Annotated in this window: 94 protein-coding genes and 7 pseudogenes (2 of these 101 cut by a window edge); 29 read left to right on the forward strand and 72 right to left on the reverse strand. The window is 59.2% G+C overall.

Annotated features, from left to right (window positions below):
- The 6 genes from BXE_RS41435 to BXE_RS41460 form a co-directional block, all read right to left on the reverse strand.
- Positions 1-325, reverse strand: the 5' portion of a protein-coding gene (locus BXE_RS41435) for an alpha/beta fold hydrolase (RefSeq protein ID WP_011494122.1). 554 nt of this gene lie to the left of the window's left edge; only the first 325 of its 879 coding nucleotides appear in the window; its start codon is at positions 323-325; the stop codon falls past the left edge of the window.
- 39 nt (positions 326-364) lie between these two features.
- The gene (locus tag BXE_RS41440; protein WP_011494123.1) at positions 365-1,513 is read right to left on the reverse strand and encodes an ABC transporter substrate-binding protein; all 1,149 of its coding nucleotides are present in this window, start codon (positions 1,511-1,513) and stop codon (positions 365-367) included.
- A gap of 169 nt (positions 1,514-1,682) precedes the next feature.
- Complete coding sequence (locus tag BXE_RS41445; protein ID WP_011494124.1) at positions 1,683-3,161, reverse strand: aldehyde dehydrogenase; 1,479 nt, start codon at positions 3,159-3,161, stop codon at positions 1,683-1,685.
- 27 nt (positions 3,162-3,188) lie between these two features.
- Positions 3,189-4,211, reverse strand: coding sequence for an aldo/keto reductase (locus BXE_RS41450; RefSeq protein WP_011494125.1), 1,023 nt, complete (start codon positions 4,209-4,211; stop codon positions 3,189-3,191).
- Between the two features lie 32 nt (positions 4,212-4,243).
- Positions 4,244-5,875, reverse strand: coding sequence for an FAD-dependent oxidoreductase (locus tag BXE_RS41455; protein WP_011494126.1), 1,632 nt, complete (start codon positions 5,873-5,875; stop codon positions 4,244-4,246).
- Positions 5,868-7,001, reverse strand: coding sequence for an aromatic ring-hydroxylating oxygenase subunit alpha (locus tag BXE_RS41460; protein ID WP_233518898.1), 1,134 nt, complete (start codon positions 6,999-7,001; stop codon positions 5,868-5,870). The genes BXE_RS41455 and BXE_RS41460 overlap by 8 nt, the downstream gene beginning before the upstream one ends.
- 368 nt (positions 7,002-7,369) lie before the next feature.
- Between BXE_RS41460 and BXE_RS41465 the strand changes: the two genes are divergently transcribed.
- From BXE_RS41465 to BXE_RS47685, 3 genes and pseudogenes are all read left to right on the forward strand, one after another.
- Positions 7,370-8,659, forward strand: a complete 1,290-nt coding sequence (locus BXE_RS41465) for a citrate synthase (RefSeq protein ID WP_011494128.1) — start codon at positions 7,370-7,372, stop codon at positions 8,657-8,659.
- 155 nt (positions 8,660-8,814) lie between these two features.
- A complete protein-coding gene (locus BXE_RS41470) occupies positions 8,815-9,876 on the forward strand; it encodes an aromatic ring-hydroxylating dioxygenase subunit alpha (protein ID WP_011494129.1) in 1,062 nt (353 codons plus the stop codon).
- A gap of 103 nt (positions 9,877-9,979) precedes the next feature.
- A pseudogene (locus tag BXE_RS47685) lies at positions 9,980-10,154 on the forward strand (IS30 family transposase); the annotation flags it as partial.
- 164 nt (positions 10,155-10,318) lie between these two features.
- Here BXE_RS47685 and BXE_RS41475 read toward each other — a convergent pair.
- From BXE_RS41475 to BXE_RS46250, 3 genes are all read right to left on the reverse strand, one after another.
- Positions 10,319-10,927 (reverse strand): flavin reductase family protein, encoded by a 609-nt coding sequence (locus BXE_RS41475; protein WP_011494131.1) that lies wholly within the window; start codon positions 10,925-10,927, stop codon positions 10,319-10,321.
- 423 nt (positions 10,928-11,350) lie between these two features.
- Positions 11,351-12,478 (reverse strand): porin, encoded by a 1,128-nt coding sequence (locus BXE_RS41480; RefSeq protein ID WP_011494132.1) that lies wholly within the window; start codon positions 12,476-12,478, stop codon positions 11,351-11,353.
- 593 nt (positions 12,479-13,071) lie between these two features.
- The gene (locus BXE_RS46250) at positions 13,072-13,347 is read right to left on the reverse strand and encodes a hypothetical protein (protein ID WP_011494133.1); all 276 of its coding nucleotides are present in this window, start codon (positions 13,345-13,347) and stop codon (positions 13,072-13,074) included.
- A gap of 378 nt (positions 13,348-13,725) precedes the next feature.
- Between BXE_RS46250 and BXE_RS41485 the strand changes: the two genes are divergently transcribed.
- A complete protein-coding gene (locus tag BXE_RS41485) occupies positions 13,726-14,079 on the forward strand; it encodes a hypothetical protein (RefSeq protein ID WP_081435645.1) in 354 nt (117 codons plus the stop codon).
- 181 nt (positions 14,080-14,260) lie between these two features.
- Positions 14,261-14,503 carry a hypothetical protein gene (locus BXE_RS41490; protein ID WP_040123478.1) on the forward strand — a complete coding sequence of 81 codons (243 nt, stop codon included), beginning with the start codon at positions 14,261-14,263 and terminating at the stop codon, positions 14,501-14,503.
- On the opposite strand, the gene BXE_RS41495 is transcribed toward BXE_RS41490, so the two are convergent.
- The 5 genes and pseudogenes from BXE_RS41495 to BXE_RS46260 form a co-directional block, all read right to left on the reverse strand.
- Positions 14,496-16,040 carry a tripartite tricarboxylate transporter permease gene (locus tag BXE_RS41495; protein ID WP_040123630.1) on the reverse strand — a complete coding sequence of 515 codons (1,545 nt, stop codon included), beginning with the start codon at positions 16,038-16,040 and terminating at the stop codon, positions 14,496-14,498. The two genes, BXE_RS41490 and BXE_RS41495, sit on opposite strands and share 8 nt — an antisense overlap.
- A 3-nt stretch (positions 16,041-16,043) precedes the next feature.
- On the reverse strand, positions 16,044-16,523 hold the full coding sequence (locus BXE_RS41500; RefSeq protein WP_011494135.1) for a tripartite tricarboxylate transporter TctB family protein: 480 nt from the start codon (positions 16,521-16,523) through the stop codon (positions 16,044-16,046).
- Between the two features lie 806 nt (positions 16,524-17,329).
- Positions 17,330-17,761 carry a hypothetical protein gene (locus tag BXE_RS46255; RefSeq protein ID WP_148223118.1) on the reverse strand — a complete coding sequence of 144 codons (432 nt, stop codon included), beginning with the start codon at positions 17,759-17,761 and terminating at the stop codon, positions 17,330-17,332.
- Positions 17,744-18,140: pseudogene (locus BXE_RS47690) on the reverse strand (IS110 family transposase); the annotation flags it as partial. The gene BXE_RS46255 and the pseudogene BXE_RS47690, both read right to left, overlap by 18 nt.
- Positions 18,140-18,271: pseudogene (locus tag BXE_RS46260) on the reverse strand (IS3 family transposase); the annotation flags it as partial. The pseudogenes BXE_RS46260 and BXE_RS47690, both read right to left, overlap by 1 nt.
- 253 nt (positions 18,272-18,524) lie before the next feature.
- Here BXE_RS46260 and BXE_RS41510 point away from each other — a divergent pair.
- The 6 genes from BXE_RS41510 (at position 18,525) to BXE_RS41535 (ending at position 24,579) form a co-directional block, all read left to right on the forward strand.
- Complete coding sequence (locus BXE_RS41510) at positions 18,525-19,376, forward strand: amidohydrolase family protein (protein WP_011494139.1); 852 nt, start codon at positions 18,525-18,527, stop codon at positions 19,374-19,376.
- Complete coding sequence (locus BXE_RS41515; RefSeq protein WP_011494140.1) at positions 19,373-20,548, forward strand: FAD-dependent oxidoreductase; 1,176 nt, start codon at positions 19,373-19,375, stop codon at positions 20,546-20,548. Before BXE_RS41510 ends, BXE_RS41515 begins: the two co-directional genes overlap by 4 nt.
- Positions 20,549-20,566: 18 nt before the next feature.
- Positions 20,567-21,430, forward strand: coding sequence for an alpha/beta fold hydrolase (locus tag BXE_RS41520; RefSeq protein WP_011494141.1), 864 nt, complete (start codon positions 20,567-20,569; stop codon positions 21,428-21,430).
- A gap of 3 nt (positions 21,431-21,433) precedes the next feature.
- Positions 21,434-22,414, forward strand: a complete 981-nt coding sequence (locus tag BXE_RS41525; protein ID WP_011494142.1) for a Bug family tripartite tricarboxylate transporter substrate binding protein — start codon at positions 21,434-21,436, stop codon at positions 22,412-22,414.
- A 16-nt stretch (positions 22,415-22,430) separates the two neighbouring features.
- Positions 22,431-23,720, forward strand: a complete 1,290-nt coding sequence (gene hmgA / locus BXE_RS41530) for a homogentisate 1,2-dioxygenase (RefSeq protein ID WP_011494143.1) — start codon at positions 22,431-22,433, stop codon at positions 23,718-23,720.
- Positions 23,721-23,928: 208 nt separating this feature from the next.
- On the forward strand, positions 23,929-24,579 hold the full coding sequence (locus tag BXE_RS41535; protein ID WP_011494144.1) for a TetR/AcrR family transcriptional regulator: 651 nt from the start codon (positions 23,929-23,931) through the stop codon (positions 24,577-24,579).
- A gap of 143 nt (positions 24,580-24,722) precedes the next feature.
- Here the strand turns inward: BXE_RS41535 and BXE_RS45100 are convergent.
- From BXE_RS45100 to BXE_RS41600, 14 genes and pseudogenes are all read right to left on the reverse strand, one after another.
- Positions 24,723-25,011: pseudogene (locus tag BXE_RS45100) on the reverse strand (transposase); the annotation flags it as partial.
- Positions 25,012-25,128: 117 nt separating this feature from the next.
- Positions 25,129-26,646, reverse strand: a complete 1,518-nt coding sequence (locus tag BXE_RS41540; protein ID WP_199577097.1) for a class I adenylate-forming enzyme family protein — start codon at positions 26,644-26,646, stop codon at positions 25,129-25,131.
- 443 nt (positions 26,647-27,089) lie between these two features.
- The gene (locus BXE_RS41545; RefSeq protein ID WP_011494146.1) at positions 27,090-28,448 is read right to left on the reverse strand and encodes an MFS transporter; all 1,359 of its coding nucleotides are present in this window, start codon (positions 28,446-28,448) and stop codon (positions 27,090-27,092) included.
- A gap of 139 nt (positions 28,449-28,587) precedes the next feature.
- Entirely contained in the window at positions 28,588-29,820 is a 1,233-nt protein-coding gene (locus BXE_RS41550) for a porin (RefSeq protein ID WP_011494147.1), read from the reverse strand.
- A gap of 135 nt (positions 29,821-29,955) precedes the next feature.
- On the reverse strand, positions 29,956-31,482 hold the full coding sequence (locus BXE_RS41555) for a 3-hydroxyacyl-CoA dehydrogenase (protein ID WP_011494148.1): 1,527 nt from the start codon (positions 31,480-31,482) through the stop codon (positions 29,956-29,958).
- Between the two features lie 64 nt (positions 31,483-31,546).
- Positions 31,547-32,218 carry a 3-hydroxyacyl-CoA dehydrogenase family protein gene (locus tag BXE_RS41560; RefSeq protein WP_040123629.1) on the reverse strand — a complete coding sequence of 224 codons (672 nt, stop codon included), beginning with the start codon at positions 32,216-32,218 and terminating at the stop codon, positions 31,547-31,549.
- 1 nt (position 32,219) lies between these two features.
- Positions 32,220-33,095: a 3-hydroxyacyl-CoA dehydrogenase family protein gene (locus tag BXE_RS41565; RefSeq protein WP_040123628.1), complete on the reverse strand. Its 876-nt coding sequence runs from the start codon at positions 33,093-33,095 to the stop codon at positions 32,220-32,222.
- A 43-nt stretch (positions 33,096-33,138) separates the two neighbouring features.
- Positions 33,139-33,909 carry an enoyl-CoA hydratase/isomerase family protein gene (locus tag BXE_RS41570; RefSeq protein WP_011494149.1) on the reverse strand — a complete coding sequence of 257 codons (771 nt, stop codon included), beginning with the start codon at positions 33,907-33,909 and terminating at the stop codon, positions 33,139-33,141.
- A gap of 11 nt (positions 33,910-33,920) precedes the next feature.
- Positions 33,921-34,700, reverse strand: a complete 780-nt coding sequence (locus BXE_RS41575) for an enoyl-CoA hydratase-related protein (protein ID WP_011494150.1) — start codon at positions 34,698-34,700, stop codon at positions 33,921-33,923.
- A gap of 12 nt (positions 34,701-34,712) precedes the next feature.
- Positions 34,713-35,942: a CaiB/BaiF CoA transferase family protein gene (locus BXE_RS41580; RefSeq protein ID WP_011494151.1), complete on the reverse strand. Its 1,230-nt coding sequence runs from the start codon at positions 35,940-35,942 to the stop codon at positions 34,713-34,715.
- 92 nt (positions 35,943-36,034) lie between these two features.
- Complete coding sequence (locus BXE_RS41585; protein ID WP_011494152.1) at positions 36,035-37,372, reverse strand: MFS transporter; 1,338 nt, start codon at positions 37,370-37,372, stop codon at positions 36,035-36,037.
- Between the two features lie 110 nt (positions 37,373-37,482).
- The gene (locus BXE_RS41590; RefSeq protein ID WP_011494153.1) at positions 37,483-38,724 is read right to left on the reverse strand and encodes a CaiB/BaiF CoA transferase family protein; all 1,242 of its coding nucleotides are present in this window, start codon (positions 38,722-38,724) and stop codon (positions 37,483-37,485) included.
- Between the two features lie 45 nt (positions 38,725-38,769).
- Complete coding sequence (locus tag BXE_RS41595) at positions 38,770-39,537, reverse strand: CoA-transferase subunit beta (RefSeq protein ID WP_011494154.1); 768 nt, start codon at positions 39,535-39,537, stop codon at positions 38,770-38,772.
- Positions 39,534-40,442, reverse strand: coding sequence for a CoA transferase subunit A (locus BXE_RS41600; protein ID WP_011494155.1), 909 nt, complete (start codon positions 40,440-40,442; stop codon positions 39,534-39,536). The genes BXE_RS41595 and BXE_RS41600 overlap by 4 nt, the downstream gene beginning before the upstream one ends.
- Before the next feature lie 87 nt (positions 40,443-40,529).
- Here BXE_RS41600 and dgcA point away from each other — a divergent pair, with 87 nt between their 5' ends.
- The gene (gene dgcA, locus BXE_RS41605; RefSeq protein ID WP_011494156.1) at positions 40,530-41,519 is read left to right on the forward strand and encodes an N-acetyl-D-Glu racemase DgcA; all 990 of its coding nucleotides are present in this window, start codon (positions 40,530-40,532) and stop codon (positions 41,517-41,519) included.
- A 62-nt stretch (positions 41,520-41,581) separates the two neighbouring features.
- Here dgcA and BXE_RS41610 read toward each other — a convergent pair whose 3' ends face one another.
- The gene (locus BXE_RS41610; protein ID WP_199577096.1) at positions 41,582-42,322 is read right to left on the reverse strand and encodes an IclR family transcriptional regulator; all 741 of its coding nucleotides are present in this window, start codon (positions 42,320-42,322) and stop codon (positions 41,582-41,584) included.
- 176 nt (positions 42,323-42,498) lie between these two features.
- Here BXE_RS41610 and BXE_RS48405 point away from each other — a divergent pair, with 176 nt between their 5' ends.
- The 4 genes from BXE_RS48405 to BXE_RS41625 all read left to right on the forward strand — a co-directional run bounded on the left by BXE_RS48405 (position 42,499) and on the right by BXE_RS41625 (position 45,311).
- Complete coding sequence (locus BXE_RS48405) at positions 42,499-42,825, forward strand: SDR family NAD(P)-dependent oxidoreductase (RefSeq protein ID WP_052115908.1); 327 nt, start codon at positions 42,499-42,501, stop codon at positions 42,823-42,825.
- 20 nt (positions 42,826-42,845) lie between these two features.
- Positions 42,846-43,016 carry a hypothetical protein gene (locus BXE_RS48410; RefSeq protein WP_407668656.1) on the forward strand — a complete coding sequence of 57 codons (171 nt, stop codon included), beginning with the start codon at positions 42,846-42,848 and terminating at the stop codon, positions 43,014-43,016.
- A 30-nt stretch (positions 43,017-43,046) separates the two neighbouring features.
- The gene (locus BXE_RS41620) at positions 43,047-43,991 is read left to right on the forward strand and encodes a LysR substrate-binding domain-containing protein (RefSeq protein ID WP_148223119.1); all 945 of its coding nucleotides are present in this window, start codon (positions 43,047-43,049) and stop codon (positions 43,989-43,991) included.
- Between the two features lie 312 nt (positions 43,992-44,303).
- Entirely contained in the window at positions 44,304-45,311 is a 1,008-nt protein-coding gene (locus tag BXE_RS41625) for an alpha/beta hydrolase (protein ID WP_011494161.1), read from the forward strand.
- Positions 45,312-45,441: 130 nt separating this feature from the next.
- Here BXE_RS41625 and BXE_RS41630 read toward each other — a convergent pair whose 3' ends face one another.
- From BXE_RS41630 to BXE_RS41690, 13 genes are all read right to left on the reverse strand, one after another.
- Positions 45,442-47,256 (reverse strand): ABC transporter ATP-binding protein/permease, encoded by a 1,815-nt coding sequence (locus BXE_RS41630; RefSeq protein WP_148223120.1) that lies wholly within the window; start codon positions 47,254-47,256, stop codon positions 45,442-45,444.
- Between the two features lie 5 nt (positions 47,257-47,261).
- Positions 47,262-49,628: a TonB-dependent siderophore receptor gene (locus BXE_RS41635; RefSeq protein ID WP_011494163.1), complete on the reverse strand. Its 2,367-nt coding sequence runs from the start codon at positions 49,626-49,628 to the stop codon at positions 47,262-47,264.
- A 262-nt stretch (positions 49,629-49,890) separates the two neighbouring features.
- Positions 49,891-50,847 (reverse strand): FecR domain-containing protein, encoded by a 957-nt coding sequence (locus BXE_RS41640; protein WP_011494164.1) that lies wholly within the window; start codon positions 50,845-50,847, stop codon positions 49,891-49,893.
- Positions 50,844-51,500, reverse strand: coding sequence for a sigma-70 family RNA polymerase sigma factor (locus BXE_RS41645; protein ID WP_233518934.1), 657 nt, complete (start codon positions 51,498-51,500; stop codon positions 50,844-50,846). Before BXE_RS41645 ends, BXE_RS41640 begins: the two co-directional genes overlap by 4 nt.
- Before the next feature lie 68 nt (positions 51,501-51,568).
- Positions 51,569-52,039, reverse strand: a complete 471-nt coding sequence (locus BXE_RS41650) for an ExbD/TolR family protein (protein WP_011494166.1) — start codon at positions 52,037-52,039, stop codon at positions 51,569-51,571.
- Between the two features lie 30 nt (positions 52,040-52,069).
- Positions 52,070-52,822, reverse strand: a complete 753-nt coding sequence (locus tag BXE_RS41655; RefSeq protein WP_011494167.1) for a MotA/TolQ/ExbB proton channel family protein — start codon at positions 52,820-52,822, stop codon at positions 52,070-52,072.
- A gap of 36 nt (positions 52,823-52,858) precedes the next feature.
- Positions 52,859-53,569 carry an energy transducer TonB gene (locus BXE_RS43600; RefSeq protein ID WP_011494168.1) on the reverse strand — a complete coding sequence of 237 codons (711 nt, stop codon included), beginning with the start codon at positions 53,567-53,569 and terminating at the stop codon, positions 52,859-52,861.
- Between the two features lie 614 nt (positions 53,570-54,183).
- Entirely contained in the window at positions 54,184-55,065 is an 882-nt protein-coding gene (locus BXE_RS41665) for a fumarylacetoacetate hydrolase family protein (protein ID WP_040123627.1), read from the reverse strand.
- A gap of 297 nt (positions 55,066-55,362) precedes the next feature.
- Entirely contained in the window at positions 55,363-56,295 is a 933-nt protein-coding gene (locus tag BXE_RS41670) for a 3-keto-5-aminohexanoate cleavage protein (RefSeq protein ID WP_011494170.1), read from the reverse strand.
- 130 nt (positions 56,296-56,425) lie between these two features.
- Positions 56,426-57,652 (reverse strand): porin, encoded by a 1,227-nt coding sequence (locus BXE_RS41675; RefSeq protein ID WP_011494171.1) that lies wholly within the window; start codon positions 57,650-57,652, stop codon positions 56,426-56,428.
- 393 nt (positions 57,653-58,045) lie between these two features.
- Positions 58,046-59,377 carry an MFS transporter gene (locus tag BXE_RS41680; protein ID WP_011494172.1) on the reverse strand — a complete coding sequence of 444 codons (1,332 nt, stop codon included), beginning with the start codon at positions 59,375-59,377 and terminating at the stop codon, positions 58,046-58,048.
- Positions 59,378-59,483: 106 nt separating this feature from the next.
- Positions 59,484-61,283 (reverse strand): hydantoinase B/oxoprolinase family protein, encoded by a 1,800-nt coding sequence (locus BXE_RS41685; protein WP_011494173.1) that lies wholly within the window; start codon positions 61,281-61,283, stop codon positions 59,484-59,486.
- Complete coding sequence (locus tag BXE_RS41690) at positions 61,280-63,334, reverse strand: hydantoinase/oxoprolinase family protein (RefSeq protein ID WP_011494174.1); 2,055 nt, start codon at positions 63,332-63,334, stop codon at positions 61,280-61,282. Before BXE_RS41690 ends, BXE_RS41685 begins: the two co-directional genes overlap by 4 nt.
- 1,002 nt (positions 63,335-64,336) lie before the next feature.
- On the opposite strand from BXE_RS41690, the gene BXE_RS41695 reads away from it, so the two are divergent.
- Positions 64,337-64,969, forward strand: a complete 633-nt coding sequence (locus BXE_RS41695; RefSeq protein WP_011494176.1) for a TetR/AcrR family transcriptional regulator — start codon at positions 64,337-64,339, stop codon at positions 64,967-64,969.
- A gap of 289 nt (positions 64,970-65,258) precedes the next feature.
- On the opposite strand, the gene mdeB is transcribed toward BXE_RS41695, so the two are convergent.
- Entirely contained in the window at positions 65,259-67,979 is a 2,721-nt protein-coding gene (gene mdeB / locus BXE_RS41700; RefSeq protein WP_011494177.1) for an alpha-ketoglutarate dehydrogenase, read from the reverse strand.
- 152 nt (positions 67,980-68,131) lie between these two features.
- On the opposite strand from mdeB, the gene BXE_RS41705 reads away from it, so the two are divergent.
- From BXE_RS41705 to BXE_RS48415, 6 genes are all read left to right on the forward strand, one after another.
- The gene (locus BXE_RS41705; RefSeq protein ID WP_011494178.1) at positions 68,132-68,659 is read left to right on the forward strand and encodes an Lrp/AsnC family transcriptional regulator; all 528 of its coding nucleotides are present in this window, start codon (positions 68,132-68,134) and stop codon (positions 68,657-68,659) included.
- 506 nt (positions 68,660-69,165) lie between these two features.
- Positions 69,166-70,680, forward strand: a complete 1,515-nt coding sequence (locus BXE_RS43605; protein WP_011494180.1) for a GGDEF domain-containing protein — start codon at positions 69,166-69,168, stop codon at positions 70,678-70,680.
- A gap of 125 nt (positions 70,681-70,805) precedes the next feature.
- A complete protein-coding gene (locus BXE_RS41715) occupies positions 70,806-72,710 on the forward strand; it encodes a methyl-accepting chemotaxis protein (protein ID WP_011494181.1) in 1,905 nt (634 codons plus the stop codon).
- A gap of 46 nt (positions 72,711-72,756) precedes the next feature.
- Positions 72,757-73,233: a helix-turn-helix domain-containing protein gene (locus BXE_RS46265; protein WP_158340976.1), complete on the forward strand. Its 477-nt coding sequence runs from the start codon at positions 72,757-72,759 to the stop codon at positions 73,231-73,233.
- Positions 73,234-73,358: 125 nt separating this feature from the next.
- The gene (locus BXE_RS41720; protein ID WP_011494183.1) at positions 73,359-74,597 is read left to right on the forward strand and encodes a phospholipase A; all 1,239 of its coding nucleotides are present in this window, start codon (positions 73,359-73,361) and stop codon (positions 74,595-74,597) included.
- Positions 74,598-74,758: 161 nt separating this feature from the next.
- A complete protein-coding gene (locus tag BXE_RS48415) occupies positions 74,759-74,857 on the forward strand; it encodes a transposase (RefSeq protein ID WP_081435650.1) in 99 nt (32 codons plus the stop codon).
- A 1-nt stretch (position 74,858) separates the two neighbouring features.
- Here BXE_RS48415 and BXE_RS41730 read toward each other — a convergent pair whose 3' ends face one another.
- Positions 74,859-75,170, reverse strand: a complete 312-nt coding sequence (locus tag BXE_RS41730) for a hypothetical protein (RefSeq protein ID WP_011494184.1) — start codon at positions 75,168-75,170, stop codon at positions 74,859-74,861.
- Between the two features lie 122 nt (positions 75,171-75,292).
- The gene (locus BXE_RS41735; RefSeq protein ID WP_011494185.1) at positions 75,293-75,763 is read right to left on the reverse strand and encodes a GDP-mannose mannosyl hydrolase; all 471 of its coding nucleotides are present in this window, start codon (positions 75,761-75,763) and stop codon (positions 75,293-75,295) included.
- Between the two features lie 473 nt (positions 75,764-76,236).
- Between BXE_RS41735 and BXE_RS41740 the strand changes: the two genes are divergently transcribed.
- Both BXE_RS41740 and BXE_RS41745 read left to right on the forward strand, forming a co-directional pair.
- Positions 76,237-77,610, forward strand: coding sequence for a UDP-glucose dehydrogenase family protein (locus tag BXE_RS41740; protein ID WP_011494186.1), 1,374 nt, complete (start codon positions 76,237-76,239; stop codon positions 77,608-77,610).
- Positions 77,611-79,166: 1,556 nt separating this feature from the next.
- Positions 79,167-80,225 (forward strand): acyltransferase family protein, encoded by a 1,059-nt coding sequence (locus tag BXE_RS41745; protein WP_011494189.1) that lies wholly within the window; start codon positions 79,167-79,169, stop codon positions 80,223-80,225.
- Between the two features lie 342 nt (positions 80,226-80,567).
- Here the strand turns inward: BXE_RS41745 and BXE_RS41750 are convergent, their stop codons facing one another.
- The 15 genes and pseudogenes from BXE_RS41750 to BXE_RS41820 all read right to left on the reverse strand — a co-directional run bounded on the left by BXE_RS41750 (position 80,568) and on the right by BXE_RS41820 (position 98,036).
- Positions 80,568-81,869 (reverse strand): glycosyltransferase WbuB, encoded by a 1,302-nt coding sequence (locus BXE_RS41750; protein ID WP_011494190.1) that lies wholly within the window; start codon positions 81,867-81,869, stop codon positions 80,568-80,570.
- Entirely contained in the window at positions 81,866-82,696 is an 831-nt protein-coding gene (locus BXE_RS41755) for a glycosyltransferase family 2 protein (protein WP_011494191.1), read from the reverse strand. Before BXE_RS41755 ends, BXE_RS41750 begins: the two co-directional genes overlap by 4 nt.
- Complete coding sequence (locus BXE_RS41760; RefSeq protein WP_011494192.1) at positions 82,693-83,256, reverse strand: acetyltransferase; 564 nt, start codon at positions 83,254-83,256, stop codon at positions 82,693-82,695. Before BXE_RS41760 ends, BXE_RS41755 begins: the two co-directional genes overlap by 4 nt.
- Before the next feature lie 102 nt (positions 83,257-83,358).
- Positions 83,359-83,523: pseudogene (locus BXE_RS48420) on the reverse strand (DapH/DapD/GlmU-related protein); the annotation flags it as partial.
- 277 nt (positions 83,524-83,800) lie between these two features.
- The gene (locus BXE_RS41770; protein ID WP_011494194.1) at positions 83,801-85,054 is read right to left on the reverse strand and encodes a glycosyltransferase; all 1,254 of its coding nucleotides are present in this window, start codon (positions 85,052-85,054) and stop codon (positions 83,801-83,803) included.
- Positions 85,051-86,286 carry a glycosyltransferase gene (locus BXE_RS41775; RefSeq protein WP_011494195.1) on the reverse strand — a complete coding sequence of 412 codons (1,236 nt, stop codon included), beginning with the start codon at positions 86,284-86,286 and terminating at the stop codon, positions 85,051-85,053. The genes BXE_RS41770 and BXE_RS41775 overlap by 4 nt, the downstream gene beginning before the upstream one ends.
- On the reverse strand, positions 86,283-87,383 hold the full coding sequence (locus BXE_RS41780) for a glycosyltransferase family 4 protein (RefSeq protein ID WP_011494196.1): 1,101 nt from the start codon (positions 87,381-87,383) through the stop codon (positions 86,283-86,285). The genes BXE_RS41775 and BXE_RS41780 overlap by 4 nt, the downstream gene beginning before the upstream one ends.
- A 60-nt stretch (positions 87,384-87,443) precedes the next feature.
- Positions 87,444-88,838 (reverse strand): oligosaccharide flippase family protein, encoded by a 1,395-nt coding sequence (locus BXE_RS41785; protein ID WP_148223123.1) that lies wholly within the window; start codon positions 88,836-88,838, stop codon positions 87,444-87,446.
- 25 nt (positions 88,839-88,863) lie between these two features.
- Entirely contained in the window at positions 88,864-89,814 is a 951-nt protein-coding gene (locus BXE_RS41790) for a GDP-L-fucose synthase family protein (RefSeq protein WP_011494198.1), read from the reverse strand.
- A gap of 5 nt (positions 89,815-89,819) precedes the next feature.
- Positions 89,820-90,938: a GDP-mannose 4,6-dehydratase gene (gene gmd, locus BXE_RS41795; protein ID WP_011494199.1), complete on the reverse strand. Its 1,119-nt coding sequence runs from the start codon at positions 90,936-90,938 to the stop codon at positions 89,820-89,822.
- Between the two features lie 67 nt (positions 90,939-91,005).
- Positions 91,006-93,210: a polysaccharide biosynthesis tyrosine autokinase gene (locus BXE_RS41800; protein WP_011494200.1), complete on the reverse strand. Its 2,205-nt coding sequence runs from the start codon at positions 93,208-93,210 to the stop codon at positions 91,006-91,008.
- A gap of 3 nt (positions 93,211-93,213) precedes the next feature.
- The gene (locus tag BXE_RS41805; protein WP_011494201.1) at positions 93,214-93,654 is read right to left on the reverse strand and encodes a low molecular weight protein-tyrosine-phosphatase; all 441 of its coding nucleotides are present in this window, start codon (positions 93,652-93,654) and stop codon (positions 93,214-93,216) included.
- Entirely contained in the window at positions 93,651-94,697 is a 1,047-nt protein-coding gene (locus BXE_RS41810; protein ID WP_011494202.1) for a polysaccharide biosynthesis/export family protein, read from the reverse strand. Before BXE_RS41810 ends, BXE_RS41805 begins: the two co-directional genes overlap by 4 nt.
- A 388-nt stretch (positions 94,698-95,085) precedes the next feature.
- Positions 95,086-96,465: an undecaprenyl-phosphate glucose phosphotransferase gene (locus BXE_RS41815; RefSeq protein WP_011494203.1), complete on the reverse strand. Its 1,380-nt coding sequence runs from the start codon at positions 96,463-96,465 to the stop codon at positions 95,086-95,088.
- A gap of 44 nt (positions 96,466-96,509) precedes the next feature.
- Positions 96,510-98,036, reverse strand: coding sequence for a mannose-1-phosphate guanylyltransferase/mannose-6-phosphate isomerase (locus BXE_RS41820; protein ID WP_011494204.1), 1,527 nt, complete (start codon positions 98,034-98,036; stop codon positions 96,510-96,512).
- Positions 98,037-99,288: 1,252 nt separating this feature from the next.
- Here BXE_RS41820 and rfbC point away from each other — a divergent pair.
- Positions 99,289-99,837, forward strand: a complete 549-nt coding sequence (gene rfbC, locus BXE_RS41830; protein ID WP_011494206.1) for a dTDP-4-dehydrorhamnose 3,5-epimerase — start codon at positions 99,289-99,291, stop codon at positions 99,835-99,837.
- A gap of 102 nt (positions 99,838-99,939) precedes the next feature.
- Here the strand turns inward: rfbC and BXE_RS41835 are convergent, their stop codons facing one another.
- Entirely contained in the window at positions 99,940-100,935 is a 996-nt protein-coding gene (locus BXE_RS41835) for a GlxA family transcriptional regulator (RefSeq protein WP_011494207.1), read from the reverse strand.
- A 497-nt stretch (positions 100,936-101,432) separates the two neighbouring features.
- Between BXE_RS41835 and BXE_RS41840 the strand changes: the two genes are divergently transcribed.
- Positions 101,433-101,963: a hypothetical protein gene (locus BXE_RS41840; protein WP_148223124.1), complete on the forward strand. Its 531-nt coding sequence runs from the start codon at positions 101,433-101,435 to the stop codon at positions 101,961-101,963.
- A gap of 54 nt (positions 101,964-102,017) precedes the next feature.
- On the opposite strand, the gene galU is transcribed toward BXE_RS41840, so the two are convergent.
- Both galU and BXE_RS41850 read right to left on the reverse strand, forming a co-directional pair.
- Positions 102,018-102,899, reverse strand: coding sequence for a UTP--glucose-1-phosphate uridylyltransferase GalU (gene galU / locus BXE_RS41845; protein WP_011494209.1), 882 nt, complete (start codon positions 102,897-102,899; stop codon positions 102,018-102,020).
- Positions 102,900-103,600: 701 nt separating this feature from the next.
- On the reverse strand, positions 103,601-104,596 hold the full coding sequence (locus BXE_RS41850; RefSeq protein WP_011494210.1) for a GlxA family transcriptional regulator: 996 nt from the start codon (positions 104,594-104,596) through the stop codon (positions 103,601-103,603).
- Between the two features lie 449 nt (positions 104,597-105,045).
- Between BXE_RS41850 and BXE_RS41855 the strand changes: the two genes are divergently transcribed.
- Complete coding sequence (locus BXE_RS41855) at positions 105,046-105,309, forward strand: LeoA/HP0731 family dynamin-like GTPase (protein WP_158340979.1); 264 nt, start codon at positions 105,046-105,048, stop codon at positions 105,307-105,309.
- On the opposite strand, the gene BXE_RS46845 is transcribed toward BXE_RS41855, so the two are convergent.
- From BXE_RS46845 to BXE_RS47705, 3 genes and pseudogenes are all read right to left on the reverse strand, one after another.
- Complete coding sequence (locus tag BXE_RS46845) at positions 105,306-105,470, reverse strand: hypothetical protein (protein WP_158340975.1); 165 nt, start codon at positions 105,468-105,470, stop codon at positions 105,306-105,308. The two genes, BXE_RS41855 and BXE_RS46845, sit on opposite strands and share 4 nt — an antisense overlap.
- Positions 105,471-105,526: 56 nt before the next feature.
- Positions 105,527-106,510, reverse strand: a complete 984-nt coding sequence (locus BXE_RS41860; protein ID WP_011494212.1) for a GlxA family transcriptional regulator — start codon at positions 106,508-106,510, stop codon at positions 105,527-105,529.
- A gap of 367 nt (positions 106,511-106,877) precedes the next feature.
- A pseudogene (locus tag BXE_RS47705) lies at positions 106,878-107,295 on the reverse strand (transposase); the annotation flags it as partial.
- A gap of 724 nt (positions 107,296-108,019) precedes the next feature.
- On the opposite strand from BXE_RS47705, the gene BXE_RS41865 reads away from it, so the two are divergent.
- Positions 108,020-108,205: a hypothetical protein gene (locus tag BXE_RS41865; RefSeq protein WP_040123858.1), complete on the forward strand. Its 186-nt coding sequence runs from the start codon at positions 108,020-108,022 to the stop codon at positions 108,203-108,205.
- A 125-nt stretch (positions 108,206-108,330) separates the two neighbouring features.
- Here BXE_RS41865 and BXE_RS47710 read toward each other — a convergent pair whose 3' ends face one another.
- The 6 genes and pseudogenes from BXE_RS47710 to BXE_RS41895 form a co-directional block, all read right to left on the reverse strand.
- Positions 108,331-108,801, reverse strand: a complete 471-nt coding sequence (locus tag BXE_RS47710) for a hypothetical protein (protein WP_233518895.1) — start codon at positions 108,799-108,801, stop codon at positions 108,331-108,333.
- 181 nt (positions 108,802-108,982) lie between these two features.
- Positions 108,983-109,717, reverse strand: a complete 735-nt coding sequence (locus BXE_RS41875) for a hypothetical protein (RefSeq protein WP_011494216.1) — start codon at positions 109,715-109,717, stop codon at positions 108,983-108,985.
- 19 nt (positions 109,718-109,736) lie between these two features.
- Positions 109,737-112,121: a YjbH domain-containing protein gene (locus BXE_RS41880; RefSeq protein WP_011494217.1), complete on the reverse strand. Its 2,385-nt coding sequence runs from the start codon at positions 112,119-112,121 to the stop codon at positions 109,737-109,739.
- A gap of 897 nt (positions 112,122-113,018) precedes the next feature.
- A pseudogene (locus BXE_RS48425) lies at positions 113,019-113,338 on the reverse strand (DDE-type integrase/transposase/recombinase); the annotation flags it as partial.
- Between the two features lie 202 nt (positions 113,339-113,540).
- Entirely contained in the window at positions 113,541-114,968 is a 1,428-nt protein-coding gene (locus BXE_RS41890; protein ID WP_011494219.1) for an aldehyde dehydrogenase family protein, read from the reverse strand.
- A 190-nt stretch (positions 114,969-115,158) separates the two neighbouring features.
- Positions 115,159-115,343: the 3' end of a helix-turn-helix transcriptional regulator gene (locus tag BXE_RS41895; protein WP_011494220.1), read on the reverse strand. It continues 1,012 nt past the right edge of the window; 185 of the gene's 1,197 nt are visible here — the last part of the coding sequence; its start codon lies off the right edge, out of view; it ends in the stop codon at positions 115,159-115,161.

Here is a 115,343-nt window from a genome sequence, read left to right on the forward strand (position 1 = left end):
TCTCGATCTTCATCGCCCGCATAAAGTCGAGCACATGCGTGACATAGGTGGAAATTTCGTAGTCGTGGTCGGGTTTATCCGTAAGACCGGCACCCACGAGATCTATCGCAAAGCAGTTGAAGTGTTCCGCGTGCGCACCGAGATTTGCGCAGAAGCCCTCGTGGCTGCCGGCCGTGCCGTGCAGCATGATGAGCGCGGGGCTGTCGGGATGTCCTGCACGGATGTAGCGAGTGCGCACCCCTCCTGCATCGACCCAGTCCTGGGTGAATGCAACCTTCGACAAATGTTTCCAGATGCTTTCGTACGGCGTCGTGATGATGCTCATGAGTTACTCCGGTTTGATTCGTCCGTGGGCGGAGTTCAATCAATGGGCCAGTGCCCATTTGCCGTTCGTGACCGTCACTATGAAAATGGATCGTGTATCCAGACCCGTGTGGTCGGTCGGCGACATGGTGTACACCCCGTTGGTCGCCACCAGGTCCTTGATCTGCTCCAGCGCATCGCGCAGGGCCGAACGGAAAGCGGGTGTCCCAGGTTTGCCTTTTTTCAGCGCGGAAGGAATGGCGTTCTGAAGCATCAGCACCGCGTCGTAGGTATACGAAATAAAGACGTTACGCGTGTTTGGGCCATTCTGCTTTTCGTAGGCTGCCGCGATGTCCATCGAAAGGCGTTTTGTGGGGTTCGAATCCGGCAATTGTCCGGCCACCAGGAAGCCGCCCAGCGGAAGATAAATGCCTTCAGCCGAAGAACCGGCAACACGCAGGAAGTCGTCGTTTGCGACGCCGCCCGTGTGGTAAATCAACCCTTTGTAGCCGCGATTGACCAACTCGAGTTGAGGCAATGCCGCCGATGTCCCCAGCGAGGCGACAAAGATCGCGTCAGGGTTCGCCGCTACCAGGCGCAGCCCTTGCGCTGCCACGCTCTGATCGTTACGGTTGTATTTCTGAATATCCACCAAAGTGATGCCGCGCCCTTGCGCCATTGCCTGAATCGCTTTCAGGTAGCCCTCTCCGGTAGCATCGGCCAGACCGATGTAACCCAGGCGTTTGACATGGCGGCGGGACATGTCGGCCAGCACGGCGTCGATCATGCTCTGGTCGTTCTGCACGGTCTTGAATACCCAGTGCCGTGCTGCGTCCATGGGACTGACAATCGCGAGGGCTGATGCCAGCGAAATCAGCGGCGTCGCGGTCTCCTGCGCAACGGGAATCATCGCGATCGAGTTCGGCGAGGTGTTCGAACCGATCAACACGTCCACCTTGTCCTCGCTGGTCAGCTTGCGCGCGTTGCGCACGGCGTTGCCCGGATCGGAGCCGTCGTCCATCACGATGTATTCGATGGACTGACCGGCAATCTCACGCGGCCATAAAGGAAAGACCTTGCGTGAGATCGCGCCAATGGATGCCGCGCCTCCCGTCTCGGAAATGGTAATGCCTACCTTGATCTGCGCCAGAACGCAGGTGGACAACGCCAGCAGCGAAGCAGCAATAACGCTTTTTATGAAGAGGGTCATGTCGTCTCCAACAGGTTTATTTTTAATGGTTATATTGGCACGTTACTCAGCATCCCAAATCAAACGTCTGATCGTTCCGGGCGGATCCAACAGCCGGATCTGATCCTGGCTATCGTGACAATGCGGGTGGCCAGGCAAGACGCTCTGGCCGTCTTCTCTTCCGTGCCTCCTAAACGGCGTTCGCCGCGCGCGGCGGCCACGGTATCGGGCCGTCCGCCAGGTTGAGATAGGTGCTTTTTTCCAGCATATATTCCCGCATGCCTTCAATCCCGCATTCGCGCCCAAGACCGCTTTGCTTGAAGCCGCCGAACGGCACGTTGACCTCGGCGATCTTGTAGGTGTTGACCCATACCGTGCCTGCCTTGATGCGGCGGGCCGCCCGGAAGGCCTTTTTATAGTCTGCCGTCCAGATGCCGCACGCGAGGCCGTAGGCTGTGTTGTTTGCGATGCGGTAGAGGTCCTCTTCATCCTGGAACTTCATCACGCACGCTACCGGACCGAAGATCTCCTCGTGGGCGACGCTGCTGCGTTCGTCGGTGACTTCGAGAAGCGTTGGTTGCACATAGGCGCCCTTGTCCAGTATGCCGCCGCTCGGCCGGCTCCCGCCACAGAGCGCGACTGCGCCCTGGCTGAGCGCCCGCTCAACGAAATGCTCGATGTGGTCACGATGATGAAAACTCGAAACCGGGGCAACGGCTGTATCCGCATCGTAAGGTGAACCGACCTTGAGCGCGCGGGTTGCACTGGTAAGACGCGCCACGAAAGCGTCGTAGATGCCTTCCTGTATCAGGATCCGCGAACCCGCAATGCACGATTGCCCCGCATTCGAGAAGATGCCGAACAGCATGCCGGTCACCGCCTGCTCGATATCGGCGTCGTCGAAGACAATATTCGGCGACTTGCCGCCGAGTTCGAGAATGCAGGGAATCAGGCGCTCGCCCGCGACCTTCGCGATCTCCCTGCCGCTCTTCGTGCCGCCCGTGAATGTCACCATGTCGACGCCCGGATGCGCCACAAGTGCGCGTCCCACGGACGCTCCGAAGCCCGTCACCACGTTGAGGATGCCGGGCGGAAAACCCGCTTCCATGGCAAGGCGGCCGTATTGAAGGCCAATGCATGGCGTCACTTCAGAGGACTTCAACACGATTGCGTTGCCGGCCGCCAGCGCGGGCGCGAGCTTCTGCGCTTCGAGCGTGATCGGCGAGTTCCAGGGTGCGATGGCCGCCACCACGCCAACCGGCTCGAACGACGAAAAACAGAAGTAATTGCCTCGCGACGGAATGACGGACGACTCCGTTGTCTCGCAGACCGCTGCGAAGTAGCGGAACATGTCGGCGGCCGACTTTGACTGAAAGCGGCTTTCGCTGATGGTCTTGCCGTTGTCGCGGGTCTGGATCTGCGCTAGCGTCTCGGCGTTCTGATCGATAAGATCCGCGAATCTGTGCAGCAGCTTGCCTCGCTCATGGACCTTCATGTCGCGCCACGCCGGCGTTTCGAGTGCCTGACGCGCAGCCCGCACGGCGTCGTCGACATCGGACTCGCTTGCCTGCGCAAGCGTTGCCGCCACCGAGCCATCGATCGGATTGATCGATTCGAACGACTCCCCGTTACCGGACCTCCACTCGTCACCAACCAGAAACTTTTCCATCTCGTCTCCTCGATCGCGGTTCGTTGATTACCTGGCTTTCTGTTGTTTCAGTACAGCGGCGAGGCCGTCGCTCTTGATGCTCACCGGTGTATACGCCTCTTCGAGAAGCGCGATTTCCTCGTTGGTAAGACGTACCTCCAGCGACGCCACCGCTTCGTCCAGATGGCTGGTCTCAAGCGCGCCGACGATCACCGAACTCACGCCAGGACGCGAATGCAGCCATGCTAGCGCGATCCGTCCTGGCGGCAAGCCGCGTGCGCCCGCAATTTCGAGCAGGCGGTTGCGTACGGCATGATCCGGGTTCGAACCGTACAGCGTCTTCGTCTTGGCATCCTGAGTGGCGCGGGTCTTCTCGCGGTCGGTCAGCTCGCTCGCGCTGCCGTCGCCGCTGACGAGCCAGCCACGTGCAAGCGGGCTATAGACCATCACGCCGAGGCCCTCGAGATCGCAAAACGGCAACATGTCGCGCTCCTCCTCGCGATATAGCAGGTTGTACTGAAGCTGCATCGAGGTGAAACCGCGTCCGGAGCGGCTGAGCGCTGTGTAGTGCGCGTGGGCCAGTTGCCAGGTCATGTAGTTCGATGCGCCGTAGTACAGGATCTTGCCGGCTCCCACGAGGTCATTGAGCGCATCGACGGTTTCCTCAATGGGCGTCGCGCTGTCGGGTACGTGAAGCGTGTACAGGTCGATGTAGTCCGTCTTCAGGCGCCGCAAGGAAGCATTCACACTTTCATGAATGTGCTTGCGCGATAGGCCACGGCCATTGGTGGACTGATCCATCGGCAGTCCGACCTTGGTCGAGATGACGGTCTCATGGCGCCGGCCCACGCTGTTGATCGCCTCGCCGAGCACCTCTTCACTGGCACCGTACGAGTAGAAATCGGCGGTATCGAAGAAATTGATGCCATGTTCGAGCGCCTGCATGACAAACGCTGCGCCCGCGGATTTGTCGAGCACCCACGGCGCCCACTTCGAGCTTCCGTAGGACATCATGCCAAGGCATAACCCCGATACTCGCAGTCCACTTTTGCCCAATTGCTTGTATTGCATCGCGTCTCCTCCACAGGGTTCGGAAAATCAGATCACATCGGCGCGCGATCCCGCGGGGGGCCCGACGCCGTCACCTGGCCCAGCATGGCAAGCGGATCGGCAGGCGCGGCATCGGCGCGCCACGCCACGTGTCCGTCCGGCCGCACGAGAACCAGTGCCCGCTCGTACGCCGCCGCCGCCGCGGGCTCCGCGAGGCAATGAAGGTTCAAAGGCAACCCCGCTGTACGAGCCGCAGCCATGATCGGCTCGGCGAGTTCCGCAGAACCAAACGATAGCAGCACGAAACCAGGACCGAACAGGTCGATCGTGGACCTTCCGTCGCTCAGCTCCACGTGCGGCGCGCGATGGCCCGGCCGCGCCGTGGGGATATATCGCGATGGGTCGTCGGCCGGTTCGGGCGTGCCATCCGGCATTACGATGGGCGACCCTTCGTATCGGTAGCCCAGGTTAATGCCGTGCGGTTCCCATTCCTGCCGCGTGCGCTCGCTCAGGTCGTAGGAGAGGTTCCGGCGCGTCTCGTCGCCCGCCGCGCCCGAAGTCTCGATGCCCGCGAACGATAGTTTCGGCGTAAGCAGCGAAAAGTTGCTCGCCGCCGCATCGACGTTTCTCCACGCGACCGGGCGGCGCTCGAGTTCGTAGCTATCGAGAAGCGCGGGAGCAGCCCAGCCGTTCAGTACAGCCTGCAATTTCCAGCCTATGTCCACGGCATCACCCAGCCCCGTGTTCATGCCGTAACCGCCATTGGGCGCCATCACATGGCACGCATCGCCGGCGAGAAACACGCGACCCTTCGAGTACGCGTTGGCGACCAGACGGCTGCGCCGCCACGGCAGCACAGCATCGACATGAAACGGAATATCGTCGCGGCCGAAACAACGCCGGACCCATGCGTCAGCATCGAAATGCTCGCTTTCGACCTTGTCCTGCGATCCGATCACCGTAAGGCGCCAGATATCGCGGGCATCCACCACCGTCAGATGGCCCCACGTGCCCTCTTCTCCGACCAGCATATAGCGCTCGGCAGGTCCCATGCGATGATAGGCGGCAAGGCCGGGCGCACGCAGATAAATGCCGACCGAATAGCTCAGTGCGTGGTCGCCCTCCAGTTGAATGCCGAGCGACTTGCGCACGCCACTGCCCGCACCGTCGCATGCGACCATGTAGGCGGCCCGGATGGTGAAAGTTTCGTCCGATGCCAGATCCCTGACGGTCGCGCTCACGCCCTCGCCGTCCTGAACAAAGGACTCCAGCAAGCAGTGGTACCGCATGCTCACCGTATTCTGCTCGCTAACAGCCTTCGCGAGAATCGGGTCGAACCAGAGTTGAGGGCAACGTTGTTTCTTTTCGGGGCTCAGGCCACTGGTCGGCTCATCGCGTACACCCGGATAATCAAGCTTGCTGATCAGATGACCATTCAGGCTTGTGCAGAACACCTGATTGAGCGGGTAATCGTCAGGGAAACCGCATTGCCGGACGCGCTCGGCGATCCCCCAGCGCCGACAGAACTCCATGGAGCGGATCGACACCAGGCCCATTTTCGAGTAGCGCACGGTACCGTCACCCTGATCCACAATGATCGAGTCGATGCCCCGATAAGACAATTCCATCGCGAGCGCCAGTCCGACCGGCCCCGCGCCAACCACGAGTACCGACGTCTTAATCATTCCGGTCCTCGCCTGATACCACGTCGAGATAATAGTTCATCAAATGGTGAACGGCGCCTTCCAGATGCGAGAGCGGACCCGGCGCATAGAACTCTGAGCCCATGGCCTGCTGCAGCTTGACTACCATGGGGCCGTCCTCGTTGACGATTGCACCTAGCAGGAACGACTTATATTCTTCGTAATGCTTCTGGAAGTCGGGATCCTCGAAGGCCGCAGGCATAAAAAGGCTGTATAGATGCAGTTCGGATTTGCCTGTCGACGTCGGCCAGACCTGCCACATGCGAAGACTGTCGAAACGCAACGACAGGTTCAGGTTCGGAAAGATACCCGCCTTCATGGACGTACCACTGTCCATGCCTTCGAGCCATGGCAGAGTAGGGAACAATTGTTGCCCGCTCTTCGAATGGGGGCGCGCTTTCTGCTCGTAATACCAGCCGCCGCGGGGCAGCAGATTAAAGCTGAGCTTCTCCTTGTCGGACTTGAGGAAACCGCCGAACGACGCCTTGTGCAGGACCGGCACGTGATAGATATCGATAAGATTTTCCACCAGCAGCTTCCAGTTGCAATCGATCTGCAGCACGACCCGTTCGCTCAGGCGGCATTCGTCCGACTTGAACCACCACAGGTTCTCTTCGAATGGTGCGATGAACGTTTCAAACGGCATCGCGTCCGGATTGAAACTCACGAAGATCCAGCCGCGCCAGAGTGCAAGCCGCATCGGCTTGAGACGGCAGTTCTTCAGATTCGCTTCGCTTTGCTCCATTAACGGCGCGGCAAGCAACGTGCCCTGCAAGTCGTAGTACCACGCGTGATAAGGACAGCTGAAACCACGCGCGTTGCCGCTTCCCTCGGCGACCGGCACGCCTCTGTGAAGACACATGTTCAGAAACGCATGAACCTTGCCTTCCTTGTCGCGGCTAAGAACGAATGGCTCCGAGGCGATTTCTCTCGTCATGTAGTCGCCGGGATTCGCAATCTCTTCCTCGCGGCCCGCGCAAAGCCACGTATCCATGAAAATGCGTTTCTTTTCGAGGGCCGCCACCTCGCTCGAGGTGTACATCTTCCCGGGCATCTGCTGTGCGCGGGAACGCGGCAGGCGAGTCTTGTCGAAATCGGCGCGCAGCACGTTGATGTCGAATTCCGTAGGGACGTTCACTGATTCCTCTCTGAATGAGTCGAGTGGCGGCGACAGCGTCCGCTCCAGACGCGACGAACGGACCTGAGTGGCCGGACTCCTGTCGGCGGCCCAATCGCACCGGACCGGCCAATGCAGGTAATCTAGCCCAGCGCCTCTGTCTTGTATAGATCGAGTACTTGATCGACTGAAATGTCGAATTTCAGCGAATTTCCTTGGGGATTCGGTCGCTTTCCCCTTTTGTATCTTTGATTTAAGATGCTCGCTGACGGAATCGACTAATTCGATCGATGTTGATCGCGCCGTGCGACAAGCCGGGCCGCAGACCGGCACTCAACAATTACATCATGAGAAACGAAATGACGACTCGCGCGAACCTCACCTCGCCAAAAACAAACGACTATGTGTCGCGCGAAGAGGCGCTGGAAATCCTCGCCGTGAAAATGCAGTCGTTCTATACCTATGTCAGCCGAGGCTTGATTCGTCGGCTCGATCAACCCGGCAAGAAGCGCAAGCTCTATCTGAAAAGCGATGTCCAGCGGCTCGCGGCCAAATCGCAGGCGCGCTCGAACACGGGCGCGAAGGCCGGCGATTCCATGCGCTTTGGCAATCCAATCATTCAGACCTGGATCTGCGAGATCACGCCGCGCGGCCCGTGTTACCGCAGCCGGCTTGCGACCGATCTGGCCGCTGCAAACGTTTCTTACGAGTCGGTGGCGGAACTGCTGTGGCTCGGTACTTTCCGCACGCCGGAAGTGCCGTGGAAAGCAGAACCGTTGCCCAAAGGACTCGACGCCTGGATACCCCTGGCCAAGTCGATGGCCGGAACGGGCAACGGCCTGCAGATCATCAATCTTCTGCTCGCCGCGCTGCGAGCGCTCGACGGCAATGAACTCGATACCAACTACGACAACGTGATTCCACTTGCCCGGCGCCTGATCCAGGTGCTCGCGGGCGTGGGCGGATTTCTCGGCGAGGACCAGCAACTGGAGCGGTTTCGCACCGGAGATTCGGTGGCAGAGTGTTTCGTGCGCGGACTTGGCTTTGGCGGCCGCCCCGAAGTGAGCGAGGCGATCAACAAGGCGCTGGTGATCTCCGCGGAACACGAACTGACACCACCCACGTTCGCGGCGCGTGTGTGCGCATCAACGGGGTCCGATCTCTACGCGTGCGTCGCGACCGGGATTCTTGCTCACATGGGCTCACTGCAGGGCGGCGGCGCCGACGGCGCCGAGGTCGTTCTGGAAGATCTGCTGAGGCCGGCACGAAGAAAAATGTTGCGCCAGCGGTGGGCAACGAAATATGACTTCCCCGGATTCAATCACCCGCTCTATGAGCGCGATCCCCGAGCGGTCGCGTTGCTCGACATTGTGCGAGGGCTGAAGTCGCCCCACCCGGACGCCTCCAAGGCGCTGAAACTGATCGATGAGATCGAGCAGGAGGTTAATTTCTATCCGAACATCACCGCGGCCCTGGTGGTGCTGTGCCGTTCGCTGGGGTTACCGCGCCGTGCCGCCAATCTGCTGTTCAGCGTCAGCCGCAGTGCAGGCTGGATCGCGCATGCGCTCGAACAGCGCGTGGCGGGTTACATGCTAAGGCCGCGCGCCAAGTTCTCTTCCCAGTCCGACTCGTTGACGAACAACGTCTAAGGGGCGTCACGGCGATATAAAGGTCGATCGAAAGGTCGATCTATGCAAATGTTGATGGCTGTTCTAAAGTTGATCTTATGCCCTTCACCCCCGGCGCGACCCGCTTTATTGCCTCAGCTCCGGCTGGGACCGTATATCTATAAAAGGAGACTGGTATGGAATTTTTGCGCAATACCTGGTACGCCGCGGGCTGGTCGCAGGATCTTGCAGCCGGCGCAATGCTGGGGCGGACCATGCTCAACGAACAACTCGTGCTTTTTCGTGCGGACGACGGCACGGTATCGGCGCTATCGGATATCTGTCCCCATCGTTTTGCCCCCTTGCACCTCGGGAAGATCGTCGACGGCTGCCGCATTCAGTGTGCTTATCACGCACTCGAATTCGATGGAACCGGCGCGTGCGTGAAGAATCCGCACGGCAAGCAGAAGATTCCGGCGGCGGCAAAGTTGCAGGCCTATCCGGTCGTGGAAAAACATTCGTTGATCTGGGTGTGGATGGGTGAACAGGCGGCCGCCGATCCGTCAGTCATTCCCGACTTCAGCATGCTCGATCCTGACTCGGGTTTTCAGGTAAGTCGCCGCGACTGGCTTCACATGGACGCGAGCTACGACCTGGTGGTCGACAACCTGATGGATCTGAGTCACACGGCGTTTCTCCACGACGGCATCCTCGGCAGCAAATACACGATCAAGGCGGACACATCACTGGAGCAAACCGGTGAGACCGTGAAAGTTACGCGCTTGATGCCGAACGTCCCTGTTCCCGGCTTCTTTGATCTGATGTTCAATCGCGACGGCGGCATCGTCGACTATTGGACAGAGATCAGATGGAACCTGCCGGGCTGCCTGATGAACAACACCGGTGTCACGCTTCCTGGCGCACCGCGTTCAGAAGGGACAGGCGTCTATGGCATGCATTTCCTGACGCCGGAGACGGATGTCAGCTGTTGGTATCACTTCGCCGCAGTTCGCCAGAACCCAAGAACCTGGGGCGAACCTATCGACACCGAGATAAAGGAAAAAATCTCCGATTTGCGCCGCTATGCGTTCGAGGAACAGGACCAGTGGATCATTAAAGCTCAGCAACAAACGATCCTTCGTGCAAAAGGCAACTTGCAGCCCGTTAGCCTCGAGACCGACATTGGGATTGAACGGTATAAAAGAATCCTGAAGGCCGCGTTGGTTGCCGAACGATCGGGATCGACAATGGCTGCCTGAGTGCCCGCTTTATAAGCCAGTGTCTGATATGAAGCGAAAAGCTTGCACATCCTGACGCGTCAGCCGGATTAGCATGGGCCGCGAAGGGGGTGCCCCGCCGGCCCCGAACAATCCATCGCGGCGTGGCACCTGCGAAAACACCAACGGCCTCCTGCGCCAGTAGCTGCCCAAAAGCCCGGACGAACTCGACGCTATTGCCGACAGCCTGCACAGCCGGTCTCGCGCCGCTCACGCCTTTCCATTCGCCAGTCGAAGTCTTCGCCTCGACACCTGCTTCAGCAGCTCAGCTCAATATTCGAAAAATCAGCTCGGTGTTGCGCTTCAGTCTTGAAACCGTCCTTCGTCTGGGTCCGCAGTCCGGCAGATATCAGTTAGCGAATTTCTTCAATTCGCATGCCGTCACCCGGTCACCCGATGCATTGTTCCAAGGTATGGAGCTCGCTTAACCTGGCCGGCGCATCTTGAACAATCCTTCGCGCGCGATAGAAAAGTAGTCGGCAGGACCGCCTCCACGCAAGATCGGTTGTGCGGCCGCAGTGTCGTATACACCGTCAACCAGCAAATGGCGCGAGATGTGGACGCCGACGACTTCACCGAGAACAAGCCAGGTCTGGACCTTGTCATGATTCGCGGTTTCAAGCTGGACCAGCTGCGTGAGACGGCATTCGAAAGAGACCGGGCTTTCCGCGACACGTGGTACGGCAATCGTGTTTGATGCAACCGGCGTTAGACCGGCGAGTTGGAACTCGTCGACCTCTGGCGACACCATAGCCGAACTGCGGTTCATGGCCTCGGCTAGCGGGAGCGTCGCCAGGTTCCAGCCGAATTCGCCGGTCTGTGCAATGTTATTCACGCTATCTTTATAGCCAACACTGGCAAACCCGACGATCGGCGGCGTGTAGTTGAAGGCATTGAAGAAACTGTAAGGCGCCAGATTTAGCACGCCGTCCGCGCTTCGCGAAGAGACCCAGCCGATCGGTCGCGGGCCGACGATGGCGTTGAAAGGATCGTGTGGCAGGCCGTGCCCTTCTGCCGGCACGTAATAGTGCATGTCCGATTTCACAAACTATCCTCGATTGATCACGCGTGGCCCCGGGACTCCCGATGAGGCTGCTCGCCGATGGGGTGAGACCATGTTTGCACGTCCATTGTCGATGAAATTGTCCACAACGTGCTTTTGGCGTCCAACTGAGCGGTTCAACACCAGCAACTTGATGCGCTGCCGCCGTAAAGTGCGTTGTCTCTTTCGGACAACCGGCTTGCTAACCAAACGCGTTCTGATGGCTTTGACTTCTGCCAGTCGTGCCCTGGCTCACAACCATGGTCTGACAGGCAGGTATCACCGGCAAAGCCGGTGATACCTGCCTGCAAAATGGAGCGACGCCAGCTCATTCCCATACCTGCTGCTTCTATCAAGAACCTCGCGAAAACAGCGATTTCAGGTAGTGTTCAAGCTTCCATAGACCACAGTTACTCAGAACTTGTGACGGATGCCAGCCATCGCGTTGATCTGACGTTTGGTGCTCGACGGCGAGTTGAGCCACGTTACGGCGACTGCGCGCGCACCGGATGCGAATACTGCATCGCCGAAGAGATACACATCGGTCCGCTTCGACAACGAGTAATCGACGCTTAGCTGACCGGTATGCCAATGCATCGATGAGTTATCGCCAACATTCCCATAGTTCCCGGTCGTGAAAATATATCCTGCACCGAGTTGTACGCTGGGAGTGAGCTGGTATGTCAGTGAAGTGTCATAGTTGTCGAGGTGTAACGACGTCGTATCAAGGTACCGGAAGCGAACGTCAGTCACGAGCAGATTCCATGTCACCGGCCCCAGCGAGTAGGCGCCCCCGGCACCGAATTGGCGTTGGCGGTCGACACCTACAGTCTTGCTGAGCGGACTGGTATGAAACAGAATAAATGGCGGTGTGCCCGAATAGTCGTCAGTCGCGGCACCCGACGGATTACTGACCCCCGGCTTGTCAATGTCGAGATAAGCAACCGCAACGCGTATGGGCCCGTGACTATAGGAAGCGCCGAAACTCATCGCGCGGTTTAAAGAGAAATCACCGGCCTGATTGCTGAACGCATAGAGCGCCTCTACAGTGAAACCGGCCCAGTTCGGGCTGAGATATTTCACCGAATTGTTGTAACGGAAACCGCCGAATGCATTGTCATTGTCTCCGATGTGAACTGCAAGTCCATTGGCCGCTGTCGCCGCCTCGAACTGTTGCATATAATCCCAGAACATGTCGTATTGACGCCCCAGGGTCACCCGGCCTATCTGCGTGCTGCTCAAACCGACCCATGCCTGACGCCCAAACATGCGCCCCCCTTGCTGGAATGCACCACTTGTTCCGTCGAATCCATTTTCCAGCGTCGCAACTGCCGACATTCCTCCGCCCAGATCTTCGACGATGCGCAAGCCCCAACGGTTGTTCTGCATCGTCCCTGAAAGCATCTTGAAGTTCGAATGCCCGCCTTCGTTGTTGATATACTCGATCGCCGTCGACATAAGCCCGTAAAGCGTCACGCTGCTTTGTGCGTGGACTAGCGGAAACGCCAGCAGGAGCGCGCCCCCTGTTAAGAATTTTTTCATTTTGCTGTTAGTCTCCTTAGTCATTTTTTCGAAACGACTGATGGTTTTTCGAGGATTAGCCCTCCTAAACCTCTACAGCGCATCAATCGGCATCAACTTGACACATCCAGCCATACGCCATAACTATCGGCAATAACGCGTCGCGTCCATCAAGCGACTTATTTAGTATTACTTTTGAGCTTCAGGCTTCGTCCACAGCCGCCGCACGCTACTGCCCTGACCAATCACCCCGAGTCCAAAGCAGATCGAGCCGGTAGTTGCGAGGAAAACTCGTGTGGTCCGGGGGCAGGACATGAGCGCGAGTGTCGACCAGCAGCATTTTTACCTCCAGATATTCCACATCCGTGGAATATAAAAATATTATGTACCGGAAAAAGCTCCGTCAAGCCCAGATCCGTAAACTAAGGGTTTGTCATAGCGATGGCGGCGGATCTCTGTCGTCTTGTGGGCATATGGGCTTGTCTGAGTCCCGCTGCGCGATCACCAAGTTGGCGCGAGAACGACCGCTTCAACGAAGCGACGTTTTTGCCATCCCGCGCTGACGCCTCTAGTGTCATGACTTAGAAACTCGTAAAACTATTGACGCCCGTTGCTCAGGAGAAGACGAAATGTTGTTTGACGAATCGAACAAAATCGCTCAGCCGCTCATCGTTTAGCATAGCAAATTTCACCTCATTGACGGGATCACCGATCATTCCCCGTTCGTAAAGTCTGCTTGATGCATTCCAATCGAAGCGCTGCCGAAACGCTTTTATTGTCGATGCCTTTGGCACACGCCCGCACCATCCGGGCTCGCAGTGCCAACTGCCTGCGCTGTCCCGCAACGCATCGTCAATGCCTTGCTGTTCACGCTCTGATTCGTTTAACACGAGTTCCGCCTCAGGTCTTTTGCTCGTTTCACCTCATCGAATATGTGCCGTCCAGCGCACCGCACTATGGGCAGCCAGTAATTCAACGAATTGCCAACTCATAACACCGGAGAGGGACGAACAATCTCCACGGTGTCGAACGGATGTTCTACCGCACGTGTGATCCACACTTTTCGTCGACGACACAGTCGCGATGACCGTCACATCGACAATCGGACCATCTCTTCTGTGTTTTCTCCCATCAACCGCGCTCGACCAACCCAATTGCGTGGGTAGTCCGACTCGATTGAATCTAATCCAAATGTCGATGCTTTGATAGATCGACTTTCCAATCGACTATTTCGATAGAAGCATGGTTGACACTGGTCGAACGTCGACATGCCACAGCCGCTCGGCCGCTGCAAAGACGTGTTCGATCCGGTCACGTATCTTCGACTCGGCAAGGTGATGCCGATGGTCCCGTCGGCGTATTGCCGGCATGTAGTCCGGCGTGCCGATCCAGCACGCCTGCCGGCACAGGCTCGCCGTGATGCGATGCTGCGCGGGAAAACCCGGTGCGTGCAGGAAGGGCGCTTCGAGGTGCATGGGGGACGCAAGGTCTGGCGGCAACTCGCATGCGAAGGCTTTCAGGTGGCCCGCTGCATGGTAGAGCGGTTGATGAAGACGCTGGACTTGCCGGGTATGCGGCGCGGCAGTTTCATCCGGACGACCGTCAGCGGCAGTCCGAGGTGATGTCCGTTGGACCGCGTGCAGCGGCAGTTCAAGGCCGAGCGGCCCAATACGCTATGAGTGTCAGTTCTTACGCGTGTATCGATTGAGCGGCGCTTCGTCTATGTCGCGCCCATCAGCGACGTATTCACTCGGCGCATTGTCCGCTAGCGGGTGTCGGGCCGGCGCACACGGAAAGAACTTCATGCGGGATGCCCCGGAACAGGCTTTGTGCGAACGACAGTCGGCGCAGCGTGACGAACTGATCCATCACAGCGACAAAGGCGTCCCAATGCGTGCGGATCCGCTATACGGATCGCCTGTCCGAAGCTGGCCTTGGCCATCGGTGGGCAGCACGGGCGACTCCTGCGATAACGCTCTGGCCGAAACGATCAACGGCCTGTATAAGGCAGGCATAACAACCGCCGACAAAAATCAGATCAATTGACAGAAGCCTGGCCGGGATTACGATTACGCTCAGTCAACCTGCGTTTGCGCAGGAGTCCCTTTATCCAGAAGTAAAGCTGGAGCCCGATCATCAAGGCACATATGAAGACAAACGCTGCACTGATGGGGCGCTGCACAAAAATCATGAGGTCCCCACGCGAAAGCAGGAGAGCACGACGAAAGTTTTCCTCGACCATCGGTCCTAATACGTAGCCGAGCAAGATGGGGGAAACTGGAAAATCCAGCGCAATCAACAAGGCGCCTGCGATACCGAATACCACAACTTCACCCACTTCGAAGAGGCTGTTATTGGTGCTGTAAACCCCGACCGCGATGAAAAACAGCGCAGCCGGGTAAAGGTAGCGGTACGGTACTCGCAGTACTTTGACCCACACACCGATCAGTGGCACATTCAGCAGGATCAACAACGCATTGCCAATCCAGAAACTGGCGATCAGCCCCCAGAAGAGATCGGCATGTTCGGTGATGAGCTGCGGGCCGGGCTGGATGCCCTGGATCAGCAATGCGCCCAATATCAATGCCATCACCGCGTCGCCCGGAATGCCCAGGCTCATAGTCGGAATGAAGTCCACCTGGGTCTTGGAGTGCGACGCCGCCTCGGGTGCGGCCACGCCTTCGAGCGCACCATGACCGAACCGTTCCGGTGTCTTCGAAAGTTTCTTTTCAACGGCATAGGCGATAAAGGTCGTGATGGTGGGCCCAGTGCCGGGCATCGCACCGAACAGCGTGCCGATGAAAGTGCCGCGTAGCATCGGCAGGAACGCCTGCTTAAGCTCGGCCTTGCTGGGGCGCATGTCGCGCAGCTTCACGGAAGTTCCGCTGCCAACCGATTTCATCCGATTGACGTTACGCAGAAACTCAGCGATTCCAAAAAGCCCCAGTGCCAGCGCGACCAGCTCGACCTTGTCTGACAGTTCAATAAAGCCGAACGTGAAGCGCATAACGCCACTGTTGACGTCGGTCCCCACCAGCCCGATCACCAGACCCAGCACCGTCATGGCCACGCCCTTCAGCGGCGCGCCTCTGGACATGGTACCGCCGGCGATTAACCCGACCATCATGATCGAGAACAATTCGGCTGGCCCGAATTTGAATGCAATGCCTACCAGCAGCGGAGATGCGAAGATCATCACGATAATACCAATCGACGCCGCAAAGAACGACGCAATCATCGTAACGCCCAAAGCGGTGCCCCCTTTGCCTTTGCGCGTCATCGGATAACCGTCGAGACAGGTTACCGCATGGGGTGGATGACACGGCAAATTTAGCAGAATCGCGCCGATAGCCCCGCCATACTGCGAGCCATAAAATATGCCGGCGAGCATCAGAATCGCCGGTACCGGATGCATGACATAGGTCAATGGCAATAAAATCGAAATGGCAGACAAGGCCCCCATACCAGGGAGCACGCCGATCAGGTTGCCGACCAGTACGCCGAAAAACGACCACATCAGATTGTGGGGTTCCAGCGCTACTCCGAAACCTTGCCAGAGATCAAGCAGGGATTGTCCGATTATCACTTAACTAGCCCAGGTAAACAGGGGCAACTGCAGTTGCAGCGCCCACCAGAAAACTACTACACAGATGACGCAAACGCTGAACGCCAGCACCATTGCGGACAACAGCGTGTTCTGTCGATCACCCAGCGCGGAGATGAAGACAATGGCGAAGCTTGCGGGCAGCAGGCCCCCATATCTGCCGAGGATAACGAATGCGATGACGCTAAGCACAATGCAGATCCAGCCGCGCCATTCGGGTGGCAACGGTTCCTCTTCCAGTTTTGCGTCGGAATCAATACGCCTCGCGCCAAAGGCAATTCCAACCCCGACCAGAGACAGAATCACCCCTAGCGATACCGGAAAGAAGCCCGGTCCCATGTGGCTCAGGCTGCCAACATCATAGCTGAGCCCCTGAGTGACAACTCCGAGACCCACCAATAGCATTAAGGCGCCGCCATAGTAATCCCTGTTATACGGGTTGATGAATCGGCGGGCTTTCATATCGCATGCTCCAAAGTCTCAATAGAGGGCGAGCTGGACGCTATCCCAAGTATTTATAGTATTCGCTATAGGCTCAGCTGTACTTGCGGTATACCCGCAGCGTCGTACAAGAATTTGTGCGGAGCCAAACGTACCTCCGTTCCACGTCGCGACAAGAGGTTATGGGATTTCGCCGATCTGGAACAGGTATCATGATTTAGCGGTATTAGCCGGTACTCGACCGTCAGATAGTGTCGGCAGTGGTATCGTCCGATTCCGACCAGGCGAATGATTCTTCGGGGCGAGTCGAACCTCAAGGATGCACCCCTGGCGCATCGCTTCATAGCTTCGGGCTTGCCTCTTTCCTCGCCCGGAATGACGAAATGAACCGACGCTGCCTATCGAGGTTTAACAACCATCAACTGTCCGAACGCACCGGTTATATCCTCCTGGTCAAAGCTGAGGCAAACTGCTACTAGCAACTCGCGCAGCACCCAACAGACTACTTCCCCCCGGCTTGTCGATGTCCAGATAAGCGAGCGCAACGCGTATTGGCCCGTGACTACAGGAAGCGCCGAAAAACTCTTCGCACGGTTCAAGGAGAAGTCACCGGCGTGACTGCTGACTACATAAAACGCCTCTACAGTGAAGCAGCCGGGTTCAGGCTGAGATATTTCACCGAATTTGTAGCGGAAACCGCCGAATGCCAAGGTACGTCGAGATCATGCTCACGAAGAAGGTCGTTAGATCCGGGGACGGAACATGAGCGTGCGGCATTGATAGCATTCCCCCTCCTTATATTCCACGATCGTGGAATAACGAAAATACTAGATAGCGGCAAAGGCTCCGTCAAGGACAGATGGGCAAACTAAGGGTTTGTCATAGCGCTGGCGGCACAAGTGCGCGCTTCCATTGCACTTCTGCTTTCCATGGCAAATTCTCATCGCTAATCCGCCTCGCTCTTGAGCATTCGTCAAGAAGTGATGGATATGCGTCAGTCCATAAGCAGGCCTGTACTTCAGCATCCTGAACAATGACCCGGAGCAAGGGTTGTGGTTGCGTATGCCCGGACGGCTCAACGATGGCATGACACCCGCCGCCCGGAGGGTGGCGACATTTTCGCGCCGTTCATCGAGCCACAGTTGATTCCCTTCCAGGCGTCGAGCGGCAATCTGCGTGCTGCCGATCTCGCGATTTCGCCGCCGTATGAGGTAAAAGGCTTCATGAGCGATGTAGCGCTTGACCAACCCGGCGATCATGACGTCCAGTCTGCGATCTCGTCATGCAACTCGAGATAGCGACGCGCCAAGGACTCGAGTGTGATCCGGTACGCAGCGGTCAGATTCCGGTAATCGGTGACGTCGGGCCGACAGCGTGCGGATCGACTGAATATGCATCATGTGCGCAGCCATTCGCGCAACTCGTCGGGTGCGCTGACGACCGTATCTGTATCAAATGAAGGGCAACACGACGAGCGGCAATCGCCGTCCTGCGACAGACATCCAGTACGCGCAAAGCCTCGATCATGCCGTCGCGCGTCCTGGGCGTAACAGTACGGACAACCGCAAAGGCAATATGGGCGGCGTGCCCGGCGTGGATCGTATCGTCCTTGCGTCGTTTGCGCCGATCAGCGGTGTCTTGCCGGCTTCGGACGCGTTGAGCCAGTTGCGCAGCGTCTGCATAGACATACGCAGGAGGGCCAAAGCACTCACGCGTTGCCCGTCCTTGACTCATTGCACGGCTGTTTCCTTGAACTCCGCCGCGTACACCTGGTGTGGTACCTTGAACCTCTGTCGTTTCTTTCGTTGAGTTTAGACATAACCGGATGGAAGGTGGAAGTTCAGGAGAAGCTCACGGCAGAACTCGGGCAACACCATACGCCCACCAGACAACAGACCGATCATTTGAGGTCCGCTGCCAGCGCTATGATAAACCCTTAGTTCACCCATCTGACCTTGACGGAGCCTTTGCCGATACATAGTATTTTCCATATTCCACAGCCGTGGAATATAAGGAGGGAAAATGCTACTAATCGACACGCACGCTCATGTTTTGTCACCGGACCGCACGACCTTTCCTCGCGACTACGGTCTCGATATGGCTTGGGCTCGTGGCGATTTATCGGCGCAGCAACTCGTGGCAGCCATGGACGAGTCGTCAATCTCCAAAACGCTGCTAATTCAGGCGTACTCCGCCTACAGATACGATAACAGTTACCTTGAAAGCGTGATCGGAGAGTTTCCAGATCGCTTCGCGGGGGTGTGCATGGTTGACCCGCTCGCCCGGGACGTTTCCGATCGGCTCACTTCGCTAATCGTCGACAGGAAATTTGCCGGTACACGGATCGTAATCGTACAACCAGAACCTCGCCTGGACGATCCCGCCATGGCCCCGTTCTACGAGACATGTGCCGAGCTACGGACGCCGCTTTGCGTCCTGACCATTCCGCCTAAACTCAAGGAACTCGAAGTCCCGTTGAGTCAATGGCCTTCGTTGCAGGTGGTTGTCGAACATCTGGGCCTCATTCACACGGCGTCGGGTGACAGCGTATCAAAGGAAAGACCCCTGCTTGATCTGGCCCGTTTCCCCAATTGCATTCTGAAGTTTTCGACGATCAGTCTGCGGGTCGCTGCTGCATTCGAAGGCGGCGCCCAAGGTCAGTTCGAGCGGCTCATCGATGCATTCGGCGCACAACGCCTGATGTGGGGCTCCGACTACCCGTCCACGCCTGAAGGCGGCATCCCCGGTCTCGTCAATGAGATGCACCAGGCGCTGGACTTTCTACCGCATCACGATCTCGCTTTGCTCTCTGGCGAGGCAGCGTGCCGGATCTGGTCAACACTTCGTCCGGTCTCCTCGAGAGGACTCGCATGAACGTCGCTATTATCGGTGGTGGAATCGGAGGAATGTGCGCTGCCCTCTCACTGCTGCAACGCGGTGTAAATGTAACCGTGTACGAGCAAGCGAACGAGTTGAAAGAAGTCGGCGCGGGACTACGCGTCACGCCGAACGCATCGCGCATTCTCAGGCGGATGGGACTCGGCGAGATCCTCCATCAATCAGCCATTCAGACCACTGAACTTCTCTATTACCGATGGGAGGATGGCCGGGTACTTGCTCAACAGGTGCTGGGAAATTCAATCGAGATCAAATTCGGTGCGCCGTACTATCACATTCACCGGGCAGCGCTACATCAGTTGATTTCCGATGCGGTTCCTCGGGAGCACATTAAACTTGACCAGAAATGCGTGCGTATTGAGCCAATGGGCGACGCTCTCGGTGTGCATTTTGCGAATGGCGACGTGGCGCAGGCCAATGTTGTCATCGGCGCGGACGGTATTCACTCTGTCGTAAGGAAGCAATTGCATGGTGAAGACAGACCACGCTTTTCTGGTGACGTCGCCTATCGCGGCCTCATCCCCGCGACTCGATTAGCCGAGTGGACCCGCGCCCCAACCCAGAAAATCTGGGTCGGCCCTAATAGCCATTTTGTCCAGACATATGCCGGGCCCGATTACATCAATTTCATCGCGCTGGTTCCGGGAGTCGCAGATCGGGAATCGTGGTCGCGCGAAGGCAGCCTTTCCGAGCTTGCCGAAAAATTCCACGGCTGGGACGAGCGCATTCACGAACTGCTGGCGAACACCGATCGGGTGATGTGCTGGCCACTCTATGACCGCGATCCGCTTCCGCAATGGACGGTCGGTCACGTAACGCTGCTGGGGGATGCCGCGCACCCGATGCTTCCCTACCTCGGCCAGGGCGCTGCCCAGGCAATCGAAGATGCTGCGCTGATCGGCAAATGTCTCGCTGGCGTTACGCCACAGGAAGTACCAACGGCGTTGGCAGTCTACGAACGGTTAAGAAGGACGCGTACCGCGCACATCCAGCTCGGCGCTCGCAGTGAGGGAAATATCTATCACCTCCCCGACGGCCAGGAGCAGCGCAAGCGCGACGCGGCATTTCAGGAAATGACCGGGGCCAATGCGTCGCGAGACGAATGGCTTTTTGCCTACGACGTACTGGCCGAGCCACAGCCGCAATAAACCTGCTCCGGAGTCTATATGAATGTTCGTTACAGAAGCATCTGGTCGTCCTTGATGACAACGCCTTTCAGGCAGTCATATGCGGACGTCGGCGGTGTGCGCACACGGTTCGTCGAAGCCGGTGAGACGGGAGCGCCGGTTCTGATGATGCTGCACGGTACCGGGGCAAACTGGGAGATATTTTCGTCGAATCTCGACGCCCACGCGAAACATTTCCACTGTTTCGCGCTGGATTTACTCGGGCACGGCTTTACAGAAAAACCCCCGGGTGCTTACGAAATCAAGGATTATCTCTCGCACCTGCTCAACTTCATGGATATTCAGCGTGTGCCTTCGGCATCGTTCATCGGCACTTCGCTTGGTTCGTGGCTCTCTGTCAAACTCGCTGCACAGTTACCGGACCGCGTGGATCGATTGGTATTACTGTCACAAGGCGGACTCGCCGCTGACCTCCCTACGATGCAGAACATCAGCACTGTGCGAAGCCGCGCAGTCGACGACCCAAGCTGGGAAAATATCGAACAGGTCCTGGCCAGCGTCATCTTCAAACGCGACAACGTACTGCCTGACATGATCGCAACCCGGCAAGCGATCTACTCGCAGTCGTCGATGAAATCGGGAATGCAAAGCATTCTTGCATTGCAAGAGCCGGAGCTACGGATCAGAAACCTCGTCACTCAGGAAGAATGCCGGTCGATCGACAAACCGACGTTGGTGATTGCTTCTTCCGACGACACGGATGTGTTCGTCAAAAGCGCCTACGAGATCGCGAAGCTCATTCCAGATGCACGCCTGGTCGAGATGAAGGGTGTCGGGCATATGCCGCAATGGGAGGACCCGGAAGTGTTCAATCGCCTCAGCATTGATTTCTTGAGGAGCTGATGCATGAACTTCTATTCTATCGTCGCGCGCCTTCGGATCTGTCTTCTTGCACTGGCCTGTTTTGGCGTACTGCCAGACGCGTATGCTGGCAACTATCCCGACCATGCGATCCACATCGTCGTGCCGCTACCACCTGGGGCAAGTGTAGACGCGCTGGCACGCGTGCTGGCCGGCCCCCTTGGCGACCGGCTGAAGCAGCCGATTGTCATCGATAACAAGCCTGGCGGAAATATGATCATTGCCGCGCAGGCAGTGGCGCAGTCGCCCCCTGACGGCTATACCCTCTTCCTTACCATGGATCTGCCACTGGTTGCAAACCCCTTTCTGTATACCAGGCTGTCGTACGATGCCGAGAACGACTTCACCGCCATCTCGCTGCTTGCCACCTCACCCATGCTGATTGCCGTCGGCTCGCAACTGCAAAAGAAGTCCATCCAGGATTTTCTGGCCTATGCGAAGGGCAATCCCGGCAAGCTGAGCTATGGCGGAGGGGTGGTCGCCGCGCAGGTGGTCGGAGAAAACCTCCGCAGGGATGCCGGAATCGACATGGTCTACGTTCCGTTTCGCGGTGGAAGCCCAGTCATTCAGGCGTTGCTGGGAGGGACTATCAGCTTATCCATTACGGACATCACGCCGGCGTTACCCTGGATCCGCAATGGCCGGCTGACGGCGCTTGGCGTCACCGGATCACATCGCGATCCTTCGCTGCCCAATGTGCCGACGCTGGTCGAAGAGGGCCATAAAGACATGGATATCACCAACTGGATTGGACTCGTGGCGCCCGCGAAAACGCCGGAAGCGATCGTGAAGCGACTCAACGAGGAACTCGTCGGAATCATGTCTCGACCCGAGATCAGAAAAAAGATTCTGGAATTGACGCTCGACCCTATGACATCGTCTCCGGCGGAGATGACAGACCGGATCAAGCTTGACCGCTCAAAATGGGGAAAAATCATTCGAGCATCTGGCGTAACCATCAATTGAGCGGAAAGAGGGCGAGATGGACGAACTCCACTACCAGAACGGCTTCGCTAACGAGCATGAATCAGAGGCAAGTCCGGGTACACTCCCCGTGGGCCGAAACTCGCCGCAGAGACCGGCGCACGGACTCTATACCGAACAGCTGAGCGGTACTTCATTCACCGCGGGTCGGTCGGAATTCCGCCGCTCATGGTTGTACAGGATCCGGCCGAGTGCCGCTCATGCGGATTTCGTACCGGTCGACAACGCACGTTATTTCGAAGCCGGCTCAGCGTCCTTTGTTCCGAGCCGGTTTCGCTGGATGCCGCTGCCGCTACCCACAGGTTCCACGAACTTCATCGAAGGTCTGCACACGATGGCGATTGCCGGCAGCCCCGAATCGCGTGAAGGCGCCGCGTATCATGTCTATGCAGCCGCCAGTTCGATGGACTTCGCTTTCTCGAATCATGATGCGGAAATGCTTGTGTTTCCCCAGTCGGGCACACTCCGGGCAATTACCGAATTCGGCGTTCTGGAAATTGGGCCACAGGAGCTTTTGTTGATCCCACGCGGCGTCAAGTTCCGGATTGAACTGCCGGATGGGGCATCGCGCGGATACGTTTGCGAGAATTTCGGTGCCCATCTCCGGCTACCCGAACTTGGCCCGATCGGATCGAATGGCCTTGCAAATGCGCGCGATTTTCAAGCGCCTACCGCATGGTTCGAAGACGTCCGGCAAACAACACGACTGCTAGTGAAATTCGCTGGCTCATTGTGGCAATGCGATCTCGACCATTCTCCGTTCGACGTCGTCGCGTGGCACGGCAATCTATGCCCGTACAAGTACGACATGATGCGCTTCATGTCTATCAACTCAGTAAGCTATGACCATGCCGATCCATCGATTGGAGCCTTGTTGACTTCGCCATCCGCTTTTACGGGAACCCCCAACTTTGAGATAGCGATTTTTCCCCCAAGATGGCTTGTGGCAGAGGACACATTTCGTCCTCCATGGTTCCATCGCAACGTGATGTGTGAGTTCGTGGGTGTTCTTAGCGGCCTTCACGAAGCGCACGGTTCCGGTTTCCCACCGGGCGCCTGCAGCCTGCATAACTCATTCGCGGCGCACGGACCCGATCCTGCGGTTTTCGAGCGCGCATCCAGCGTCGCGCTGTCACCTGAAAAACTGAGCGGCAGCATATTGGCAGTCTTCGAAACTCGCCTTCCCTGCCGGGTATCAGCGTTCGCTCGTTCAACACCGCTGCGAAAACCTGCGTATGACGCCACGTGGGACACGCTGCCACTAGTCACCCCTCCAAAGTTCGCTTGAGGATTGGCGACTACAGGCGGAATATGCTCTTAACGATCTGCTACAATTGGCATCAATCAATTTCTGGAAATGTCGCGGCAAGTGGGAATCGCCACGCACTTGCGCGCAACTCGTTTTGACGCAATCCACTGCCCGCACAAAGGCAAACCCGGTCCCGGTCCGCGTTCGCGCTGTCGGTCGCCCGCCAGAGGCGGCTAACGACTCGCCAATGCGCGCAGTGATCCTGGATGCCGCTGTCGAATTGCTACGCCAGACTTCGCCGGAGAAGGTGTCTCTGCGAGAAGTAGCGCGGCTTAGCAACGTAGATCCCGGATTGGTACGCTATTACTTCAAGGATAAGTCCGGTCTTTTAACGGAAGTGGGGAGCCGGGTACTCGCCTCACTCGCGGTAACCGCTGATGAAAAAGCCAACCGCCCGATGTCGTTCAAGAAACACCTTGAAGCGCGCATCGCCGATTTGCTGTCGCTGCTGTCCCACAACCGGTATTTACATCAGGTCATTCTGAACCAGATCATACATTGGCAAAAGGACGCTGGCCGTGGCGCCCTGACGCAGTTGGCTGACAATGCCATTCGAAGGTCTACGGCGATGATCGAACAAGGTAACAAGGCGGGCGAGGTTCGTCTTGTGGATCCCCGTTTCCTGCATATCGCGATTATTGGCCTCTGCGAAAGCTTCGTTACCATGAGTCCGCTTGTCGCCGAATTTTTTGGTGGCGAACCAGATGCAGATGTCGAACTTGCATACCGGGACTTCGTCGTCGATTTGCTGATGCACGGGCTGACCACGGAGCCGACAGCAAAGAAGAAACCATCGCGTCCGAAAAATCGACAAGCTAAAAAAGAACTGAAAGAGTAGTTCAAAGAATTTAACGAAGAAGCTGAAGCTGTCCAGTTTGCGGAACCGAGGCAATCGTCAACGATATACGCGACGAAGGTCGCCGGGTACAGATTGACGGGCAACGGCACTTTTGTGCGCTAACGCGTACGACGTAGCGCTACGACAAACCAGCGAAACAGCGGGCTGCAGGAGATTTGCTCCATCAGCTTACTTGCGCTGCGAATCAAATACAGCACTTGCAGCAGCAGTGCGCGGATCAGCTTCTCCGGTGCGATGCCCGGGTGACCACTTCTGGCGGCGCTCTCGTACATATACGAAAGACCGCATCCATGCGAGTGAGCGCCTCGTTCGACCGCAGCCGAATGGGTCGAAACCGGTGATTAGCTGGAACGAAGTCGTCCAGCCTGGACCTGTGAACACCGATTCGATATAGCCGTCCGCTGCGCACATCGGCTCGGTTTCAATCGCGTTCGACTCTCTGTCTCGATCTTCACTCCTCCCGGCCGGATGGCCGGCGCAGAAGGCATTTCAACAGGCTTCTGGAGATGCGCGTCTGATTCATGGGTGCTACGGCAGAGCCCGAGCCATCTCGCGCAGCATCTCCTTCTGCATCTTTCCATTCGGGTTACGCGGAAGAGGTTCTTCCACGATCACCACATGATCCGGGATCTTGTAATCCGCCAATTTCTCGCTGCAGAATTCCCGCACGATCGCGTCGGTAACATCGACGTCCACGCAGCGAACGAAAGCCACTACCGTCTCGCCGAGTATGACGTGCGGCCGCCCCACGACAGCCACTTCGAGCACACCGCCCAGCTCACACAACACGTTTTCGACTTCGGCTGGATAGATCTTGAACCCGCCACGATTAATCATGTCCTTCTTGCGGTCTGCAATGCGCACATACCCTTGCGAGTCGACCGAGCCAATGTCGCCGGACTTCCAGAATCCGGCGACGAATGCGCTTTCAGTCGCCTCCGGATTGCGCCAATAGCCGGAGGCGATCATGGGTCCCCGTATCCATAGTTCGCCAGGTTCGCCCGGTGGCATCTCGCAGCCGTTTTCGTCCATTACGCGAATTTCACCGCACGCCACTACCTTTCCGATACTATCGGACTGATCGAGGCCATCGCCGGGTGGCATGATCGTTGCAGGTGACGCGGTTTCTGTCGCGCCGTAGGCATTACACATGACGAGGTGTGGGACGGCTTCAGCAAAACGCCGGATGGTCGCCTCCGGCATGGGCGCGCTCCCGTAGACACCAATGCGCCAGGCCGAAAGATCAAAACTCCGTAGATCCGGATCGAGCAGGCAAAGTCCGTACATGGCAGGCACCAGCAATGCATGCGACATCCTCTCTTCCGAGGCAAGCCGTAAAAAGGTGCGCTTGTTGAATTCTTTCACGAGAACGAGCGCTCCCCCCAGGTAAAGAAGGGGGAACACCACTCCGCACAGCCCCGCAACATGTGACCACGGAATACACAAAACGCTGCGCTCGCCTTCTTGCACAAGGCCGAGTCGATCGACCCAGTGCAGGCACGAATGAATAACGTTCAGATGGGTGAGTGTGGCGCCCTTGGGTCTTCCTGTCGTTCCCGAGGTATAAAGTATTCCAAATATGTCATCCTCAACCGTACCCGTGAGAACCGGCAATTGTTGAACCTGCGCTCTCGTCGCGAGCAGCTGTTCGAATGCGGGATTTCCACAGCGACTTGTTCCGCAGCAGAATCTCGCCGCACATAAGGGCGTAGCCTCAGCGGGCGGCAGTTGTGGCTCACAAGTCTCTTGATAGACTAGAGCAATCGCCTGGGAATCTTGAAGGATATGTGCAACCTCAGGCGCGCGCAGACGTTCACCTATCGGCACCAGTATGCCCTGTGCTCGTGCGATGGCTAGCACGCACAATACAGCTTCCAGACGGTTCGAAAGCATCACGGCAATGCGGTCACCGGCCTGGATGCCCGCTGCCGCCAGAGCGTCGGCAAGACGGTCGACCTGGCGATCAAGTTCCCGGTAGCTCAGTCGGGTTGTTCCATCGACAAGCGCTTCTGCATCGGCCGCTCGTGCAACGACGGCGCGAAACATCTCGTCTATCGTCCGCGGCCGCGCGGCGAAGCACTCGACTACTCTTCCCGAATGGCTCTCCATTCTCCGATGCATCGTAATATCTCTCGTCTTTGTTTTGGTGAAGTATGCGATCAGCGACCGGGCTCACGGCTCCTGGTAGTGCCGCGTTTCAAGCCGTGCTGATCGCGATTGACCTCGCTGGCGCTCTGAACCAGGCACGAGAGACGGCGGTAGCTTCAGACCGTCGCGAACCCACGAGCGCAAGGCATGTCGAGACGGTAGACGCGAGGAGATGTCGCGCGGTCCAGGACAGAACCTGAGCGTGTGGGTCGACTAATGGCATTTCCTCTTCTATATTCCACAGCCGTGGAATATAAAAATACTAGATATCAACAACGGCTTCGTCAAGGAAAAATAGAGAAGCCAGGGGTTTGTCATAGCGCTGGCGCCGGAAGGTTGTTTCAGTGCAGGCTGTGAACCGGCTCGCCAACCGGTCCGGCCTTCCGGTGCGAACGGATGATGCCCAGCAGGCACAGGCAGCCCGTTGCAACGGCCGCGGGAATCGCAAGTACGAGAATGATTTCCTGCAGCCTCAGGCCGGCGGCCATCATCAGTCCGCCGGCCATCGACCCTAACGCCGCGCCGACTCTTCCAACGGCATTGGCCCACGACACACCGGTCGATCGACTGCTCGTCGGGTAATAGCCTGAAACCAGCGCATAGGCACCGATATTCCCGCCGCTTATCAGAAAACCGAGCGCAAAAACCGACAACACGAGCAGGGCCTTGTGGCTTCCGGAAAATGCGCAAAGCACGATTATCGGAATCGCGACGAAATAGGACCACGCCAGTACACGATGCGGATTGAACCGGTCCATTTGCCGGCCCAGCCAGATGCAGCCAAGCGCGGCTCCGACCTGATGCATCATCGAGATCAACGCGGCGGACTCTAGCGGAATTCCCGCACTGGAAAGCAACACGGGCATCCAGCTCGTCAACAGATAGATAATCAGAAGACTACTAAAAAAAATCGTCCAGATCAGAAGCGTCCCCGTTACCACGCCTTTCTCAAAGAGTGCTTTTACCGGCGACCGCCGTACTTTTTCGTCCGCCCGCAGCCGTGGGACTGTCACGCCCGGCGCCGCGACCCTCGACGCGATGCTTGCCACGCGCACATAAGACTTCGCCCGGTCAATCAACAAAAGGTATCTGATCGATTCAGGCAGAAACCCCATCAGAAAAGGCACCAGCAGCAACGGTAAAACGCCGCCAGCGACGAGAATGCCTTGCCAGCCGACCGTGCCGACGATCTCTGCCGTGAGGAGCCCTCCAGCCGACGCCCCGATCGTGAAGCCGCAGAACATCAGCGTCACATAGCCCGAACGCTTTGCACCCGGACAATACTCCGATGTCAACGTGATCGAGTTCGGCATTGCGCCGCCAAGGCCGATCCCGGTTACGAATCGCATGAAGGCGAGAAAATGAATGTCGGGCGAGAACGCCGACACGACGCTTGCAAGGCCAAACAGCGCGACGGATGCAACGAGCACGGTCTTGCGTCCGTATCTGTCCGCCACGGGACCTAGCAGAATGCCTCCAGCCATGGTGCCGAACAGACCCGCTCCGAAAACCGGAGAAAGCGCTGCCACCGTCAGTTGCCAATGCGCGCGGATTGCGGGGCCGACGAACCCGATGCACGCAGAGTCAAATCCGTCCAGCGCGACCACGAGAAAGCAGAAGAAAATGATACTCCGCTGATAACCCGACACGGGCTGCGAGTCGATGAACTCATCGACACTCTGGCTTGCCGCTTCCTGCATGTTCGTCTCCTTTTCTGATCGTTATGTTTCCGGTCCTGTTCGTTGAGACCGTCGAAACCCTTCAGCACACACCGGCCCACGGAAATTCCGTTTCCCCTGCGGGCATACGATGCATGTCGACCGCAGCGAATGTCCCTTTTTAGAAGCGCTGCACGATACCGACACGTCCCACGAATTGATGATTCGTGCTCGACGGCGTCATCAGATCAATGTTCGCGACTGCCGGTTGCCCCAGTGAGTCGGTGCCGCTCGCCAGTTGATAGACGCCGTAGAAATAGACTTCGGTCCGCTTCGACAGGAAGTACTGCACTGAGAAAATGCCTTGATGGTAGGATGCCGACCCGTTGCCGCCCGCACCGCCGCCGTGCGTGTACGTATAGCCTCCCCCAAGCTGGAGAGTGGGAGTCGCGAAACAGGAAACGGTCGCGGTTGCCGTATTGAAGATCGCCGTGCCGCTGTAGTCGAACGGATTGGGTCCGGCATCCAGATCCCCGAGGTTACCGAAAGACGTGTGGCTAAACGACGCCGCGAGAGCCGCCTTGCCGAACTTGTAGCTTGCGCCGGCCGAATAGATTTCGAACGTGCGGGCCGACGCGTAGCCAGCGTAGATCGGATTCGATTGCGCCGAGGTAAGCGAACCGACGGACCCCATGTTGTTCGTTCCCGCGCCGCCGGAGTTCGGGTTGTCGCCGAACGACGAAAGATTCGGATCGCGCGCGTTGATGTAACCGGCACCCGCGGAGAAACCGCGAAATTCGTAGCTCGCACCGAGCGCCCAGATCTGATTACCGGTGAAGTCGCCCGCTTTGCCGCCGGGCGAATACATTCCGCCGAACGTGAACCCTCGATACGTCGGGCTCACGTACTTGATCGCGTTGTTCACGCGCCGAGTGTGGCCAAGCCCATCCACGTCGCCCGGCGTCGTGCCGGAAAGCGCCGCCACACTGAACACCGAGTAGTTCGAGACGAAGTCGGCCTGCGTGTCGTACTGTCGGCCAATGGTGACCACGCCCAGCATATCGCTGTTGAGACCAACATACGCCTGGCGGCCGAACATCGCGCCGCCCTGACCGAGCGCGCCGTTCGCGATGTTGTAGCCATTTTCGAGCGTGAAGATCGCCGAAAGCCCACCGCCCAGATTCTCCGATCCCCGCAAGCCCCACCGGCTGCCATAGCTACGCGTCGCCCCGTCGGTCATGTTGATCTGCGACCCGCTGTTCAGCGAACCATCCGGATTTCGACCAGTCTGGGCGCTATTCGTGTAATTGATGCCGGTATCGATGACGCCATACAGCGTCACCGAACTCTGCGCATGTGCATGGGCCGCCGCGAGCACGATGATCTGACCGGCCCAGAGGTAACTTTTCTTCATGCTGTCTCCATTATCCTTTTCTGATTCATGCGTTGTACTAATCTACATTCACGGAATATCACAAACGACTAGCGATTTTTCAAACGACGTTTGCCCTCCTCTTGTCAAGTCGGCACTGCCGCCACTAAGTCACCCTCAGTCATCCGCCTGGGTCAAGGACATTCCCAGTTGCGCCCGCCGCGCCAACCACGGCGAGGGTCGGTATCGCGGATCGCCGAGCAGCGCGGTCATGTTGCGCAGAATCTCCAGAATCCTCGCCGCGCCGACAGCGTCGCCCATCGCGAGCGGTCCGTTCGGATAGCCGAGACCGAGCGTCACGGCGAGATCGATATCGTCGGGCGACGCGATTCTCTGCTGCGCGATATCGCAACCGATGTTGACGATCATCGCGACGATCCGCTGTGCAACGAATCCCGCCGAGTCGCGAATAACGGTCACGGCGGCACCGCCGTGCGAGCAGAGCGCGCGCGCGCCGTCGCGAAAGCTCGGATTCGTCAGCGGCGTGGTCATCAGCGTGCGACGGCGCGATGCGCTAAGCGGGAACAGGCAATCGATCGCCACAACCCGGCTCGCGTCCAGCCCTTCTTCGAGCGCGGCGGTGGTGGCGTCCTTGCCATACGGCATCACGAGGATCAATGCGCTTTCCGACGGTCGCTCGCCCGACTCGATCGTTACACCGGTCGGCGCTACCAGATCGGTGACCTGCCGGTGCGCGTCGATTGAACGCGAACTGATCCATACGCGTTCGGGCAACGCGGCATGAACGAGCCCCTCGTCCGGGATCTCCTTCCTGCCGCCAGGGTATCGGTAGAAGCCTTCGCCGGCCTTCCTCCCGACAAGGCCGCCCGCGAGCCGGACCGCGGTGACCGGCGATGGACGGAAGCGAGGCTCCTCATAGAACTGGTGGTATATCGACTCCATGACAGGATGCGATACATCGAGGGACGTGAGGTCCATCAGTTCGAATGGCCCCAGGCGGAAGCCGGCCTGCTCGCGCACGATACGGTCGATATCGACGAAGTCCGCCACCCCTTCGCTCACGATACGCAGGCCCTCGGTGTTCATTCCGCGCCCCGCGTGGTTGACGATAAAGCCGGGCATGTCCTTCACCCGCACCGGCGTATGTCCCATCCGCCGCGCCAGCTCCATCAGGCGATCACCGGTCTCCCGCACGCCATGCAGACCGTCGATGACCTCGGCGACTTTCATCAGCGGAACGGGATTGAAGAAGTGGAATCCCGCGACGCGCGACGGTTTCGAACACGCGGTCGAGATCGCGGTGATCGACAGCGACGAGGTATTCGACGCGAGGATGCAGTCCTCCCGAACCACCGCGTCGAGCCGGGTAAATAGATCCCGCTTCGCGTCGAGATTCTCGGCGATCGCCTCGATCACGAGGTCGCAATTCTTCAACGCGTCCACCGAAGTCGCGGACCGGATGCGTGCCACCGCGTCGGTTGCCGCGTTGACCGCAATCTTGCCTTTCGTCGCAAGCGTCGCGAACGTATCGCGGAGATGGTGTCGGGCGGCCTCCACGGCGTCCTGCCTGATGTCGTACAGGTGTACGTTCAGTCCCGCGAGCGCGGCAATCTGCGCGATTCCCCGGCCCATCGCACCGGAGCCGACAATGCCGACCGAACGGATAGTGAAGTCTTCTGTCATTGAGTAAGTCTCGAGTTCTATCGGCTCAGCCAGATAGCGTGCTGGCTGAGAACCGCTATGGGCGTTACTCGTGAAGCTTGCGGACGTGAAGAGCGATCATCGCGAGCCGCGCCGGTATGTACGCCGGGTCTCCCAGTGCTTCGTAAAGGGCTTGCGACGTCTGCGCATGTTCGGCGAGACCCGTGCGATTCAGCAGCTCCAGCGGTCCTTCCGGATAGCCGAGCCCGAGCTTCAGCGTGGTATCGAGGTCCTCCGCAGTGGCCAGTTTCTCGTCGTAGCGACGCAGTACCGCGTTGTAGTAAGGCCGTACCAGCCGGTTGACGATACGGCCGGGGAAGTCGTTGCACGTCGCCACGACGAGACCCGCGTTCTCGAATAACGCCTTCAATTCCACCAGCGCCGCCTCGTCGAAATCGCGCGGCGTGACGAGCTCGATGAGTTGCGTCGGTACCTCTTTCCCGAGCCGGAATCGCGCGAAGCCGAAGGCCCTGCGCGGCGCGGATTGCGCGCTGAGCGGCGAACGCGCTTCATCGGTATACACGCCGAGGCATTCGTCCTTCAGCTCGATGGCGACGATCGTCGTCGCATCGAGCGTGTCGCGTTCGGCCATATATTGCTTGCCCGCGGCATCGCCCAGATAGACGCGGCACTTTTCGTCGGTGCCGGCACGGTCGAGAAACGGATGACGGTCGGGAAACGACTGGCTCGTCCCAGCCCATTTGATGCTGTAATTCATCTCACGCTCCAAACATCTTCGTGTCGGTGTATCGATGGAAACCGTGGCCGGTTTTCTTGCCGAGCCGTTTCGCCGCGATCATCCGCTTCACGAGCGGCGGGCACGCGGCGCGGTCTTCGTTCGTCAAGCCGTGCATCGCCTCGCACAACAGGCGCTGGGTGTCCATGCCAACGAGGTCGAGCAGTTCGAGCGGACCCATCGGATAGCCCAGTGCCGTCCTGATCGCCCTGTCGATCTCCGCCGGTTCCGCAACGCCGGCCTCGACGAGACGGATCGCATCGTTGTTGTACGGAATCAGGAAATAGTTGAGGATGAACCCCGGCGTGTCCTTCGTCTTGACCGGCTGCTGGCCCATCTGCAACGCGAACTCCCACGCTCGCTGCCACGTGTCGTCGCTCGTTTCGAGACCCGGCGACATCTCGATCAGTTTCATCAACTGGGCAGGCAGGCAAAAGTGCATGCCGACGAAGCGGTCCGGGCGCCCCGAGCCGCCTGCGATTTCGGTGATCGAAATGGTCGACGTGTTGGACGCGAAGATCGTGTCGGCGGCGCAGACCCTGTCGAGTGCGGAAAACAGCTCGTGCTTCACACGCAGGTCCTCGAACACGGCCTCGATGACCACGTCGCCTGACGCGAGATCCTCGAGCTTCGTCGTCGACGACCATCGTCCGAGAATAGCGTCGAGGTCCTCGACGCTGAGCTTGCCTCGCGCGACCGACTTCCGCAGGAAGGCTTCGGTCTGCCCGCGTGCGCGATCGAGTGCGTCCTGACGCGTGTCGAACACGATGGTCCGGAAACCGGCGCGGGCCGCGACGATCGCAATGCCGGTGCCCATCGTGCCGCTGCCCGCGACTGCTACTGTCTTAACTTTCGTCATGTCTGTTCCACTATGGTGGGTTGCGTGCGGACCGGTGCGCATTTCACCGATCGCTGAATTGCGGCTTGCGCTTTTCGATGAACGCCCGCATGCCTTCTTCCGCGTCGTCCGACTGGAACGCCAATGTCGACAGGTCCGCCTCGATGCGCAGACCCTCTTCCAGCGACACATCACACGCACGCAGCACCGCCTGCCGCGCCAGCATCGACGCGATCGCGCTGTAACCGATGAATTGAGCGCAGAAGTCCTGCCCTATCTGGTGAGGATCGCCATCGTCCACGACGCGGTTCGCGAGACCGATCCGCTCCGCTTCCGCAGCATCCACGGTCCGGCCGGACATGATCAGCTCCAGCGCACGCGCCGGACCGACGAGACGCGGCAGACGCTGCGTACCGCCGTAGCCCGGCACGAGACCCAGCCTGATTTCCGGCAAGCCCATCCTTGCCGACGGCGTCGCGACGCGGAATGTGCACGCCAGCGCGAGTTCGAGGCCACCGCCAAACGCGTAGCCATTGATCACGGCCACCGACGGCATCAGCAACTGGTCGAGCTGGCGAAAAACCGATTGCCCGAACACCGCGCCCTCTCGCTGCGCGACCATGCTGCGCCCGCGCAACTCCTTGATGTCCGCCCCGGCGCAAAAAGCCTTACCGCCTCGCCCGCAAACGACGAGCGCTCGGGCATCGGATGCCTTGACTTCGTCGAACGCCGCCGAAATTTCACGCAGCACCGCGAAGCTGAGCGCATTGAGCGCTTCAGGACGGTTCAACGTGAGGAACGCAAGGTTGTCACGGAATGAAAGCTCGACGCTCATGCCTCGTCCTCTCAGTGACCGAACCGCTCGGCGTCGGGGATCCGGCGGGCTGCGAACGCCTGCGCAAGCTCTTCCTGCTCTTCACTGCCGAGATACGCGCGCAGCAGCAGATCGTGCGTGACCCGCGAGAGGCCCGCTACGCCACCATGCCGCGCGTTGAATGCGCCCTTGATCGATGCAAGCGCGAACGCACCGCGTTCGGCGACTTCGAGCGCGTAGTGCTTCGTCGCGCTCTTCAGTTCGTCGTCCGGCACGACCTTGTTGATCAAGCCCATTTCGACCGCTTCGCGTGCGGTGATCTTCTGGTTGCAGTACCAGATCTCCTTCGCGCGCTTCTTGCCGACGAGGTCTTCGAGGTACCACGTACCGTAGCCGGCGTCAAAACTCCCCACCATCGGACCGACCTGGCGAAAAATCGCGCTCTCTTTCGCGATCGTCAGATCGCAGACGACCTGCAACACATTGCCGCCGCCCACCGCGAAGCCGTTGACCGATGCAATCACCGGCTTCTGCAGCCGGTCGATACTTTCGTACATTTCCAGCACTGGCAGCACGCCGGCATAGAGTTTGGAATCCTGCATACCGTCCTTGCGCCCGCCAGTGCAGAAGAATTTGTCGCCCGCACCGGTCAGCACGATAACGCGCGTGCGTGTTTCGCGGCGGATGTCGTTGATGCAATCGCGAATTTCGTGGCACATGCGCTCGGTAAACATGTTGCCGTCGTCCGGGCGGTTCAGCGTGATGGTCCCGATCGGACCATCTTCTTCATACAGAATCTCTTCGTAAGCCATCGTAAATCTCCATCAAATGATCTGTTTCGCGGTTAGACGCGCAACGTCCTCGTCCGCAAGACCGAGCCGTCGGCGCAATACGTTTTCCGTGTCGTGGCCGAGCTCGGGCGGCGGCAGCCTGTGAACACTGCTTTGCCCATCGAACCGGATGCCGAGGCCCACTTGCGGAACGGGGCCGTCCGCGCCCTCGACTGCGTAAAACATGTGCTTTTCGCGCAGCACCTCGTCGTCCACGACCTGATCGACGCGATTGATCGGACCAGCGGGAATTCGGTGCTGCGCGAAGATCGCGAGCCATTCCCCACGCGGGCGAATGCGCAGAATGCTGCTTACTTCAGCCACGATCTGCGCACGCTGTTCCCTGCGCGCCGCGTTGGTCGCGAATTCGTTGCGCGCGCCGTACTCCGGCCGCTCGACGGCGCGCCAGAACCGATGCCAGATCGCATCGTTGCCGAGGCCCAGCGTGATCGGCTCGTCTGCGGTGTCGAACACCTGGTAGATCGCGATCACCGAATCGCGGCCGCCCGATCTCGTGACCGGCTCGCCCGAGCCGAGATAAGGCACGATGCGTGGCGACATGAACCGGACCATGCTTTCGACCATCGAGACGTCGATCGCCTTGCCGACGCCGGTGCGCTGGCGCTCGATGATCGCCGCGAGCGTCGCGAGCGCGACGTCCTGGCCCGCGAGCAGATCCGCCGCCGGCGTGCCGACTTTCTGCGGACCCTCATCGGGTTCGCCGGTCAGATCCATCACGCCGGAGTAGCCTTCGGCAATCAGGTCGTAGCAGGGCGAATCCGCACGGGACCCGGTCAGGCCGAACCCCGTGAGCGAAACGTGAATCAGCTTGTCGTTGATCGACCGAAGCCGGGCCGCATTGAGGCCCAGCTTCGACTGGACCGCATCGACCATGTTCAGCACGATGACGTCGCTGTCCTCGACAAGGCGGTCCACAATGTCGCGACCCTCCGGATGACGGACGTCGAGCGTCATGCTTTCCTTGTTGCGGTTGACGCTCGCGAACCACAGCGACTGCCTGCCGAGAAACGGTGGCCCCCAGGCTCGCGTGTCATCTCCAACACCGGGCTTCTCGATCTTTAGCACGTGCGCTCCCAGGTCCGCGAGCAATTGTGTCGCGTAAGGTCCTGCAACCGATGTCGTCAGATCGAGAACGCGGATACCCTGCAACAGGTTGAGGCCGCTTTGTTCATGTTGCAGTGGAAGCGAATCAAGTTGCTTCATGTTTAGTCATCTTAAATAAGTGCGTTACGGGCGAGATGTTTCGGCGTCACGGCTCTTACCACGCGATGAGGCTTTCTCGCGCGTGAATCACGTCACGCATCCAGCAGCAGTGGACGATTCGCCGTCTCGCGCATGCAGACCGAGGCCACCAATGCAAGGCCGGTCGCGACCATCACGAAGAACGCCGGCGATGCAGGGTTTCCGGTATGGGCGACGAGCCACGTCGCGACGTAGCCCGCCGATCCCCCCGCAAGGATCGAAGCGATGTTGTAGCCGAGCGCGAAGCCGCTGACGCGCATCGAGGCCGGCAGCGTCTCGGCAAGCGTCGCGAGCAGATTCGCCAGATAGCACGCGGTGATCTGGCCGAGAATGAGTTGAACGGCAATACCGACGCCTGCGCTATGAGTCGCGAGCTTGAAAAGCGGATACGAGGCGACGACGAACAGGCCGTTCACGAGGATCATGACGATCTTTCTGCCGAACCGGTCGGAAAGCAGCGACCAGAACGGCATCGACACCGCAGCCAGCACCAGCGTCGCCGTCGTGGACCATGCGGCGGTCTTCGCATCGATCACATGTTGTGTCTGCAGCAGCGTGCTCATATAGGTGAATACCGTCCAGTAGCTGGCATTCGAGGTCAGCGCCAGCGCGATCACAACGAGCACCGCGGTCGGACGAGCCTTCAGCACGCCGAGCGCGGGCGCACGCTTGATGTCTTTTTCCTTCGCGATTTCCTCGAATGCGATCGACTCTTCCATCCGCAAGCGCACGATCAACGCGATGATGCCGAGCGGCAACGAAATCAGGAACGGAATGCGCCAACCCCACGACGCGAAATTCGTATCCGCCACGAACGCGCGCGTGAGAGCGACGGTGAACGACGCGAGCAGCGTGCCTGTCACGGTGCCAAGATTCACGAAACCGGTGAGATAGCCGCGGCGCTTGACCGGCGACTGCTCGGCCACATAGGACGCCGCGGTCCCCAGTTCACCACCGGCGGAAAATGCCTGAATGCTACGCAGCAGCACGAGTACCGCGGGCGCCACAACGCCAATCATGTCGTAAGACGGAATCAGGCCAACCACGACACTCGCGACGACCATCCCGGCAACCGACAGCGTCAACGCCCTGCGCCGTCCGAACTTGTCCGCAAGGTGTCCGATCACGATGCCGCCGAACGGCCGCAGGAAAAACGACGCGGCGAAGATCGCGAACGTGGAGAGCAACCCGGCGGTCGGATCGGATTTCGGAAAGAAGACCTGCGCGATCGTCGTCGCGAGAAACGCGTAGATCGTGAAGTCGTAGTATTCGATCGCGGTTCCGATACCCGCGCCGATGACGATGCGGCGCCGCCGCGCCGGATCGTGAGCGATGCTCTGCTCGACCTGATGCTGCGCTGCGGTCCCGATCGAATCGTTCAAGGTACTCATGCTCGTCTCCACATTTCTCGCGCGACAACGCTGTTGTCGATCTTTTTTATCGAGGGCGCCAGCGTCGCTGGCGCCCGGACTGGCTCACTCTAAACCGCCGGGTCGAACGTTCATTTCACGGCCGCGACTTCGTTGCCGGCGGCCGGCCGGTATTCCACCACCCCATTTTCCACGAGCTGCCCGACTTCGCTCTCGCTCATCCCCAGCTCGCCTTCGAGGATCTCGCGGGTATGCTGGCCGAGCCTCGGCGCGGCTGCTCCGACAACCGGCGGCGTCTCCGAGAACCGCAGACCCGACGTCACAACCGGATATCGCCCATACATCGGATGCTCGACGTGGGCAACCTGATTCAGGTGCTTGACCTGCGGGTCCTGAAACACCTGGTCCATCTTGTTGATCGGTGCGACCGGCGCGCCCGTGGCGGACAGCAGCTCGACCCAGTGACTGGTTTTGCGCGTCCGCGTGATCGCGCTGATCATGCCGACGAGTTCCGGCTTGTGCTTCACCCGGTCGCCGTTGGTCAGGAAGCGCGGATCGTCCTTCCATTCGGGCTTGCCGAGCGAATCGCACATCTTGCGGAACAGCTTGTCATTCGGGGAACCCATCAACACCCAGCCGTCTTCGGTCGGGAACGCCTGGTACGGCGCGACGTTCGCGTGGCCGGAGCCCTGCGGCTTCGCGATGCTGCCGCCAATCAGGTATTCGCTGGCGACGTTGATCAGAATCGCCAGTTCGGTGCCAAGCAGCGAGGCGTCAACCCGCTGGCCCTCACCGGTCAGCGTACGGTGATGGAGCGCCGCGAGCACGCCGATAGCCGCGTGCAGCCCGGTCGATACGTCGATCAGCGCGACGCCGGTCTTGACCGGCTCGCCGTCGGCGCTTCCGGTCACCCCCATCAGGCCGCCTAGCGCCGAGATCATCAGGTCGTAGCCTGGCCGCTCGTGGTACGGCCCGGTCTGACCGAACGCCGAGATCGCGCAATAGATCAACCCAGGATTGGTCTTTTTCAGCTCTTCGTAACCCAGACCCAGGCGATCCATCACACCGGGGCGGAAACTTTCGACGACGACGTCCGCGCCCACGATCAGCTTCTTCGCGATCTCGATGCCCTCGGGCGTCTGCAGATCGATCGCGACGCTGCGCCGGTTGCGGTTGAGCCCGAGAAAATAGGAGCTGACCTCGCCGACGAACGGAGGCCCCCAACCGCGGCTGTCGTCGCCGATGCCCGGCCGCTCGATCTTGATCACGTCCGCGCCGAGGTCGCCGAGAATCGAGGTCGAATACGGACCCGCCACCACGCGCGTGAAATCGATCACGCGCAGTCCTTTCAAGCTGGTTTTCTGATTCATCATGTTTTACTGGGTTATCTGCAGTTCATTCCGCTCCGCAAGCGGCGCTCAGGCCGACAGCTCGCCGCCGGGATCGACCAGGCGGCGCAGTATCGACAACTCGTCGGAAGTCGGCGCAGCCGACGTCGGCCACGACGCCGTGCGCAACGCAAAACCTGTGTTCTCGATTACATCGCGAGGCTCGACTCCCGGGTGAATGGAGCGAACCTGCATGCACTTCTCTTCGTCGAATTCGAACGTGACCAGCGGCGTCACGCACAGAACCGGGCCCTCTGTCGTGATACCGAGCTTCTGCCGTTCACCAGGACCACCCAGATGACCGGCAGCGGTCAGGAATTCGACGCTCCCGACAAAGGTCCGACGCGTATGCGCCGCGCTGAAAAGGAGGATCCGCTTCGACACCACCGCGAACGACGTGTTCGCCAGCCCCGGCCCGCGAAAGCGCGGACGGCCGCTTACGTCGTATCCCGTTCCGGTCAGGTTGATGTTGCCGCGCCGGTCGATCTGGACCCCGCCATAGAACATCACGTCCAGCCTGCCGTTCTCGGACATCTCGAAGAGGTCGTACGCAGTGCCGAGAGCTTCGGCGCCCTCGACCCATCGGCCGTCCGACGCCGATCGATAGAGCCGTTTCGGCTTCGGATTGACCACCCCCGCCGGGGTGATCAGCGTCAGGTTGGGCGCGTGCAGTTTTTGCGCGAGCAGACATGCGGCGACCGGCACCAGCGAACTAGCCCCCGTTACAGCGAGGTCCCCGTCCCTCAGCTCCCGCGCAAGCAGCACGGTCATCAGTTCATCATTGCTGAACCCATTCATCGGACCACCTCCGAAAGCGCAAGGATCCGGTCCGCGCCGCCCACGCTGCGCACGTAATCTTCAAGCGATTCGGGTTCCTCAACATAAGGACCGAAGTATTCGCGACGCCAGGTGTCGGCATTCGCGCCCGCCTCGATGTACGCACTGATGCCGGGTTCGTCGTGCACGTGGATGCCGTGACTGGAGCACGGATGCGCCCCGAACGGCGCTTCGACGACCGCATCGACGAGATAGCCCGGAATCGTCGTGCGATTCGGCTGCGCACGGATCTCGCCGTTGTCGATGATCCGGTCCACGGTGACGATCACGTACTTCGACGCCTTCGCAAACAACGGATCGCAGAACGGCGTGCCGAGATTCCTCACGTTTCCGTAAATGTCGGCCTCCTGCGCGTGCAGCAGGCAGACATCCGGGCGCAGCGCGAGCGGCGCGACGACACCCGCGCCGTTGCGGGGCGCGGCGGCGGAACGGCCGATATCCGTGCCTTTCACCGACGTGACCGGATGCGAATCGAGATGCTCGAGGGTGGCCATCAGGCCGCCGAGGATGGTCGCCTCGTCGGCATCCACGATGCTCACGCTCCCCTCCTGAGCCGCGCGCCGGAAGTTTGGCGCAAAGCCGAGATGCTCGAACGACACGTGCCCAACGGTCGCCTGCGCGACGCAGCCCGCGCCGATCAGCAGATCGACTGCATAACTCGACGGCGGGGCCGCGACGAGACGCAGATTCCTGACCTTCCTGCGTGCCAGCGCCCTGACCGCCGCGCACGGATTGTTGTGAAACCACAGGCCGCCGAGCGCGAGGAGCTGCCCCGCCTCGACCCGCTCCAGGGCGTCGGCAAGGCTCGTCAGTTTGCTCCTCCGCGCCGGGTGGTCCCGGGGTTCTTCTCTCGCTGTCGTCCTCATCAATCTGCACCATAATGTGTTTTGTGAATCCATAATATGGTCTCAACAGATGTGTGTCAAACTATTTTGCGAACGAGGAGGAGTGACATGAAACAACGGTCGTTGGAAGTCCAGCAATGCACGCTGCCGATTCGCGGCGTGTTCCGCATCAGCCGCGGATCGAAGACGCTCGCGGAATCGATCGTGGTGCGCATCGGGGAACGGGGAATGGTCGGCCTCGGCGAATGCGTGCCGTATGGCCGCTATGGCGAGAGCATTGAAAGCGTCACCGCACAGATCCGGTCGGTGGCGCCAGCTATCGAGGAAGGGCTCGGCCAGCAGGATCTGCAGCGCCTGCTGCCGCCCGGATCGGCGCGCAACGCGCTCGACTGCGCGCTATGGGACTTGCGCAGCCGGCTGAGCGGCCGAACGGTGGCGTCGTTCGCCGGACTCGGCGAGACGCTCGAACCGGTGGTCACGGCGTTCACGTTGAGCCTCGACGAGCCGGAAGCGATGGCCGACAACGCGCGTGAATTCGCCCACCTTCCGCTGCTGAAGCTGAAACTGGGTGGGGACGGCGACCTGGAGCGCGTGCGCGCGGTGCGCCGCGCCGCGCCGAAAGCCCGCCTGATGGCGGATGCGAACGAAGCGTGGCGGCCCGACCAGCTCGGCGCGTTCCTGCCGGAATTCGCCGGATTGGGCGTGGAGTTGCTGGAACAGCCTCTGCCGGCGGGCGCCGACGATGCGCTGCTGGGCTACGCGAGCCCGGTGCCGCTCGCGGCGGACGAGTCGTGCCGCGATCTCCGTTCGATCGCCGATATCCGCACCAAATACGCATTCGCGAATATCAAGCTCGACAAGACCGGCGGTCTGACCGAAGCACTGGCGCTGGCCGATGCCGCCCGCGCCGCCGGCATGAAGGTGATGGTCGGCTGCATGGTCGCATCGTCGCTTTCGATGGCGCCGGGCATCGTGCTCGCGCAGAAGGCGGACGTCGTCCATCTGGACGGGCCACTGCTGCTCGCCCGCGACCACCACCCGGCGCTGCGCTACGACGGCGCAACGCTCTTTCCCGACTCGCAGGTCTGGTCGACCTGAGACCTGGATTTGAAACCTGTCGGGAAGCCGTCCCCGGACCTCGCAAAGAGGCCCAGACGCTTTTACTCGAAATAGCTCAACCGGTGGGAGATTTCCCGGCCGGCCGCCATGACCGCGTTGACGAGTTCCGAAACGCGCTTCGGGTCGCTCACGCGCGACCTCAGCACCGGAATGCTGACGGCGGCGATCACCTGCCGCGTGTGGTCGCGGATAGGCGCGGCGACGGCCCAGACGTCCCGCTCGGTGAACTCGTCGTTGATCGCGTAGCCCTTTTCGCGCACCTCCGCGAGCAGCGCGAGGAACGCTTTCGGACTGGCGAGTCCCGGCACCTCGCCGGGCCGCCATTGCGCCGGCGACGGCAAAATCCCCTCCAGCTGATTGCCGGACAGCCACGCGAGCAGCACCTGCCCCGACGCACGTCCGTCCCACGGCGGCCGCCGGTATCCGATCGGGCTGAAAATCTTGATCGTCTGATTTGTCACGCGGCGATCGACGAACACCACGTCGTTCTCGACGAGCACGGTCAATTGAACATTCTCGCCGGTCCGATCCCGCAGGTCGTCGAGCGGCTGGCTCGCGCCCGATATCAAATCGTTGCCCTGCACCGCCGCGGCCGCGAGCCGGACGATCTCGACGAACGGGGAGTACTTTCCGGTTCGCGTGTCCAGCCTCACAAACCCCTTGCTCTCCAGCGCGTCCAGGATGCGCCGAACGGTGCTCGGCGCAAGCCCGAGCCGGCCGGTGATTTCCGACACCGTCAGCGCAGGCTCGTCGGTTGAAAACACCTTCAGGACATCGAGCATACGTTCGGCTGAGCGCAACGTTTGTCCAGTTGCGAGTTTAGGCACGTCTTTCTTCCTCTCTCTTGAATGGCGAAGCAAATTCCGACATACATGTATCATTCCACTTTATGGAAAATTTATCCATATAATGGCAATCAACGTTCCGAATGAATGACCCGGTCCGATCAGGGAGTCCCATGCGTTTGAGTAACAAAGTGGCGGTGACCGCCGGCGCTGCGTCCGGCATTCGACGCGCAATCAGTCTGCGACTGGCAGCGCAGGGGGCGACGGTGATCACGACCGACCTGAATGCCGACGGCGGCGCAGGCGTCATTGAAGAGATCAGGAGCAATGGGGGGAAAGCCGCGTTCAGAACGCTCGATACCGCTTCGGAAGAACAGTGGCGCGATGTGGCAGCGTGGACGGTCGAACAGCACGGAACGCCGGACATACCAGTAAATAACGCCGGAGTATATCTTATCCGCCCCTCGCCTATACGACGGTCGAGGAGTGGGCGCCGATGATGAATGTGAACGCGAAAGGCATGTTTCCCGGGATGCGCGCGTTCGCGCCGCTGATGGCCGCGAGGCGGCGGGCGGCGATCGTCAACATGCCGTCGGCCAATGTGTTGACCGGCATCGCCGGAAGGTCCGCGTATGCGGCGAATGCGTTCGACCAGGTGCGCGTCGACGCGGTGTTTCCCGGCTCGCCATAATCGATCATGGAAGAATCCCGCTCTCTCCGCATGAAAGCACTGGAGCTTCGGCAACTCCGTTATTTCGCGATCCTCGCGCGGGAACTTCATTTCGGCAGGGCCGCCGATGTCGCCTGCGTGACGCAGCCCGCGCTAAGCCAGCAGATCGCCAAGCTCGAAGTGCTCGTCGGCACGCCGCTGTTCGCCCGCGATTCCCGCGGCGTCATGCTGACGGCCGCCGGCGACGCACTGCGCGACGGCCTCGACAACGTATTCGGGCAACTTGACCGCGCGCTTCGCGCGGCACGCGAAGCCGGAGAAGACCAGACCTTCACGCTGTCGATCGGGCTGGTCGAATACACCAACCTGCCGTTCGTGCCGCCCGCGCTGATCCGGTTACAGGCGCTTTATCCCGACGTCATGATCATCCGGCGCGAAATGAACGCGAGGCGGCAATGGGCAGCGCTCGGCACGGGCGAGATCGACGTGGGCTTTGGCGTTCCCGTCGAGCAGTCGGGTCGCGAGACGCACATCGGTTCCGAAGACCTGCTCGACTCCGGCTGGTGTGTGCTGATGCGCCGCGACCACCGGTTCGCCCGACGCACGCGGCTGCGGATCAACGAGCTGGCGCGCGAGCGGCTCATCGTGCCCGCGCGCTCCGTCAACGAACCGCTCTACGATTCGGTGCGCGCCCGCTTCGTGAGTACAGGCGTGCAGCCGAACATCGTGTACGAGACCACACAATCGCAGGTTGGCATGGCGCTCGTCGAGCAAGGGCTCGGGTCGATGCTCGGCGCGGCGTATGTTTTTGCGTCGGTGCCGGAATCACTCGTGTACTGTCCGGTCAGCGGCTTCGATCCACTCACCGTGAAGGTCTTCTTTCGCGGCGACGAACGCAGCCCGCTGGTGCTGGACTTCGTCGAGCTGGCGATCGAAGAGGCGCGCCGCTTGCAGGCGGGCACCACCGCCTCCGCCGCTGGACCCGCGGCCGACTAGCGCGGGCTTATCAGTCACGTCTGTCTCGTCCTGCGGACGGAAACGGGGTTTGCACTTGCGGATAAATGTATTGAGACCCCGTGCGACTCCCCGGTGCCATAGCAGTGGCCAAGCGCCTGCATGCCGCGCCCGCCGATGCCGCGAATCGGATCGGCATCCGCGTTGAACAGCCGCTTCGCGCCCTCGGGGCGGCAACACGACCGATTAGCGAAACTTATCACCCATGCGGCTACTTCGAATTGGCCCCGCGCGCCGGACGCCGTCAGACTGAGTTCCGAGGTCAACGACCGACCATACATCCACGGAGAATTCATGAAATTGCTGATCGTTTCCGCACTTGGCGTTGCGACGTCCATCGCGTTCGCCACGTCCGGCGCGCACGCGCAACGTGCACCTGCATCCGTCAACGACGGTATCGCCACCGTGGTCGCGAAGCGCCAGCAATCGCTCGTCGGCACGCGTGATTTCATTGATCGCCGCGCGGCATTCGAGAAACTGATGGCGCAGGTCCCGGTGCCAGACGGCGTGACGATCCACCACGTGGATGCGAATGGCGTTCCCGGCAAGTGGGTCTCGCTGAACCACGCCCGTGTGTCCGGCACGCACGGACGCCGCGTGATCCTCTATCTGCACGGCGGCGGATTCTACAGCGGCTCCAGCAACAGCCACCGCGCGCTGGCCGCCACCCTTGCCAGGGACGCGGGGGCCGACGTGCTGCTGCCCGACTACCGGCGCATGCCCGAAGCACGCTACCCAGCGCAAATCGACGACGCCGTTACAAGCTACGAATGGCTGCTGAAACAGGGCTATTTCGCGTCGGACATCGCCGTTGCCGGGGAATCGGCCGGCGGCAATCTGGTGCTCGAACTGGCATTGCGGCTGCGCGCGGCGCATCGGCCGTTGCCGTCGTCGCTGGTCGCGATGAGCCCGATCATGGATCTGACTGCGTCGGGCGATTCCACGCGGACGCTCGCCAGCCTCGACCCGGTGCTTACCCGCGCGGGCCTGCTCGACGTCACGAAAGTCTATATGCAAGGCGCCGATCCGCGCAGTCCGGACGCGTCGCCGCTGTTCGCCGATCTGCACGGATTGCCGCCGCTGCTGCTCCAGGTCGGCGCGCGCGAAATCCTGCTCGACGACAGCCTGCGCATCGCGCGTGTGGCCGCGCTGGACGACGTCGCGGTATCGGTCGAGGTGTGGCCCGGCATGGTGCACCAGTGGCAGCTGTTTCCGGACGTCGTCCCCGAGGCTCGCCGTGCGCTCAGGAACTGCGCGGAGTTTATCGACGCGCACATGGCGCGAGTTGCAACGACGCAGTGACTGCTGTCCGTGAAGGTCATCGCTACTTTTCAGTTGCTGCCGGTAACGACGCAAGGTGAACGCACAGCCCCCGTAAATCGACGAAATCCCGATCCGACCGCACGACCACGGCAGTCAATCTACGGGCGCATCATACCGACGCCATGTGGGCTTGTTCGATCCACAGCGAGTGAGTATGCAATGCGTCGAGACCGCGATGATGCGCGATACTCACCATCGCCATATCAGGCAATCTATCGATCACCGTCTGGTACAGACCACTTTCCATCTCCGGGTCCAGCGCACTTGTCGACTCGTCGAGCAGCAGAAAATCGGGGCGCTGCAACAGCACACGAGCGAATGCGAGACGCTGCTGCTCCCCCGGGGAAAGCCGGTGCCCCCAGCGAGACACTTCGTACAGGCTGCCGGCATAACGCTCGAGCCGGCACGCGGTGAGCGCATTGGAACAGACGTCATCGTCGAACGCATCGTCGGTGCCCGGATAGCACAGCGCGGCCTTCAGCGTTCCCGCCGGCACATAGTTCTTCTGCGACAGGAACAGCACTCCGCCGCCCGCCGGCACCGTCACCTGGCCGGAACCGTACGGCCATATGCCGGCCAGCGCGCGAATCAACGTGCTCTTGCCGACGCCCGACGGTCCGCGAATCAGCCAGCGCTCCGCCGGATGCACGGCGAGATTCACGTCCCGGGTCAACACCCGCCCGTCGGGCGTGCGCAGCGTCAGTTGCTTCGCGCACAGGCAACGCTGCGTATCGACGCTGCAGACGATCGAACCGGCATCCTCAGCGCCTTGAGATTGCCGCGATGCAATCGCCCGCTCCAGCCCGTCGAGGCGCGCAACGATCGCCCGGTAACCCTGCAACGCCTGATAGTTCTGCACGAACCACGACAACGCGCCGTTCACCGCTGCGAAGGACCCCGACAGCCGCATCATGCCACCCAGCGTCACGGCATGCGCCATATAGCGAGGCAGCACGACGAACGTCGGCACGATCATTGAGATGTAGATGATGGCCGTAGTCAGCGGATTGAATCGCAGATTAAAGCGAACGATCTGCCAGAAATTGCCGCGAATGGCGTCGAAACTCGCTCGCATGCGCCGCCCTTCGGCACTCGCGCCCCGATACAGCGCGATCTGCTCCGCGTATTCCCGGATGCTGGCCGCCATGAAACGGAAGTGCGCCTCCGCGCCCTCCTTGTTGAAATTCAGGCGCATCAGCGGACGACCAATCCAGTGCGTAACGCATGACGTCAGCGACGCAAAGATCAGCGCGGCCCATAGCATATAGCCCGGAACCGACACAACACGATGCGCTACATGCATGTTCAACGGACCTGACAGGCGCCACAGGATCAGCGAGAAACTGACCAGCCGCACCAGCGTGCTCAACAGCCCCACCGACAACGTGCAACTAGCCGTGACGAACTGATCGATATCCTGCACGATCCGTTGATCAGGGTTATCGACCTGCTGGTCGCGCTCGATCCGGTAGAACGCGCTGTCGCCAAGCCACGCATCGAGAAAGCGTTCGGTCATCCATTGCCGCCAGACGATCTGCAGCATCGAGCCCGTCAGCATCGCAACCACGCCGAGGACGACGAAGGTCGCGAGAAGGATTGCAAATTCGCCCATGATGTCCGCAAGCGCGACCGCGTCATAACGCGCGAGGGCGTCCATGAAGCGGCCGTTCCAGGCGTTGAGCCAAACCGTCATATACGCGCTCGCGACGGTCTCGCCGGCCAGCACGGCGAGCAGCGCCCACGCCTGATAACGACGCTCCGACATCCAGAACGGACGTGCGAGTTGCGCTGCCGCACGCAACGAAGCGCGCACGCCCGCATGCAGCGCCGGCGAATCGTGCCCTGTGCCCGCCGGCAAACATACCGGCTTCGCGAGTGCCCGTGCATCGCCACACGCTTCGCCCGCCATCGATTCGGTACTCACGGTGCTCAGATAGCGTATCGGCCGGTCAGCACGAACGTCCGCCCGGGATAGACAGCGAGGAAGCTGTTGGTCGCCGTATCGCCATACAGATTACGATTCAACAGGTTCTTGACGCCGAAGGCGATCGACCAGTCCTTACGATGGTATGAAACCGTGATATCGGTGCTGGCCTGACCCGGCACGTAATAGGAAGGCAGCTTTCCGGTCGACTCGCCCTGATAGGCGCTTCTTCCCTTGATGCCGCCACCGATGCTCCAGCCATGCAGCGCTTCGCTCCGGAACGCGTATGTCGTCCATAAACGAAATGAATGGCGCGGCAGCAGGCTGATCGACGATTGATATTCGGGCGAAGTCTGATCGGTATATGCGTAATTGGCGATGACGTTCCAGCCCGGCAGGATCTCGCCGCTCACGTCGAACTCCACACCGCGGCTGACCGTACCGCCCGGGATCAATTCGTTGTCCAGAATCGTCGGACCGGCCTGCACGACCATATTGGTCACGGCGGACCGAAACGCGTTGGCCGACGCAATCAGCTTGTCGTCGAGAAAACTGCCCTTCAGCCCGATTTCGACGGACTTGCCGATAGCCGGCGGGGCGACCTCGCCATTCGCCAGAAAATCGGTGCCTTGCGGCGTGAAACTCCTGAGATAGTTCGCGTAGAAGCCAAGCTCGCCCGTCAATTGATACAGCACACCGATATTCGGACTCCACGCGCCCTCGGAGTACTCCTTGCCGGAACTGTAGTCGTTGCGCGCCTGCGCGTGCGAAATGCTCGCGAGTACGTGCAACCGGTCGAACAACGCGATCTGGTCCTGCAAATAGGCCTGATACGAGTAATCGCTCACCGACGTCACGAAGCCCGATGCCGGAAGCTGCACCTCCGGCAGGTTCTCCGTAAAGATGCTACCCGTCGTGAGCGCCGCAAAGTCGCCGCCCGTCGCCGTATTGATCAGATTTCTCTGCCAGGAAAATCCGGCCAGAAAGGTCTGCGATACCGGACCGGTTCTATATTTCGCCTGCAACGTCTCTTCGAGACTCAACGTGCGTTGATGCAGTGCGCCCGCCACCGGATAAAAGCTCGCGAGCCCACTATCGTCGAGTTCCGTCGCATCGTTGTCGTAATACGAGGTGACCGACGCGTCATAGGACGCCTTGCTTCTGAACGTCCAGTTCGAAAGAAGCTTTTGCGTGAAGTCGTAATAGACCGACGTATCGTTGATTCTCATGTGATCGTCGGCGCCTCCGATCGGCGACGAAATCTTCGCGGGACTGCCGTCGACGATCATCGTGTAGAGCGGAACGGGCACATGCTCCGTATTCTGCGTGAAGCCGACCACCAGGTTCGACGATGCAGTCCGGTAGCCAACCGAGGGCGCGAGATAGAGCGTTCGCTGCCCGACGCCACCGCCGTACGACTCGGATGTACGGTCACCCGACACCACGAAACGATACGTAAGCCGCTGATCCGCAGATAGCGCGCCGGCCGAATCGAATCCGGCCTGCATTTCGCCATAGGATCCGGTTTGCAGCGTGACCTCGTTGACGCGGTCGGCCTGCGGCTGCTTGCGCACGACATTGACGACGCCGCCCGGCTGCATCGAACCCGCCAGAATCGAGTCGGCGCCTTTCAGCACGTCGACCTGCGCCACGCCGATGAGCGGGATAGCCAGCGCGTTCTGATACGTGTCGGTCATCAGGCCGTCAGTCGACACCGGCGCGGCGAAACCGCGAATCTGGATCATATCCTGCCCGACCGTGCTGGGCGAGATCGTGACGTTGCTGACGTTCGACAGGATGTCTTCGACGCTTTGCGTCTGCTGGCTGCGCATGACCTCCTGCGTAATCACCTGGACCGACTGCGGAATGTCGGTGAGCGGCGTATCGGTGCGGGTTGCCGATGCGCTTGCCGTGCCCGCGAACTGGCCCGCCGCTGATTGGAGCGAATCGCGGACGACGATCTGAGGCAAAGTCGGCGCGTCCGACGCGCTTTGCGCATCGGCGTGCGGCGTCGGCACAGGCTTGCGACGAATGCTCAATGCGCCGCCCGATGTCGTGAACTGCTCGAAGCCGGTATCCGCCAGCGCCTGGTCGATCGCCTGCCCGGTGGTCATCGTCCCTTTGACTCCGTGGCCGAGCGCGTTCGCCGTCAAGCCCGCGTCGAACGATATGGGACGGTGGCCCTGTTCCGCGATGGTGACGAGCACCCGGTCGAGCTGGCCGGCAGGAACGTCGAACGCATGCACCACCGGTGCGGACGGTTGCGGCGTCTGGGCCCGCGCCGATGCGCACAGCACCGGACCTTGCAACGCGGCCATCACGAGGATGCGGAACGCCGATCTGCCAGGCACGGTATTTCCCCACAGTTTCATTTTGCTATCCTTATTTCGCGGCGGATTTTATTTTCTTCTGGATATTTTCAAAACGGGTGCGCGATCGCGATCCCCACGCTAGCCTTGTGCAACGAAGCGATCTGATTTCCAGCGGAGGACGGCAAAAAGAAGGAATCCGGCGACGACGCAGACAACGCACGCCGATCACGCACGCCCTCGCCAGTCGAACGCCGGCTTGTCGGAGTCGATATGTCGAGTGGGTCCGTTGAAGTCGAAGCGAAGGACGCGAACGCAGGCTCGGTCAGCGCGCCGTTATTCGAATGAAATAGTCGGTGTGGTAAGTGACGATCACCGGCAACGTCTGCGCAATCTGCCGGATTGCCATTTGCGCGTCGTCAAGCGGGAAAAGACCGCTGATCTTCAGCGCCGCGACGTCGTCGGACATCGAGATGAAACCCCGCACGTACCGGTTCAGCGATTCGACGACTTCATGCAACGGTCGATCGACGATAGTGACGTAGCCTTTCATCCATGTGACTTCGGAGTCGGCGTGCCATCGCTCAACGACCGGCTGCGCGCCGGCGCGAAGGGTCGCGACCTGGCTTGCGACGACGTCGAGCGTGGCACCCGCCGCGCAACGCGCCCGCACCGCAGAATGCGTGACGGCGAGGCGGCTACCCTCGCTGGATAAACCGACACCGAATGCCGTACCGAGAGCCGAAAATGAACCGTCGCGCGTATAGACGACAAACGGCCGTGCGGAGTCGCGCGCGACACGCACGAACAGCCGCCCTTCTAGCAGGCGAATCGCACGTTCGCGTTCACCGAAATTGACGTCGACGGCCGAGCGCGCATCGAGTACGAGCATCGAATTGTCCGCGAGACTGAGCTGCCGCCGCGCCCCGACGTCCGTCGCGACATCGGCGTACAGCGAGTCAAACAGACCGAAGCGGCGCACCGCGGCGCCGACTACGCCGACCACCGCGACGGTGGCGAGCGCATCGCGCAGAAGTTTTCGGCGTGACACACGGGTCGCCGCCAACGCCCGATGCGCCGTCCCGCCATCGCGTTCGCGCGCCGATGAAAACAGATGCAATTGCTGTTCGATGCTTCCCCACGCAAGCTGATGTTCGACCGCCGCCGCTTTCCAGTCCAGAAATTCGCGGAATTCGGCTTCGCTCGCATTTCCCGCCGCGAGCCGTACCGCCCACCTTATGGCCGCATCCAATGCCGGCGCGTTGCTGGCGCGGTCTGTCATGGGGAGACGTTCATCAGATGCTTGAGAGCCTTCGTCATATATTGACCGACCATGCTGACCGACACGTCCAGCAGGCTCGCGATTTCAGCGTAGGTCATGCCGTCCAGCTGGCTGTACATAAACGCCTGCTGGACTTTCTCCGGCAATCCCGACAGACGCCGGTCGATTTCGATCAGCAACTGCACCATTTCGTGGGTTTCCTGCTCCGAACAGGCGACGGCTTCAGGCGCATACGCGAGTTCCCGCAGGTAGGCCTGTTCGAGATCCCGGCGCCGCCAGAAGTCGAATACGAGTCGTTGCGAAATAGTCGTCAATAACGCGCGCGGCTCGCGGATGGCGCGAATGTCCGGAACTTCGGCTAGTTGTACGAACGCCTCGGAACTCAGGTCCTCGGCAACGAACGGACATCCGACCTTGCGCCATAGACGACTCTTGAGCCAGTCATAGCTTCTCCTGAACTCCTCACCCAGCAGGTAAGCCCGTTCGCCAAGCGCCGGTTCGCGCTTGAACTGCCTCCGCAGACGATTTTCCATACCTTTGCCCAAGTCCCGCCATTCCAGACGATCAAAACCAGAACCAGCCTCAGCAGCACTGGAGCCCGCTGTGGGCATGAGCAAATTAACATGTAAATAATCGTACGGTAAGTAAGCCATTTTCACATTGATAGTCCGCAACGCTATGGCGGCGCGTTCACATTCGTGCTCCGCGGCGCGCCGTACCGTCAGTTTCCCGCTGCAGTACCCGCTTTCTGCCGTGCGGGCTGCTCCGGTCCCGTCGACTGCCCAACCGGCGCAGTCACGAATTCGAGCTTCGACAGTCCCACGGATTGCGCAACGGACAACACGTGCATCACATATCGATACTCGACATGACGGTCGGCGTAGATCCTCACGACTGGCGTCGGCTCCGCGTCCGCAGCGCTGCGCGCCTTCTGCGCGAGTTGCGCGTCGTCGACCGGCGACCTGTTCCAGAACACCGCGCCGCCAGCCTCGACCGACAGATCGATTGCATCGTCATGCGAAAGATTCTGCTTGGCCGCCTCCTTCGGCAGATCCACCCTGAGCGCCCGGTTCATGATCGGCAACGTGACGATGAAAATGATCAGCAACACGAGCATGACGTCGATGAGCGGCGTCATATTGATGTCGCCGACAATGCCGTCGTTCTCTTCGTTTTCCATGAATATGGACATGGTGTGCTTTCGTCTCCCAAGCTTCCGCGATCAGAGCGCAACGCCCGACTCCAGCGGCGCAGACACGCCACGCAACGCGACACTGGTCCGGCGCTCGCCGGTGCCTTGGGCCGACACCTTGCCGCCCACGACAAAATAGCCGTGCACCTCGTGCGTGAATCGAACGAGCTTGTGGACGACCGCCTTGTTGCCGCGCGACACCCCGTTGTACCCGAGCACCGCGGGAATGGCGACGAAGAGCCCAAATGCCGTCATGATCAACGACTCGCCGACGGGCCCGGCGACATGGTCGAGCGAAGCCTGCGCTGACGCACCGATGGCCATCAACGCGTGATAGATCCCCCACACCGTGCCGAAGAGACCGACGAACGGCGCGGTACTGCCGACGGACGCAAGGATCGCCGTGCCGCGCTGCAGGCGCGCCACGTAGTCGTCAAGCGAGACCTTCAGACATCGCGATACCCACTCGTTGCGATTGAGGCTTCCGATCAGAAGCTGCTGCGCGTCGAATATCTGCTCGCTCGCTTCGCGTCCGGCAATGGCGAGATCCCGATACGGATTTTCGATCTGTTTTCCAAGCAGGGCGATACCTTCATCGTAAGTGGAGGCGGTCCAGAACCTGCGCTCTGCAACGGCGGATTGCTGACGCACACGCGTAAGAGTGGCACCCTTCGCGAAAACCACGGCCCACGAAAGCACGGACATCGTAGCCAGCACGATCAGGATGGCACGCGTCACGCCGTCGCCACTCAGCCAGACGTTGCTGATTCCATAATGTTGCATCGGGATACTCCGGAACGATATTGTCGAATCGAAAAGTCAGGGATCGAGGTCGAACGCGACGGGCTGTTCGGCGGTCACCGCCGTCGCGACACCGTTTTCGCGGTATGGTTCGCAACTTCCCGCCGAAACAGCATGGACAGCCTCGGTATCGAGGTCGGGAAAACCACTGCTCTGCACCACCTGCACATCCGCAAGATGACCGTCTACGGCTATCCGGATACGCAGACGCACAACGCCGCTCTCGCCAAGGCGCCTCGCGCGCGCAGGATAGGTCGGACGTGGAATGCGGCAGCCCAACTGGTTCAGGGACGAGGCACCGATCACCTTCGGCAGGCTCATCAGTTTGCCGTCGTCCGGGTGCGCAGCCGCAGCCTGCGCGGTGGACAAAGCCGACGGCAAAGCAGCCGGCGACGACACCGGCGGCATAACCTGCTTCGTTACCGGTGCTGGCGACGTGGGGACCGTTTGCGGCGCGCGCGCCTGTTGCGCCGTCGTTGCCTTCGAGTCGCGATGCGTTGCAAGCACTTTCGTTGCCTTCGCGTGTCGCTGTGGTTCAGCGCGAGGTGGCACCGCCGCCACCGTTTGCGCAACGGGAGCAGCCATTGGCACAGGAGGAGCCGCGACGAGCGACACGCTAATCGTGGTGGCCCCGGGCTGCTGCTCGCTGGCCAGGTGTATGTCTACTTGCCTTGCGGTCAGGAAATAAAGCGCGACGAGATGGAGCGCGACGGCCATCGCGAATGCCATCGCGACACGACGTTTTCCTCCGTGTCCCGCGCGACGCGGGGGAGCCGCCGCGGTGAACCGTGGCCTCGCAACGCCATCGGCGGAGGGAATCATGACGGAAGTACGCAACACCGCTTCGCTGTCTCGCGAAATTTCCGGGCGTTGCGCGTCGTTTGCGTTCATTTGAACCAGAAATGTCGAGGGAACCGAATCTGCCTGAATCGCTCACTGCCGCACCAAATGGTGCCAGGTTATCGAGTCAACCGCCAGCCGATCCATGCCAGCCGGACTGTTCAGGTTGGCCGAATACGCTGCTTAACCACCTTGTGCAATAACACTGCCCGATTTCCAGTCTGGAAGTATTTTTTTGGGAGCGAAAGGCTGCATTGCGAAAGCGCCCTCCCGGATTCCGATGACGTTCAACCGCGAACACGGCGTGGTGCTGCTGGAGGGAGACCTTTGCGGAGCCGCAAAGGAAGATCACGGCATCAAGGAGCGCGTGCGCGTGAAGTGAGGTCGGTCGAAGAAGATAGACGCCACCAGTCCGTGGAATTCAGGAACGGTGGCATACATGAATCGAATCCCCAAGGCTGGGCACGGTCAGGTGCCCTCTCCGTAATTGTGTCGTCAACCAATTAACGCGACAGCGCCCCCGTTGCGCTGTCGAGCCGAACAATATTCTCGATCGCGCCGATCCTTTCAATTTCCACCCGAACCCGGTCGCCCGTTCGCAGCCACCGTGGCGGCTTGTGGCCCGCGCCGACCCCACCCGGCGTTCCCGTTAAAATGACATCGCCGGGTTCGAGCGTCATAACGGTAGACAGATGTTCAATCTGTTCAAAGCAGTTAAAGATCAGGTGCCGCGTGTTCGAATCCTGCCGCATCTCCGAATTTACAAAGCAGCGGATCCGCAGGTTGTGCGGATCGCCTACTTCGTCAGAAGTAACAATCCACGGGCCAAATGGAGCGTGTGTGTCGAACGATTTTCCCAGCATGAACTGTGACGTCCGTAGTTGCCAGTCCCGCACGCTCACGTCGTTGGCGGCACAGTAGCCAAAGATGACTTCGTGAGCGTCGTAGCGCGAGACGTTACGGCAGGTCTTGCCCACAATGAAGGCCAGCTCTGCTTCGTAATCAAGTTGCTCGGACACGGGCGGCAAATCGATCGGCGCAAATGGTCCGTTAGCCGACGTCGATGCCTTCGCGAACCACAACTGGTCAGCCGGCTTCTCCATACCAGACTCATCGAGGTGATCCGCGTAATTCAGCCCTATGCCGAGAATCTTTCCCGGCCGCGGGATGGGAGCAAGCAGTGAGACGTGGTCGAATGCAAAATCAGCTTCCGTCGTTTCCGGGAGGCGTTGCAATCGGTTCTGGAATGCTGGCCAGGCTCCAATGAGGCCGATCATATCTCGAGGCGCATCGGGAATATGAGCCGATACCTGGATGATGCCATTGGCCGAGGCGATTCCTAACAGGCTGGCCGCACCCGGAATACCAAACGTTACGAGTTTCACAGCAACTCTCCTTATCACCGGCTCAGAGTGCAACAGCGCCAAAGCTTCGCACGTCAATTTTGCCCGGCGTCTTGGGCAACAAGACTCAACTTTTCGCGGTACGGATGCGACGAAGCGTCCGAAGTAGCGCCCGAAACGTTCGCGTTCCGCTGCTGTCTTGCGCAGTGAACATCGGTACGCCGTCTGACACTGTGTCTTCGCGCCTTTCTCACCATCTTTCTTGCGGCCGCGAACTTTGCAACGGCGAATGCGATCCGCGATCGCCATCGCAACCAGAAATCAGGCGTTACCGGGGCCTCAGAACCCGACGTTATCTCCCCCTTTGGTTGCCAGCATTGCTCGCGCCTCGTCGGCCGTGGCGACCGTGAGACCAAGCTCCTCGACAATGCGTCGAATCTTTGCCACTTGTTCGGCGTTCGATCTGGCAAGTTGGTGTCTGGCAATAAACAGGCTATCTTCAAGTCCCACGCGTACCGATCCCCCTAAAATTGCACTCAGGGAAACAAACGGCATCTGGTGACGCCCTGCCGCCAAAACCGAAAGCAGGTAATCCGCCCCAAACAGACGGTCGGCGATCGCGCGCATGTGAAGAAGATTTTCAGGGTCTGCGCCGATACCGCCAAGAATGCCGAATATGCATTGAACAAAAAACGGTGGCTTGACAAGCCCTCGATCGACGAAGTGGGCGAGGTTATACAGGTGTCCTACGTCGTAACATTCGAACTCGAACCGGGTACCACTCTCTCCCAGCACGCGCATACCATGCTCGATCTGCGAAAATGTATTCGACAGAATGAAGTCATTGGTGCCTTCCAGATATGGTTTCTCCCACTCGTGCTGAAACTGCCTGATTTTCCCGGCGGCACCCGAAATATTGAAGTTCAACGACCCCATGTTCATCGACGCAACCTCGGGCCTAGCCGCGATCGCCGGCGCAAGACGTTCTTCGAGCGTCATCCCCAATCCACCGCCGGTAGTGATGTTGAGGATCGCACCGCACTGCTCCCTGATACGCGGCAGGAACTCCATGAAGCGTTCAGGCGTCTGCTCGGGGCGCCCCGTTCGCGGGTTCCGCGCGTGAAGATGTAACATCGCGGCGCCGGCTTGCGCCGCGGCAACCGAATCCGCCGCGATCTGTTCCGGCGTGACAGGCAAATACGGCGACATGGACGGCGTATGAATGCTACCCGTAACGGCACAAGTGATGATTACTCTTTCCACCCGTTTCATTTGAACTCCTTGCATATCGGATACTTTACTTAGCCCACTTGACGGGCAACCCACCATGCTGCCGAGGGAAGCGTCGTTGGCCCCATTTCACGCCGATCCTGAAAAAAAGCGCTCTGCAGAGTCTTAGCCATCAGAATTTGATGCGCAGACCTACGCGCATAACTCCCTGAGTGCTGACGTTTGATGTCCCCGCCAGAGTGATGGAGGCCACAGCAGGCTGCCCCGTCGAATCGACGCCGGACGCCTTCTCGAAGGCGCCCATGATGTAGACGTCGGTTCGTTTCGAAAGAAAATAATCGGCACCGACATTGAAAAGGGCATATCTGGCGCCTGGCTTGCCGTTGACGCGTCCACCATACAGAAATACGGAAGAAGCATTGAGTTCGAAACCTGGTGACACAAAATAACGTGTAAAGATGGAATAACTATTGAACGTAGCCGTTCCTGTATAGCCAAGCGGATTCGTCAATGCCAACGTGCCTGACGCCGGACTATTCAGATTCTGAAAGCTGATGTTTGAGTAGTTCGCCCCGACGACCAGAGAGCCAAAAACATACTGCCCTGCCAGCACCGCAACCTGATACGTTCGTGCTGACGCAAAGGCCCCGTAGATAGGATTGGTCTGCACGCCAGTGACGGCGCTGATGTTATTGGCCGTCGCGGAGCCACTCGCCTCGTTGCCAAACCACGACTGATTCGGATTATTCACGTGCAGATAGCCTGCTGCGACTGTAGCGGCTCCGCTGGAGTAAGACATGCCCATCGAATAGATGCTGTCTTTGCCAAAGCTACCCGCCACGCCGCCAAAGCTGTAAAGACCTGTCACGTAGAGGCCGCGGAAACTGCGGCTCGTAAACTTGATTGAATTGTTGACGCGGTTTGTACCGGCGAGATTGTCAATGTCGCCAGGTCGGTCGGCAAATCCACCACCCGCTATCCCGGCCTGCATAACATCAACGACGTCGATGTTGGTGTCGTATTGCCTGCCCAACGTGACAGTACCCCAAGGACTGGCGACACCGAAGAAGCCCTGTCTTCCCCACAGGTCGCCCCCTTGCTGGAAGCGCCCCGTTCCAGTGTCAAAGCCATTCTCGAGGGTAAAGATTGTACGATATCCCCCGCCAAGATCTTCGCTGCCCTTTAACCCCCAGCGGGTAAATTGCATCGTACCGCTAGTCATCACAAACTCATGCGCTCCCGCATGTCCGAATGGAGCGTTAGGCGACGCCGTCTGAGCATTGCTGACATAATTAATACCCTCATCGAGCACGCCATAAATAGTAACGCTGCCCTGCGCATTTGCAGGAACGGAAAATACGAGTACAGCTATCGCTGATACAATGGCAGTTAATTTCACCGTTTTGTCTCCAGTCACGAACTACTCAGAGGGGTTTGAAATCAAAGCTCCTACCGAGGGTTCATTTTTTATAAATTTTCGCGAGAACTACTTTAAATTTTTATAGATATCTCCCTGGTAGATCTGGAGTTTGTGAGCACAGGGTTCGCGTCTTCATGCGGCGACGGGCGGCTACCGACAGTTCAGATGCGTCCGTGCTGACCCGCTCTAACGGATTGGCTCCCATGCTTCGCGTTTTGCGTTCAAAAGCCAGCAATGTGCTCACGTTCCTCGCCATTGCGTCAAGCTGACCATCTATGCACTGGAAGAACCAGTCGATTCCAGAACATCGAGGAGGAAAGACGCAACGATGCGCGCCGCAAATAAGGTTCTTCCAGTGCGCGGTTCTGCTCGTCACTCCCGACGGACTATCTGTCGGGGAATGACGGCGAGCATTGCGAGGCTACCGATGACCATTAACGCCATGACGATGTACAGTCCCGCATCGATCCTTCCCGTCGACTCGCGGACAAAGCCGATCAATGCGGGGCTGAATGCACCGCCAAGCGAGCCGAGGCTGCTGATCAGCGCAAGTCCGGCTGCAAGACTGGTCGGCGGTAAAGCAACAGCCACAACAGCCCAGAACACCGGAAATGCCGCCATCACGGCAGCCGCGGCAACCGTAAGAGCCAACGTTGTTAAAATCAGGCTGCCCGGATTGGCGATAACCATCAAAAAGCCAGCTGTGGAGGTTAAAACAGCAAGCGCAAAATGCCATCGTCGCTCCATCTTTCTGTCCGAGTGAGCAGCCCAAAAAGTCATCGTGACGATTGCCGCCGCGTACGGAAGCATCGAGTACAGGCCAATCAGAGATACGCCGGCATGACTGGTGCTTTTCATGATCTGTGGCATCCAGAAGAAAATGACGTAACTTCCCGCCTGGGCTGCGAAACTACAAAACCCCAGAATTAAAACCTTCGGTTGACGAAACACGTCGTACCATCCAGCTTCCACCGGACGATCCCAGGTGCTGGAAATCAAGGCGATGTCTCCCTCCACCAGAGCCTTTTCCTCGTCGGTCAACCATGAAGCATCTGCCGGCCGATCAGTCAGATAGAAAAAGGCCAAGATGCCCACCGCTACACTGGGAATGCCTTCACATACGAAAAGCCATTGCCAACCATGAAGCCCCAGAACGCTGGCGAGCCTGGTCATAATGTTCGTTGACAGTGGCCCGGCAATCAAACCCGCGACAACTGCGGCCGTCATGTATGCACCGATGACGCGCCCCTGCCGTCGAGGTGGATACCAGTACGTCAGGTACAGAAATACGCCGGGCATGAAACCCGCTTCGAACGCGCCAAGAAGGAATCTCAGGCAGACGAACTCCACGGGTGTGCGCACGAACATCATCGCCGCAGAAGCGAACCCCCAGCAAAGCATGATGCGGGAGATAGTTTTCCGGGCCCCGATCTTTTGCAGTATCACGTTGCTGGGTATCTCGAACAACAGATAACCGATGAAAAAGGCTCCCGCAGCCAATCCATACGTCGCATCCCCCAACGCCAGATCGTGCTTCATCTGGAGCTGGGCGAAACCGATATTGATGCGGTCGAGCATCGACAGGACATAGCAAAGAAACAGGAACGGTATCAGGCGACGGGTTACCTTACGGTAGGTTCGCTCTCTTATTCCGTCGGTCGTCGCAATCACCGCGAGGCAGAGAGCAGGCTCCTCTAGCTTCATCTGCTTCTCGGCGCGTGCCCCACACCGATTTCGGTGCAGGCTGCAATATAGTTGCCCATCTCAACGTCTCCTTTAATATTTGGTTCGGGTTCGCGGTGTCCCGGCTCTATTGCGGAGGATGTGTGTTTCTGCGGGCCGCTGCGGTAGCCTCGACGTCGACGCTACAGTCCTCGCGCAACACGACTCCGTAGATTGTCCGTGCCACCTGAACACTAACGAAGCCGTCCTGTACATCACGGGACACAAGTTCCGGCGAACGCTCGAACGGATTGCCACATCCGCCCCCTCCCCCAGATCGCGTCTCCATCATGTCACCAGGAACCAGCGTGAGCTCAGCCTTGCGAATCTCGGAAACACTTCCGTCGCGCTCATGCAGCGTGGTCGGATAGGCTCCGGGCAATCCGCCACCGACGCCCCACGGAGGACAACGCTTGCGATCCTGCATCACCGTGACTACGCACCCGGACAACACGCGATAGCGCTTCTTCACACCGACCCCACCGCGCGTTTTGCCAGCGCCGCCAGAATCGACCCGGAAGCTAACCTCCTCCAGCATTAACGGGTACAAAGCCTCCTGGACTTCCACTGGTACATCCAGGGTGTCGCCATGACAAAGTGACTTGTAAGGACCTACGCCGTCCTTCGTCGACGTTGCGCCCCACCCACCAACAGCTGTATCGATATGCTGGTAACGTTCGCCGGTTTCGGGGCGGCGGCCAGTGAAAATATGCGCTCCAAATGTTCCGTGATGACCTGCCGTGACCTTTCCGCGGCTCACAGGTGCGAGCGCTTTCAATATTGTGTCGACAACCGTCGGCAATGGTCCGCTATAGCTGCCCATCGCTGCATTGGCGCTCGCGCTAATAAACTTGCCATCCGGAATTACCACCTTTAATGGGCGGAATGCGCCTTCATTCGCGGGCTCGTGAGGTTCGATGAGGTACTTGAACGCAATTCTCGCGGCCGCGAGCGCTCCTCCCTCGCGTCCCGAATTGATCGCCCCTCGCACCTCATCGTGCGTACGGGAAAAGTCGACGGTCAACGTGTCACCGCTTACGTGCACATCAACACCGATAGCGATGGGGGTCTCCAGATCGAGCCCGTCGTCGTCGAGAAATGAATCCGCCGAATAGACGCCGTCAGGAATGGCACGAATAGCCGCCCGGGATGCCTGCTCAGACTTCTCCCAGATCTCGTCAATGGCCTCGCGCGAGGTTCTCAGCCCGTATTTTTCTATGACCTTCGCGACGAGTTCGGCCCCACGCACACAACCGGCGGCCTGTGCCTCCATGTCTCCAAGCACTTCCCGAGGAAAGCGGGTATTGCATTCGATCGTCTTGTAGACCCCGGGATTCCGTACGCCAGACTCTGCAAGCTTCAGGCTGCGGTACTGAACGCCCTCCTGAAAGATCTCCGTGGCGAACGGGGAAATCGAGCCGGGGACCAGACCGCCTACGTCCATCCAGTGAGAAATGACCGCCATGAAGCCAAACAGATGCGACTTGTGCTCCCCGACGAAGATAGGGGCGTACATCACGACATTGTTCAGATGCTGCCCCAACGTGCCCGAGTGATTCGAGAAAACGAGATCACCATCGCGAAAGCCTGTCGCACCGTATATGCTCAGTCCGTCACGCACAGCGACTCCCAACGCGTTCGCGACGAAAATGGGCAACGCGCCTTGCGACTGCGACAGCAGATTACCCTCATGATCGACGATACCGACAGCATAGTCCTTGTATTCGTAAATTAATGGACTATATGCTGTCCTGACAATGTTGGAATCGATTTGTGCAGGAATCGCCGTCAGCGCATGGCGGATAATTTCGACTGTGATCGGGTCGACGCCTGTGTGCCTGCTTGACCCGGCTTGTTGTTCCGAAAAACTGATAACGGGAGAGCTCATTGCACATCGATCCTCAAGTTGATTTCGCCGAGGCGTCCAATTTCTGCTACGTCGTGCGGGCCAACGATTGTGCACGACCCATATTCTTCAATGACAGCCGGTCCGTCGATACGGCTGCCCGTCGGCAATTGGTCGCGCCGGTAAACATTGGCTTCCAGACGCGCTTCCACCTCGCCAAAATAGACTGAGCGCTGTCCCACAGCGCGGACCTCACCATCGGCGACCGCCGGAATCAGCGCAGCCGGCGTGAGGCCGTGAATCGGGGCGGATACCATCACACTGATCGAGACAAACTCAAGCGGAGCCGTGGACTCCTGATGCCCGTAACGCTTGAAGTACGCCTGATGAAAAGCGGTTCGAATCGCATCGATAGTGGCAGCATTTCCGACATCCGTCTTCAACGCATGTCTCTGCCCTTTGTAGCGAAGCTCCGCATACCTTTCGATACGCGAGCGACTCAGATCGCTCCCTGCCGGTAGCCTGGAAGAAACTTCCGTCGTCATCCGGGTGAGCATCGTCGCCATTTCGTTCGCTGCGTCGGCATCAAGGGCACGGATGAAGGTCCGTGTTTCATCGGCTTTCGCATCCGCTAGCAACATACCGATGGCGGAAAAGAGCCCGGGCTGCGGAGGCACGATAACGAGCGGGATTCCGATCTCCCTCGCCAATGCCCCCCCGTGAAGCGGCCCGCCACCGCCAAACACAAACAGGGCGAACTCGCGCGGATCATTGCCGCGCTCGATGCTGATCTGCTTGATTGCAGTACTCATCGTCATTGCGCCGAGATCGATGACGCCCTGGGCAACTCGATCGAGTTCGGCGCGCCCGTAGCCCAAAGGAGCGCCGATCGCGTCGTGGATGACTTTTGCTGCCGCTGCCCGATCAATCGTCAATTCCCCACCCAGGAACGACGCCTCACCAATCCGCCCGAGGACCACATTGGCGTCGGTAATCGTCGGCTGTGTGCCCCCCCGACCGTAACACGCCGGACCAGGGGTGGAACCTGCGCTGCGCGGCCCCACTGCAAGTCGTCCAACGTCGTCAATCCAGGCTATCGAGCCGCCGCCTGCTCCGACTTCGAGAATATCGATAACTGAGCCCCGTATCGGAAACCCGAGCTCTGGACCACCCACGTAGTAGGGCGAGCGCATCTCAATCAACCCATTTTCGACAACCGCGCACTTGGCCGTGGTACCACCCATGTCGAAAGCGATGACGTTTCGCAGTCCCAGTTCGCGGGCGTAGACCGAAGCGCCGATGCATCCCCCTACCGGCCCTGACTCGACCAGTTGCACAGGCTGGCGTTCGGCATGATCAAGCGACAGCACCCCACCGTTGGAGCTCATCATATAGCTGGTCGACCTGAATCCCCCGTCGGCCAGCCCCGTTGTCATTCTCGTCAGATAGTTATGAAAGAGCGGTCCCACGTAAGCATTGGCCGCAACGGTGGAAGTCCGTTCAAATTCGTACCATTCCCTCGTCAGCTCCGTGCCGCTGGTCACGTAGATACCGGGTAGCGCATCCTGCAGAATCTGGACTGCGGTCTTTTCATGCTCGGCATTGGCATACGAATTCAGAAACGACACCGCGACCGCCTCGACGTTTTCCGCACGCAACGTGTCGGCCAGAGCGGCAACGTCACCGGTAACGAGCGGAACGCGTATTTGTCCCTGCGCATCAACGCGTTCCGTCACCTCGAACCGGAGATGTCGAGGCACCAATACCGGGTCGCGCTGGTAAGTCAGATCGAAGGGAGTCGCGCGGTTCCCCCGGCGGATTTCAATCACGTCCCGAAAGCCTCGGGTCGTAACGAGGGCGGTGCGTGCCCCCGTTCGCTGCAGGAACGCGTTGATGACCAACGTCGTCCCGAACTTGATGGTGTTCATCTTCCCGAAATCAACATTCGCCTTCCGGACGCAATCCATCACGCCACGCATCGGATCGTCATACGTGGTAAGGCTTTTCGAAACACGTATTTGTTTGTTGACGGGATCAACGGCGACCAGATCGGTAAATGTACCGCCGGTGTCTGCTGCAGTTACGAAGTTCACGTGTCTTCCCCTTGGTTTCACATACTAAAGACTAGGGTAGGCCCGCCCCGGAGTCAACCAAATAGTTGGTTGGGAACAATATCGTAAACACCTGGTTTCATTCAGGAGGTTCACCGGCAAGCCGTAGCGCCGGATTGGAGAGAATTCCGATATGCTGTGACGCTGTCAGAATGAAGGCGCAATCACAGCATCGATCCACGCCGCCTGTTCCGTTGTCCGAAGCGCGACCTACCCGGCGGACCTACGGTGGTTACTTCGGCGACAGGTGAAAGCGAAGTTGCGAAAAACCGGCGGTGCAGTCTTCACTCCGGCAGGACAAGCCATGAAACAAGGGTCTGCATGGCTTTCGAACTGACAGACCGGACACACAACAATCCGGCTACCGGGCGGCATGACAGACGCGCAAGCGCAAGACCAATGACACCGGTCTGCTTGAGGAAATTCAGCGGCCTGTGGCTCACCTGCCAGGCTTCAGTTGCCTTCGGGTCAAAGTGCGTATACGGCGAGCGCGACTATTCAACCGCTGCTCATCTCGCAGCGATACAGGTGTTTAGCTGGGTACGTGTTCGGGTGCATGTTCACCACCCGTAGCTGCGACAAAAGCCTCGCGGTCAGATCCGCGGCATCGGTATTACGGCAAACCCGTCGTGGCAAAGAGCAAGCTGAAATGAAAGGTGGCTGGCGCTGGCCTGCCGCAGACCAGCGGGTTCAGGTATGGTTACGCTTCGTAAGCAATCGCGTGACGCGGTCGACGAATAGAACGGGTCGGCGGCCGGACTCGCGCACCACGCGTCACCCCGGTGGCAACACCCTGGCGGGACCCGCAAGAGCGACCAGGCAGCGCGGCCAGAAGAGACCTTCGGGTCGAAGATCCATATAGCTATCCAGAAGGGCATTAAAGTGACGACGCACTCAGGCAGTCGAAAACAGAAACGGTCTCAAGGAGACCCAGCCAAACGTCCAGAGTCCGAGCCGATAAAGAACGGTTCAACCAGGGAACGCTTGCTGCAGGCGGCACTCATCGAATTCGGCGAGAAGGGATTGGACGGCGCGCGGGTCGACATGATCGCGCAACAGAGCAGTGCCAATAAGCAGTTGGTCTATCACTATTTTGGTAGCAAGGAAGGGCTTTACACGGCCGTTCTCGAATATGCGTATCTGCAATATCGTGGGGACCATGCAGCAATACAATCGGCCGTGCAGGGACTCGACGCCGAAAAAGCCCTTCGACGATTCGTTGATCTGATGTTTCGTCAATCCACTGCCGCGACCTATTTCGCTCGCCTCATTCACGACGAGAATATGCGCGGGGGCGTTCACCTTCCTCCTCTCGCGGCAGTCAGGCCCGCTTACGACCATATTATCGAAATCGTGTCCCAGATTCTCGATCGCGGCGTCGCCGAAGACAAGTTTCGGCCAGGTATCGATCCCCGGGAATTCTACGTGTCAATTTTGGGAATATTCACCATACGGATAACCAATGCAACAACTCTCTCGTTCGCGATCGGCCTGCCATTATCTGATCCGAAGGGTGCAGCGGAATCAAGGGAACAGGCGTTTGACCTTATCCTGCGGGGCATCCGAACGCCTGCCGCGACCAGCCCGACGACTCGCCGCGGAAGGAAACGTCCCTAGTCCGACGTGGACCCCGAAAGAACAAACCGGAACCGTGTAAGGGTGGAGCAACGCAGCCCGACCGCTCCCTCTTCTCCGCCTGAAGCATCTGCCCAACCCGTACCCAGGCCGGTACATCACGCAGAGATACGACAGCGGGCAGCAACACCGCTGGCCATATGACTCGACAATCGGATCTGGACATCCTTCGGACACCGCTTCGAGCAGACGGCGGCCAGGAATGACGCGCAATTCACGCACCACGCGTACAAATCTGATGCCGCGACGTCACCTGACGCCGGCGGTCCGCTTACTTTTGCCACGGCGCGATCGCGTCGTCGGCGCTCTTGCCGTAGCGCTGCCGTGCGTGCGCGACCGTCATTGCGTCGAGCACCGCTTCGTCGGCCAGCGCCTTCAATGCGGCGATCACAATCGACGCCCGGTCCACTTCAAAGAACTCGCGCAAAGCCTGGCGCGTATCACTGCGTCCGAAGCCGTCCGTGCCGAGCGTCACATAGCGGCGCGGCACAAACGCGCGAATCAGTTCCGGGACGGCCCGCACGTAGTCGGTCGCAGCGATTATGGGGCCGTGCGACATGCCAAGCGCGGCCGTAACGTATGGCACGTCGGACATATCGCCGAGACGTTGATGCCGCTCGCAGGCGATGCCGTCGCGCTGCAGTTCGGTGAAGCTCGTCACGCTCCACACCGCGGCCTCGATGTTCCAGTCGTCCTGCAACATCTGCTGCGCGGCAAGCACTTCGCCAAAGATCGCGCCGGCTCCCAGCAATTGCACGCGCGCCGTTGCTTTGCGTTCGGAAGACAGCGGATAAATGCCTTTCAAGATTCCTTCGCGCAACGCCTGGGTAACGCCTGGCGGCGCTGACGGCTGCGCATAATTCTCGTTCATCACCGTCACGTAATAGAATACGTCGTGCTGACGCTCGACCATCTCGCGCATGCCCTCGTCGACGATCACCGCCACTTCGTACGCTAACGCCGGATCGTAAGCACGGCAATTCGGAATCGTCGATGCCGCGAGGTGGCTCGTGCCGTCCTGATGCTGCAATCCCTCGCCGCCCAAGGTCGTCTTGCCGGAGGTTGCGCCGATCAGGAAACCGCGTGCACGCTGATCCGCGGCAGCCCAGATGATGTCGCCAACGCGCTGAAAACCGAACATCGAATAATAAATGTAGAACGGCAGCATCGGCAGATCGTGCACGCTGTACGATGTCGCCGCCGCGATCCACGATGAAATCGCGCCCGCTTCCGAAATGCCCTCTTCGAGAATCTGACCGTTGGTGTCCTCGCGGTAGTAAAGCATCGAACCGAGGTCCTCCGGTTCGTAGAGCTGCCCAAGCGGCGAATAGATGCCAACCTGGCGGAACATATTGGCCATGCCGAAGGTGCGTGCCTCGTCAGCGACGATCGGCACCATGCGCTGGCCGATTTCCGCGTCCTTTAACAGTGCGGTCAGCATTCGCACGAGCGCCATCGTCGTGGACATCTCGCGCCCGTTCGCCTCCAGCGCGAATTGCGCCCAGGTCTGCATCGAAGGCACGGTCAGCCCCTTCGATGCGACTCTCCGCCTTCTGGGCAGATAGCCCCCCAGTGCTGCCCGGCGTGCGTGCAGGTAGCGCATTTCCGGGCTGTCTTCTGCCGGCTTGTAAAACTTCACCTGCTCGACGTCCTCATCCGAGAGCGGCAAGCGGAAACGATCGCGAAACGCCTTCAGGTCGTCGAAGTCGAGTTTCTTTTGCTGGTGCGTCGTCATGCGACCCTGGCCGGACGTGCCCATGCCGAAGCCCTTCATGGTCTTGGCGAGAATGACCGTGGGCTGGTCACGATGCGAAAGTGCCTTCGCGTAGGCCGCATGCAGCTTGCGCACGTCGTGGCCACCGCGCCGCAGGCGGTCGATTTCCTCGTCGCTCAGCTGCGCGGCAAGCGCGGCGAGTTCCGGGTTCTGGCCGAAGAAGCGCTCGCGGTTGTAGGCGCCGTCGTTCGCGGAGAAGGTTTGAAACTGGCCGTCCACGGTGTGGGCGAATGCGCGCATCAATGCGCCGGTTCGATCGCGCGCAAACAGCGCATCCCAGTCCGAGCCCCACACCACCTTGATGACGTTCCAGCCCGCGCCGTTGAAGTGCGCTTCCAGTTCGTCGATGATTCGGCCATTGCTGCGCACCGGACCGTCGAGCCGCTGCAGGTTGCAGTTGATCACGAACACCAGGTTGTCGAGCCCTTCGCGGGCGGCCAGCGAGAGCGCGCCGAGCGACTCGGGTTCGTCCATCTCACCGTCGCCGAAAAAGCCCCACACCTTGCGGCCTTCCGTCTGCGCGAGACCGCGATTCTGCAGATACCGCATGAAGCGCGCCTGATAAATTGAGTTGATTGGACCAATGCCCATCGAACCGGTGGGAAACTGCCAGAAGTCCGGCATCAGCCACGGATGCGGATACGAACATAAACCTGGTCCCGCGATTTCGCGCCGATAGTGCTGCAAATGCTCTTCGCCAAGAAATCCTTCGAGATAGGCGCGCGCATACACGCCCGGGGACGAGTGCGGCTGGAAGTAAACAAGATCGCCGCCGGAACCCTCGCCTGCCTGCTGATTCGAGGCCCGGAAGAAATGATTGAAGCCGACTTCGAAAAGATCCGCCGCAGACGCATAGCTTGCAATATGGCCACCAAGTTCACCGTACGCCTTGTTTGCGCGCACAACCATGGCGAGTGCATTCCAGCGCAAGGCGGCGGCAAGCCGCTCTTCCAGTTCGAGATTGCCGGGATAACGCGGCTGTTCGTTGAAGCCGATCGTATTGATGTAAGGTGTGACGCGCGTGCGGGACGATTCCACACCCAGCGACAGCGCATGCGCCGCGAGCCGGTCGAACAGGTACTGCGCCCGGTCACGCCCGACGTGCGCGGCAACAGCATCCAGCGCCTCCAGCCATTCCGCAGTTTCTTCGGGGTCGCTATCTTCGTGACCGCGTTCAAGGGATCGCAACTGCAACGCACCGTCTGACAAATCCGTCATGGCACTACTCCCGCAAAGAGGCGTTCGGTTCATAAATAGTTGAGTAGATGTTACCCATCGCGCTGCAAAATAAGGCTCTCATTTGCTTGCGGTTTGGCGGCCGGATAGTGTATTTATTCTGTATATGCCCTTAGATCCGGAATATCTCAACTATGACGACACCACCGAAACGGCTCGACCGCATTGACATCGGGATTCTCAGCCAGTTGCAGCAGAACGCCCGCATCACTAATTCCGAGCTGGCGCGCGCAGTCAACCTGTCGCCCACGCCGTGCTTCAACCGGGTTCGCGCGCTGGAGAAGCTGGGGCTCTTCAAGCAGCAGGTAACGTTGCTGAACCCTGAACCACTAGGGCTGCGGATCAATGTGTTCATTCAGGTCAGTCTGGAAAAGCAGGTGGAAGAGGCGCTGCAGCGTTTCGAACAGGCCATTTCGGAGCGCCCGGAGGTGATGGAGTGTTATCTGATGACCGGCGACGCGGATTATCTGCTGCGCGTGGTGATGCCCGACATGCTGACGCTCGAGCGCTTCATTCTCGAGCACCTGACGAAGATCCCGGGCGTATCGAATATCCGTTCCAGCTTCGCGCTAAAGCAGGTGCGCTACAAAACGGCGCTGCCGTTGCCTTCGTCGGGACTTACGCTGGTCGACCTGGATGACGTATCGACGGATTGGCAATAAGTCTCGCGGTGGCGAAGCTCACGGCCACCACCCTGTCCGATCCGACCGATCAGAGCCGACCTCAACGATCCGGCGCGCGTAGAACGCTTCGAGACTCATGCGGCTTCGCCCTCCGTCAAGGCGACGCGGCGTGCGCTTTTCCTGCAATGCGCGCAGTCCTTCGCGGGGCACTGTCAGGTTGCTCGGTTGTCGAGTAGCGCTTTTTTTGCTGTCGCGTACTGGATGGCCGGCACACACCAACATACCCGCACCTCTATTCAAGCCATAACGGCACAAATATTTTCTTCATTTTGGCCTCGCCATAATCCGCAACGCTGCAACGCCAAGATGCGTCGCAAGCTTTTCCGCGACGGCAGACTGCCATTCAAGTTTCTGGACGATGCGCCGTCATGTCTGGTATTGCCCATCCCCCGTTACCTTTCGGACGGCCTTCGTCGCATGCTTGCTCAGTCCCCAGACGCGCGCGCGCTTATCTTCGCATTGGCTCGACCCGTCGCGATCCGCTCATGAGACGGTTTTCGCAGCTCCTCGCCTCGACGCTGGCCTTCACGGTGTTCGCCTGTTTCGGCATCGTGCTGACGCGTGCAACGTGGGGTGTGAGCAGTATCTGGCCCGCCAACGGCCTGATCGCGGGCCTCGCGTTGGACGGCACCCAAACCCGTGAGCGCGACATCGCAATTGCGGTGGCTGCGGGCGGCCTCGCGGCGAACCTATGGTTGCTCCCCGACCGATCTGCCGGGCTGATTTTCAGCCTCGGCAACGTTGTCGAAGTGTCGGCCATGTCCATGTCGTTGCGCTTTTTTCGTGCGCCTTTATTGGCGGTGCCGAATCCTCAGGGTCTTTATCGCTTTCTCACGCGCGCCGTGCTGTTGCCTACGCTGATCTCGGCGCTCGTGGTCGGCGTAGCGACACATATCGCGCTCGGCTGGCCGGCATTGATCGTCGCGGCGAGTTGGTTATTCAGCGACGCTCTCGGCATTGCCATCTTCCTGCCACTTGGTTACGTCTGCCGGCGCGCCTCGCGCGTATTGCGCCGCGCGCTCGCACGTGAGCGACTGAAGACGCGCCTCATGCGCAATTGTCGCAACGGTTTTTGCGCGCATGCGATTGTCGCGCTGGTTAGCGTTGGCAGTTTTCATCACGCGCACTGGGTGCCGCTCTACTGGGTATTGCCGTCGCTCGTGCTCGCGGTGCTATGGGCCGGGTCTTATGCTGCGGTGACGGGCACCTTCATTACCGCTGCCGTTGCCGTCGTCAGCACGGTCCGCGAGCCATTTCACAGTCCGTTCGGCACATTCGCGCGGCCTGCCGATGCGATCTTCGACGTGCAGGGTTTCGCGCTCGCCTGCCTGCTGACGTCGTATCTGATGGCCGCTGTTCTCGCCGACGGGCGTCGCTATCTCGCGCAGGTCAGCGCGAGCCATCACAAACAGACGGAACTCGCGGAACGGTTGTGGGCGGCGAACAAGGAACTGAAAGCGCTCGCGTTGCAGGACGCGTTGACGGGCCTCGCGAACCGGCGTCATTTCGTGGCGTCATTGGATCACGCCATGCGCACCGCGTGGGTCGACAGAACGGCGGTTGCGGTGATATTCATCGACGTGGACTGGTTCAAGCGCTTCAACGACCGCTACGGACACGAACGCGGCGACGCTGCGTTGTGCGCGGTCGCTACCGCGCTAACGGATGCACTCACGAATGAACTAACCGATGCATTTGCGACCGACCTCGCACAACGTGCAACCGTCGCGCGGATCGGCGGCGAAGAGTTCGCGATCGTCCTGCCGGACGCCGACGAGGCATCGGCCACGCAACTGGCAGGTTCGGCGCTCGCGCGGATTCGCGCGCTTTCAATCGCGCATGAAGGCAGTCCACACCGCAACGTGACGATCAGCGTCGGCGTCGCACTGTCGCGCGGCAAGGCAGAAGCGGGAGCCAGCGCGCTGCTGGCTCGCGCCGATGCGGCCATGTATCGCGCCAAGCGCGAGGGCCGCGACCGCTGTGTCGTGCTCGCCGACTGAAAAGAACCTGCACGTCGCCCTCAACTTTATTTTTGACGAGCCGTTTTGCAAAGAGGTGTCGGCGTGACCCGCTGCAACCGAATGTTCTCCCACTCTATTTCGTCGCTTATTTTCGGCTCGCCCACATGAACGTCCTGCGTCGTCTTTCCGTGCGTCAGAAGCTTATCCTCGCGATGAGCTTGTCCATTCTTATCTTCGTCGTCATATCCGCCGCATTGAGCGTCGTATTGACCGGCAACCGCCTGAAGCAACGCGCGGTTTCGGTGGAGTTACCAGCCGCCGTTGGCGAAATCCGTAACGACGTGCTGCGTCAGATTGGCGGCCCGCTGGCTTTGACTCGGGGCATGGCGGTCAATACCTTCATGCTGGACTGGGAGGCGAAAGGTCTGCCCGACGACGGTACCGACGCATGGAAGCGCTACGCGCAAAGCCTCAAGAGCGCGGCGCATGCAGCCACCATCTCCTGGGTTTCGGAAGACACCGGCAAGTATCTGAACGAGACCGGCGTCTCGCGCACGGTCTCGAAGAGCGATCCGGGCGATCAATGGTTCTATGGCTTTCTGTCCGGCGCCAAAGCGTACGAGCTGGACCTCGACAAAGACAAGGCTTCGTCCGAGTACAACCTGTTCATCAACGCGCGCTTCGATGCGGGCGGGAAGACCGGCGTGGCGTCACTGGGATTCTCGGTGAGCCAGCTCGCCGAATCGATCCGCAATTACCGCATCGGCGAGCACGGCTTCGTGTATCTCGTGCGCCCCGATGGCGCGTATGTGATCCATCGCGATGCGGCGCTGGCCGATGGCCAGCACTACCTGAAGGACGCGCCTGGCTTCGATGCACACATCGTATCGGCGTTGCTCAACGGGCAGAAGTTCACGAGCGCCAGCTACAGCGCGAACGACGGCAGGCGCCTCGTGGCCGCATCGTATATGCCGGAACTGAATCTGTATGTGGTTGCCGAGGTGCCCGAAGCCGAGGTGCTCGGCGATATCACGCAGACCGCGACGATCTCGGCGTTGGTGGCCGCGTTGATTGGCGGCGGCGTCGGCTTGCTGATCATCGTACTGGTGAGCCAGACGATTGCTGGTCCGCTGGGTCGCGCGGCAGCGATGCTGAGTGAAATCGCCGATGGCAATGGCGACCTCACACGCCGCCTGAAAGTAGAAAGCGACGATGAAGTCGGCAGACTATCGCACTCGTTTAACCGTTTCGTCGAATCGCTAAATCACATCATCGGGGATGTTCGCGCGAGCACCGTTGCCATCTCGAGCGCGTCGCGCGAAATCGCGGCCGGCAACCTGGATCTGTCCGCGCGCACCGAAGCGCAGGCGTCCAGCCTCGAAGAAACGGCCGCCGCCATGGAGCAATTGACGGCGACAGTCCAGCAGAACGCCAATCACGCCGGCGCGGCCCATGAACTGGTGATCGTAGCAAGCGATCGCGCGCAACGCGGCGGCCATGTGGTCGGCGACGTCGTGCGGACGATGAGCGAGATTACCGAGTCGTCGCGCAAGATCGCCGACATCATTGCGGTGATCGACGGCATTGCGTTCCAGACCAATATCCTCGCGCTCAACGCGGCCGTGGAGGCAGCGCGAGCAGGCGAGCAGGGACGCGGCTTTGCTGTTGTCGCATCGGAAGTGCGCTCGCTGGCCCAGCGCAGTGCGAGTGCGGCGAAGGAGATCAAGGCCTTGATCGACAGTTCCGCGCAGAGTGTCGCTGACGGAAGCCAACGGGTCGCAAGCGCCCAGGCGTCCATGACGGAAATCGTGGCGGCCGTGCAAAGCATGACCGGCATCATGAATGAGATTGCGAGCGCAAGTACCGAACAGAGCGTCGGCATTGGCGAGGTTAATCAGGCGGTGGTGCAGATCGACGAGAATACGCAACGCAATGCGGCTCAGGTTGAAGAAGCCGCTGCCGCCGCGAAGTCGATGGAGGAGCAGGCAGCGGCACTGGCGCGGATCGTCGCGATGTTCAGGATCGACGAGCGGCTCGCGGCGGCGGATCGGGCGGCTGGGTGGGACTAGTGGAACGTAACACCTGATAGGAAGTATCATCATGCACGTGGAGGGCATGATGACACTGACCGAAACCGGAATCATTGAACTGCAGCGGCGCGCCAGTGGGAGCGCCGTTCGGGCAGAGCCGGCGCGACACGCGCGTCTCATCTTGTTGCGTGCTGAGGGACTGACCTGGGCTCAGATCAGAACCAAACCCGATTGCAGCGACAGCTACGTCGATCGCTGGAGCAAGCGTTTTGCCGCAGATCGTTTGGCGGCCGTCTGCTCCCGGCATGCCGGACGCGAACGCTACAACGTGACCGATCACCTTGCGGCATGCGTGCGAGCAACCCAAATCCGTGAAGTGGAAGTACTTCGACCCCACGCGTCGAATTACTCCCGATTCAATCGTTGCACGTCCCTAGATGCCGAACCATGGCTCGCGCAGACGCGTCAGCAACTGGCGCAGTCGACGGCCAATGTCATAACGGTTTGTTCGCCGTATCCAAGCCGCTCGTCGGAGGGTGGCGGGCCTGACGGACTCACCTGACGTCGGCGCATAGATTGGATGCGTTTTTGTCGGACCCGTAATTTTCCGCGCGGCATCGACGCGGTGCATATTTATTGGAATGGACGATAGCGTCCCGCCTCAGGGCTCCTTGATTGGAAATTTATATGCGATCCAGTGCTCTTCGGATACGATATGTGGCCACGGTTCTCACGCTATGCTGCACAGGTACGGCCCAGGCGACCGTCGCCGTGCTGCAGCCGGCACGCGAACTGGCCGCCAGCCAACCTCTCGAACTCATCGTGCTCTATAGCGATGACGACACAAAACCGCTCAGCGTCGACGTCCCGGAACAACTGAACGTAACGCTGACCAATGGTGACCTTCCTCCCGCACAGCTCGCGCTGATCCGCGAACCCAGGGTTGCGAACCGCTTGAACCTGCGTCCCGGCCAGTACCGCAAGGTGCGCTTCTCGGCGCCCTGGCCTGATTCAGCACGTGGCGTCATGAAAATTGATCCAGTGGGTTTCGATACGTCACCGATGCTGGTGACGCTGAACCGCGGCAAAAGCCAGGGGCAGGTGGTCGCCGCCGAGCAGGCCGAGACCCAGGCAAAGACGCCGCAGCAACTCGCTGCAGCGACCGCTGCGGCCAACACAGCGGTGCCGACCTCCATCGCCGATCGCATGTTGAGCGGGCGTCTGTCGACCTTCGAGCCGATGTATTTCGCGGTCGGCAAGAATGGCGATACGCTGGGCAAGTTCCAGTTCAGCTTCAAGTACCGGTTGGTCCTGCCCGACGATCCGCGATCGCGCCGTTTTCTGGACAACCTGTATTTCGCCTACACGCAGACGTCCATCTGGGATCTGTCGCAGGAGTCGGTGCCGTTCCGCGATACCAGCTACGAACCGCAACTATTTTATTATCTGCAGGATACCGGCTGGAAAAGCGCACTTTTCACGCGCATGGGCATTGCCTCGGGTATCGGCCACGAATCAAACGGCAAGGCTGGCGACGCATCGCGCGCGATCAATACGGTGTTCGTGCGGCCCACCTGGGACTTCGGAGACCTGAATTCGAACCACCTGACCATCTCGCCCAAGTTCTACTACTACCTGAGCAAAAGTGGCAATGAGAACATTCAGGACTATCGCGGCTACGTGGACCTGCTAGTGAAATATGGCAGCCCCGATGGCTGGCAACTCGCAACCACGCTACGCAAGGGCACGGTGGGATGGCGCGGCAGCATCGATTCGCAATTGACTTATCCGCTCGCCAAGCTGATCGGCAGCGCCTGGGGCGGATATCTCTGGATCGGCTATTTCAACGGTTATGGGGAGGATATCCTCGATTACAACCAGCGACAGCACTGGATCGCGCGCATCGGCTACAGCATTTCCCGTTGATCGCCGGTCGAAGGGTTTGTCGCGCTGTCTGGTTACACCAGGGCGCGCGCAAAGCGCTCCTTGCCGCCCCTCGTTTCGCCGACCAGCAGCATGGCCGGGTCGCTTGACGCTGCCCGTCTCGCGAGCGCCATGCGGCGAGAAAGTCTGTGGACGATCGCGCCATGCTGACCGGCATCCTGTTCGTACTTCGGTCCGACATCTCGTGGGAAATGCTCCCGCATAAAATGACATCTGCTGGCGGCAAACCCAACCTTCATTGAGTTAGCGCTTCTTGGGCGTGGGCGCCCGTGTTGTCGTTTCAATCCCGATCGGCCACCTTAATGCACCGTCGGTCAGAGCAACGGTGAGCATGCGCGGGCGCCCCGATTCTTCGGCCGCGATAGCGGTTGCATACTCGTACGCCGTCATCGCATCCCCGGCTTCCACCGCGGCCCGGATTGCCTCGATCCGGGCATCGAGGCGGATGTTTCCCTCTGTCTTCGGCAGGTTCGCCTTGATGACGTCGATCGCTTCCTGATATTTTCCTTGGCCACGCAACGCGGCCGACTCCTGAATGAATTCTTTCGCCGTCATCGATCATTCCCCGCTTACCTATTCCGGTTTCTAATTAATCCGCGCTGTTGGTCCCCCACGCTACGGGTACGCTATTCCCTTCGGGTATTTGTGCCTTTCCGACGGACGCAAGCGACCCGGCATCATGTCCGTTGAAGGGAATCACCGAAATAAGCTCGCGTGTTCAGATGAACCTCTGCATCGCTCGTAATCTCTTCTTTCGTAGCCCAACGGTACGCTGAGTGTTGCAGTTGCGGCAGGCTCGCAAGTTCAATAGCGTCACGCAGCTTGTACCCGAGTACCACGTAATGAGTCGAGATACCGGCTTGGCCACTAAAATTGTCTTCGTATAGATGTTCGTACGCGCCAAGAAGGTCGGCGTCGGCTCGTCTGAGGTCGGCCCGACCCAGTTCCTCACTTGCGATCCGGCAAAAGGCATCGTCAAGGCGTTCGTTCTTGCGAATACGACCGCCCGGAACAAACCAGAAGCCTTGGGCGGGTTTGTTGACGCGCCATCCGAGAAGATAGCCGCCCGTCCCGTTCTCAATGATGAGGTCGATCGCTACCAGCGGTGTCGCATCGACGACATTCAAGAACATAGGGATTGGAAGCATGGTATTCAGCAGGAAATGATCGAGAAGATGCTATTACGAGTGAGGAAGCCATCACAAGTTACGCGCATAAGCGTCGCTCACTGCGCGTGCCTCATACCGATACGTCCTTGACGTATAGCCCGGTAGAGCAGTTTGTATCGAAGACAGGATACGTCGCAATATTGGGCCCTGTCCGACAATCTTGTGGCGTTATCCGCCGCCATGAACCGCGTCTCATCTATCGTACTCGTCCAATCGTCGGGTCTGCTGGCGAAGCGGATACGCTCGCGTCGCTTCTGCCAGGCTCGACATGACGGTCAAGCCTTGACGGAAAACGAAATTACCTTGTCGCGGTGCGCCAGATATTCCCCAAACAGGTTTCGTTGAGCAACGATACAAGCTCGTCGGACTCTTGCGCCTTCGGATAAGCCGATCAGGCGGGCGTTTGCATGCCGACTCGCAGATTATTCCATCTTCCACGTGCACCAGAAGCCATGAAAGTCACTATCGTCGGAACAGGTTATGTCGGTCTTGTCACCGGGGCATGCCTCGCGGAATTGGGCAATGATGTGCTATGTCTCGATGTCGATGCAGCCAAGATCGAAGAGCTAAACAACGGCGGCGTAGCCATCTACGAACCGGGACTATCGGAAGTAATCGCGCGCAATCGCGACGCCGCTCGCCTGACGTTTTCCACTGATATCGCCAAAGGAGTGGCACACGGCGACATTCAGTTCATCGCGGTCGGAACTCCGCCCAACGAGGACGGTTCCGCGGACCTGAAGTACGTGCTTGCTGCCGCGCGCAGCATCGGCCAGCATATGGATTCGTTCAAGGTCGTTGTAGATAAGTCGACCGTGCCAGTAGGTACGGCGGACAAAGTGCGTGAGACGATCTCGCGGGAATTGGCGGCACGCGGTCATGGCGCACAGTTCGCCGTGGTCTCAAACCCGGAGTTTCTCAAAGAAGGAGCGGCTGTAGAGGACTTCATGCGACCGGATCGCATCGTATTGGGATACGATCCCGACGTCGCGGGGCTGCGCGCGAAAAGCCTGATGGAGCAGCTTTACGCACCGTTTAACCGCAATCATCAACGCACCCTGTGCATGGACGTTCGGTCGGCCGAGTTCACCAAATACGCGGCTAATGCAATGCTCGCCACGCGGATTTCGTTCATCAACGAACTCGCGAACCTGGCGGATCGCGTCGGCGCTGATATCGAACATGTCCGGCGCGGCATTGGCTCCGATCCACGCATTGGTTACAGCTTCCTGTACGCCGGCTGCGGATACGGTGGCTCCTGCTTTCCGAAGGACGTGCAGGCGCTGATGCATACCGCGAACGAAAACGGCATGGAGCTGAACATTCTGGCTTCGGTCGAGTATGTGAACACGCTGCAAAAAACAGTGTTATTCGACAAGATCAAACAGCATTTCAATAATGCGCTTAATGGCAAGCACTTTGCCGTTTGGGGCCTTGCTTTCAAGCCGAACACCGACGATATGCGAGCCGCCACGAGTCGCCAACTGATTGCGGCATTGATTCGTGGTGGAGCGTCGGTAAGCGTGTACGATCCTGTTGCGCTTGACCAGGCCCGGCGTAGCCTGGCAGCAGACCTCGGTCCGGATAATTTCGAGCACGTCACTTTTGCGAAAGAGCGCGATATGGCACTCCAGAATGCCGATGCGCTAGTGATCCTGACCGAATGGAAGGAGTTCCGGAGTCCCGATTTCGAGCAGATGAACGAAGCACTCAATGACGCGGTTATATTCGACGGACGCAACCTGTATGACCCGACTGCGATGAGGGATAGCGGCTGGAAGTACTACACGATCGGGCGAGATGCGGCCCATTCTACTTCCCGGTAACGAAGTGGCCATAATCGGATTCATATCAGGCTTGACGCATTTGTGCTGCTGGGTAGCAGCCAGTATTCTGGCTCGTATATGAATAGCTGTTTCGTGAGAGTTCTCCTGACTGCTACGGTTGCGGCCATGGCGGCTGCCACCATCTGCCCGTTCGCATATGCGCAAAGTAATCTGGGCTCAGTGCAAGCCCAGTATTCAAGCGGTAATCCGCAGCACGTTGGGCAGTCTGGTTCGGATTCTTCCTTGAGCCCCCTGTATGGATCACCTCCGGGCTACGAGCTGGACTATCTCTCAGGTGATGACGTCTCTAGTTCAATCCGAAGTCAAGCTTCCGCGCGCGGCGGGGCAACGCGCAGTACCAGATCGTCGCAGGGCACTCGTTTTCGCTCCCTGTACGGTGCTCCCACAGATTACGAGGATAGTTATTCGGTGCACCTTGGGAATCGGCCTCGAACAATGAACCGGGCACGTCAGCTGACGAGCTATGGGATCGCGGCGGTCGAAGGTTTAGCGTCGCCGGGAGTGGGCAGCGGCGAAAGAACTTCGTCGGCGAAAGCGACATCGCGGTGGAATACCGGGCGGGTGCGGACCGGACAGCAGGGAGACGGCAGTATGCCCGGGTCTTCGACCGTGGCGCCCGAGTCGCCTTTTGTTACGCGACTTGATTCTGCAGCAGGCGGAGATGCGGCTGTGACGCTGTATAGGTCGCCGTGGTAACCCGCGCGAAAAAATCCGGAGAGGTGAATCTCACTTGTTCAGACAATCTTCCGGGATTTTTAAGGCAGCATGACGGAAGGTCATACTGCCTTATCCGACTGTCCGAATTTGCGCGACCACCTCTGTCGACGCGGTTGTCGACACACTTGCAATGTCGAGTTCCGCACAGTGGCTTCAGTGCTGCATTGTCTATCGGCTTTCCGGCCGACGGTAAAGATCCGACTGCATCCCTGGTCGAGCAATTGAACCCAGGATATCTGGTGCGCAATAGTGGAACCACCGAACTTCGGATCTATCACCAGAGAATCACCGGCCCGAGTACCGTGCCGACTCTCAAAACCAACGATGCCTACATGGCGTTTGCGAATGCCGGCGGCAAAGTACCTGTTGTCGTGGGAGAACCAGGAGCCGTTCGCGCAGACTCTCGATATTTCCCCCAAAGTGACGAATCGGACGCTCGACTTACTGACGTTACGGTGGAAATGCTCCAACGTGCATCACCGACCGCGTACCTGCCCAACTGGCAACGCGGTGTTGGCCAGGAAGATACCCGTACTCGAGGAACCCAATCCCGTTTGGACCCCATCACATCCAAACGTAGGGAAATTCCGCGAAACATGGTGGACGTCGCTCGCATTGAAAGGGTGACACTGACTGCCGCTCGTATGACTTCATCCACTCGATCCCCGGGGCTACCGCTCTGGAAGCAGTCGTGCGCGGCAACGAGGCCGAAAATCACCCAGCGAACAAACGCGCGTCGCCTTCCTCGGGCGTTGCGGTGCGTGTCAACCCATCTTGCCATCTGAATTAGCCGTTTCCCGACCCAGGCCAACCTGACTATGAAAAAGTTGAGAGGGATTGAAGCTACTCGCGGATTTGCGGCGGTCTACGTCTTTCTGCACCATCTGAATCCGTTTCGGGGCACGCGTATTGAACCATTGTTCCATTTTGGTCAGGAAGCGGTGATCCTTTTTTTTATGATCTCGGGTTTCGTGATTTTTCTTTCGGTGACGAAAGATAAGCGTCCAGGTATTCGAAGCTATCTGGTTAGCCGTGCAGTCCGCATCTACCCTATATTTCTCGTCAGCCTCGCACTCGCCGCGCTGGCCGCACTGGTTACCCACGACACAGCGTGCATCAACACACCTGGCCTGTTAGGTAACCTGTTCATGATGCAAGATTCGGGCGCGTTAAAAGCCGGTGTACTTTTCGAGACATTCTGTCGAAATGATCCACTTTGGTCGCTGTCATACGAAGTGTGGTTCTATGTTGCGTTCGCTCTCATTTTCTTTTGTGTGAATGCAACGTGGTCCTCGCGTCGCGCGATAGTAATCGTGTTGTCAGTAGTTGGAGCAGTTACCTATGACATCCATCCTAATGCGGTCTCCTTGTATGCCGGCTATTTCATCATTTGGTGGGCCGGTGTTGAGCTTGCGCGCGAATTTCGAGCGAGAGCGCGATTTTCGGTCACCGCTCAACTTCCGATGTTCCTGGGGATCGGAGTGTGCACGCTCATCTGGTCCGTCCCGGTAATTAAAGCTGTTGCCGCCCACGCCACGGTGATTTCCGGAATCAGCCCCGCCTTGCAGGTCCGCCACTTTGTGATGGCATTGCTCGTGTTAGGGCTGGCAACAGCCAATTTTCGCGCACCGAAAGCGACCGCGCCGCTAATTGGCTTCTTTGCCTGGATTGCCGGGATTTCATATGGACTGTACGTAACGCATCAGCCGGTGATCACGATTGTGCATGCGCTGGATTTCCCGCGACATGTCGAAATTGTAGTGTGTGTTTTTGCAGCCTTGACTACCGCATATGTATTGGAGCGAGTTTTCCAGCCATTTGTGGTCGGTTTTATAAGAGGACGTAGCCTTCGAGGTCAAGCTACACGGATTACCTGAATTTCGCCCAGGCTTGCAGTCGCCACTCTCGTCAACGTTGGTAAGCGATCGTCGTCGAGCGTCGTAAAAGGAAAACGCATATCCGGCGGCACCCTGATAGGCGGATGACGCTACCGCAATACTTAAAGACTCTCCAGGAACGCCAGCAAAGGGTCCAGTGGCCGAAGCCGACCCGGACCCAGGTTCCTTTGCGTGCATTATGCCAGGCTCGGATTCCAGTAGTTTCACTCATCGCCTTGTCCGAATTTCCGGCGTCACCTCTTTCCATTCAATCGGACGCTTCTTGTGCCACCCATCATTGGCGTTATCGCGGGTCATCGCAACGATAGTCAACCCTCCTCCTCAAGTAAAAACCGACCTTCCTCTCACCCGATCGCATAGCATCTGAAATCTGCCGTCGAGGCGCTCTATCACCGCCCGACGCGACAACTCCGTTTCTGCGTAGGCGCGTGCAGCGGCACCAAGCCGGGTTCGCTGGTCCACGTCGTCGGCCAGATTTTCTATGGCGGCCACCAACGCCTGAACATCCTCAGGTGGAACCGTCACGCCTCGCGGAGACACCACGTCGAAGAGTTCCGTCCCTGCGCGCGCCATCGCGATGATGGAGCGACCGCTTGCGAGCATGCCGGTCAGTTTCGAAGGCATAACCAGATCGGCCGCATCCGCTCGCTGCGGCAAAACATGGATGTCCGCCACATTGAGCAGATCGTTAAGCTTGTCAAACGGCTGCAAGGAGAGAAATGTGCAGTTCGCCAGATGCCCGCATTGTTCAACAAGATTTACCTTGTATGGACCGTCGCCGCAAAGCACGAAATGGATGTCGCTTCTGTGTGCAAGCGAAGCGGCCGCCTGCGCCAACACCTCAATACCCTGCTTCGCACCCATGTTGCCGGAATACAGAACGACAATCGCCTCGTCTGGAATATTCAACGCCGTCCGGTACAAACTCGGCCGGTCCAGCGGAAAGATGACATTGACATCGACCCAATTGGGCAATGCAAACAGTCGCGGTGAATCCACCCCTTTATTGCGGCCATGTTCGATCATTCTCGCGGAAATGGTCGATACGACGTCGAAACGCCGCATCAGCCAACTTTCGACACCCAGGGCGAACTGTCTCAGCCGCTTGCCCTTCAGCATCCCCAGTTCGAAAGCAGCATCGACTTCATAGTCCTGAATGTGAAGCCACGTGCGTGCCCTCGCCATCTTGCCGAACATCAAGGCAGCCGGAATGTTCATCAGACTCGGGGCAACTGCGATCACAATGTCGGGCCGCCAGAACAATTGTGCAAACACCGTCGGCAAGCTCGAAACAGCAAAACTTGCGAGATGCAGGAGACGCTTCAGCCCGCTGGGACGACTCGGCACCCACACGGGCGCACGCTGAATACGCACGGCCGCACGTTGCTCGGTGCGATAGCGCCAGGCCGAGTGACCGGCGCCGATCCGCCATTCCGGATAGTACGGCGGCGCACATATCACACGTACTTCGTATCCCACATCGGCCAGTGATTCCGCCATCTCGGCACTGTACTTTCCAATACCGGTGAGCTCGGGAGCGTAGTTGAGGCCATAGATCAGGACCTTCCTCGAAGGCCGACGGCCAGTGGTGTCCGGACCGGACTGGATAAGCGCGTTCTTCATGCCTTCGGCGCCTTCCGACGCTCCCGCACCTTCAACACAATGAAATACTCGTAGATGGACTGCAGCACGGCGTAAACGAATCCCGGCCGGCCGTCCAGAAAGCCTCTTCGAAGCCCGTAGAGCACGAGGAACTTAGCTAGCGGACGCAGCGGCAACTTGTAAAACAAGCCCTTTTGATGATAGCGGCGCACCTGAAAATCCCTCGCCAGCAACGCCTTTGACAGCTCGAACTTCTCGCCCTTACTCGCGTTGATCAGAAACTGCTCCGCCTCGAGCGAGCTATACGAATTGTGGCGTGCCAGCCAGTGCGAGATACCTTTGCTGAACGGATGATGGTCGAGATATCCGCCAATCCTGCCTGTCTTGCCGTTGACCACGGTGACCGGATTCACCATCCGTTCGTACCGAATGTAGGCCGGTTTGAAAAGGCGAACGTAGTAGGGCGACACCTGAACGTGTTTCAGCCATCGCTCGCTGAAAAAATCGCGACGCTGCACTTCGAAGGCAACGCAATCAGTCGATGTGGAGACCATCTCGCGGACCGATCGGGCCAGGTCTTCGGTCACGCGTTCGTCAGCATCGATGTATAAGACCCAATCGTGCCTGAATTTAATGTTGGCCAGTCCCCAATTCTGATGACTGGCCCAGTTATCGAATTCCCTCAGCGTAATCTTCGCCCCGAGCAGCGTGGCAAGTTCAACCGTGCGGTCGGTGCTGTGAGAGTCATAAACATGGATGTCATCGCACCATTCAATAACACTTTCCAGGCAACCCGGAAGATCTTTTTCTTCGTTCTTTGTCAGAATGAGGACTGAAACACCACTCATTGCTTTTCTCCCGATCCACTTCGAGTGGATATTTTTTTGGCAGGCATGCCGGCGTACACCGTCCAGCTCTCGCGAAGACTGCGGGTCACCACCGATCGCGCGCCCACCACAACCCCCTCCTCGATCTGCACGCCCGGACAAACAAACGCCTCCGCGCAAATCCATGCATCGCGCCCGATGGATATCGGCTGTGCGGTGAGCTGAAACAAAGGGTCGTTGAAATCGTGACTACCGGTGCACAGATGCGCCCCCTGTGAGATCACGCAACGTTCTCCCAAGACAATCATTTCCATCGAGTAAAGCGTGACGCCGTTGGCAACGCCTGCCAAATCCCCAATCGAAAGATTCCACGGAGCCCAGATCCTGACCCGTGGATAAATGTGCGCGCCCGCTCCGATTCGCGCGCCGAAGACTCTCAGAATGCCTCGACGCCACGCATGAAAAGGGCGCGGTGTCGGGAGAAAAAACAGCACATATGCGATTCCCCACAGCACGCGTGCCACGCGATTTTTCAACGGGAAAGAGGGAGCAACCTTGGAATCCACACCTTGCAGTATCATCGTTCAAGCCTCTTGCCGAGCCGCCATGGGTGCACAATATCCGCCCGGGACAGCAGGTGCTTCGAGCATTTTCCGGTGTATCAATTCATCCCTCAAAATCGGGAAGCGTCGCCTGATCAGACGCGCCGGAACGCCGCCGACCACCGTGAACGGCTCAATATCACGGGTGACGACCGCCCCGGAAGCGATGACCGCGCCGTCACCAATGGTTGTTCCGCAAAGAATGGTCGCGCCGGCGCCAATCCACACGTCCTTGCCGATCTGGGTGGGACGAAATGCAGGTCGGCCGCTAAAGATGATCGGGACGCCCGGGAGGTCGAAGACGTGGTCGTTGCCCACGATCTGCACGTTAGGCCCCAGCAGCGAATAACTGCCGACGCGAACGCCTGGATTGATCCGGCAGCCCGGTCCAACGTAGACATATTCGCCCGCGTGGAAATCCCGGCTGATATCGCCATATCCGCCGAATAGCACCGTGGGGTGGACGTCGTTGAGCCTGAGCAGTTTCCGCCAGAACAATCTTCTGACACCGCGCATGGCGGCTCTAAGATCGGCCTTCATATGCACCTCCACAGAGGACTTGCATGTCATTACCCTGCCCCGCCGCTTTGCCATGGATTGCATCCGAGAGCACCTGGCATTGCCTATAAGGATTGTATATTTCGTCAATGATCCTGAAGCAGTTCTCCCGGGTCTGACGTCGGTCACCAAATACTTCGGGAATTGAAATCAAACACCTCGACAGGTCAGCCACGTCCCCGTACCGGAACAGCATTCCCGAGAAACCGTGTGCGACCGCTTCTGCTTCAGGCATCTGTCGATCCATATGGGAGTGGCTGATGACCGGCGTACCGAACATGAGCGAGTGCATGGCGGTCAAGCCGACTTTCCCGGGCGATACGACGACATCGGAATCGAATATGTGAACGGCTACCGCCTCCTCGTCGTACAGCTCACCCACGAAGTCGATGTCCAGCTTCAATTGCTTGGCCAGCGCCTTAAGACTGCTCTCCGCCGGGCCGCCTCCTATCAACGTCAGCCTGAATCGCCACGCCGACGTTTCCTGTGCCAATGACACCGCATACATCAGGACGTCGTATGCGCACTTGTCAGTTAATCTCGACACGCCGAGAATGCGGATTTCAAACGGTTGTCGCGGCGCCTCCGGGCGCGCCAGCAATTCACGGCGTGTACGCAACTGGGACTGGTAGTCGAGGCTGTTGAATCCGACATAGAGGTTCCTGGAGCGGAATCCAAAATCTTCCGCAATGCATTTCGCCCGGTAGCCGTACAGATATTGCGCATGTCCAAGCGAGAAAAAGATACGCCGGACGTGATTTTTCAAGGATCGATCGGCCGACAGGAATCCGTGCCCCCAAAAAATCACACGCTTGCCGGTCAAGCGCCCGAGCGCCGCCGCCAGCCAGGTCGTAAGGAAGTTCGGATTGGCAAGCAACACCAATACGTCGAACTCGCTCGATAAAGCCGCATGTACCGCGGCCCACTGGAACGAGACGTCATTGAGCACCTTGACAGCGGCCGGTCTGAAATCGGTGTCGGCGTCGAAATGGAGCGCGGGGATGCCCTGATATCGCTCCACCGGGTCGCCAAAGAACGTCACATCAAAATCGTCCCGACTGATTGCATCGAGAACGCCTTTGCGGTAATGCGGGAAAAAGTGGTACACGATAGCGACGCGAGGGCGCCTGGCTGCGCCGCGCTCGCGCGGTCCGCGCATGGCATGCGGTGAGCCGGCACGCGAGCCCCGCAACGGGCGCATCAGGCTAACAATAGTCACGCGCGGCCCTCCGTCCGATGAACCTGGCTAATCGCATCCATCACATTGCATCCGAAATTTTCAGGGTTGTGCTGACGCGCGAATTGAGCGAGTTGAGACGAACCCTGGATGGAATGCATAATCGTCTCCAATTTTCCCCAGTCAAAGCACGGCGCTGGCGGCGGCGCGAGTAGAAGATCGTCCCACCGCAGGCCGAGCGAGTTTTTCTCCCGATTGTGGTCGATAAGACCGTAATTCGAGGTGATCACCGGCACCCCGGCTTGAGCCGACTGGATCAGCACGCCGCTCATTCCACTAAAGTTTTCATAACACAGCCACATTGCATCGGCGGCCGAGAATACCCAACCTTCTTCAAGCTCGGAACAGAACCTGTTCACCACGATCACCTGCGAGCGGCGCGGCCCTGCCTGTGCCATAAAGGACTGGACCAGGCGCTCGGCTTCGGCATCCTGTACGCCGGCCAGCACGAGCCGGAAGTGCCCGGGAAGATCTGCCGCCGAAAACATGCTCAATAACCGGGCAACGCCTTTTCTCGGACTAAGCGAGCCGTAGGACGCGATAACGAAGTGGTCTTCCTCCAACCCCAGTGCCCGTCGAGCGGTCTCCCTTTGCGCAGGTTTGCTGATGAACGAGACATCCGGTACATATCTGATCTTCGGCGCCAATGCGGGCATGTTCTGTGTAACGTACTTCGGTAAGGGTTCATCTATCGTCGTAGCGAGCGCCAGCGCCCGAAGGCTCAGCAACCTCTGAAACAACACCCGATTGACGACATCGAGCTTCCCCCGCGGCCCTGCGATACCGCACGCGTGATGATGAAACTTCGCGGCAAGGATCATGCCGCCGAAGGGTGTCGTGCCAAAAGGCGAGCCATGCAATCCGACAATCTTGTCGACGTAATTGAGGTAGGGGACATAGACGAAATCAACCGCGTTGGTCTTACGGTACTCGCGGTAAGCCTGTTCGAAAGCACGCAGGTAAGCGCGCTGGCCGAACAACAGCTGGAGCTTTCCATAGCGGGTTTCTCGCGGAATCTCCGGCATGGTTGTAATGCCCAGACCGGATGCCAGAGCCGACATCACGCTTTGCGTCGCTGAGTGAGCGAGTGCGGACCCGGTCGTCATTAGCGTGACTTTCCATCCACGCCGGAGCGCCTCTTGAGCCATCAGACGGACATACAGCACCATACGGTGCCCGCTTGCCTCGGGTTCCACCAGCAGCAGCCTCGTCATTTCCCACCTTCCAGGGCCGTGCCGGCATCCAGTCGCGAACGCAACGTGACGTCCCCGAATAGCGCGGCATAACGTTCCGCGACGTGCGCGATCGAATAGGCGCTCAGATCGCGCCGATGGCGAATCCGTCCTTGCGCAAGTACCTCCGTGATAGCCGCCGCATAATCCCGATGACTTGCCGGATCGACTGTCGCGACGCCGGAGAAACGCGTGGCGAACTCAAAGACGCGAATGGTCGAAGCGACAATCGGCACACCGCTCGCGAGCGCCTCGATCATCGCGACACTGTGTGCCTCGCGCTCCGAAGGCATGACGTACACGTCCGCCGCGCCAAGCAGTGCCGCAACGTCGGGGCGGCTCCCCAGAAATCGCACGTTGCCGGACAAACGATGCTGCGCCACCAATCGCTTCAGCATGTCGCCGTAGGATGCGTCCTCTGTCAAACCGGCCAGCCACAGTTCAGCGGACTGGCCTGCATGCAACATGTCTTTCAGCGCCAGCACGCTAGCGGCCTGATTCTTCGCCGGCGACAGGCGCCCGACCTGAAGCACCACCGACACGCTATCGTCAACCTCGAATTCGGCTCGCAACCGGCGTCTCGCGTTTTCATCGAATGCGAAGCGTTCAAGTTCAGTGCCGTTCGGAATTGTCAGAAGCCGGCGAGGCATGCCACATCGCAATCGATAATTGTGTGCGGCTGTGTCGGTGACGGTAACCACCGCCGCCGCATCCCGCTTGAGAATGCGCTCACTCAGTCTGAGCAGCCCACCGGCGTAGTCGTCGTTGGTAGCCGCATGCATGACGGTGACGACCGGGATCGCCGCTACCGTCAATTTTGTCGCCACGCGTGCATATGCCGCCGGGATGACCGAATGCGCCACAATGACGTCGGGACGAAAGTCGCGCAACGACGCGCGAATAAAACGAAGCCGTTCCACGCGTCCCAGCAAGCGTGCGGGCGACGCGCACCAGACGCCCGTCTCTTGCAGTTTCGTCCAGACCGGCCGGAAGGCAACCTCGCAAGGGTTGATCCCGATGACGCCGGCGACCCCGACTTTCGCGGTCGTGTGCACCTCCGCCAGGGTGGCGGCGAGCATTTCGGCTCCGGAATGCCGCGGCGTCAGCACCACGTGCATGATGCGCATAACGTTCTCTCTCTAGACAGTCAGTGAAATACCGGCCCGCAGCCGTTGTAGTGGCAACACTAAAGCGGCCGCACAGACGAAGCCGAGTCCGACGGCGTGGTACGGCAGTGTCGAGAACACTTCGCCCAGGATCGCGATCAACGCCGCCACCGGCACGCCCACTGTGGCGAGCGGACGCAACTCCCGGATCTGGTCGCGGCCGTCCGAAAGAACGTCCCATAGCATCAACGTCATACAGACAAACACCGAAATCGTCGCAGCGAACGCGACACCGATGGAACCGAGCCACGGCACCAGAATCGCCGACGAAACCAGCAGGCAGAGCAACTGCGCCACCGTGCCCCGGGTTACCCGGCTCGGCCTCCCCGTGCCGCGCAAGTAGGAGGTCAGCAAGCCGACCAGCACACCGGCCGCCATCAGATAAACGAAGATGCGGAAAAACGGCACAGCCCCGCTCCATTGCGCACCGAGCGCCAGCTGGATGATGTCGCGGGCGGCGACGCAGAGAAACGTCGCGACCACGAGTGCGATTGTCCCCAACTGACTGAACAGCGCCAATGCGTAATGCGCGGCGCGGCTTTTGTCCCGACGCGCCAGTTCGGAAAAGTTCGGGAAAAGGTACTGACTCATCGCGATGCCAAAATCCGCCACGCCGAATTGCGCAAGGCGACTTGCAGTCTGATACAGGCCCAAAGTCTGCACGCCGAATGTCTTGACCGTGATGATCCGGTCTAACTGATTCACAATGATGGTGAGCAAGCTGCTCGCCCAAACCCAGCGACCGAATTCCATGACCTCGCCCAATGGCCTGGTGTCGAAATTCAGCCTGGGCTTCGTCCTGAAAGCGATGTGCGAGGCGATGGCCTTCAGAAACTCCGACAGCGGCAAGGCCGCGAGCACCCATACCACCTCGTGGTAGGTCAGCGCGGCCACAGCGGACATCACGAAATCAGCCATGACGAAGGTGGTCGTCAACAACGCGACCGTCCGAAACCGCCGTTCCCGCTGCGCGATGACGACACGCACGCTGGCGATGCATCTCGCGAACGGAACCAGCGCGACCATCCGCAGAACGGTGGTGCCCTCCGGGATGCTCATTAAGCGCGCAATCAGGCCGGAGGCGGCGAACAGAACAACGGTCAGCAACAAGCCGCGCAGCGCGGTCGCGGTCCATAGTGCGTCAAGGCTGCGCTGATCCAGTAGTTCCCGCCGCTGGATCAGCGCATGGCTCATGCCCATCTCGGTCAACGACTCCGCTATCGACAAGGCCATCAGGCAAGCCGCGATCAGACCGATGGATTGCGGTCCCAACAATCGCGCAAGCAGGAAGAATTTGAACGCCACCAACAGGCGCGACACAGCCTGTTGTCCAAAGACCCAGGTCACGCTGCCTTCGTCGAATCGCATCAGTTTCATTGATTGCCGGAGGCGCTCAGGCCCATTTCAGGGCTTGCGTTTCGTGATGCTGCAAGAAGTCATCGTAGGTCGCGGCCAGCCCTTCCTGCAGGCCGATCTTCGCGCTCCAGCCGAGCTCTGCCAGCTTGCTGACGTCGAGTAGTTTTTGCGGCGTGCCGTCAGGTTTGCTGACGTCGAATTCGATGTCGCCGTCAAAGCCAACCACATGCATCGCGGCACGGGCCAGTTCCTCGATTGTGACGTCCGCACCGCAGCCGACGTTGTACCACCCCTCCCCAATACCACGTTCGAGCATGAATATCACCGCATCCGCCATGTCGTCGACGTGCAGGAACTCCCGGCGCGCACGGCCTGTTCCCCACACCGCAAGCTTGCTCGCGCCGCTCACTTTCGCTTCGTGGGCCTTGCGCAGCAACGCCGGCAGCACGTGACTCGTTTTCAGGTCGTAATTGTCGTTCGGTCCATAGAGATTGGTCGGCATCAACGAGACGTACTGCGTGCCGAACTGCCGATTGAAAGCCTCGCAAAGCTTGATACCCGCGATCTTTGCAATGGCGTAAGGCTCATTGGTACTTTCCAGCGGGCCGCTCAGCAGGTAGTCCTCCTTGATCGGCTGCGGCGCTTCCCGCGGATAAATGCACGAGGAACCGAGGAACCCCAGCCGCTGAATGCCTGCACGAAAAGCCGAATGAATCACGTTGGCTTCGATGATCAGGTTCAGATACAGAAAGTCCGCTGGATAAGTCTCGTTAGCCAGGATGCCGCCCACCTTGGCGGCAGCCAGTATGACCACGTCGATCGCCTCGTCGCGAAAGAATCGTTCGACAGCAGCCTGGTCAGTCAAGTCGAGATCGGCGCGGCTGCGCGTCACGACATTGCCGTAGCCACGTGAAGCGAGATTGCGCAGCAACGCCGAGCCGACCATCCCACGGTGCCCAGCGACGAAGATTCGGGCGTTCTTGTCCATGGTACTCACTCGTTGTACTCAAATGTCTTGAAACCCGCCAGCGTCACCAACGCATCCCGCTTCGCGACCTGATAGTCGGCGCGCACCATTTCCGTGACCAGTGATTCGAACGACGTAGCCGGTTTCCAGCCCAACTTTTCGTGCGCCCTGGTGGGATCACCCAGCAACGTTTCCACCTCGGCCGGGCGGAAATAGCGCGGATCCACACGCACGATCACGTCACCCCGCACTACTTTCGTGTCTCCCCCTACGACACGCTCGACAATGCCCACCTCGTCGACGCCCGATCCCTCAAAGCGCAAATGGATCCCCAGTTCCGCAGCGGCCTGCTCAACGAACTGACGCACGCTGTACTGCACGCCGGTGGCAATCACAAAGTCTTCGGGCTGTTCCTGTTGCAGCATCAACCATTGCATCTCGACGTAGTCGCGCGCGTGGCCCCAGTCCCGCAGCGCGGACATGTTGCCGAGGTACAGACACTCCTGCAGGCCTGTTGCAATGCGGGAGATCGCCCGCGTGATCTTGCGCGTCACAAAGGTCTCGCCGCGCACCGGGGACTCGTGATTGAACAGAATGCCGTTGCACGCGTAGATGCCATACGCCTCGCGGTAGTTGACCGTGATCCAGTACGCGTACAGCTTGGCTACCGCATACGGACTACGTGGGTAGAAAGGCGTGGTTTCCTTTTGGGGGATTTCCTGAACCAATCCATAGAGTTCAGACGTCGAGGCCTGATAGAAGCGCGTCTTCTTTTCGAGGCCGAGAATCCTGATCGCCTCGAGAATGCGCAGTGCGCCGACACCGTCGACGTTCGCCGTATACTCCGGCTCCTCGAATGAGACCGCGACGTGGCTTTGTGCCCCGAGGTTATAAATCTCGTCGGGCTGCGCGCGTTGGATGATCCGCACGAGGCTCGTCGAATCGGTCAGATCGCCGTGGTGCAGGACGAAGCGGCGATCGGACGCATGCGGCTCCTGGTACAGGTGATCGATTCGTTCCGTATTGAACAGCGACGAACGGCGCTTTATGCCGTGAACTTCATAGCCCTTGCTTAACAGTAATTCCGCAAGGTACGAGCCGTCCTGACCTGTAACGCCGGTAATCAAGGCAACTTTGTGACTCATGGTGTCGTACTCCTCGTAATCGATGCGCCGAGAACACCCTCGCGCCTTTGCTCGGGTCTGGTGACGGTTATTTCGCGTTGCTTTCGTAACTGTAGTAATACGTGCCATAGCCAAGACGTCTCTGCGGCACATCGGTAATCAGCACGCCCTTCAGGGCGACGCCGACATTACGCAGACGGTTGGTGCATTCCAGAATCTCCGCCATGGGATGACGGCCATGACGTACCACCAGTAAGGTCGTACCTGCGTTCTTACCGATCAGCGCCGCATCGGTCACCGCCAGCAACGGCGGTGTATCGACAATGACGATGTCGTAAAGACTCGAGACCTGCTCAAGCACCGTTTTAAAGCGCTCGCTCATCAGCAGCTCGGCGGGATTCGGCGGTAATAGGCCCTTCGGTAAAACATCCAGATTCGGCAATACGTCACGCAGCACCGCACCGCTGATGTCCAATCCCGCGATGACATCCGAAAGTCCCGGCTCTCTGGACACGCCGAAATAGCCGTGCAAGTCGCCGCGCCGCATATCGGCATCGATCAACAGGATGCGCTTGCCGCCGCTCGCGAGCACGGCCGCGAGATTCACCGACATGAAGGACTTCCCGACCTCGGGACGCGGACCGGCAATGACGATTATGTTATTGGCAGCATCGAGCAAGCCGAACTGCAGCGCGGTGCGCAGACTTCGGATCCCTTCAATGGCGACGTCATGCGAGGCAATCGAGGCAAGCACGTGATGACCGGAGCGGCCACGCCGCATGGCTTGATACAGACGCACCTGCGTTTCACTGTGCGGCACCGCCGCGTAGACCGGCAAGCCCAGCGCCTGTTCGATTTCTTCGCTGTTTTCCACGCCGCCGAACAATGCATTTTTGACGAACGCCGCTGCTGTCCCCGCAATAAGCCCCAACACTGCCGCCAGCACAACCACCAGCGCCCGTTTGGGCTTGACCGGCACCTCGCCCGCGACGGCGCGGTCAACCACGCGGACGTTCCCGACCTGTCCGGCCTTGACGATCCGCAACTGCTGTGCGCTGTCCAACAGATTCGTGTACAACTCCGTGTTGACACGCACATCACGCAGCAGGCGCAGGGCGGATTGCTCCGTGTCCGGCAAAGTCGACACGCGCTTGTTCAACTGGGTCTGTTGCTCTTCGAGCGAGGCGATCTGCGCATCCAATGCCACCACCCCAGGGTGCGATGGTGTAAAACGCTGCGCCATCTCTATCTGCTGTTGCTGCAGATCGACGAGTTTGGTTTTGCTGTCGACTATCTGCTGCAGCAGCAGGCGGCTTTCCTCGGTCAGATCGACTGTTCCCTTCTGGTTGCGAAATGCGTTATAGCGATCCTCCGCCTGATCGAGCTGTGTGCGCAGTTGCGGCAGTTGCTGGTCCAGAAAGCTGAGCGTGTGCTCCGCTTCGGCGGACTTCCGGTCGATGTTCTGCTGGACATAGGTTGCGGCAATCGTATTGATGATCTCGGCGGTGCGCCTGCTGTCCGCGCCATCGAGCGAGACACCTATCACGCCGGATTGCTTGGTTTTCTCGGCGATGACGAGTGCATTCTGCAACTGATCGATCGTGAGGAGCGTGGAGGCGCGGCTGAGAATGAAGTGTGTGCCTGGTCTCGCCTCGAGACGCGCTACCCGCAATTCAACCGGGCCCGCTGGATCGCTGCCGTGGGCGACGCTGCCCACCTGTCCGTGAAGAACAACGTCGCCATCAGGATCGAGCAGATCGAATTTGTCACCGCCGCGCGCCACCAATGTGTATCTCACGTCGTATCGGTCATGCGGCACATCGAATAGCGATACGTCGATCTTCTCGCCGCCCCACGCGAAGCGCACCAGGCCGAATAGCGGCGGCGTCAACTGGTTGTCGCCGGCATGCCGTGCCAGTATGGCGCCGACCAGTGGGAAATAACGCGGCTGAGCGCTGATATCGAGGTGCAGTGATTGCACTGTCTGGCCGACCACGAGTCGCGAGCGGATCAGCTCGATCTCCGCGTCGGCGGTCTGCTTGGTGTCGAAGATGGAGGCCAGTTCGCCCAGCGCGTCCTTGGTAGCATTGGCGCTGTCCTCGACCTGGATCATCGCGTCCGCGCGATACACCGGCCTTGCGATAAACGCATAGAGAGTCCCGATTATCAATACGGTCGCTGCGATCGCAACGATCAGCTTCCAGCTCTCCGCAACGACGGAAAGATAGTCGGAGAGATGTATTTCGTCACCGTCCGACGAATCGATGAATCGATTTTTGTTTACGGATGCCATAAATTAGTGAGTCAATCGAATCATTGCGTCGAGCCAGTGCGCCACACCGCGCTCGATCTGCGTCATGGCCATTTCGAAGGCCGCGCGTCCTTTGCGGTATGGGTCCAATACGTCCGTGCCCTCGTGCTCGCCGAGGCGATAGACCTTTCCCTTCGCGAACGGATAGTTCGTTTCGATCCTTCTGCGCTGTTCCTGCGTCATCGACAGAACCAGTTCCGCCGAGCGTATGTGGAGCAGGCTCAGGTTCGCGGCAAGATGGCTTGCGATGTCAATCCCACGCTCTGCCATCAATGCGACAGCGATGGGATCCGCGCGGCGGCCGACGAGCGCGGCCCAGCCGGCGGACATCACGCGGACGCCGGGCAACTGCTTTGCGAACAACCCTTGCGCCATCGGACTTCGGCAGACGTTTCCTTCACATACAACAAGGATGTTGTCTATCATTTCGTCACGACCGCGCCGGTCAGGCCTGCATTGATGGCGGGCAGCAGCAGATTCAGCACGCGGCTGAAGCGAACCAGACCGTTACCATCCACATACACCACGTCCCTGGGCTGCAACTCGAATTGATTCGCCAGCACCATGGCGACTGGCGAGTGCGCATCGAGATGAAATATCTGCGGCGTCGTGCCGGATGCACCGCGAATCACATAGAGCTGCGCTGCGTCGGCACTCGCGGTATTCACGCTGCCGGCTTGCGACAGCGCGTCGCTCAATGTCAGCTTGCCGCTCTTCATCGGAATGGCGGTGACAGGCTTGTTGACCTCACCCATCACATAGACACCGTTGTCATCGCGAGAAACGACACGCAGCAAGTCGCCGTTTCTCAACAGAATTTTTGAGGGGTTCTGACTGTTCGAGAGCATGCTCGAGAGATTCAGCTGATACGACAGGCCGTCCCGCACGAGAACCATCCGGCTTTGATCGGCCGTCGTATTGAAGTCGCCGGCCCGGCTGATGGCTTCGAACAGCGTCAGTGGCACGTCGTTAATCGGAACAGCGCCGGGTGCGCGCACCTCCCCGTCCACATACACCTGCTTGGCGCGAAACGAGGCCACACGAACCGTCACCTGCGGACGCACGAATACCTTGCTCAATGCCGCGTACACCACCTGCTGGCTTTGATCGACACGCAGACCGGCAACATGAACGTTGCCTGCGTACGGCATCTGCACATCGCCGTTGCTGTCGATCACGAACCCCTGAGCCGGATCATAGGGACGGTTGTTCGTCTGCGTCTGCGTGCCCAACGCCGCCATCAGCTCAGGGTGATCCCATACCGTGATCTGCAGCACGTCGCCCGCACCCAGCGTGTACGGCTCGGGCTTACTCGCCAGTTCATGCAGTTGTTGCACGTTCTCCCGCGCATCTGCCTCGCGCATCCTTTCCGTTAAGGCGATATTGATATCGGTAATCGGAATCTGCATCTCGATCGGCGGCACCTCTGAATTCCCGTTTGCGACTGGCAATGTCGCCGGAGTAATCATCCGCATGCCAGGAGCGACAGCGCAAGCCGACAGCGCGGCACTTGCGGCGCTGCTCAACAGCGCACGAGTACAGCGGCGAACAAGACGTCTCGCTCCGTCTCCACTACACTTCCCCAAAAAGCCCATCAGATATTCCTTGAATTTCGGTCAGCTCTTCTTTTATGTCGCAATCGACTTTCTGCCCAGCAATGACGGAAAGCCATTTCCCGGATTAGCGAATGCGCGTACAGATCCGCATTCAAATGCTTTCCGCAGCTACGCTTCGCCGGGTATATGCCAGACCTGGAGGAATCAGTCACGCAGCTCCCGCGCGAGCCGACGGTCGTCATGAACGGGCCGCGGCGTCAATTCCGGAACTTGAGCAACCCCTGGCTGCGTGTCTGGATCGCTAGTACGCGTTGCTGCTAACCAGTCCCCTGGCCACGGTTGTCATGACAATTCGCATATCCAGCGCGAACGACCAGTTGCGCAAGTAGTAAAGGTCATGCTCGACCCGCATTTGCATCTTCTCGATCCGGTCCGTCTCACCGCGGAATCCATTTACCTGCGCCCACCCCGTAATACCCGGTTTGATCCGATAGCGATGGATATAGCCGTTGATGACTTTCTGATAAAGCTCGTCGTGCTCGATCGCATGCGGGCGAGGGCCGACCACCGACATTTCGCCACGCAACACGTTGAAAAACTGCGGCAGTTCGTCAAGGCTCGTGCGCCGCAACAACGCGCCCACACGGGTGATGCGGGGGTCGCCTTTCGTGGCCTGGGTGATCACACCGGTCTTTTCAGCGTGCGGACGCATGGTCCGGAACTTATAGATCTTGAACACGCGGCCATCGGCCCCTTTCCGATATTGCGTAAAAAACACTGGACCGCGTGACGAACACTTCACTACCACTGCGATAATCGTCAGCACCGGCATCAGGACGAGTAATGCGAGCGCCGCAAACAGGCGATCGAAGATTTCCTTCTGCACGATCGCGCGTGCTGGCAAAGGCGAGGCCACGAGGCTGATTGCCGGCGCTCCGATCAGGTCGATCACGCTGCCTTCGAATAACGCCATGCTGCGCACGTCAGGAATGAAGCGGATGTTCACGAGATCGTTACGGAACTCGTTGACGAAGTGCAGCATGGTCGACGCTTCCGATAACGGCAAAGCCAGCCAGACTTCCTGTACGCCGTGGCTCCGGACATGCTCGGCAAACGTGGGAAAGTCGTCGAACAGCGGCACGCCTTTCCAGGCGGCGCCACCGCCAGGCTCCGTGTTAAACACTGCGGACGCGCGAAAACCACTGGCAGGGGATGCCACCAGTTTGCCCACCACTTCGTGGCAATGGGCACCGACCCCGAGCACGGCCACGTTGCGCAAATTCAGACCGGCATAGCGCACGCTACGCAGCACCGCATGTAACAACAGCCGCGACGCAATCAATGCACCACCCGTGATCGCGGTCCAGTAGGCGACCCACAGGCGCGAGATGAAATCCGTGCGATGCAGCGAGAACATCAGTACCAGACCGCACACCTGCACCACCAGCCACGCAATCGACACCTGGCTCGCCAGTCGCAGCATCGAACGGCCGCGCCATGACTCGTACACGCCAAAGACCGGAAACGACACCAGCGCGAAAGCAACGGAAAAGGTAATGAACGCCCCGTCTCCCCAGCTCTGCCCCAGATCCTGAAAGCGGATTTGCGACGCTACCATGGCTCCGCCTACAATGAGCGACACATCGACAAGCCGCGCCAGTAACCCCCGTATCCCGAGCATCTCGCGATTCCCCGCCTGAAGTTGGATTGCTTATACGCCGCGCGTCAAGCGCGACCGTATGTATCGTCAAAACGAACGATGTCGTCTTCGCCAAGATACGGTCCGGACTGCACTTCGATGAGTTCGAGCGGCAACTTGCCCGGATTCTCCAGGCGATGCGTCACGCCCAGTGGAATGAAGGTCGACTGGTTCTCGCTGAGCATGAATTCCTCGTTGCCGCGTGTCACCAGCGCCGTGCCACTCACCACGATCCAGTGCTCGGCGCGATGGTGATGCAATTGCAACGACAGGCGGCCGCCCGGGTTCACGACGATCCGCTTTACCTGAAAACGTTCGCCGTGATCGATCGAGTCGTAGTAACCCCATGGGCGCCGTACCTTCCGGTGCGCGTCGACCTCGGGTGCCTGCAGCGCTCTCATCCGGCTGACCACGCTCTTTACTTCCTGTACGCGCGAGCGGTCGGCGACCAGCACGGCGTCGTCGGTCTCCACAACGACCACGTTGGTCAGGCCGACACATGCAATGAGGCGCCCCTGCGAGTGGGCAAAGCTGGATGTCGTACCTTCGAACACGACCCTTCCGCGCGCGGCGTTGCCGTCCGCGTCCTTATCGAGCGCTTCCCACACCGCATCCCATGACCCAAGATCCGACCACCCTGCATCAAGCGGTACCACCACGCCGTCCGCGAACCGCTCGTCCGATCCGAGACGCTCCATCACCGCATAATCAATCGAATCCGCCGGAGAAGACTTGAAAGCGTCCGCGCCTGGGCGGAAATACGCGCCGTCGTGAGTACCCTGTGCGTGGGCCAATACACACGCGTCATGCATCACCGGTTGCATGATCCTGAGCATGGCAAGCCACACGCTCGCCCGCACTGCGAATATGCCGCTGTTCCACCAGTACCGGCCCGACGCGAGATACTGCTCGGCCAATTCGGCTGCGGGTTTTTCGACGAAACTCGCGATACGATGTGCACCACGGCCGAGCTCAGAACCCAGCCTGATATAACCAAAGCCCGTGTCGGGGCGCGTCGGCGGCACTCCCAGTGTCACAATGGCGCCGCGCTGCGCATGCTGCACCGCCACTGCGATCGCTGAATGAAAAGCCACGAGGTTCTCGATCGCGTGATCCGCCGGCATTGCAACAATGATCGCGTCGTCGCCCTCCGAGCACAAATCCGCTGCGGCGATCGTCAGCGCCGGCGCAGTATCGCGCCGCGCCGGCTCGACCACGATGCGCGCATCGATTCCCCTCGCGCGGAGTTGCTCCGACGTGACGAAGCGGTGTTCGTCCCCGCACACGATAATCGGCGCGCTAACCATGCTTCCATCGGCGCGGAAGCCTTCCATCCGCTGCACGGTGGCTTGTAGCAGCGAATCGGATCCCAGCACGTCGATCAGTTGTTTCGGATAGTGTTCGCGTGACATGGGCCACAGTCGCGAACCAGCCCCGCCCGCCAGCACAACAGGTACGAGTCGCGTGGCCAATGCAGCGGTACTCTTTTCCGTCCGGACGACCTCGCTTTCACCGCAGGCAACTTCCGCCTCACCCACTGACGTATGACTCATCTCTACTCCTATTTGCAGTTCAAACAGAACCAGCAATTACTGCGCTCTGAATGGCGCGCCGCCCTACCTGGCGATCTCCACCGGAATCACGCTTTTCCGAAAAGAGCTGAGAAAGTGCGTCATTTACCTACAATGAAACTCGCTCGTTCTTTTTAAAACCCGGCGGTAAATGTGCTGCGACGGCCTTAATACAAAACGCTATTACTGCTTCTTGCCCATGCAAAAACCCATCTCGACTTCAGTTGCGGTGCATCATATCCGGGCCGACTTCCGGCATAATGCGACTGACGGAAAACGCCAACATGTTGGCGCTTTAGCCCATTCGCGCGCGACGTGTGGAAATGGCTCAATGCGTGTCCCGACGTCGTGCATCAGTCACGCACGGCTACGACGATGCAAACCGAGTTGTCAAACATGAGCAGGCTACCGTGGCAACTTACGCCAACGCCTTGGCCGATCGTGCCCGGTTTTCTGGGCACATGGCGCCTTTTATGAACTGGGACAGAACGCCTGGGTGACGCCGGGCCATAGCGGTCTACGTTGATGAGGTTGGCGATGCTCCGAAGGAGCAAGCCTGGCAGATCTAGCACATGAAGACACACGCGATAAAAGATGCAATGCCCACCGGCACCACAAAAAATGTGCACAGCATCATTCGCATGATCAACCTGGCTCTTGCAACTTCCCAAGGGCCGCGTGCACGCCGCGGCTGAAACTCGAGAAAGATTGCCCATTGATAGTGCCGCCTCCCGACCCTCAAAGCGGAAAGTAAGCTGAAGATCAAATAGACCAGCGTCCAGCCTAGACACAATCTGGAAAGAATCGGAAGAACGATTGCCATATATTTGCCACATGATTTAACAACTAGGTTTCCTGATCCTACCGGGCGCTGCAACCAAGAAAAAAAACCGACACATCGTGTCGGTTCAAAAAAAGCTCCCGGATATTCCGAGGACCGCCTCCGGAAGCCTGAGAGAAGTGTATCGTCGCTGAATAGCGCGACCCTATTCCGACATAGATGTGCACTCTGACGCCAACTGAACTGTGAGTCCAATAGTGATTGGATGATAGCTGGCGTATCGCACCAATCTTTTGGCGCTAAAGGCCAAGTTCACCGCTGTACCATCCAGAGACCTGGAGATGAACGTTCTTGCGCAACATCTTGCGATACGCAGTTCAATCCGACCGGAATTGTTTGGAAACAGGCGGGGCGGCACGACGTATTTCACTTTTTTCATCTTATCCTTCACAGATGGCAATTCAGGTTAAACACACAGAAATCCGCGATGTCAAGCTGATTGAGCCATGCATTCTCTCGGACATGCGAGGCGTTTCGTTTGACAGCTTCGATCAGGACGAATTCGAGGAACGTGTGGCGCGCGGCTACCGGTTCGTGCAGGAGCGCCACTCGGTGTCTCTCCATAATGTGCTGTGCGGTCTTCATTATCAGATTCAACGCCCGCAAGGAAAACTGGTACGAGTAGTAAACGGTGAAGTGTTCGATGTGGCGGTCGACTTGCGACGCTGGTCGCCCACGTTCGGGCGCTGGATCAGCGCGCGGCTATCGGCATCGAACTGTCGCCAGTTATGGATCCCCCCAGGGTTTGCGCATGGTTTCCGGGTATTGTCGGATGTCGCCGAGGTACTCTGCAAGACAACCGAGCGTGGCTTTGTCGAGCATGAGCGCACATTGCAGTGGGACGATCCTGATATCGCGATTTCCTGGGATCTGGACGAAGCTCCAATCACGTCCACGCGCGATGCAGCAGGTACAAGCTTCAGCACGGCGGAAGTCTATTGAGGGCAATTCCTTTGCATGGCCGGACACGCACCTGTCGATTCGACCGCCTATCATTCGACCACCGCACCCGGAAATAGTCTCCTGTAGAAGCTGGCGGCACGCCTAGCTAAAAGATCGCTTGCTTGCACGATACTCCGTTGGCGTTGCTCCCAGGTATTTGCGAAATACTTTCGAAAGCTGTCCGCCACTTCCCATTCCGCACCGCCGGGCGATCTTGTCGACTGGAAGGTCGGTTTCAAAAAGAAGACGGCAGCATTTGTCAACTCGCACATACAGAAGGTAGTCGGACGGCGTCACACCCATTTCCATCTTGAAGCGACGCAAGAAATTTCGTTCACTCATCGCGACGAATTGCGCTGCCTCTTCAATCGTAATCGCCCTGCCGCAGTTCATTTCCAACCATTGTGCCGATGACTGTATTTTTTCACTTACGGCGCTAAACATGTTCTTTTTTTGAACGGAGCTAAGCTGCGCCTCAAAACGCAACTGCAGGGAGCTCGCGATTTCGCGTGCGGCTTCTGCGCCGAAATCTTCTTCGATCATTGCTAGTGCAGCTCGCAACGGAGTACTTGTTCGTTGGGAGACGGGCGCCTTTAACCCGTTCCATGCAACCGCATGAGCACCTTCGCTGCGGCGCAATTTCCGGCTTATATCGGAGGACCTGGTGTCGTCCAGTAGTAAGCGTTTTTCGGCGATTGGAAAAATCCGTTCGCTGCGCAAGTCGAGTCGATGCAGCCAGGCGACCAGACGTTCCTCACTCAGCATACTGTGGACACCGGCGCCCGCAGCAATGAAAAGCGCATGGAATTCGTCCGTGCGACCACCCGATTTGATGGTGTCTGTGCAAACGAATACCGATGACGAACTCGCTATTCTGCCTCCGTCCATCGAGAGGAGATGAACGTCGTAACATGGGCCGCTCATACGCGTGGACAGACAGAGCGCATTGGCAGACTGGAAAATCTCCACTACGGTGGCTGCCTCCGGCAGTGAAAATCCATTGAACAGTGCAATGCCTATACGTTTTTTCGCGCGATCGTCCTGAAATATCTGGGTCTGAGTCGCATAGCGATTACGGCGGGCAAAAAAGACTGCCATCCCACTGTCCCCCAAAATAAGTGGCCTCCTACAGCTGGATTTGAGCCGTTTCCAAGCCGCGACAATCGTACACAATCGATACGCATAAGGTCATTGGATGACCGAATAGGATAATAAGTTGTCGGCCACGGATGGCCCCTGCACGCGAGCAGACAGGCACAACTGCGGAAATAGCCGCGGGCCGGTGCGGGACGGCCGGATGTCTTATAGTGAAATTTGCTGTCCTACGCGACTGATACGGTATTGCTCATCCCTTTGCATATGCCACCAACCCACGCATGAACGATGGGCATTGGAATGTTGGCTGGCTGCGTCAAAAGCTGGACAAATTCTGCCGGCCTCCGTCGGCAATGACCCAGCCGACCTACACTGTTTTTGCTCGTAAACGTCGGCGAACACTTTGACATGCTGGAAACTTCGCTTTGACCGGCCCAATGGATTATTTGTTGATCCAGTCAAATAGAGACTCGTCACTATCCGCAGCCAGGGCCAGTCGCATGATCTCCGGCAATCTACGGCACGATTTGATTCGATCAGTCTGCACAATTGCGGTCACCACTCAACAAATGGATTCAAGCGTCATGCCCAGGGAAGGAAACTTCATGCAGGCCCACGTTCAACCAGGCGATCTGGACACGCTATCACCCACCACTTGCATACGCGCGAGCCTACGGCTCTGGGGGTACGATCCATTGGTCGTTGAAGCGTGGATCAAGAGACTACCTGACGCCCGCGGACGGGTGTCGTGGGAAATCGCTCACGACCGGGAGGCGAACGGCGCGGATGTCGTCGTGCATCTGCTCAATCCTTCTCGAACTTCGGCACCGTTCTGCTGGAATTGCGCCGGCGCGAGCCGCGCAATGAGGTTGTCCATCGGTACGGGACGTACCGAGATCGCCCTCTTCGCCGGACGTTTTCAACAGTTGGAATTTCCTCGCGTAGGACCCTGGTTTGCCTCGGAAGGATTGCCCATCAGGATGGCCCTTCATAAGCTGGCGCAGTCGCTCGTTACTTCCTTTTTCGATTAGGGGCTCGGGATTTCGCGGTGACAAAGGCGCCCGGCCACCCGCGATTATGGCAATTCACATCTGCAGGAGAGATAGATGTTTCTCAAGGTACGCACGGAATTCGGAACGTACCTCAGGATGCCGTAACGCAAATTCCACCGTGGCCTTCAGATAACCCAGCTTGCTACCGCAGTCAAAGCGTGTGCCGTGGTACTTGTATGCCAGCACCTGTTCATCGGCAAGCAGCGACTGGATCGCATCCGTCAACTGAAGTTCCCCACCGGCGCCGGCCTTGATGGCGCGCAGATGCTTGAAAATTCGCGGCTTCAGCACGTATCGCCCCACTACACCCAGGTTCGAAGGCGCCACATTCGGCTCAGGCTTTTCAACGATGCCCGCCATCCTGATGATCGAGTCCCCCCATTCCGATCCATCGATAACGCCATACGAGCCGGTATCCTGCGACGGGATTTCCTCAACGCCTATCATTGAGCTATGGTAGTGATCGAACGCTTCGATCATCTGCCTCATGACCGGCGGTGTGCCGTGCAGAAGATCGTCCGCGAGAATGACCGCGAACGGGTTGTCACCGACCAGCTTTTCTGCGCACAGCACCGCGTGGCCGAGGCCGAGCGCCTCCGACTGACGCACGTAAAAGCAATCGACATGGCTCGGCTTGATGCTGCGCACCAGTTCGAGCAGCTTGTCCTTGCCGCGCGCTTCCAGTTCGGCCTCGATCTCGTAGGACTTGTCGAAGTGATCCTCGATCGCGCGCTTGCTGCGGCCAGTGACGAAAATCATTTCGGTGATGCCGGCCGCCATGGCCTCTTCGACCGCGTACTGAATCAGCGGCTTGTCGACGATCGGCAGCATCTCTTTCGGGCTCGCCTTTGTAGCAGGAAGAAATCGGGTGCCAAGACCCGCTACGGGAAACACAGCCTTGGTAACTTTCAGCATAAGAACTCCGAATATCCTTGACGTGATCGATTGGCGGTCGTGGATCGCCTCTCCTGCTCCACGTCGATAGCCCGACAACCCGCGGTCGACGGCGACGCGCATAAGCAAGCTGTGCGAAGACCGGCGCTTGAGCCAGCCACCAGTCGTTCGTGATAACTATTGAGGTTCAACGATCGTTGTCGCCAATCCCGATCAATGCGGGCAGGCGCGCGCATAAGGCGTCAGTTACCGACCTAACCGCGTGTGGCGAAAGCGATTCGGGTTTTGGCTGAACCGGAGCTGATTGACGAATTCTTGGCGCGCCGCCCAGCCCTCCCCGCCGAGCTTGCTTCCACGATGGGCCACAACCACTGCGTCAGTTTAGCGATTCTTTCTCAGACGAGCGTTTGCGCGCCGCGCCTGATTTGCACGTAAACCCCGTTTTTACAATTCTTCGGCGTGCGCCAGTCATGCCGCTTAACGATTCGCCACTGATGCAGATAATTCGCCAGGGAAGTCGATCCGGATTGTGCCGGCTAATCTCAATGCGGCACGGCAAAAACAGGTTCCATCACAATAGCTAACATCATTGGCAATAAATTTAACGTAAATCCCGTGAAAATTCAGCATCGCTTTCATGTCCATTGATATGGAATTGTCCCCAACCCGGTCACAATGCCGAATTGAACAATGCCCGAAATACGGTCATCGTTATCAGTCTCTCAAGACCGTTTGCTGACGCGATATTCGGTAGGTGTGGTCGCCAGATGCTTGCGAAAAAGCTTGGCGAGCCGCCCGCCGCATCCAATGCCACAGTGACGCGCCACCTTATCGACCGGCAGGGTGGTTTCGACAAGAAGGCGGCAGCTCATATCAAGCCGCACGTATAGCAAATAGTCGGACGGCGTTACGCCCATTTCGATCTTGAAACGCCGCAGGAAATTACGCTCGCTCATGCAGGCAATCTGCGCCGCGTCATCGATCGAGATCGGCCGATGGGCGTTCGCCTCCAGCCACTTTGCCGACGCCTTGACATTCTCGCTCACACCGACCGAAGCGTTCTTGCGCACAATCGCGGTAAACCGCGTGTCTGCGGATGGTGCGACCCAGTCAGCGACCTGACGCGCGATTTCGCTGCCAAAATCCTCTTCGACCAGTGCGATGGCCGTTTGCAACGGGCTGGCAACGGCGGCCGATGAACCGTCTCCGTTGCCCACGCCTAGCCGCATGATTTCATCGATATATACGGCGTGCCGCCTGATCGTGGGGGCCAGTCTGAATCCAGCGCCATCTAGCAGCAATTGTCCTTCGCCGATCGGGAACACCAGGTCGGCGCGCGGATGCATCCGACGCAGCCAGGCAATCAAGCGTTCATCGCGTAGCGCATCGTTGACCCCCGCGCCGCCCGCAATAAACAACGCGTGAAAGCGCTCCTGATCGCGCCGCACATCGATGCCTTCGGTCCAGACGAACACCGATGACGAGCTGACGATCCTCCCTCCTGTTACCGACAGCAAACTGACGTCGTAACGCACTGCGTCACGCCGTTCGCCCTCGGTTAGCAGCTTCACCGACTGGAATACCTCCACGACCGCTGCAGTCTCCGGAAGAGCAAAGCCGCCAAACAGAACGATGCCAATACGCTTCACAGTGCCAGTCCCTGGCGAAACCTGGCGCCGCATAGCGTCATTGCTGTAAAGGACTGAAGAGCACTCCATCTGATTTTCCCCGGGAATTAGTTGCGCGTTGCAGCCTGCTTTGAAGCGGCTTAATTGTTAAACGCGATCCTACATAAGGACGGTTCGCAACGTATTTCGATGGCTGAATTGACCAACATGTTGGCGGCTACGATCAATTCCCTCGTGGCCGCATTGTGCCAAATATTCCGCATTGGGAAGTCAATATCTTCAATACGGAATATATTTCAAATTAATTTCATTAAAACTGGCTATTTTAATGTTATTGCTTCCATTTTTTTCCAAATCCGCAGCGTACGCACGATTGCTTAATTGAAATGCATAAGATGGCGAACTGGACGGATACAAACAACCCGATATGGGAATTCCACGACGACCTGAACAACAAGTCCAACGTAGCGGGTGCCCGCACTTGTCCCCGGTAGTTTGCGCCGTCGACCTACCAACATGACGGCGCCCTCTGGGATAGCCTGCAGCGGCCAGAATGCCAGGAGGCGTTCCGGCAGGCGCTCGAGACGATGGGGGAGAACTTCGGAAAACAGCGTGTGGAATTGCTCGGTTTGATCAACAGCGACCCGTTCGTCGGTCAATTCTTCGCCGAACCCGTCGAGCTACGGGCTAGCGTGATGGAGATACAGATCAGCGTCGGAGGCGCAAAAAAACGCCAGCAGTTCCACACATGGTGCGCAATAGGTGAAACCGTCAATGCCAAGTTCAGAAGGGTCGGTAGCTAACCGCTGGCGACACGGCAGTTCCGTAATACCCGGGAAGCTGTTGCTAGTGATGGCTTCAATGCTGCGGTGCCGGCACGGCGACGGTCATGATCATTTTCCGGCGGCGATGTGCCGCCGGCTTCCGCTTTACGTTTCGGCGTGACTTGCATCAACAGCTTCATTCCGTGCTCCCCCGGCTCAGCCCGGGGCTGTTGATCCGGCCGCTGCGTCTGACGCGTTACGGCGCCACCTGGTTGCGCATCCGATAGTCCGTCGGTGTCGTCGCCAGATATTTCCTGAACAGCTTCGATAGCTGGCCGCCGCTGCCGATACCGCAGCGGCGCGCGATCTTGTCGACCGGCAGATTCGACTCGACGAGCATGCGGCAACTCATGTGCAAACGTGCGCGAAGCAGATAATCGGAGGGCGTCATGCCGATCTCGCTCTTGAAGCGACGCAGGAAGTTGCGCTCGCTCATCGACGCGACCTGCGCTGCATCGTCGATTGAAATGGCACGATCGACGTTCGCTTCCAGCCAGCGTGCCGACGCCAGGACCTTCTCGCTGACCTGCGGCGCCCCACCACGCGAGACCGCATAGCTAAAAGGCGTTTTGGGTTGTGGCGCGATGGACTCGGCAACCTGTTGTGCCAGATCGCACCCCAGATCCTCTTCGACGATGCGCAGCGCCGTGGCCACGGCGCTCGGCGCTTCTGTCAGCAGCCACGACGGATGCATGCGCTGCGCTTCATTCCCACCATAAAGAAGCGGGCAATAACGGCTGGGCAGTCCAGCTGCCTGCAATAGCAGTTGACCTTCCGCGATCGGATGCACGATCTGGTTGAATGGATGCCTCTGGCGCAGCCAGTTGCTCAACCGCTCGTCGCGGCAGGCCTGTTTTGCACCTGCTCCGCCTGCAATGAACAATAGGTGCGTGTCATTCGTGCCCCGGTGAGACTGGACGTCCCCGGTCCAGACAAATACCGATGACGAACTGGCGATGCGCCCACCTGCGGCGGAAAGCAGCGAGACGTCGTAACGTGCATGGCCCGAGCGCCGCGCGGCGACAAGCGAGTTTGCCTTCTGGAAGATCTCGACGATTGCTGCGACCGAAGGCAATGCGAATCCATTAAACAGCGCGATGTCGACGCGAGTCAGGGTAGTCGTTTGCGCCGGCACGGCACTTTGCCGCGAGTTGCGCGGCAGAGTATGTACCAAGTCCATTTTATTTTTCCCCGGAAATGTGTGGTCTGCAAAGCCTTCTCCTCAAGGCTCTGTCTTTTTCTTATTGGAACATGCTATACATATGCTTCCGTTGACAGTATTTCATGGCCGAATTAGCCAACACATTGGCTGCTGAGGACACTGAGCGGCAAGACAATGGGCAGTTTGCCGGGCTTTTGATATGACCCCGTGACCTGTAGATTTTCGAATGCGTCACTACGACTTTCAACGAATCAAGCCAAAATGTACAGTTCAATATTTTATATGCTGTGCTAATGACCTTTCCAGATATCGGCAGATGGATTAATGCGGGAGAAAATATCTGGTAAGGCAAATATATTGCAGAAAGTGATGAAAGATCGCCGATGCGGCCCGCATCGCAGCCTCGCTGCCGCGCCAATGGCGCCTTCACCGTCTGACTGTCAATCACCCCGGCACCCGGGCAGTGCTGACGGTCTGCCAATTCCGGTCAAACATCGGAACGACGCCGCGCAACGTGCGCACAGGAACCGGCGCGTCAGCCTGCGAAACCAGTACACGGTCCGCCACGGCGGGAAGTCCTTTGATGGCATTCGCCAGCCCCATCCCGCTCGCGCTCGCACCAGGCAGCGCAACGCATTAATCTCCTCGCGCAAATCTCATTGACCAGGACCGCCGCACGAAGCTGCACGCGGCAGCAATCTGCTGCTCGCGGTCCACTCGATGTCGATCATGTCGGTGGGGTAGCGTTTCGTCTTCCTTTCCAAAGTTACCAGGCGATCCTGATGTTTTTTCACGTCCCGCATTTAAATCACATCCAGGAATAGTTTTCAAACGCCCTCTAACACCCCGGAGCTGGACGCTTCAGCGTCACCCGTGAAGCAGCGTCCAATGGTTGGTCTTTTCAGACAGAAGTTTTCCGATAACCGCCGCAAAGCGGTATGGCACCTCGGAAGAGGTAAAATTTCGCCCGGTGGCTGAGAATATGCGTGTGCAAAGGCCGTGCTCACGCACATCATTGTCCATCTACGCATTGGAGCAACGGCCTTGCGCCGGTTTCAAAGAGACGGCCACAGAATACGTTCAGGGATACGGTTATCCGCACATTATTATTGCTGTGAGACCTTGCGAGCAATCCCGCTTCTCCGTCACGAGGGAATCTTGCGCTCGGGGGTGGGGCCAGGCGTCGTTCAGACTGTTGGCATCAAACCTGCGGGGCCTTGCGGATTAATTAGCACTGTGAAGCCGAACCAACCGCCAAATGGCGGCTTTTTGGTGTTTTTTTCGACATGTGCGATAGTTTACTCTGTTCTCTGTTCAGCAAAGGTCTATTTGCGACTTGCCAGCATTGTCTGGAGCGGCGTTTCCCGCCACCTTGCGCCCAAAGCGCTTGCATCAGGTGACACGCCATGTTCGGTTCGTTCGTTGCCCACGCAGCGTTGCAGGCGGGGGCGGGGTGAATATTAAAATTTTTAGCAAACGATTGCGCATGAGACTAAAAAATCGATGCGCGCGACCGTTAACGGGTTCATGCACAAACAAGACATTCAGACAGTTGTATCCGCGGCACGCGAAACGGCCGATTCCATCGTCGGCGCGCGAGTTTGGAAAACGGCCGAAGATGCCAACGCGATGCACGATGTGATCTTCTGGGACATGGTTGCCAAGCGGCTGCCTGACACGAGCATCGCGGATCTGCTGTCAATGTTCGATTAGACGACGTCGTCGACACGGATTATCTTGCCGGGACGTGCCTCGAATTCATTGCGAGGCGTGCTGTTGCACGCGTGCTGGTGGACTTGCCCAATCTCTGTCAATCGACAGGTGAAGCTTCATCGTGGCTACTCGTCGCCAAGCCCGACCAGGGAAAAGATCTTCACGACGGTTCCTTGCTTCGGTTGATGCTCACCCTGTTGCTGTATGAAGACTTGCATCGCACGCGTCATCTCCTGACGTGAAAGTTTGCGATAGGCGCAGATGTTGTAGGTGACGCCGTGTTGCCAGTCTTTGATGAAATTGTGCACGTTCGGTAGCTGCATGCTTTCCTCGAAAGCGTCGCATGATTTTCCACTGAAATGATCGTCTTTCGTCCGCCCGAAGGCCGACGGCAGTCCCTCGACGTCTTTCATGCCGTCCGATATTGAAGGGAGCCGCAAAAAGAACCTGCCGCCGGGGAGCGGCAAGCCAAAAATCGAGAGCTGAAGTTCGCCCGGGAAACGCACTCTCGAAAGACCAGGGTTGAGTGTAGTCGCTCGAAGCGCGCAGCGGACGCGCGCGGCGGATGGGGTCACATTCTTGACCGAACAAGACATCAAATCTTCCTCATCCTGGCAGCATCGCCCCGAACAGACCCCGCTCAAGCGCGATCTGATGGAGGCCGATGACCTGTCGCCCGTGCCGGCGGACGCAGTGCCGGCGTGCGTGAAGTCGAGCGGAGATGCCCGCCATGACGACGCGAAACGACGGCACGGCGTTGCGGTCGGCACAACAGGCCTACTTTGTCGTGGTGCCCGTTCCGCCACTGCCGCCGGTGCCACCTGTCGCACCGCCGCCGTTATTCCCGCCTGAAATCGGCGCGGCAGTCCCAGCCGCTTGCGCCGCCGAGACCAACGAAGCCACCGGCTGTCCGTTAGCCGTAATCGCGTCCGCTGCCAGCAACGTGTCGAGGTCCGCATCCGCACCACTCGAGGTAAACGAAACCGTCAGGAAAGAAGAGGAAGAAAGCTCGATCGCGTACGTGTCGTTGATCAGCTTCGCCACCGCAGCCTGAGCGTTTGCAATCACGGTGCCATTCGACAGCGCACTCTGGAACGACGCGTTAGACGAGATCCCCGAAAGCAAGCCGCTAACCGTCGTGCCCAGTTGCCCCGCGATATAGTCCAGCAACAATTCGGTCAGCGGTGTCACATTGAATGTCCCCGCGCCCGCCGCAAATGAGTGAATCGTGATCCCGCCGCCGGTCGCCGTAATCGTGCAGGGACCGTCGAACGCAAAAGTCGCCGAATACACGCCGCTGGCGTCAGACGTCGCACTGCCCGAGCCGTTCTTGCAGCTCAGCGTAATGCTCGCGTTAGCGAGCGCCGCGCCTACAGCGGCCGTACCGCTCACCGTGCCGACGGGTGGACCGCCACTCCCGCTTCCCCCACCGCATGCCACCAGCGCACCGGTTGCAAGCGCCATCGATCCGAACTGCAGCGTGCGCAGCATGGCGCCGTTTAGAAACTTCATCGCCGACCTCCTGAGAAAGTCATTCACAATTGACCGGCACCAGTGCCCGTCCGTCGCCACCACCCTCCAAACCGCTCCCGCAGACGCCATGGGAAAGCACCGCGCCCGTCGATACAGCAGGCACACTCACCTGCGGCTGCCGCTCCGGCTTCGTTCGGTCGCGATCCGGTCGCCCATAACGCAGATACGCATCGCGCATCCGGTAAAGCTGGGTCGAGAAGTACTCGCCGCTAAAGCGGCCCTGATTCAACAGGTACTGCTGCGTGCTATACGGAAACGCCATGTTCTCCGCCGCATTGGTCGACACATAATTGGTCGCCCCTACCCGCGTGCGGAAATCGAGCCCGAACTGCCCCGAGCCGGATACCTGACTGATTCCAGGCTTCATGCCCTGACGCAACGTCAGCGGGAAGCTGATGGCGGCGCCCACAAACGTGCCCTGTCCGCTATGCTCGCCATGCACGCTTACCGATACGTCGTCGAACCAGCGCGTGAGCGTCGCAACCGGTCCCTTGTCGCCGCCGACAAAGCGCGCCACGCCTGCCTCGATCCACAGCTTCCAGGACGGCTGCACCCAGCGGTAAGTCAATTCGGCATTCTTCTCACCCGCCAATGCGTCATGACCCGGCTCATGGTGCAGATACGCGAGCCGTAAGCGGATCAGATCCGGGCGGCCCGGCACGAACACGGTGGTTTCGTTCTGCACGCCGACATACGAGTAATCGAACTTGCCGACCGACGCCACGTTGAATACCTGCGGCATGATCCAGAAGCTTTGAGCCAATGCGACTGCATTGAGGCCGCCGCGCAAGCGGTAATCGCTGAACACGCGGCCCGGGTCCATGTTCTTCGTGTTGTAGAGCGGCGCGATATAGCTCGCGTACAGCTCAGCCCCGCGCCACAGCGGTACAAATCCTTCAATGTTGGCGCCAAGCGAGACGTCGAAGTTGCCGTACTCGGTGCCGTACAGGTAACTGACGATCGGCTCGATCTGGATCCGCGTCAGACCATGCGCGTGCTCGTTGCCGTACCAGACAATCGAATCCGCGTCGTAGGTCGGCCGCGTGCGCATCGTCAGCGAGGCGCTCACGGCCGCCGGCGCACCACCGTCGACGAATTGCGCGAATGCGTCGCGGTCGACAATGACTTCGCCCAGCGGCTCATTGGCCTTCTTGATGACCGCGTGAATCCTCGCGGTGCCGTGCGGCGCATTCACGCTTGCCACGCCAAGCACAATGCCGAGTGCGTCAGCCTCGTTCTGGTTGTAGCGGTGGTTCTCGTACTCGACCACCAGATCGCGACCGCTCATTCCGACGCGGACACGCTCGAGGCCGGCGGTAAAGAGCTGCACCGCGATCTCGTCGAGTGCAGCGGTACCCAGCGCTTGCGCAACGGCCGGTGGCTGCGTATCGGACGACTTGCTCGCCGTCACGTCATTCAGCATCACCGACGCATACGACTGTAGTGGCGGCACATACGTAATCGGCGCAGCGGCGAACGCGCTGCCGCTACCGCTCGCCGCGCGCGTGTCCACCGGTTGCAGGCTGGCAAGCCGGATCGAGCCGTCATCGCCAGCCTCCGCTGTCTGGGCCGCAGACACCTGCGGGCCTTCGCACAGGCCGTCTACGCAACGCGTACTGCCAAACCGCTTACCCAGCGGGACCTGGATGCCCACTGAAAACGACGTGCGAGACGACACGCCATCCGTCGGGCGGATCGCGCGCATGAATGTGGCGATCACGTTCGCATCGGCCAGCCAGCCAATTCGCGGAGATTGATAGCGCACGCCGGCGTAGGGCGTTTTCGAATCGTCTTCCGCGAGCAGCGACAAACCCGTATTCCACAGCGAGACCTGTGCACCGCCGAACAGACCGTCGAGGCGATCGCCCTGCCCGTAGCCGGCAGTCAACGTCACCGGTCCAAATGATTGCGATACCACGCCGTATTTCGAACGAAAAAAATGCGTCTGGCCGCCAATGTCGCTAATGCCGAATGCAATACTCGGCTGATACCTGAAGAACTTCGGCACTTCGAGCTTGACGTCGGCCATCAGATGGCGAAGAACCGTGTGATCCTCGTTCGAATACGGAACGTGCAAATCGGCTGGATAGTTTGCCAGGCCGCCAGACAATTCCACGTATGGCAGCAAACCCACTGCGCCCCAGTAAACCTGGGCGCCTGTCGCCTGCTTGCCGTAGCGTGGATCGATGTAATTGTTGTACTGCGCTTCCACGGTCCCTTCCGGGAGGACAAACGCATACGGAATCACCAAACCACCCGACTGCCCGAGCGCATTGAGCGCCGGCTCGGCCGCTTGCGCCGAGGCGGAGAACACCACGGCTGCAGCAAGCGCTAGCACACTCGGCACTGGGCAGCGAAGTTGTCCGCGCAAATTTTGGGTCATATATTTTTAATTGTTTGTATCAGTTCGTGTTGCTGTAGACCCAACTCGTCGCGATCGCAGCGATTGTCAGCCCATCACGATGTTTGATACCGCACATATCCATCGTCAGCCCATTCGCTGCTACGCGACGCCACGCCTCACGTCCAGTTCAGTCGCCTCGTGTCGTTATTCGCTAATCTGGACTACCTCGTCCCTCTCATGCCCCGCGCTTGCACAAAAACCATGATTCGATCGCGTTGAAAAATCCGCTTCCCATATCAGACGATCCCACTAACGTCCTCGATGTAGATCGAACTGTGAATACGATCCTCCGGCTTCAGTATCGATACCGATGTGCCATTTACTACGCGCCAAAGTTGCCGGTCTGACGTTGCACAGCAAAGAATTAACCGCCCGAAACAACAGTCTCCGCGCCGCTTTATAGCGCTGAGAATTTATTCAGTTTGCGGTGCATCATATCCAGATCGATACAGAGCGGAATGCCGCTGACTGAAAAAGCTAACATGTTGGCGGAATACTTCATCTTTCAACTCTATGGAGAGAGAACGAAGGTGTGTCTGCAAGATGGGACACACGTAGGCCTCGTAATGGCAACGAATGGCCGATTCGGACAAGATCTTAACTATCACCGCCATTTTTTACGCCGCGCCATTTTTGCCGTTCGATACTCGTGGGACGTAACACTTAAAACAGGCAGTATCGTTGTGCCCGTGAAGGGCATGATGACCAGGCATCCCCGTGCTGACGGTTCGACCCACTGGTCTTCGCGCAAGCTCGCGGCCGAACTCTGCCACGTTGAATTGCCGACAGTGCAAAGGCGCGGATGACGTGGGTTTTCTCACACAGCGGACGGATTCTGGGCAAGCCCGGTAAAGCGCTACCTGCGCGGCAAAGCGTTCGCAAAGCTGCTTGCGATAGAGCGAAGTGCCGGTGGATCGGACCAAAGCCCGACAGGAATCTCTGCGTGCGCTCGGGGACCCGAAAGCGTCCACACGGCGCTCGCGTTCACGAGTCGCTTGATGGCCGTTTTCGGTCCGGTTGTTCAGCCTGGCACCGGCCTTGACGAAGACCCGCTTGACTTCGTCCAATCAAGGGATGCGAGCCTCTGCCGCCGGTTAGCAGCACAGTTGATCGGTCGCGATCTTGCGCGGCGCTTCGGGACAGCAGGCGAGCACGCGCTGGAAAAATCGCTTTGCCGCAGACTTGTCGCGATGCTTTCCCGACGTTTCTGCAAACCGCGATTTCACCGGGCCGTGGAGAACGGCCTTCCGCAAAGCAACGATAACCGAGCGATCGCTATCGAGCGTGAGCCACGGCGGCCGGCGCGCGCTCCCGTGCCCAGTGAGGAGCCGATTCAGCGCGCTGCAGTATCAACTGGCGAAAATCGACATCGCTTCACATCCGCCGAATCTTTTCAGCTTATCCCTCGCTCTCCGCAAGCTTTTCCAATGACGCAACCGCGCCCTCATTAGCAAGCAGCGCACGCTTGCGAACATACCGCATGATGCTCGTCGCGCCATAACGGGACCCGCCCATACCCGACTTTTTGAACGCGGTTTTCTCCCCATCGAACATCATCACGCGTGGCAACTCCGTGTCGTTGATGCTGACGCCACCCGCTTCCATCTTCGTCGCGAAGTCACCGGCAATGTGGGTGTCAGGACCAAACACCGCACCGCTCAATCCAAACAGGGAGTCGTTCATCAACCGTTCGGCTTCGGTGTCGTCGCTAAAGCGCATGACCGGCACGATCGGCCCAAACGTCTCGTCGGTCATCAGCGTCATCGTGTGATCGACGTTCGTCACGATCGTCGGGTCGATCCACACCGCGCCATTCACGCGCTCGCTCTTGCCGCCCAGCACGATCGACGCGCCCTTGTTCACTGCATCGTCCAGTTGTGCGTCGATAATGGTCGCCTGCTTTTCGAAAATCATCGGGCCGTAATGGCCGCCGTCGCCCGCCGCGTTGCTGCGCTTCAGCGCGCCCGCTTGCGCGCGCAGTTCCTCGACGAGCGCGTCATACAGTGAATCGTGTGCATACACACGTTCAATGGCATAGCAGACCTGCCCCGAGTTATAAAGCGCGCTGCGCAGAATACTGGTGGCCGCGCGCTCGACATCGGCGCCCGCGAGCACGACCGCCGCGTCCTTGCCGCCGAGTTCGAGGAACGCGGGAATGAAGGCCTGCGCGGCCGCTATCGCAATCTTCTGGCCGGTCGGCACGCTGCCCGTAAACACCACGGCGTCCGACTGCGCGACGATCGCGGCGCCCGTCTCCGCTCCGCCCGTCACGAGTGTGATGATGTTGGCGAGAGCGGGCACGGCCTCGATGCTTCGGCGCAGCGGCTCGATGAAGCGTGGCGTCACTTCACTCGGCTTGATGATGACGGCGGCTCCGGCGACCAGCGCGGGAATTGCGTCGATGAACGACAGCACCAGCGGGAAGTTCCACGGGCTGATCACGCCGACTACCGGATAGGCTGCATACGTGACCTTGAACACGACGTCCGGGTGCGCTTCCAGCTTGCGAAATGGCGTAGCCAGCACGGCAGGCGCATGCTCGCAGAAACCGTGGATGAAGTGGATCACCGCGCCTAGCTCTTCCGCCGAAATGCGGTGGCGCGCCGTGTCGATCGACAGCGCGGCGACAACCTCCGCACCATTCTTTTCAAGTTCGTTGGCCCACGCGAGCAGCGCCGTGGTGCGATGCGCGAGGCCACCTTGCTCCCACGCGCGTTGGGCTTTGCGAGCCGCAGCCACGGCGGCGCCGATATGCGCTGCGTCCATGTCGTCGATTTGATAGTCAAGCTCGCCGGTGCGAGGATTGCGAACTGCGATAGACGTCATCGTGTTTCCTTTCGTTGCATGTATTGCTCGCGAGGAGCGGGGCATTCGGGCATCGCAGGGCGTGCTTCAAACACACGACCTGTCTGACGATGACCGATGCTAGCAACGCAAAAACACAGCGAACACCACGCGTCCGGCGATCCGGCCGAATTCCTAAATCAAAGTGCGTCACGCAAATGCAGGTTGCCCATCAACGTTGCTCGGGCGCCGCTTTGTCCACGATTTCGCTGGCGGGTTGACCCGCCGCTTGCCGCGCGATTTCGCGCACGCGCTCACTGCCGCCTTGAACGATACTATTCGCCGCGGTGGCCGCAATCGCGTGGCCATGAGCCACCGGGCTCGCAAGACGGCGCGCGTCTTTGGGAGCAAAGCCGA

It is taken from the genome of Paraburkholderia xenovorans LB400 (genome assembly GCF_000013645.1).
GTDB classification, from domain to species: Bacteria; Pseudomonadota; Gammaproteobacteria; order Burkholderiales; family Burkholderiaceae; genus Paraburkholderia; species Paraburkholderia xenovorans.

Coding starts and splice junctions, on each gene's coding strand:
- BXE_RS41470 (WP_011494129.1), top strand. CDS start 8,815: ATGGAATTTTTGCGCAATACCTGGTACGCCGCGGGCTGGTCGCAGGAT.
- BXE_RS41540 (WP_199577097.1), bottom strand. CDS start 26,646: ATGTTTCGCGCCGTCGTTGCACGAGCGGCCGATGCAGAAGCGCTTGTC.
- BXE_RS41800 (WP_011494200.1), bottom strand. CDS start 93,210: ATGGCATCCGTAAACAAAAATCGATTCATCGATTCGTCGGACGGTGAC.
- BXE_RS41635 (WP_011494163.1), bottom strand. CDS start 49,628: ATGAAACTGTGGGGAAATACCGTGCCTGGCAGATCGGCGTTCCGCATC.
- BXE_RS41535 (WP_011494144.1), top strand. CDS start 23,929: ATGCGCGCAGTGATCCTGGATGCCGCTGTCGAATTGCTACGCCAGACT.
- BXE_RS41875 (WP_011494216.1), bottom strand. CDS start 109,717: ATGAAGTTTCTAAACGGCGCCATGCTGCGCACGCTGCAGTTCGGATCG.
- BXE_RS41520 (WP_011494141.1), top strand. CDS start 20,567: ATGAATGTTCGTTACAGAAGCATCTGGTCGTCCTTGATGACAACGCCT.
- BXE_RS48405 (WP_052115908.1), top strand. CDS start 42,499: ATGCGTTTGAGTAACAAAGTGGCGGTGACCGCCGGCGCTGCGTCCGGC.
- BXE_RS41780 (WP_011494196.1), bottom strand. CDS start 87,383: ATGCTCGCCGCCACCCTGGCGGAGGTGCACACGACCGCGAAAGTCGGG.
- BXE_RS41465 (WP_011494128.1), top strand. CDS start 7,370: ATGACGACTCGCGCGAACCTCACCTCGCCAAAAACAAACGACTATGTG.
- BXE_RS41550 (WP_011494147.1), bottom strand. CDS start 29,820: ATGAAGAAAAGTTACCTCTGGGCCGGTCAGATCATCGTGCTCGCGGCG.
- hmgA (WP_011494143.1), top strand. CDS start 22,431: ATGGACGAACTCCACTACCAGAACGGCTTCGCTAACGAGCATGAATCA.
- BXE_RS41760 (WP_011494192.1), bottom strand. CDS start 83,256: ATGATACTGCAAGGTGTGGATTCCAAGGTTGCTCCCTCTTTCCCGTTG.
- BXE_RS41775 (WP_011494195.1), bottom strand. CDS start 86,286: ATGACGAGGCTGCTGCTGGTGGAACCCGAGGCAAGCGGGCACCGTATG.
- BXE_RS41740 (WP_011494186.1), top strand. CDS start 76,237: ATGAAAGTCACTATCGTCGGAACAGGTTATGTCGGTCTTGTCACCGGG.
- BXE_RS41705 (WP_011494178.1), top strand. CDS start 68,132: ATGACGACACCACCGAAACGGCTCGACCGCATTGACATCGGGATTCTC.
- BXE_RS43600 (WP_011494168.1), bottom strand. CDS start 53,569: ATGGCATTCGCGATGGCCGTCGCGCTCCATCTCGTCGCGCTTTATTTC.
- BXE_RS46265 (WP_158340976.1), top strand. CDS start 72,757: ATGATGACACTGACCGAAACCGGAATCATTGAACTGCAGCGGCGCGCC.
- BXE_RS41750 (WP_011494190.1), bottom strand. CDS start 81,869: ATGAAGAACGCGCTTATCCAGTCCGGTCCGGACACCACTGGCCGTCGG.
- BXE_RS41490 (WP_040123478.1), top strand. CDS start 14,261: ATGCGGGATGCCCCGGAACAGGCTTTGTGCGAACGACAGTCGGCGCAG.
- BXE_RS48410 (WP_407668656.1), top strand. CDS start 42,846: ATGTTTCCCGGGATGCGCGCGTTCGCGCCGCTGATGGCCGCGAGGCGG.
- BXE_RS48415 (WP_081435650.1), top strand. CDS start 74,759: ATGCTGACCGGCATCCTGTTCGTACTTCGGTCCGACATCTCGTGGGAA.
- BXE_RS41835 (WP_011494207.1), bottom strand. CDS start 100,935: ATGGCAGTCTTTTTTGCCCGCCGTAATCGCTATGCGACTCAGACCCAG.
- BXE_RS41680 (WP_011494172.1), bottom strand. CDS start 59,377: ATGAAGCTAGAGGAGCCTGCTCTCTGCCTCGCGGTGATTGCGACGACC.
- BXE_RS41785 (WP_148223123.1), bottom strand. CDS start 88,838: ATGCGATTCGACGAAGGCAGCGTGACCTGGGTCTTTGGACAACAGGCT.
- BXE_RS41865 (WP_040123858.1), top strand. CDS start 108,020: ATGCACAAACAAGACATTCAGACAGTTGTATCCGCGGCACGCGAAACG.
- BXE_RS41570 (WP_011494149.1), bottom strand. CDS start 33,909: ATGAGCGTCGAGCTTTCATTCCGTGACAACCTTGCGTTCCTCACGTTG.
- BXE_RS41555 (WP_011494148.1), bottom strand. CDS start 31,482: ATGACAGAAGACTTCACTATCCGTTCGGTCGGCATTGTCGGCTCCGGT.
- gmd (WP_011494199.1), bottom strand. CDS start 90,938: ATGAGTCACAAAGTTGCCTTGATTACCGGCGTTACAGGTCAGGACGGC.
- BXE_RS41620 (WP_148223119.1), top strand. CDS start 43,047: ATGAAAGCACTGGAGCTTCGGCAACTCCGTTATTTCGCGATCCTCGCG.
- BXE_RS41440 (WP_011494123.1), bottom strand. CDS start 1,513: ATGACCCTCTTCATAAAAAGCGTTATTGCTGCTTCGCTGCTGGCGTTG.
- BXE_RS41730 (WP_011494184.1), bottom strand. CDS start 75,170: ATGACGGCGAAAGAATTCATTCAGGAGTCGGCCGCGTTGCGTGGCCAA.
- BXE_RS46255 (WP_148223118.1), bottom strand. CDS start 17,761: ATGATCGCCGGGTTGGTCAAGCGCTACATCGCTCATGAAGCCTTTTAC.
- galU (WP_011494209.1), bottom strand. CDS start 102,899: ATGCTGAAAGTTACCAAGGCTGTGTTTCCCGTAGCGGGTCTTGGCACC.
- BXE_RS41640 (WP_011494164.1), bottom strand. CDS start 50,847: ATGACAGACCGCGCCAGCAACGCGCCGGCATTGGATGCGGCCATAAGG.
- BXE_RS41890 (WP_011494219.1), bottom strand. CDS start 114,968: ATGACGTCTATCGCAGTTCGCAATCCTCGCACCGGCGAGCTTGACTAT.
- BXE_RS41580 (WP_011494151.1), bottom strand. CDS start 35,942: ATGAAGCAACTTGATTCGCTTCCACTGCAACATGAACAAAGCGGCCTC.
- BXE_RS41575 (WP_011494150.1), bottom strand. CDS start 34,700: ATGGCTTACGAAGAGATTCTGTATGAAGAAGATGGTCCGATCGGGACC.
- BXE_RS41500 (WP_011494135.1), bottom strand. CDS start 16,523: ATGAAAGCCCGCCGATTCATCAACCCGTATAACAGGGATTACTATGGC.
- dgcA (WP_011494156.1), top strand. CDS start 40,530: ATGAAACAACGGTCGTTGGAAGTCCAGCAATGCACGCTGCCGATTCGC.
- BXE_RS41790 (WP_011494198.1), bottom strand. CDS start 89,814: ATGGACAAGAACGCCCGAATCTTCGTCGCTGGGCACCGTGGGATGGTC.
- rfbC (WP_011494206.1), top strand. CDS start 99,289: ATGGCAATTCAGGTTAAACACACAGAAATCCGCGATGTCAAGCTGATT.
- BXE_RS41880 (WP_011494217.1), bottom strand. CDS start 112,121: ATGACCCAAAATTTGCGCGGACAACTTCGCTGCCCAGTGCCGAGTGTG.
- BXE_RS41485 (WP_081435645.1), top strand. CDS start 13,726: ATGCCACAGCCGCTCGGCCGCTGCAAAGACGTGTTCGATCCGGTCACG.
- BXE_RS41595 (WP_011494154.1), bottom strand. CDS start 39,537: ATGAATGGGTTCAGCAATGATGAACTGATGACCGTGCTGCTTGCGCGG.
- BXE_RS41715 (WP_011494181.1), top strand. CDS start 70,806: ATGAACGTCCTGCGTCGTCTTTCCGTGCGTCAGAAGCTTATCCTCGCG.
- BXE_RS41820 (WP_011494204.1), bottom strand. CDS start 98,036: ATGAGTCATACGTCAGTGGGTGAGGCGGAAGTTGCCTGCGGTGAAAGC.
- BXE_RS41545 (WP_011494146.1), bottom strand. CDS start 28,448: ATGCAGGAAGCGGCAAGCCAGAGTGTCGATGAGTTCATCGACTCGCAG.
- BXE_RS41560 (WP_040123629.1), bottom strand. CDS start 32,218: ATGAATTACAGCATCAAATGGGCTGGGACGAGCCAGTCGTTTCCCGAC.
- BXE_RS41670 (WP_011494170.1), bottom strand. CDS start 56,295: ATGAAACGGGTGGAAAGAGTAATCATCACTTGTGCCGTTACGGGTAGC.
- BXE_RS41610 (WP_199577096.1), bottom strand. CDS start 42,322: ATGCTCGATGTCCTGAAGGTGTTTTCAACCGACGAGCCTGCGCTGACG.
- BXE_RS41585 (WP_011494152.1), bottom strand. CDS start 37,372: ATGAGTACCTTGAACGATTCGATCGGGACCGCAGCGCAGCATCAGGTC.
- BXE_RS41450 (WP_011494125.1), bottom strand. CDS start 4,211: ATGCAATACAAGCAATTGGGCAAAAGTGGACTGCGAGTATCGGGGTTA.
- BXE_RS41755 (WP_011494191.1), bottom strand. CDS start 82,696: ATGAGTGGTGTTTCAGTCCTCATTCTGACAAAGAACGAAGAAAAAGAT.
- mdeB (WP_011494177.1), bottom strand. CDS start 67,979: ATGACGGATTTGTCAGACGGTGCGTTGCAGTTGCGATCCCTTGAACGC.
- BXE_RS41735 (WP_011494185.1), bottom strand. CDS start 75,763: ATGCTTCCAATCCCTATGTTCTTGAATGTCGTCGATGCGACACCGCTG.
- BXE_RS41590 (WP_011494153.1), bottom strand. CDS start 38,724: ATGATGAATCAGAAAACCAGCTTGAAAGGACTGCGCGTGATCGATTTC.
- BXE_RS43605 (WP_011494180.1), top strand. CDS start 69,166: ATGAGACGGTTTTCGCAGCTCCTCGCCTCGACGCTGGCCTTCACGGTG.
- BXE_RS41525 (WP_011494142.1), top strand. CDS start 21,434: ATGAACTTCTATTCTATCGTCGCGCGCCTTCGGATCTGTCTTCTTGCA.
- BXE_RS41565 (WP_040123628.1), bottom strand. CDS start 33,095: ATGACGAAAGTTAAGACAGTAGCAGTCGCGGGCAGCGGCACGATGGGC.
- BXE_RS41840 (WP_148223124.1), top strand. CDS start 101,433: ATGATCTCCGGCAATCTACGGCACGATTTGATTCGATCAGTCTGCACA.
- BXE_RS41720 (WP_011494183.1), top strand. CDS start 73,359: ATGCGATCCAGTGCTCTTCGGATACGATATGTGGCCACGGTTCTCACG.
- BXE_RS46845 (WP_158340975.1), bottom strand. CDS start 105,470: ATGAAGCTGTTGATGCAAGTCACGCCGAAACGTAAAGCGGAAGCCGGC.
- BXE_RS41600 (WP_011494155.1), bottom strand. CDS start 40,442: ATGAGGACGACAGCGAGAGAAGAACCCCGGGACCACCCGGCGCGGAGG.
- BXE_RS41655 (WP_011494167.1), bottom strand. CDS start 52,822: ATGCAACATTATGGAATCAGCAACGTCTGGCTGAGTGGCGACGGCGTG.
- BXE_RS41515 (WP_011494140.1), top strand. CDS start 19,373: ATGAACGTCGCTATTATCGGTGGTGGAATCGGAGGAATGTGCGCTGCC.
- BXE_RS41625 (WP_011494161.1), top strand. CDS start 44,304: ATGAAATTGCTGATCGTTTCCGCACTTGGCGTTGCGACGTCCATCGCG.
- BXE_RS41645 (WP_233518934.1), bottom strand. CDS start 51,500: ATGGCTTACTTACCGTACGATTATTTACATGTTAATTTGCTCATGCCC.
- BXE_RS41455 (WP_011494126.1), bottom strand. CDS start 5,875: ATGATTAAGACGTCGGTACTCGTGGTTGGCGCGGGGCCGGTCGGACTG.
- BXE_RS47710 (WP_233518895.1), bottom strand. CDS start 108,801: ATGTCTTGTTCGGTCAAGAATGTGACCCCATCCGCCGCGCGCGTCCGC.
- BXE_RS41650 (WP_011494166.1), bottom strand. CDS start 52,039: ATGTCCATATTCATGGAAAACGAAGAGAACGACGGCATTGTCGGCGAC.
- BXE_RS41815 (WP_011494203.1), bottom strand. CDS start 96,465: ATGCTCGGGATACGGGGGTTACTGGCGCGGCTTGTCGATGTGTCGCTC.
- BXE_RS41475 (WP_011494131.1), bottom strand. CDS start 10,927: ATGCACTATTACGTGCCGGCAGAAGGGCACGGCCTGCCACACGATCCT.
- BXE_RS41860 (WP_011494212.1), bottom strand. CDS start 106,510: ATGGACTTGGTACATACTCTGCCGCGCAACTCGCGGCAAAGTGCCGTG.
- BXE_RS41685 (WP_011494173.1), bottom strand. CDS start 61,283: ATGAGCTCTCCCGTTATCAGTTTTTCGGAACAACAAGCCGGGTCAAGC.
- BXE_RS41850 (WP_011494210.1), bottom strand. CDS start 104,596: ATGGAGTGCTCTTCAGTCCTTTACAGCAATGACGCTATGCGGCGCCAG.
- BXE_RS41745 (WP_011494189.1), top strand. CDS start 79,167: ATGAAAAAGTTGAGAGGGATTGAAGCTACTCGCGGATTTGCGGCGGTC.
- BXE_RS41805 (WP_011494201.1), bottom strand. CDS start 93,654: ATGATAGACAACATCCTTGTTGTATGTGAAGGAAACGTCTGCCGAAGT.
- BXE_RS41810 (WP_011494202.1), bottom strand. CDS start 94,697: ATGATTACTCCGGCGACATTGCCAGTCGCAAACGGGAATTCAGAGGTG.
- BXE_RS41510 (WP_011494139.1), top strand. CDS start 18,525: ATGCTACTAATCGACACGCACGCTCATGTTTTGTCACCGGACCGCACG.
- BXE_RS41480 (WP_011494132.1), bottom strand. CDS start 12,478: ATGAAAAAATTCTTAACAGGGGGCGCGCTCCTGCTGGCGTTTCCGCTA.
- BXE_RS41445 (WP_011494124.1), bottom strand. CDS start 3,161: ATGGAAAAGTTTCTGGTTGGTGACGAGTGGAGGTCCGGTAACGGGGAG.